This window comes from Stenotrophomonas sp. LMG 10879 (assembly GCF_002750935.1).
GTDB lineage: Bacteria > Pseudomonadota > Gammaproteobacteria > Xanthomonadales > Xanthomonadaceae > Stenotrophomonas > Stenotrophomonas lactitubi_B.
Map to the genome: position 1 here is coordinate 55,935 of NZ_PEJT01000002.1, position 115,343 is coordinate 171,277.

A 115,343-nucleotide genomic window follows, 5' to 3' on the forward strand; every position below is an offset into this window, starting at 1 on the left:
GATTGGGTTTCCTGATCCCCTATACGCTGTACCTGAACCAACAGGTGACGCAACGCTTCGGTGAACTGCGCTGGCAGATCCCGACGCGCGTCTATGCACGCCCGCTGGTGCTGTTGCCCGGCAAGGCGATGGATGCGGCGACCCTGAAGACCGAACTGGCCGCCTCGGCCTATCGCGATGATGGCCAGGGCAAGGAACCGGCAACCTATGCGGTGCAGGGCGGGCGCTTCGTCATCTCCAGCCGCGGCTACAACGACGTCGATGGCCAGGTCGCACCGCGTCGGGTCGAGCTGTCGCTGTCCGGCGGCAGCATCGCCTCGCTGCGCGACGCCGACAGCCGCAAGGCGCTGAAGGCGGCCCGCATGGATCCTGCACGCATCGCCACGCTGTATGGGCAGAAGCAGGAAGAACGCCGCCTGATCCGCATGAACGAGGCCCCGGACCTGCTGGTCACTGGCCTGCAGGCGGTCGAGGACAAGGACTTCAACCGCCATCACGGCATCGATCTGTCCGGCATCGCGCGCGCGGTCTGGGTGACGGTCCGCTCCGGTGGGCAGAGCCGGCAGGGCGCTTCCACCCTGACCCAGCAGCTGGCCCGCAGTGGTCTGCTCGGCATCGGCAAGGAACAGACCGTCACCCGCAAATTCAACGAAGTGCTGTACGCGTTGATCATGGAAGCGCGCTATGACAAGCGCACCATCTTCGAGGCGTACCTCAACCAGGTGTATCTGGGCCAGCGCGGCAGCCAGGCGATCCACGGCATGTCCTCCGGCGCCGAGTTCTGGTTCGGCCGTGATCTCTCCTCGCTGGAAACCGAGCAGATCGCGCTGTTGATCGGCCTGGTCAAGGGGCCGTCGTACTACGACCCGCGGCGCAATCCCGAGCGTGCGCTGGACCGTCGCAACTTCGTGCTGGGCAAACTGCACGAGGCGACCCTGATCGATGATGCCGAGTACCAGCGTGCGTTGAAGGCGCCGCTGGGCGTGCCCAAGACCCCGGGCCTGGTGGCAGCCAACCGCTTCCCGGCCTACGTCGACCTGGTGCGTCGCCAGCTTGGCCACGACTATCCGGAATCGGCTCTGCAGGGCGCCGGACTGAGCGTGATGAGCGGCATGTCGCCGTCCGCGCAGGCCTATGCCGAAGGCGCGGTCACGCGCACCATCAAGTCGCTGGAAAGCAAGCGTCGCCCCGAGCTGCAGGCCGGCCTGGTGATGACCGACGTGCACAACGGTGACGTGGTGGCGGTGATCGGCAGCCGCGAAGTGTCCGAGGTCGGCTTCAACCGCGCCATCGAGGCGCAGCGCCCGGTCGGCTCGCTGCTCAAGCCGTTCGTGTACCTGCTCGCACTCGCGCAGCCGGACCGATATTCGCTGGCCAGCTGGGTCGACGATTCTCCGGTGACCGTGCAGCTCAGCCGCGGCCGCAACTGGAATCCCGGCAATGCGGACAACCGCAGCCATGGCACCGTGCGCCTGATCGATGCGCTGGCTCATTCCTACAACCAGGCCACGGTACGCGTGGGCATGCAGGTCGGCCCGGAACGGGTGACCCAGCTGATCCACGTGCTGGCCGGCATCAAGGCCGAGGCAAATCCGGCGGTGATCCTCGGCTCGACCGACCAGAGCCCGTACGCGATGGCGCAGCTGTACCAGTTCCTGGCATCGGGCGGCGAAATCCAGCCGCTGCACGCGGTGCGTGGCGTCCTCGATCCGCAGGGCAAGCTGCTCAAGCGCTACGACAAGACGCCTGCACCGGCACAGGAGGGCGACTCCATTGCCGCCAACCTGATCAGCATCGGCCTGCAGCAGGTGGTGGCCAGCGGTACCGCGCAGCGCTTGAATGCCGATGGCCTGGGCCGCCTGCAGCCGGCCGGCAAGACCGGCACCACCAACGATGGCCGCGACAGCTGGTATGCCGGTTACACCGGCGACCACCTGGCGGTGATCTGGATGGGCAACGACCAGAACGAACAGGCCGGCCTGTATGGCGCCACCGGCGCGATGCGGGTGTGGTCGGGCATCTTCCAGCGTCTGCCGACGGCGCCGCTGAAGGTCAGCAACAAGGGCCTCGACTGGCAGCCGGTTGCGGCGACCGGTACCAACAGCACCGATGAAGGCTGCCCGGGCGCACGCCGCTTCCCGTTCGTGGTGGGCTATGCGCCTGCCTACGAGCCATGTGCACCGGCCGCCGTGCCGGACGCGCAGGGCGGTGCCGAAGGCGAGGGCGGCGGCTGGCGCAGCTGGTTCGGCCTTGACCGTAAACCGGAACCCGCCGCTGAACCCGCCGCAGCACCCGCTGCAGCGACTCCTCCTCCAAGCCGATGATGCCGATGACTATCCGTTTGCTGTTCCAGCCCCTGGTCCTGAGTGGCCTCAGCCTGGCCCTGGCGGCCTGCGTGAGCAGCGCGCCGCAGGTGGTCAAGCCGGTGGACATCACCACGCCCGCACAACGACTGGCAGCGGTGGAAGCTGCCGCTGGCCCGGATGACAAGGAACTGTCGGTGCAGCCGTTGCGCGATTCGCAGGTTGAGGATCTGCGGCAGACGGCGCTGACCCAGCGCCAGGCCAGTGATCTGGCCGGCGCGGCCGCCAGCCTGGACCAGGCGTTGCAGATCGTGGCCGGTGATCCGTCGGTATTGCAGGAACGCGCGGAACTGGCGCTGCTGCAGGGCCAGTGGGCGGAGGCGGAAACGTTCGCACGCAAGGCCGTGGACCTGGGGTCGAAGACGGGGCCGCTGTGCCGCCGGCACTGGGCGACGATCGAGCAGGCGCGCCTGGCACGGGGCGAGAAGGAGAATGCGGTGTCGGCGCATGCGCAGATTGAAGGTTGCACGGTGCCGGGGATCAAGCGGTACTGAGGTATTCCCCTCCATCGGGCGCTGCCCCCTCTGCGGCGGCGGGCTGATGGTCTGATGCGGGTTGGCCGGGTGGATGGACTGGGCAGGGGGCGCTGCAAGTACGTCCATGTAAGCTCGGTCGCCGCATCCATGCGGCTCACGCCCCTGCCCAGCCCATCCACCCGGCCACGGACAGTTTCCTGCGGCCGCCGCAGGCAAGAACAAAATCAACATCAAACGCGGGTCGCGCGCTACGCGCACTCGCTGAGGGGTCGGAACCGTTTTCCAAAGGAAAACGGCTCCGACCCCTTCTACTTTCCCCGTTACACCAACCGCTTCTGCTCTGCCTTTGAATTCCGTCACCGGGAAACTGTCCAGGGTGGGGCGGGCAGGGTAGGCAGGACCGTTGGCGCCATGGATGGCGCCATCGAGCCCCCAAGGACGGGTTTACGGCGTGTCCTGGCTGCCCTGCCCACCCCATCCACCGCAACAGCAACCCAGAGCCATGAACGCAAGCTGTTGCTGTTGTTGTTGCCTGTGCTCTGGCTTGAAACGGGTGCCGGGCAGCGCCCGGCCGGGTATCCTCTCTGCCTGATGTCCGACCTTGTCCATGCCAGCCGCGAAGCCCTCAGCGAAGGCGGCGCGCTCGCCTCCCATCTGGATGCATTCGTCCCGCGTCCCGCGCAGCTGCGCCTGACCGAGGCCATTGCCGCGTCCATGCAGCAACGCGACCTGCTGCTCGCCGAAGCCGGTACCGGCACCGGCAAGACCTTTGCCTATCTGGTGCCGGTGCTGCTGTCCGGAATGCGCACCATCATTTCCACCGGTACCCGCGCGCTGCAGGACCAGCTCTACCACCGTGACCTGCCGCGCGTGCGCCAGGCGCTGGGCGTCGGCCTGCGCAGCGCATTGCTGAAGGGACGCAGCAACTACCTGTGCCGTTATCGCCTGCAGCAGGCACGCGGTGAGCCGCGATTCTCCAGCCCCGAACAGGCGGCACAGTTCCAGCGCATCCTGGCCTGGTCCGGCCGCTCGGATTCGGGCGATATCGCTGAACTCGATGGCCTGGCCGATGACTCGCCGCTGCTGCCGATGGTCACCTCCACCGTCGACAACTGTCTGGGCAACGAGTGTCCCTTCTGGGATGACTGCTTCGTCGTGCGTGCCCGCCAGCGTGCTCAGGCCGCCGACCTGGTCGTGGTCAACCACCACCTGCTGCTCGCCGATCTGGCGCTGAAGCAGGAGGGCTTCGGCGAGCTGCTGCCCGGTGCGCAGGCCTTCGTCATCGACGAGGCCCATCAGTTGCCCGAGCTGGCCGCGCAGTTCTTCGGCGAGGGCTTCGGCATGCGCCCCTGGCAGGAGCTGGGCCGTGACTGTCTGGCTGAAGCGCGCGGCGTGGGTGGCGCGCAGTCGGCATTGCAGGAACCGGTCGATCATCTGCAGCAGGCGTTATCTGCGTTGCGTGCTGCGATGGAGGGCTTGCCCGCGCGCGGTACGCAGTGGCGGGCGTTGGCAATGCCGCAGGTGCGCGAGGGTTTCGATGCGGTGATGTCCAGCCTGGTGGTGCTGGAGCAGGCACTGCAACCGTTGCGCGAAGCCGCTGCTGGCCTGGATGCCTGCCATGCGCGTGCGCGTGAGGCGATCTCGCGGCTGGGCCGTTGGCTCGGCGATGAAGAGCCCGCACTCGACTTCGATGCCGATCCCAGCGAAACGACCGCCGCCGCCGGCGACGTGCTCTGGTACGAGCTGACCCCGCGCGGTTTCCGCTGCCAGCGCACGCCGATGGATGTGTCCGCGCCGCTGCGCGAACATCGCGAACGCAGTCACGCTGCATGGATTTTCACCTCGGCCACGCTGACCGTTGGCGGCGGCTTCGAGCACATCGCCACGCGCCTGGGCCTGGACGATCCGCAGACGCTGGTGCAGCCCAGCCCGTTCAACTGGCCCGAGCAGGCACTGTGCTATTTGCCTGAAGGCTTGCCCGATCCAGCCGCGCGCGGTTTCGGAACCGCACTGATCCAGGTGCTGCGCCCGGTGCTGCAGGCGTCGCAGGGCAGGGCGTTCCTGTTGTTCGCTTCGCATCGTGCGCTGCGCGAGGCGGCCGAGGCGTTGCGTGATGGCCCCTGGCCGCTGTTCGTGCAGGGCGAAGCGCCGCGCGCGACCCTGCTGCAGCGTTTCCGTGAATCCGGCAATGGCGTGCTGCTGGGCTCGGCCAGCTTCCGCGAGGGCGTGGATGTGGTCGGCGAGGCCTTGAGCGTGGTGGTGATCGACAAGCTGCCCTTCGCCACGCCCGACGATCCGGTGTATGAAGCGCGGCTGGAGGCAATCCGTACCCAGGGCGGCAATCCGTTCCGCGACGAGCAGTTGCCGCAGGCGGTCATTGCCCTGAAGCAGGGCGTTGGCCGGCTGATCCGCAGCGAAACCGACCGCGGGGTGCTGGTGCTGTGCGACCCGCGTCTGCTCAACCGTGGCTATGGCAAGGTCTTCCTGCAGTCGCTGCCGCCGTTCCGGCGAACCCGGGCACTGACCGATGTGCAGGCCTTCTTTGCGCCACAATGGGGCCCCGTGGCAGATGCCGCAGCCCCGACCGCCGCCGTGGCGGGCCCGGAGCCGGTTCCCGGTGCCACGTTCCCCCTGTTCTGACCCGATCCGATGAAACTGCTCGCCTTTGAAACCGCCACCGAAGCCTGTTCCGTAGCCCTGCATGTTGATGGGCAGGTACTGGAACGCTTCGAGATCGCCCCCCGCCGGCATGCCGAACTGAGTCTGCCGTGGGCGGAGGAGCTGCTGGCCGAGGCCGGCATCAGCCGCCGCCAGCTGGACGGCATCGCGCTCAGTCGCGGTCCCGGTGCGTTCACCGGTGTGCGCCTGGCGATCGCATTGGCACAGGGCATCGCGCTGGCGCTGGATCGCCCGCTGCTGCCGGTGTCGACGCTGCAGGTGCTGGCGCTGCGCGCGCCGATGGAAGAGAAGCAGATCCTGTCGGCGATCGATGCGCGGATGGGCGAGTTGTACGTGGCACGTTTCGAGCGCGTGGATGGACTGCCGGTGGCCCGTGACGCCGAGCGCGTGTGCGTGCCAACGGCGGTGTCGTTGCCGGAAGGCACGTCCATCTACGGTGTTGGCACCGGGTTTGCCGCGGCTGACGGCGCGCTGGTCGCGCAGCTGGGGGCAGGTCTGCGCCGCTTCGATGCGATGGCACTGCCGCATGCAGCAGATGTGCTGGCACTGGCGGTACCGGCGTTCGCACGCGGCGAAGGCATCGCAGCGGAGAAGGTCGAGCCGGCGTACCTGCGTGACAACGTGGCGCTGACGCTGGTCGAGCAGCAGGCCGCGCGGGACGCGAAGGCGAAAGCCAACGGCTGAGCCCCTCGTGGCTTGGTTGGTCGCGTAAATCAAAAGCCGTGGGTTGACCGGGCGGGTGGGCTGCGCAGGGGACGCCGTGAATACGTCCCTGTAGGCTCGGGCGCGCCATCCATGGCGCTTACGCCCCTGCGCAGCCCACCCGCCCGGCCACGGACAGTTTCCGTGCGCGTCCGCCACGGAAATTCAAAACAAAATCAAAGTCAAAAGCCGATCGCTTCGCTCACATCCACGCATGGCGTGGATCTACTGTGCAGGTGTGGCGTGGATGCCTCGTGTCGACCAAGGTCGACACCTACCAACAGCAAAGATGCGCCGCGATCTATCAGAGGTGGGGCGGTGTGGGCTTGCAGGACCGTTGGCGCCATGGATGGCGCCATCGAGCCCCCAGGGATGGGTTTACGGCGTGTCCTGCAAGCCCACACCGCCCCGCCAAACCAACAGCCCAACCGCCGCTCTTGATCTTGCAGTTGCAGTTGCTTCCAGCGGGTCCCGGGCCGCAGGCCCGGGCAGAAAACCTTACCGGTCGTCGCGCAGTTCGCCACCCGGCAGGAACACCCACGTGCGCGTGACCTGCAGGATGTCGATCTGATCATCAGTGTCGGGCAACGTCGGGAACGGCTGCGCCAGCTGGATCACCCGCAGCGCCGCCTCATCCAACAGCGGCGTGCCGCTGGAGCGCAGGATGCGGCTGCTTTCCACGCTGCCATCGCGGCGCACCCCCACGCTGATCACCACCTGCCCACCCAGCCGGCGCTGCCGCGCTTCGTCGGGGTAGTTCAGGTTGCCGACCTGCTCTGCGCGGTCCACCCATGCGCGAAGGTAATTGGCGTAGGCGTATTCGCGCGTACTGGCCGAAACGAATTTCCGGTTCGGGCGCTTGGCGTACTGCGCCGAACGCAGGTGTACTTCCGCTGCCAGCCGCGCCATCTCGGCATCGCGCTGTTCGCGTGCAGTCATCGGTGCATCCGGGGTGGGCTGCAACGGGGTAGGGCGCGACTGCGCCAGGGCCACCGTGTCCTGGCCATTGCGGCTGCTGACCACGCGCGCCTGCGGTGGCGGCACCGGTGCTGCCGACTGGTGCTGCTGCGGTACCGGGCTGATGCCGGACTGCGCCTGCGGCACGATGCCGGCCTGGTTGTCGCGTGGGCGCTGCGCACGATCATGCTCGCCACCGCCCTCCTGGCTGGCGGCGGCCAGGAAATCGGCCTGCTTCGGGGTCAACGCGGTGCGGGTCTGGCTGAAGATCACTTCCAGGGTCGGTACCAGCGGCGCGTCGCCTTTCACGGCAAAGCCGACCCCGAGGATCAGCAGGGCGTGCACCAGCACCGACAGGGCGATGGTGGCGCCCAGCCGCTGCGCTTCGCGCGGCGGCGGGGCGAGGACGGCAGGTGCGGCATCCATCAGCGCAGATCGGCCTCGATCGCGTCGAACAGGGTGCCGGCGATGTTCAGGCCGTACTGCGCGTCCAGTTCGCGCACGCAGGTCGGGCTGGTCACGTTGACCTCGGTCAGGTAGTCGCCGATGACGTCCAGGCCGACGAAACGCATGCCACGGCGCTTCATCTCCGGGCCGACCTGGGCGGCGATCCAGCGGTCGCGTTCGCTCAGCGGCCGGCCTTCGCCGCGGCCACCGGCGGCCAGGTTGCCGCGGAACTCATCGCCCTGCGGAATGCGCGCCAGGCAGTAATCGACCGGCTCGCCATCGACCAGCAGGATGCGCTTGTCGCCGGCAGTGATGTCGGGAATGAACTTCTGGGCCAGGGCCAGCTTGCGGCCGCCGTCGGTCAGCGTTTCCAGGATCACGTTCAGGTTGGGGTCGCCCTGGCCGCTGCGGAAGATCGAGCGGCCGCCCATGCCATCCAGCGGCTTCAGCACGGCCTGGCCGTGTTCCAGCGCGAAGGCCTTCAGTGCCTTGGCGTCGCGGCTGACCAGGGTCGGCGGGCAGCACTGCGGGAACAGCAGCGCGGCCAGCTTCTCGTTGTAGTCGCGCAGGCCCTGTGGGTTGTTGACCACGCAGGCACCGGCGGCGGCGGCGACATCCAGCACCTGGGTGTCGTAGACGTACTCGGCGTCGACCGGCGGGTCCTTGCGCATCAGCACGACCTGGCCGGGGCCGAATTCCGTCCGGCTGAATGCGCCCAGCTCGTACCAGCCGGCGGGGTCGTCGCGCACCTGCAGGGGGGCGGTCCAGGCCACGGCCACCCCGCCTTCCAGCGCCAGCCCGCCCGGGCGCACGTAGTGCAGGGCGTGGCCGCGGCGCTGGGCTTCCAGCAGCATGGCGAACGTGGTGTCCTTGGTGATCTTGATGTGGGCGATGGGATCCATCACCACGATGACGTTCAACGGCATGGGCGCACCTGTCAGGCAAGACGTTGATGGTAGCGGCAACGCCGGCCGTGCGCCTCCCCGGCGATGTGCAACGCAGCGTCCCTTGCCGGGCTGCGCAGTGATTGCCAATCCGGTCACGTTCAGCCCGGCGCCACGCCCCGCGCCACGGACCGCCCTTGAAGCGGGCGCGGGAAGTGCGATATAGATACGCTTTCGCAGCGGCTCCCGCCAAAGATTGGGCCGTGCGCTTGGGGAATGGCAATGACTGAAAACACGACTGCGGGCGGGGAGCTCGCAGGACTCCGGGTGATGGTCATCGATGACTCGAAGACCATCCGCAGGACTGCGGAAACACTACTGAAGCGCGAAGGCTGCGAAGTAGTGACCGCAACGGACGGTTTCGAGGCCTTGGCCAAGATCGCCGACCAGCAGCCGCAGATCATCTTCGTCGACATCATGATGCCGCGCCTGGATGGCTACCAGACCTGCGCACTGATCAAGGGCAACCAGCTGTTCAAGGCGACCCCGGTGATCATGCTGTCGTCCAAGGACGGCCTGTTCGACAAGGCGCGGGGGCGCATCGTCGGCTCGGAGCAGTACCTGACCAAGCCATTCACGCGCGAAGAACTGCTGGGTGCCATCCGCACGTACGTCAACGCCTGACCAGGGGGGAAAGGCACAATGGCTCGTATCGTCCTGATCGAGGATTCACCGACCGACCGCGCGGTGTTCACCCAATGGCTGCGCCGTGCCGGCCATGAGGTGCTGGAAGCGGACAATGCCGAAGATGGCCTGCAGCTGGTCCGCGACCAGGTGCCGCAGCTGGTCCTGATGGACGTGGTGCTGCCGGGCATGAGCGGTTTCCAGGCGACCCGGGCGATGGCCCGCGACGCCGCGATCAAGCACATCCCGGTCATCATCGTCAGCACCAAGGCGATGGAAACCGACAAGGCCTGGGGGCTGCGCCAAGGCGCCGCCGATTACATCGTCAAGCCGCCGCGCGAGGAAGAACTCATCGCGCGGATCAACGAGCTGGTGGCCTGATGCGCTCGCCCTTCGACATTCTTGAAGCCTACGAACGGCGCAGCCTGGCCCACGCGGTGCAGCTGCCCGGGCGGCAGTTCGCCCAGGACCTGTGGCGTGGCGTCGGTTTCCGTGTCGGCCAGCGCCGGCTGGTGTCCGATTTCCGCGAAGTGGTGGAGATCGTGCCGATGCCGCCGGTGACCCCGGTGCCCTGCGCGCAGCCGTGGCTGCTGGGCGTGGGCAACCTGCGCGGCAACCTGTTCCCGGTGGTCGACCTGAAATATTTCCTGGAAGGTGCGCGCACCGTCCAGCAGGAAGGCCAGCGCGTGCTGATCATGCGCCAGGCCGGTGGCGACGTCGCCCTGACCATCGACGAACTGTTCGGCCAGCGCAGTTTCGAGCTGACCCAGCAGATCGAGGCCGGTTCACTGGCCGAAGGACGCTACGGGCACTTCGTCGATCGCGCTTTCCATGCCGATGGCAACGACTGGGGCGTGTTTTCGCTCTCGCTGCTGTCGCGTACCCCTGAATTCCGGCAAGCCGCGGCCTGAGGCCGGGCATCGCCCCCTGCATTGAAAATCGAGGTTGAACGATGAGTACTGCTTCGGATGCCACCAAGTCCGGCAAGCTGCGGCTGGGCGGCAGCAACCTCTGGCTGGCGCTGCTGGCCCTGTCGATGATCCTGTTCGGTGTGAACACCGGTGTGTCCACCTGGCAGGGCAGCCGCCTGGCCGATGCCGGCTCCAAGGCCGCGGACCTGCAGGTGCTGTCGCAGCAGCTGGCCAACCAGGGCCGTGACGCGGTCGGCGGCAATGCGCAGGCCTTCACCGCCTTCAAGGCCACCCGCAACGCGATCGAGCAGAACGTATCGACCCTGCAGGGGCGCTACGGCAACGAGCCGGGCGTCTCCGGGGCGATCTCGACCCTGGCCGACACCTGGACGCCGCTGGGCAAGCAGGCCGGCCAGCTGGTCGCCAGCGAGCCGGCGGTGCTGGCCCTGGCCGGCAACGCCAACAACTTCTCCGGTGCGGTGCCGGGCCTGCAGGCCCAGTTGAACGAACTGGTGCGTGCGATGTCCGCCTCCGGCGCCCCGGCGTCGCAGGTCTACAGTGCCCTGCAGCAGGTGGTGGTGGCCGGTTCGATGGCCCGTCGCGTGACTGAAATCCGTGCCGGCGGCACGGCTGCGGCCGCTGCCGGCGACGCGCTGGCCCGCGACATCACCGTGTTCTCGCAGGTGCTCGATGCGCTGCGCAATGGCAACGAGGATCTGGGCATCACCGCCGTGCGCGGCGCTGCCGCCGTTGCGGCGCTGGAGCAGTCGCAGCAGAAGTGGGAGGCGATGAAGCAGGACGCCGACGCGATCCTGGCCAGCTCGCGCCAGCTGTTCGCCGCGCAGTCCGCTGCCGCCGCGCTGGGCCAGGGTTCGGCGAAGATGCTGACCGACAGCCGCAAGCTGTTCGAAGCGTTCTCCTCGTTCGGCTCGGTGTCCGACACCCGCCTGTTCCCGAATTTCTGGATCGGCGTGGTATCCGGTGCGCTGTCGCTGATCGCGATCATCGGCTTCGTCTCCACCAACGTGCGCAGCCGCTCGCGCGAACAGGAACTGCGCTACCAGACCCAGGTGGAGTTCAACAGCCGCAACCAGCAGGCGATCATGCGGCTGCTGGATGAAATCTCCTCGCTCGGTGAGGGCGACCTGACCGTGAAAGCCTCGGTGACCGAGGACATGACCGGCGCGATCGCAGACGCCATCAACTACGCGGTGGATGAACTGCGCCACCTGGTGACCACCATCAACGACACCTCGGCCAAGGTCGCGCTGTCGACCCAGGAAACGCAGGCAACGGCGATGCAGCTGGCCGAAGCGGCCGGCCACCAGGCCAACCAGATCACCTCGGCATCGGACCGGATCGGCGAAATCGCCGCCAGCATCGAGCAGGTATCGCGCAACTCGGCCGAGTCGGCCGACGTGGCACAGCGTTCGGTGGTGATCGCCGCCGAGGGTGCCGGCGTGGTCCGCGAGACCATCCAGGGCATGGACCAGATCCGCGACCAGATCCAGGAAACCTCCAAGCGCATCAAGCGCCTGGGCGAGTCCTCGCAGGAGATCGGCTCGATCGTGGAACTGATCAACGACATTTCCGAGCAGACCAACATCCTGGCGTTGAACGCGGCTGTGCAGGCGGCGTCGGCCGGTGAAGCCGGTCGCGGTTTCGCGGTCGTGGCCGACGAAGTGCAGCGCCTGGCAGAGCGCACCTCCGGTGCGACCCGACGCATCGAGAACCTGGTCCAGGCCATTCAGGCCGATACCAACGAAGCGGTCACCTCGATGGAACAGACCACCGCCGAAGTGGTGTCCGGTGCGCGCCTGGCCGAAGACGCCGGTACCGCACTGACCGAGATCGAGCGCGTGTCCAACGCACTCAACACCCTCATCAAGAACATCTCCATCGCCGCCCAGCAGCAGTCGTCGGCGGCGTCGGACATCACCCGCACGATGGGCGTGATCCGCCAGATCACCGGCCAGACCTCGCAGGGTGCCGGGCAGACCGCCGAGTCGATCGGCCACCTGGCGCAGCTGGCGGCCGACCTGCGTCGTTCGGTCGCCGACTTCAAGCTGCCGGCGTGACACGGGCAGGGCGGCGAGCAAGGAACCAGTCGATGAAGCATTTCCATTCCCCACGCCAGGATCCGCGCGACCGTCGCGCGGCGGCGACCGGAGCGCATCCATGAGCAGCCTGCGCGATGCGATGAGCCACGCGGCCCTGGGCTGGGTCAAGCCCGAGCTGGACGAGACCCTGCGCCTGGTGCGCAACGAGGTCGAGTACTTTGCCGAGGACCCGGGCGACAGCAGCCGCATGCGCATCTGCGCCGGCTACCTGCACCAGGTGCAGGGCACGCTGCGCATGGTTGAACTGTACGCCCCGGCGATGGTGGCCGAAGAGCTGGAACAGCTCGCCGTTGCCGTCGGCAAGGGCGAAGTGGCCGAGCGCGACGAGGCCTGCGCCACCCTGATGCGCGGCAGCGTGCTGCTGCCCGATTACCTGGAGCGCCTGCAGAACGGGCACCGTGACATTCCGATCGTGCTGCAGCCGCTGCTCAACGAGATCCGCGCCGCCCGTGGCGAAGCGCTGATCAACGACAGCGTGCTGTTCGCGTTCGCGCCCGATTCGGTGACCGCCACCGAAGCGGAACTGGACCACGCACGCGGCAGCCTCAGCGGCCGCAACCGCGAACTGCTGGACACCGTCGGCAATGCGGTCAAGGAAGAACTGCTGCAGGTCAAGGATGCCCTGGACCTGCACCTGCGTACCGACGGCGCGCCGCAACAGCTGCAGGAGCAGGTGACCAAGCTGGGCTCGGTGGCCGATACGCTGGGCATGCTCGGCCTGGGCGCCGCGCGCGGCGTGGTCGTGCAGCAGCGTGACGCGCTGCGCGGGGTTGTCGAAGGCCGCCAGCAGATCGACGAAGACATGCTGCTGGATATCGCCGGTGCGCTGCTTTATGTCGACGCGTCGCTGGACGACCAGGTCGCACACCTCGGCGCCAGCGGCAGTGGCCAGGATGATCCGAGCGCGGTGGAGAACCGGCGCACGGTGGAAGTGCTGGCACACGAGGCGATCGCCAATTTCGCCGCCGCCCGCGAGCATTTCGTCGCCTTCATTGAAACCAGCTGGAACCACGCCGAACTGCAGGATGTGCCGCGCCTGCTCGGCGATGTCTCCGGCGCATTGCGCATGCTCGACCTGGGCACCGCTGCCGACTACCTGCGCGGCGTGCAGCAGTACATCGAAGCCGAACTGATCGGCCGCCAGCGCGTGCCCAGTGGCCGCCAGCTGGACACCCTGGCCGATGCCATGGCCAGCCTGGAGTACTACCTGGAAGCCCTGCGTGACCGCCGTCCGGGTCGCGAGGACATCCTCGACATCACCCGCAGCAGCCTGGAAGCGCTGCGCTACTGGCCGCTGCCCGAGCGTGGCGTGGTCGCAGCCGAAGCCGATGCCGTGCAGCCGGTCGTACGCGAAGCCGTGGCCGTGCCGGCCGTGCCGCTGCAGATCGAACCGCTGGACGCCATCGTGCAGGCCGCCGCGCCGGCGCCGGGCGACATGCCCGTGCCGCTGCCCGATTTCACCTTCGATCCGCTGCCGGAGGCCCCGGCCGCCGACAACGGCCTGATGTTTGGATCGCTGGGTACGCCGGCTGTCCCTGCCGAACCGCGCGACACCCCGGCGCCCCTGTTGTTCGCGGCCTCCAGTGCACCTGCGCCGGAAGTGCCGCAGTGGGAGCTGGGTGGATTCGACGCGTCGGCGGATGCGGCTGCGGAACGCAGCGACGAGCGTGCGCCGACGTTCGACAGCTTTGATCCGGTCAGCTTCGATCCGGTGTCGGCCGAACAGTCCAACTCCGCTGCCTGGACGCTGTCCGGGATTCCGGAGCTGGAAGCGCGCGATACGCGTGTAGCCGCCATGGACGACAACGATGACGCCCTCCCGGCGACGTCGTTGCACGAAGCCTCGTTCGCTGCGCCGCTGGATGCGGTCGTTTCGCAGGCATTCGATCCGGTTGCCGCCGAGCAGGACGGCCAGCCGCCGCTGAACGACGATGTGGTGTTCCGTTTCGACAGCAACCTGTTGCACAACGCCGATGACGTGCTGTCGCTGGAGGCAATGGAAACGCTGTCGCTGGACGACGAACAGGAGTCGCCGGCGACACTGGAATTCATCGACGCAGTTGCGGCGCCGCAGGCCGACGATGGGCTGGCCGTTGCCGAACTGAGCGACGCCACCGCCGAGACCGAGGCTGAGGCTTACGTCGTACCTGCCGCTGATCTGCGCGCGACCGAAGACCTGCCTGCATCGACGGCTGCGCCGACCGTGGCGCTGGTCGATGTGGATACCATCGCGCCGATCGACTTCAGCGAGGCCGATGCGCAGTTCTTCGCAGAACTGAACGCCGCCGCCGCCGACTTCAATCCGCAGGCCACGCAGGCGACTGCCGGGTCGACCGGAACCGTGCCGGCGGCCGTGGCCGAAGGCGGGTTCGATGCGGGTTTCGACGATGATGCCGAGAATATCGACCAGGACATCCGCGAGGTGTTCCTGGAGGAATTCGACGACGAGCTCGGCAATCTCGGCACGCTGCTGCCGGCCTGGCGCATGCAGCCGGACAACATGGATCGGCTGCGGCCGATCCGGCGCATTTTCCACACACTGAAGGGCAGTGGCCGCCTGGTCGGCGCACGTACCCTGGGTGAGTTCGCGTGGAAGATCGAGGGCATGCTCAATCGCGTGCTCGATGGCACCCGTGCCGCCACGCCGGCGGTGCTGGCGATGGTCGATCACGCTTACACGGCACTGCCGCAGTTGAACGCGGCACTGCGCGATGGCCAGCGGGTCAGCGTCGACCTGCAGGCGATGCAGGCCATCGCCGATCGCGTGGCTGCAGGCGAAGAGACGTTCTACGTTGCGCTACCGGGCGCTGCTGTGCCGACGGTGGTGGCAGCGTCCGATGTTGTCGAGCCGCTGGGCAGCACCGAACCGGTTGTCGATGCACCGGCAGAGAGCGCCGTCGAAGTGGCGGGTACCCCGGCCAACATCGACAGCGTGCTGCGCGAGATCCTGGAGGCCGAGGTGGAACTCCACCAGGCCACCCTGCAGGGCTGGTTGCGCTCGGCGCAACAGGCACCGCAGCCGGTCAGCGATGCACTGCTGCGTGCGGTGCACACCATGAACGGCGCCTTCGCGATGACCGAAGTGCCGGAAATCACCGCCGTTACCGGCGGCGCCGAGTCGTACATCAAGCGCGCACTTGCCGCCGAGGTTGTGCCGGGTGATGACGCCGTGGCGGCCCTGGACGAGACCGCGCAGGCGATCAACGCGACCATGGACGCGCTGCAGGCCGAGCAGCCACGGATTGCGCCGCAGGCTGAACTGGCGCAGCGCCTGCAGGCGCTGGCCGGTGAACTGCCGGAAGCACGCTGGCCGATGGCCGGGCTGGACGTCGAGGATGAAGACGAAGACGACCAGCTGCTTTCGCTGGTCGCCGATGCCGATGCCGACGTGGTCGAGTCGCCCCATGGGCTTGAGATCGAGCCAGAAGCCGGACGTGATACCGACGTCGCCGACGCCGACGCGCTGGATGCAATGCAGGTCAGCGAGGACGCGTTGAGCGACGCGGGCCTCGAGTCCGCTGAGTTGACCGGCAGCGATGATCTGTCGCGCTACTTCGACGCAGGGTGGCCTTCGATGCCGGACGCCCCGGCGCCGGAATCGACGTTGGAAGTGGCTGCTTCCCCGCTCGTCGGCGCGGAGATCGATGCCGGCCCGGCAGTGCCAGCATCGGAAGACACCGCCCTGGAAGACACCGCGCTGACGGCGGTGGACGATCTGTCGCCGTATCTGGACGCCAGCGCGCTGCCGGTTGACGACCGCGACCTGGATGTCGCAAACGACCTGAATACGCCGCTGCCGTTCACACCTGAAACAGCGGTGGATGACGACGCTGCTGCAGTGCCACTCGACAGCGAGCTGTCCAGCCTGCAGGATGAAATGGCTGTGCCGGGCTTCGTAGACCCGGTCACGCTGGAAGCCGCGCTCGAGGCCGGCCTGCACGTGATCGACGAGGAGCAGGGCCAGGACGAAGACGGGCAATGGCCCGTGCTCGGCCTGCAGGCCAGCGAACTCGCGCCTGGCGAGGCGGAAGCCTTTGCCGAGGATGCGGACGTCGGCGGGGAGGCGGCGGTCGGTGAAGGAGAGAGCGCCGACCAGCCGTCCCCGGCGACGGTGGAAGACGTCGAGTCCACGGACTCGACGCAGGACGCCATTTCGCCCTCGCGTTTCTTCGAACTGGAAGATGCTCCGGACCAGGCCGCCGTAGCGGACAGCGGCATGATCGTGGTGCCGATCGTGGCTGAGGCTGAGGCTGCGGCGACCAATGCCGAACCTGTCGCCATCGACAGCGCCGATGCGGTGGTGCCGGCGGACACTGCTCTGCTCGACGCCCAGACCGAATCCGAGACCGAATCCGAATCCGAATCCGAATCCGAATCCGAGACCGAAGACAGCGCCGACCTGCTCGACTTCAGCGTCTATGACCGCGAGCTGGTCGACATCTTCGTCGAGGAAGGCAAGGACCTGCTGGATCATTGCGATGGACTGATCAGCGAACTGCGCGAAGCGCCGCAGGATCGCGAAGCCCTGGCCGGCCTGCAGCGCGATCTGCATACGCTGAAGGGCGGTGCGCGCATGGCGGGCATCAATGCCATCGGCGATCTCGGCCACAGCATCGAATCGTTGCTGGAGGCCGTCGCTGGCGGGCGCACCGAGATCGAACGTCGTGACGTGCAGTTGCTGGAACGCGGTTTTGACCGTCTGCACCAGCTGCTGACCCGCACTGGCGAACACCGCGTTGTCGAGCCGGCACAGGATCTGCTCGATGCCTTTGAAGCACGGACCACGACCGACATCGCCGCCGCTGCCAGCGCAGCTGCAGCCGCTGCTGCCACCGAGGCGGAGCAGACTCCGCAGGTCACTCCGGCCGTGGCCGTGGTCGATGCGCCGCTGTCGGCACCGTTGCCCGTGGAAGGCTCCACCGAAGAAGACCCGCTGGCCCGTCCGCAGCAGGAACAGGTGCGTGTGCGCGCCGACCTGCTTGACCGCCTGGTCAACCACGCCGGCGAAGTGGCGATCTACCGTTCGCGCCTGGAACAGCAGCTCGGTGCCTTCCGCGGCGCGATGGGCGAGCTGGAACGCACCAACGCGCGTCTGCGCGACCAGCTGCGTCGCCTGGACCTGGAAACCGAGGCGCAGATCGTTGCCCGCTACCAGCGCGAGCAGGACCAGGCCGACCACAAGTTCGATCCGCTGGAACTGGACCGTTTCTCCACCCTGCAGCAGCTCAGCCGCGCGCTGAACGAGTCCGCCGCCGATCTGGGTGGCCTGCAGGGCGTGCTGGACGATCTGTCGCGCCAGTACGATTCGCTCCTGCAGCAGCAGTCGCGTGTCAGTTCGGAACTGCAGGACGGCCTGATGCGCGCGCGCATGGTGCCGTTCGACGGCCTGGTGCCGCGCCTGCGCCGGGTGGTCCGCCAGGCCGGCATGGACACCGGCAAGCAGGTCCATCTGACCCTGGAAGGCACCCACGGCGAACTCGACCGCAACGTGCTCGATCGCATGGTCGCGCCGCTGGAGCACATGCTGCGCAACTCGGTTGCCCATGGCCTGGAAGCACCGGAACAACGTCGTGCCGCCGGCAAGCCGGAAGAAGGCGAAATCGCCATCCGCCTGCACCGTGAAGGCTCGGAAATCGTGCTGGACGTGGCCGACGACGGCGCGGGCCTGGATCGTGAGGCGATCCGCCGTCGCGCCATCGAACGCGGCCTGTTGCCTGCCGATGCGCAGCCGAGCGAGCAGGAGCTGGACAACCTGATCTTCGCGTCGGGCTTCTCCACCGCCGACCAGGTCAGCCAGCTGGCGGGCCGTGGCGTCGGCATGGACGTGGTCGGCAACGAAGTGCGCCAGCTCGGTGGCTCGGTCGACATCCAGTCGGTGCGTGGCCAGGGCGTGCGTTTCACCCTGCGCCTGCCGCAGACGCTGGCGGTCACCCAGGCAGTGTTCGTGCAGATCGGCGAAACCACCTTCGCAGTACCGGTGGCGTCGGTCAGTGGCATTGGACGGCTGTCGCACGAACGCTTCGAAGCGGCCGACAGCAGCTACCGCTACGGCGGCGAAGACTATCCGCTGTACGACCTCGGCAGTCTGGTCGGCCAGGCCCCGGCGCGCGCCGATGGCCAGGCCCAGGTGCCCTTGTTGCTGGTCCGCGCGGGCGACCTGCGCGCCGCCGTTGCGATCGATCAGGTGCTGGGCAACCGCGAAGTCGTGGTCAAGCCGGTGGGCCTGCAGATCGCCTCGGTACCGGGTATCTACGGTGCCACCATCACCGGCGATGGTCGCGTGGTGGTGATCCTGGACGTGGCCCCGCTGGTGCGCCGCTTCCTGGCCAACCCGACCCCGCCGGTGCTGGTCAATGCACCCCGCCAGGAACGGCAGGTGCCGTTGGTGATGGTGGTGGACGATTCGCTGACCATGCGCAAGGTCACCGGCCGCATCCTGGAGCGTCACAACTTCGAGGTGAGCGTCGCCCGCGATGGCGTCGAAGCTCTGGAGCAACTGGAAGAGCGCGTGCCGGACCTGATGCTGCTGGACATCGAAATGCCGCGGATGGACGGCTACGAGCTGGCTACCGCAATGCGTGCCGACCCGCGCTACAAGGACGTGCCGATCGTGATGATCACCTCGCGCAGCGGCGACAAGCACCGCCAGCGCGCCTTCGAAATCGGTGTGCAGCGCTACCTGGGCAAGCCTTACCAGGAGCTGGACCTGATGCGTAACGTGTACGACTTGCTGGGGATTGCCCGTGTCCGTGAGTGACCTCGATCCGGTTCCGGCCGTAGCCCTGCTGGCCCGTCCGGGTGCGGCGCGTGAGCGCCTGCGCGAGGCGTTGGCCCATGCCGACGTGCAGATCGTGCTGGAAGACGATCCCATCACGCTGGAACCGCAGGCGCTGCAGGATGCACGCCCGCAGTTCGTGGTGATCGCGCTGGAAGCGGCCATTGAAGATGCGCTGGAGCGCCTGGAACCGGCGCTGTCGGCACCCGGGTTGACGCTGGTGTTCGACGAGGCTGAACTGGCCGCGCGTCGCGATGGGTGGGAAGCGCAGCGCTGGGGCCGTCACCTGGCCGCCAAGCTGCACGGCCACCAGCAGGTGCTGCCGCCGGGTGCCGAGGACGAACCGGCATTGCAGCTTGAGCCGGGCCGGCCGTCGACGCCGCCGGTGCCGAAGGAAACCGCGCTGCAGCCGCACCTGGAGCAGGCCCGTTCGTGGGCCGACGACGTGCCGGCGGATGGCCTCTATTCGCCGCCAGCCCATCTGCATGAGCCGATCACGCTGGAGCAGGCACTGGCGGCGCTGCAGCCGGTGCTGGCGGAGGCGGCGACGCCCGTTGATGCAGCGCCTGCACCGCCGCCGGTGCCGGTCGCTCCCCCGACGGTATTCACCGATCACACCGCCTGGTCGCTGGTCGACGAGGCCAGCGACGCGCCGGCAGAGCCGCGTGCTGCTGCGACGGTCGCGGCGCCGGAACCGGCGTTCGACACCGAGCATCTGTCACTGGTCGACCTGGACGCCGCCGCACCCGCAGGCAGCCGCGCCGGTGCGCTGCTGGTACTGGCCGGTATCGGCGGTCCCGATGCGTTGCGCCGCCTGCTCGCGGCACTGCCCAGCGGGCTGGCCGTGCCGGTGCTGGTGCACATGCGCCTGGATGGCGGCCGCTATGGCAACCTGGTCAAGCAGATGGCGCGCGTATCGCCGCTGCCGGTGCAGTTGGCCGAAGCCGGCCAGCGCGCCACCGCGGGTGAAGTACACGTGCTGGCCGATGACATCGGCGTGCATGCCGCCGCCGATGGCCTGTATTTCCAGAGCGAAGCGCAGGGCATCTCGATTGCCACGCTGTCGGCCGAGCACAGCGCGCTGGTGCTGCTGAGTGGTGCCGATCTGGCCCATGTCGGCCCGGCGTTGGACCTCGCCGCCGCCGGCGCCTGGGTAGCCGGGCAGGTGGGCGAAGGCTGCTACGACCCGGCTGCGGCAACGGCCGTGGTCGCTGCCGGCATGGTGGCCGGTGAACCGCAGGAACTGGCGCAGGTGATCGCCGCGCGCTGGGGCCTGGATGACGACGGAGATGCCGCATGAGCTACGCCAGCAATGATGAGATCCGTGGCGTCCTGATCTCGGCCGGTGCCGAACGGGTCCTGCTGCCCAATGCCACCGTGGCCGAGATGATGTCGCGGGTGCCGGTGCAGGCAATCGCCGATGCTCCGCGCTGGCTGGTGGGTGAGATCGGCTGGCACGGCTGGCAGGTGCCCCTGGTGTCGTTCGCGCGACTCTCCGGGTTGGGCGAAGAGACGGTGGCCGGCCACAACAAGGTGGTGGTGCTCAAGACCCTCAGCGGCAACCCGGAGCGCCCGTATTACGCGCTGCTGACGCAGAGCTTCCCGCAGCTGATCTCGGTACCGCGCGATGGCCTGCTGGCCGACGCATCCGAGGAAACCCTGCCCGACATCGTGCACATGCGCGTGCTGCTGGGCGAACAGAGCGCCCTGTTGCCGAACCTCGACGCACTGGAAGCTGCGGTGGATTCGCTGACGGCCTGACCGGAATCCGCCGGGCATGGCCCGGCGCTACCGCAGGCGTTCCGGATATCGGGTAGCGCCGGGCCATGCCCGGCGAGCGCAGCGGCCACCGGACCGGAGCCTTACCCCAGATCGCCCAGCCGTGCCTGCAATGCCGCGATCGCGGCCAGGCCTGCGGTTTCCGTGCGCAGGATGCGTGGGCCCAACTGCAGGCCCTGGAAGCCTGCGGCCGCCAACTGCTCACGGTCACGCGGCGACCAGCCACCTTCCGGGCCGATCGCGATCACCACGCCGCCGGCTGGCGCCGCCTGCAGTGTCGACAGCCGGTGCGCTCCCAACGGGTCCAGGGTCAACCGCAACGTGTCGGCGGGCAGTGCCGCGCTGGCCTGTGCCAGCGACTGCGGCGGCCCTACCTGCGGAATGCGCGCACGTCCGGATTGCCCGCAGGCCGACTGCACCACGTTGTTCCAGTGCGCCACGCGTTTCTCCGCGCGTGCTGCATCCAGCTTCACCTCGGTACGTTCCGCGTTCACCGGCACGATGGCGCTCACCCCCAGCTCGGTGGCCTTCTGCAGGATCAGGTCCATCTTCTCGCCGCGAGCGATGCCCTGCAGCAGGGTGATCGTCAGCGGCGATTCGTTGCCGATCGGCTGCACCTGATCGATGCGCACCTGCACTTCGCGCTTGCCGGCCAGCGTCAGCGTCGCGGTGTAGTCGTGGCCATCGCCGTTGAACAGCACGCAGGTGTCACCCTCGCGCAGGCGCATCACCCGCACCAGGTGGTTGGCCGTCTCTTCCGGCAGGGTCACGGTCTGGCCGCTGTGCAGCGCCAGGTCGATGGGGCAGCGGGTCACGCGCATGCAATCGCCTCGTCGATGGCTGCCAGCGTCGTATGTGCCAGCAGCTCCAGTTGTTCGTCGTCCACGCAGTACGGTGGCATCCAGTACAGCACGTTGCCCAGCGGGCGCAGCACCACACCGCGTTTCAGCGCGGCCTTGTAGGCGTGCAGCCCCAGCTTCAGCGCCGGATCGAAGGGCGTGCGCTTGTCGCCGTTGCGGGTCAGTTCGAAGGCCACCACCATCCCGGCCTGGCGCACATCGGTCACGTGTGGATGGTCGGCGAACGGTGCGGCCAGGGTGCCCATCACCGAGGCGATGCCGCGGTTGCGGGCGATCACATCGTCGTCGCGGAAAATGTCCAGCGTGGCCAGCGCCGCCGCACAGGCCAGCGGGTTGCCGGTGTAGCTGTGCGAATGCAGGAAGGCGCGTTCCCGCGAATCATCAAGGAAGGCGTCGTACAGCGCCTGCGTGGCCAGCACCGCAGCCAAGGGCAGGAAACCGCCGGTCAGGCCCTTGGACAGGCACAGCAGATCAGGCATCACCCCGGCCTGCTCGCAGGCGAACATGGTGCCGGTGCGGCCGAAGCCGGTGGCGATCTCGTCGGCAATCAGGAAGGCGCCATGGGCATCGCACAGTTCACGCACGCGCTGCAGATAGGCCGGATCGTGCATGCGCATGCCACCGGCGCACTGCAGCCGTGGTTCCAGGATCACCGCGCAGATCTCGCCCGGATGCTGGTCGAACAGCGTGGCCAGGCCATCGGCGGCCTGGCGAGCGCGGTCGGCTGCACTCTGCCCGGGCTCGGCCAGGTAGGCGTCGGGCGAGGGCGCGAACAGGCCCTCGGCCAGCAATGGCGCATAGACGCGGCGATACAGCGGGATGTCGGCCAGTGCGAGGGCACCCAGCGTCTCGCCGTGGTAGCCGTTCTCCAGCGAGATGAAGCGCGTGCGCCGGTTCTCACCGCGGTTCTGGAAATACTGGAAGGCCATCTTCAGCGCCACTTCGACGCCGGCCGAGCCGTTGTCGGCGTAGAACACCTTGGCCAGCGGCGCGCGGCCGGGCTGGCGCGGCGCCAGGGCCAACAGGCGTTCAGCCAGGGTGATCGCCGGTTCATGGCCGAAGCCGGCCAGCATGACCTGTTCCAGCTGCCCGGCCTGGGCGGCGATGGCACCGCCGATGCGCGGCTCGGCATGGCCGAACAGGTTGGTCCACCAGCTGCTGACGGCGTCCAGGTAGCGGTTGCCGTCGTGATCGATCAGCCAGGCGCCTTCGCCGCGGGCGATCGGCACCAGCGGCAACGTGTGCGGATGCTCGCGCATCTGCGTGCACGGGTGCCATAGGACCTGGAGGTCGCGTTGCCGCCAGTGCTGGACCAGCGGAGAGGGGGTTGGGTCTGCTAGCATTTCGGGCTCATGAACATGTTGCTGCCTGCACATTCTATCGGCCTCGGCGCATGCGCCGGCTGCCACGGAGATTCCGCGTGAACGATGACCGCGCAAGGCGTCCTCTGCCGATCATCCATCGGATCACCGACGAGGAGAACGGGCCCTTCCAGCGCCAGCACCTGGACCTGGAGTTCTCCAATGGCGAACGCCGCCGCTTCGAGCGCCTGGTCAGCCGTGGCCATGGCGCAGTGGTGGTGGTGCCGATGCTCGATGATGAAACCGTGCTGCTGGTGCGTGAATACGCGGCCGGCATGCATCGCTACGAGCTTGGCCTGGTCAAGGGCCGGATCGATGCCGGCGAAACGCCGGAGCAGGCCGCCGACCGTGAGCTGAAGGAAGAGGCCGGTTATGGCGCACGGCGGGTCGACGTGCTGCGCGCGATGACCCTGGCGCCGACCTACATGAGCCATCAATCCTGGCTGGTGGTCGCACGCGACCTGTACCCGGAGAAGCTGGCCGGAGACGAGCCGGAGGAGCTGGAAGTGGTGCCGTGGAAGCTGGCCGATCTGGACCAGCTGATGCTGCGCGAGGACTTTTCCGAAGGGCGTTCGCTGGCGGCGCTGTTCATCGCCCGCCAGTGGCTGCAGGGAGCACGATGATCAAGCTGACCACGGAACTGCGCGAGACCGCGATCGCCATCGCCCAGGAAGCCGGGCAGGCCATCATGCAGGTCTACAGCAACGGTTTCGATGTGACACTCAAGGACGACGACAGCCCGGTCACCGCTGCCGATCTCGCTGCCGACCGGGTGATCCAGCAGGGGCTGCGCCAGCTGACCCCGGACCTGCCGATCCTGTCGGAGGAGTCGCCGCTGGTGCCGTGGGAACAGCGTCAGCACTGGGGCGCGTACTGGCTGGTCGATCCACTCGATGGCACCCGTGATTTCGTCAAGCGCAATGGCGAGTTCAGCGTCAACATCGCGCTGATCTACCAGGGCGCGCCGGCTTTCGGCGTGGTCCAGTCGCCGGTCACCGGCATTGTCTGGCACGCGATGCGCGGCGAGCTGGCGTATCGCCGGCAGGGCGTGCATGACACCGTGCTGCGTACCCGTACACCCGCGACTGCGCCGCTGCGGGTCGCCGCCAGCCGTTCGCATCGTTCAGCCGAGACGAATGCGTTGCTGGCCCGGATGGGCGACATCGAGACCGTGGTGCAGGGCTCTTCGCTGAAGTTCTGCCGGATCGCCGAAGGTGGCCTGGATGTCTATCCGCGGCTGGGCCCGACCTCCGAATGGGATACCGCTGCCGGCCAGTGCGTGCTGCACGCGGCCGGTGGTGCGGTGCTCTCGGTCGGCACCGGCAAGCCGTTCCGCTACAACCGCAGGCCGACGCTGTTGAACGGCGAGTTCATGGCGCTGGGCGATACCAGCCTGCCGTGGCGGGACTGGTTGTCCGATTGATCCTGGAGAAACGCATGAGCACGCACGACACCCCTGCCACCGGCGACGCCAGCGCGGAGCTGCAGCGCCTGCTGGCTATCATGGCGCGCCTGCGCGACCCACAGGGCGGTTGCCCCTGGGACCTGGAGCAGGACTTCGCCACCATCGCGCCCTATACGATCGAAGAAGCCTATGAAGTGGCCGATGCGATCGATCGAGGCGACCTCGACGACCTCTGCGATGAACTGGGTGACCTGCTGCTGCAGGTCGTGTTCCATGCGCGCATGGCCGAAGAGCAGGGCGCGTTCGCCTTCGCCGAGGTGGCGCGCGCGATCAGCGACAAGATGCAGCGGCGGCACCCGCATGTGTTCGCCGATGTCAGCGTCGATGATGCCGAGGGCGTCACGCGCAACTGGGACGCGATCAAGCGTGCCGAGCGTGCTGCCAAGGGCGAGCAGGACAGCTCGGCGCTGGCCGGGATCTCCCGCGGCTTGCCGGAATGGCAGCGGGCGGTGAAGCTGCAGTCGCGCGCGGCCAAGGTCGGCTTCGACTGGCCCGGTCCGCTGCCGGTGCTGGACAAGGCGGCCGAGGAGCTGCAGGAACTGCGCGAGGAGTTCGAGCGCGGCGATATCGCCGGCAACAAGGCGCGCCTGCAGGAGGAACTGGGTGACCTGCTGTTTGTCTGCGCCAACCTGGCGCGGCATGCGGACATCGATCTGGGTGCCGCGCTGCGTGGGGCCAACCACAAGTTCGAACGTCGCTTCCGTTCGATGGAGGCGCAGGCCGAGGCACAAGGCGATTCGCTGGCTGCACTCGATCTGGATGCACAGGAAGCGCTCTGGCAGCACGCCAAGGCTACGGAAAAGGCGTGAAAACGCTGGGTCTGTTCCTGCTGACCGCGCTGGCCGAGATTGTCGGCTGTTACCTGCCCTGGCTGTGGCTGCGCAAGGGCGGCAGCATCTGGCTGCTGCTGCCGGCGGCGGCCAGCCTGGCGTTGTTCGCCTGGCTGCTGACCCTGCACCCGACCGCCAGCGGCCGCGTTTACGCCGCGTATGGTGGCGTGTACATCGGCACGGCGCTGTTCTGGTTGTGGCTGGTCGACGGCATCCGTCCCAGCCGCTGGGACCTGCTGGGTGCTGCGCTCTGCCTGGCCGGCATGGCCGTGATCATGTTCGGGCCGCGGCAGCCGGTCTAATGGCCGCGTCTCCTTTCCTGTAGAGCCGAGCCATGCTCGGCTGCTCTTGTCCGGCGTGGCCGAGTAGGCTCGACTCCACGCAGCAAAGGCGCATGATGGAGCCGGTCATCGCCCCGGAGCATGAGCATGTCCCGCTTCGCCAGTTTCCGCGAGTTCTACCCGTTCTATCTCAGCGAGCACCGCAACACGATATCGCGACGCCTGCATTTCATCGGCAGCTGCGGCGTGCTGCTGCTGGTCGCCAGCGCCGTGCTGCGTGGGCAGCCGCCGCTGCTGTTGGCAGCACTGGCCTGCGGCTACGGCTTTGCCTGGGTCGGCCACTTCTTCTTCGAGAAGAACCGCCCTGCAACCTTCCGCCATCCGCTGTATTCCTTCATCGGTGACTGGTTGATGTTCGCCGACATCCTGCGGGGCAGGGTGAAATGGTGATGTCACCCGGAGAGCCGGCCTGCACCGGACGACTCAACGCGCGTTGCAGCCCAGCATCGCCAGGTCGATCGAGTCGGCCATGCGCCGGTAGCCCTCGTCGTTCGGGTGCAGATGATCGCGGGTGATGTCCGCCGGCAATGACTCCGGCTGTTTCGGATCACGCAGCGCCGCATCGAAATCCACCACGCCATCGAAGCCGGTGTCCTTGCCACGCGCCCACTGGTTGATCGCGGTGCGGGTGGCGGCCGATGCCGGTTCGTAGCGCTCCGAATCGCCGAAGGGCGTCAGTGTGCCGAGATGGGCGCGGATGCCATGCGCGTGCAGCCGTGCTGCCACCTGGCGGTAGCCCAGCAGCATGTCCGCCGCGCTGCGCCCCGGCAGCGGCTGTGCACCGCCACCGTGGCGGATGTCATTGATGCCTTCGAACAGGATCACCTGGTCGGCGTCGGCCACCGCGATCACGTCGCGATCCAGCCGCGACAGCGCGCTGTGGCTGCGGCCATGGTCCAGCAGCTTGTTGCCGCTGATGCCCTGGTTGAGCACCACGAAGCGGTCCGGGCAGGCCTGCTGCAGACGCTGGCCCAACCGCTCGGGCCATTGGTTGAACGAGCCACGCGAGGCCGTCGCGCCCTCGGTGATGGAATCACCCAGGGCCACGATCACCTGCGGCCGATCCGCGCGCTGCACCAGCACGGCCGAGAACACATTCTGCTGGTAACCCATGCGCACGCTGTCGGCCACCGCATCCGGCTTGCCGTCGGCCACCCGCACCACGGTGCGGCGCACCGCAGGGCGGGTGGGCTGCGGGAAGTACGCGGTCACGCTGATCTCCTGCAGGGCGGCGACCTGCAATGGCAACGCATCACTCAGCAGCGCGGCACCCACTGGTACGTCGATGGACGCGCGTCCATCGACGGTGACCGGCAGCGCTGTCGCCCTGCCATCCTTCAGGCGTACCCGCACCGCTTCCACATGCAGCGGCGTGGTGCCCAGCTCGTTGCTGATGCGCAGCCGCAGCGCATCGCCCTTGCTGCCCAGGCGCATGTCCTGGCGCACGGTCTGCGCGGCGAACTGTACCGGCGCATCGGCGCTGCCATCCTTGCGGTCAGGTGCGGGCGAAGCGGTCCAGGCGGTGACCCAGACCGGTGCGGCCAGCGCCACGGGGGCGGCCACGGCGCTGCCGATGGCCAGGGAAAGCACGGTGATCCAGCGCTGCATGGGCTTCGGTCCGGTCAGGAGAAGTAGGTGCCGCCGTTGACGTCCAGATTGACGCCGGTGACGAATGCTGCCGCGTCCGACGCCAGGTACACCGCCGCATCGGCCGCTTCGTCCGGCTGGCCCTGGCGACGCAGCGGCGTCGCGCCGGCCACCGCCGTGCGCACTTCCGGCTTGGTGAATTCATCATGGAAGCGCGTGGCGATCATGCCGCAGCACAGCGCATTCACGCGGATGCCCTTCGGCCCCAGCTCCTTGGCCATGGCCCGGGTGAAGGTCATCACGCCGGCCTTTGCGGTGGCGTAGATTGCCGCGCCAGGGCCACCGCCATCGCGACCGGCCTGCGAGGCGAAGTTGACGATCGCCGCACCTTCGCCCATGTGCGGTACCACGGCGTGGGTGGTCAGGTAGGTGGAGGTCAGGTTGAGGTCGATGACCTTGTGGAAGAACGCCGGATCGATGTCGGCCAGCGGACGACGTTCGACCATGCCGCCGGCCACGTTCACCAGTACGTCGATGCGCTGGCCGAATGCCGCCTGGGTTGCTGCGACCAGGCCGGCCACCGCGGCCGGATCGGTGACGTCGGCGCGGTGGGCGATGGCCTGGCCGCCAGCAGCCTTGATCAGCGCCAGCGTTTCCTGCGCGCTGGCTTCGTCGTTGGCGTAGTTGAGGCAGACGCGTGCGCCGGCCGCAGCCAGCTTGATCGAGACGGCACGGCCGATATCACGGCCACCACCGGTGACGATGGCCACCTTGTCCTGGAACGACATGCGGAAAACTCCTTGGTTTGCGGGGGAATGCGAGGGAAAGGGGGCTCAACCGTCGTTGCGGTCGAGCTTGTGGATCGGTCCGGTCCACCACCACAGCGCCACCAGCGACAGCGGTACCAGTGCGGCGACGAGGATGAAGATCGGTGCATAGGAATGGCGGGTCAGCACCGGCACCAGCCAGGTGGTGATCAATGTGCCGGCCACGGCGGCCAGGCCGCCGAGACCAGCCAGCGTGCCCACCGAGCGGCCGTCGAACAGATCGCCGGGCAGGGTCTGGATGTTGCCGATGGCAATCTGGAAACCGAACAGCACCGCAGCGATTGCCAGCACCGCAAACAGCGGCTGGTTGGCCAGTACCGCACCGAGCAGAGCCGGTGCCATGATCACGCAGCCCAGCGAAATCGACAGCTTGCGTGCGCGGTCCACGCCATGGCCGGCGTTGATCAGCCGCCCCGACAGCCAGCCACCGCTGAGGCTGCCCAGCATGGCGCCGACGAAGGGCACCCAGGCGAACAGGCCGATCTGCTTGATGTCGAAGCCGAAGGTCTCGGCCAGATAGATCGGCAGCCACGATACGAACAGCCACCAGATCGGGTCCAGCAGGAAACGGCAGGCGAGCATGCCCCAACTCTGCCGGTGGGCCAGCAGCGATCGCACGCTGACCTTGGGCGCATCCGCGCGCTGCTGGCCGGCCTGGTCTTCCATGATCAGGCGTCGCTCGGCGTCACTCACCCACGGGTGCTTGTCCGGGCCGGCGCGATAGACGAACAGCCACGGCAGCAGCCACAGGAAGCCAAGCGCACCGACCAGCACGAAGGTGCCGCGCCAGCCCAGCCACAGGTACAGGCCGGCGATGGCCGGTGCCGAAACGATGGCGCCGATGGACGCACCTGCGTTGAAGATGCCCTGTGCGAGGGCGCGCTCACGCGCAGGAAACCATTCGGCGTTGGCTTTCACCGCGCCGGGCCAGGCACCGGCTTCGCTGATGCCCAGCATCGCCCGCACCACGCTGAAGGACAGCATGGAGTGGGTGACCGAATGCAGCGCGATCGAGATCGACCAGACACTGATCGACAACGCGAACCCCAGCCGCGTCCCGATCATGTCGAACAGGCGCCCGAACAGGAATTGGCCGGCGGCGTAGAACAGCATGAACACGGTCACCAGCAGCGCGTAGTCGTCCTTGGTCGCGCCGACCTCCTTGGCGATCTCCGGCCACATCACCGCCAGCGCATTGCGGTCGATGTAGTTGATCACCGTGGCCACCGCGATCAGGCCGACGATCAGCCAGCGCACGGCCGAGCGTACCGGCACCTTGCGCAGCGTGGCCACGGCCGAGGGGCCGTTCATCGTGCGTCACCCTTGCTGCGGTCCATGCGCGCATGGCTGCCACTCCAGCGGTAGGCATGGCCATCCACCGTCACGCTGTGTTCGCCCTTCGCATCGCTGTCGTCGGCCACGCCCAGTGCGATGCGTGCGCCGCTGGCCAGGCGCAGTTCGAGCACCTCGGCATCATTGCCGCGCGTGCGGACGATCTGCTTGATGCGGCTGTCGGCGCCGTGCACGTACTCGGCGGTGCCGTTGTACTCGCCATGCGGCTCCAGCACGCTGAAGAAGGTCACGTCCTTCTGTCCTTCCACGCGCTGCAGCAGTGCGGGTTCGCGGCGCAGGTTGAATTCGGGATCGTTGGCACCGCTTTCCACCAGCAACGCCTGCGATGGTGCGCTGCTGCCGAAGCGGTAGGTGTAGAAGCGTCCGTCGAGCAGCCATGCCAGCGTGCGCGGCTCACTGCCGGCCTTGCTGCGTGCGTCCAGCCACAGGTGCTGGTAGCCGTTGTCGCCGCCGAGCACCGGGCGCTGGGTGGGGAAATGCTCGGCCTCGAAACCGGTGGTGACGATATGGCCGTTGAAGTGCAGCGGCAGGTCGTAACGCGCGGCCTTGTCGCCGTGCACCTGCAGCAGGTCCAGCACCACCGGCAGGCCCAGTTCGGGGTGGCGCAGCAATGCCTGGGTGCGGGTGAAAACCACGCCCGGGTAAGCATCGCGCATCGTCGCCGAAGCGATCTGGGTGTCCGCGTCGGCCTGGAAGAAGCGCACCGTTGGCGCATGTTCCTCGCCGCGCTTCCAGTCGCCCTTGAAGTGGCTCTGCTCGTTCACCACCAGGGTGTTGTGGGCCACGGTCTGCTTGGCCCAGCTGCGGTTCTCGGCCAGGTAGATGCCACCACGCTTGGCTTCCACGTTGAGGAAGCGTGCTGCGCCGTAGTCGGTCACCACGGCATTGCCGTTGTCGTAGAACAACCAGTTGAGCTTGTCGAAGTGGCCGTGGCCCATGCCCTGCATGGTGTCCTTCTGCACCAGCGCCTGGCCGCGTTCGCCGCCCATGCGCAGGATCGCCAGACCGCCGCGTTCACCGTCCGGGCCATCGCGCAGCAGCATCGGCCGGTAGTCGAACGGTTTGGCCTTGTTGGCGGCCAATGCCTGCGCCACCTGCAGCCCTTCCGGCGACAGCAGCAGGCGTTTCTGCTGCTGCGCGACCGACAGCAGGCGATCATCGCCGGCCTGCGCATAGGCGATGCCGATGCCCGCCACCAGCTCTTCGGTGTCGATACCCTTGTCCAGGATCGCATCGTTGATCGGGAAGAACAGGCCGTCGTAGCTGGTCTGCACCAGCACGTCCACCGCCTTCAGCAGCACGCCGTCGCGGCGCGCGAAGATCTTCCGCTGCGGCTCGTTGCGCTCGATCGCGTTGGCGAACAGCAGGAACGGCGCCAGCGCATAGCGCTGGTAGTACGGGCCTTCCTCGTAATAACCATCGGGCGAGAACAGCAGGTCGATCTGCCGCAGGAAACCGAACTGGTCATCCTTGCGGCTGCCGCGCAGCGATTTCTCCACCAGCTCCGGATCGCGCAGCACGTAGCCGGTCATGCCGGTGGCGGCCACCGCCCAGGTCGCGTGGTTGTGGATCTGGTCGTAGTTCTTCGGCTCGCTGGCCAGGAACTCGGCCATCGGCCGGAACACCTGCGATTCGATGGTCTGCCGATCCTGCGGCGACAGCGCATCGCGGATCGCGTCGTAGCCCTGGATGGCGTTGACCAGCCAGACCGAATCGTTGAGCACCTGCCAGAACACCCGGCCGGGAATCTGCCCGCGTCCTTCCGGGTGCGGGCCGAGGGTCGGGTAGAGCTTGGCGTACTGCAGCAGCATGTCGCGCGAATAGGTGACATAGGCCTTGTCGCCGGTCAGCCGGTACAGCGTGCCGGCGGCCAGCAGCGCCTGGTAGTTGCGCTTGTGCTGCTCATGGGTGCGACCGCCACCCTTGTCCTTCGGCACCGGCACGTCGATGCCGGCCTTCATCATCTTCTGCAGCGATTTCTGCGTACGCGCCTGCTCCTTGGCGAACCACGGGTAGCGGCTGCCCTCGCTGGCCATCTGTTGCCACTGCGCAGCGGTCACCAGGACCGGCGCGGTATCGCCTTGTCGCGCGGCTGCAGCAGGTGCCGCGTGCAGCGGCGCCGTCGGCATCAGGGCGAAGGGAGCGGCCAGGGCAAGGGCGAGCGCCAAGCGGTGGGAACACAGGGACAGCGGCTGCAACCTCATCGATCAACTCCGGTGCTGGTGCGTGACAGGGCAACCTCGCCCACCTTGGGATACCAGTCCACCCCCGTCTGTTCGCGCGGGGTCATCGCCAGCGCCGGATCGGCGCCGATGGTAGGCAGGGGCGTTGCCGGCACCCACAGACCGCTGGCGGCCTGCTGCAGGGCGATGCTGGCGCTGTTCACCCCGCCCGGAAATACGCTGCTGGCCTGTGGCGACTGCACGTTGTTGCTGAAGGCGATGCCCGCCAGTGAGCTGGCCGCATTCGGTGGATTCTTGCTGGTGCGGTTGACGATCAGGTTGCCGTTGAAGTGGCTGTTGCTGGCCGCGACCACGATCCCCTTTGCTTCGTCATGGCCCACGCCGAAGCTGATCTTCGCCACGTCGACAAACGTGTTGCGGCTGATGGTTGCGTTGACCACCGGCGCATAGCCGGACAGTGGCGGATTGGCCTGTGCATCCATCACCGCCAGCGCCGAACGGTTGCTGGAGCCGGCCAGCCGTTCGAAGTAGTTGTTGCTGACGGTCTGGTCGGCATTGATGATGCGCACGCCACCGGTACCGGCCTTGTCGTCGCCGAGGAAGAGGTTGTCGATCACCCGGTTGCCGGTGCCATGGCGCAGGGTCAGCGCGCCGGCCGAACGATAGAACACGTTGCCGCGGAAGGTGTTGCCGCCGGACTTGTTGGAGACGATCTCGGTCTCGCCATCGCAGCCCTCGAACCAGTTGTTCTCCACCGTGCTGTTGGAATCGCTCAGCGAGGTGTCGCTGGTGCCGACGCGGATCGTTTCGCCGCCATTGACGCCCAGCGCCGGGCGCGGGCCGAACCAGTTGTGGTCGATGCGGTGCTGGTTGTCCAGGCCTTGGGTGGCGTCGCGCACCACCACCACCGTCGGACCGGCGTTGGTCTTGCCGCGCAGCTGGCTGTGGTCGAGGCGGTTGTTGCTGCCGTACAGCGACACCCAGTAGTCCTGGTCGCTGCCATCGGGGTTGCTGTAGTCGTCGATGACCAGCCCGGTGACGCGACTGTGGCTGGCCACCGCCTTGCTCGACTCGCGGAAGGCCACCACTGCGTCGCCCGGGGTGTAGCCGTTGCGGAACACCAGGTTGGAGACCTGCAGGTAGCTGCCGGCCAGGCGCAGGTCCGACGCCCCGCTGAGGATCACCTTGCCCGGCGTCTGCGCGCGCAGCACGATCGGCGCGGCGGCCGTGCCCTGGCCCTTCAGCAGCAGGCGCGCGTCGGTCCAGGTGCCATCGGCCAGCACGATCTCATCACCAGGCTGCAGCGCGGCAGCGGCGGTGGCGAACGCGCCGACGTCGTGTACCAGCCAGCTTGCAGCCATTGCCGGCGAATTGGTCAGGCATGTTGCCAGTCCAATTGCCAGGCAATATCCAAGTGCAGGTTTCGAAAGGCGGTGCGAAGTCGATTGAATGCGCATGAAGTCCTTCCAGAGACGGCAATGCCGCGGTTTCAGAGTGGGTGTGCATACCACTTGTTGGGTGTGTTGTAAGCCACGTTGCGCGCAAAGTCATGCTGCATCAGCACATGAAATGGCGGGCAACCGGTCTGAATCAAAGGTATTACGAAAAATCCAGTCCAGTTGGTTGACATTTGTGTGTCGGCGTGTCGAAGCTGCGTCCCACGCCTACCGTCCGGGCGATCCTTTGGGAGGAGGAAAACCATGCGGCAACCTGCCGGAGCTGTACGTCGTACACCGTTGTCACCCACACCGCTGATCGTGGCACTGCTCGCTGCGCTGGCCGCTTCGCCGGCCGTACAGGCGCAGTCTGCCGCTACCGGTTCGGGGCAGGACGCCACCACCCTGGACCAGGTCCAGGTCACCGGCATCCGCGAGTCGATGCAGAGTTCGATCAACAAGAAACGCGACGACACGGTGATCGCCGATGTGTTGTCGGCCGATGACATCGGCGACCTGCCCGCGCCGTCGCTGGCCGATGCGATCGAAACGCTGACCGGTGCCGCCTCCACCCGCGACAAGACCGGCGCGTCGGAAATCTCGATCCGTGGCCTTGGCGCCTTCCTCAGCAGTACCAACTTCAATGGCCGCGAGATCACCAACGGCAGCGGCGACCGCTCGGTGAACTTCAACATGTTCCCGGCCGAGCTGATCAACACGGTGGCGATCTACAAGACCCAGCGCGCCGACATCATCGAAGGTGGTGTCGCCGGCACCATCGGGCTGGAAACGGTCAAGCCGCTGGAGTACGGCAAGCGCTCGGCGCAGATCGACCTGCGTGGCAGCTGGGCCGAGTATGACAAGAAGTACCGCGACGACGATGGCATCGGCTATCGCGGTACCGCCAGCTACATCGACCAGTTCGAATTCGGCAACGGCCAGAAGCTCGGTATCTCGCTGGGCATCCAGCGGCTGGAGGGCACCGATCCGGAGGAGAGCATTACCAGCGGCTCCACCTGGTATGCCTGCGACGGCAGGCAGAATGTGGCCAATGCCAACTGCAGTGAAGTCAGCGCCCAGGCCATCGCCAACGGTGCCCCGTATTACCTGGTGCCCAGCAGCCGCATCTATCGCATGAAGCAGGAACGCAATGATCGCCAGAGCGAGTTCGCGGCGCTCCAGTGGCGGCCCAACGACGTGGTCGAGGTCAACCTCGATTTCGAGCATACCGAGCGCAACTGGGACGAGAACCGCAGCGACCTGAGCCTGTCCAACGCGCGTCGCGGCATCACCCAGCGTGACGTGGACGAGGACGGCATCGTCCGCCACCTGCATGGCAGCACCTCCATCGATTCGACCTCCAACCGCTATTGGCGTGGCGAGGAGTACACCGGTGGCGGCCTCAACCTGATCCTGCGCCCGAGCCCGGCCTGGGAGCTGTCCACCGATCTTTCCTATTCGCATACCAACCGCCTGGACAGCGAGCGCATGACCCGGCTGCGCGCCAACCAGCGCGACGTCAACAACGCCATCGTGCCGGGCATCAGCAGCGGCGCCACCGGCTATGTCGACTACGACTGGGACTGGCATGGCGAGGTGCCGAGCGTCGCGCTGGCGCCGAACTTCGATCCCAACAACTGGGATGCCTACACCGGCGCAGCGCGGGTCACCTCCAGCGCTACCGAGAACGACCACAAGATCAAGGCTGGCCGCTTCGATGCCAGCTTCATGCCCGAGTCCGGTTTCTTCACCCGCGTCAAGGGTGGCGTGCGCGCCAGCCAAGCCGACTATCGCCTGCGCGACAACACCCTGGTGACCGACTACGACCAGCGCGTTGCGGCAGACAAGGCGAAGATCATTGCCGCCAACCGTGCCTGCCGTGCACCGTTCCCGCAGGATGACTTCATGGATGCGGCCAGCGGCAACACGATCTCCTCGTGGGCGTACTTCGATCCGAGCTGCCTCTACGAGTCCTTCCGCGGCACCAGCGACAGCGGCCTGGACCCGGATTTCCAGGATCCGAACAACGTCGATGTGACCGAGAAAACCCGCGCGCTGTACCTGATGGGCGAGTTCAGCAGCACGCTGTTCGGGCTGCCGGTCACCGGCAATGTCGGCCTGCGCTGGGTCAAGACCGATGTGCGCTCGGAAGGTGTGCGCACCGACCTGGCGATCATCGACAACGGCGACGGCACGATCCGCCTGCAGCCCACGGGTGATTTCACCACCCAGGTGTTCAAGTCGGGCAACGACAAGCTGCTGCCAAGCGTGAATGCCGCCTTCGAGCTGAAGCCGGACCTGCTGCTGCGGGTGGGCGCGTATCGTGCGATGTCACGCCCGGATATCGCCGCACTCGGTGCCGGCCGCACCATCAATGTCAGCAGCGATGCCACCTATACCGGCCTGGCCGACGCGCTGGACGACATCAGTGCCAGCGGCAATCCGGCCGCACAGCCGTTGATGTCCTGGAACGGTGATGTCTCGCTGGAGTGGTATGCGAACCCGGACACGCTGCTGGCCGGTGCGGTGTACTGGAAGCAGTTCAACGGCGGCACCGCCACCGCGCTGGTGCCGGAAACCTACACCATCAACGGACAGACGGTGACCGTGCCGGTGCGCCAGCAGGTGACCACCGATGAGGACAGCACCCTGACCGGTATCGAGCTGAGTGCCACGCACCGGTTCTCGTACCTGCCCAAGCCGTTCGATGGCCTCGGCTTCAAGGTCAGCTACAACTATGCCGACGCCGACTACCAGACCCAGGATTCGCGGTTGGGCGAGCAGTTGGCCGCCGACGGATCGATCATCCCGGCCATCGTGCCGCCGGCCGGCCTGAGCGGATTCTCGCGGCACGTGCTGTCCGGTTCGATCTATTGGGACGTGGGCCGCTTCAACATCCAGGCCATCGGCAAGTTCCGTTCGCACTATTACCAGGACTTCACCGGCAACACGGCGCAGCAGAACCGCTATTACGATGACAACACCAGCGTCGACCTGCGCCTGCGCTACCGGGTGAACAAGCAGCTGTCGCTGTCGCTGGAACTGATGAACCTGACCAACGAGCCACGCGTGGCATACCAGCCGCTTTACGGGAATTTCCGCGAGGTGGTGAGCTACGGGCGGCGTGCGTATTTCGGTGTACGATACAAGTTCTGAACAGGGCGGCGCGGCCAATGGTCGCGCCGTCGCTCCAACCGGACCCGCACCGTGCCCGGTGGCCGGGGACGGGCCCGGAGGGAACCGCCAAGGGTCAGCCGCATGTCCGCCAACCGTCTTTACCAGACCATCGCCGCCAAGCTCCGCAAGCTGATCGAAGATGGCGAATATCCGTCGGGTTCGCGCCTGCCGGGAGAACGTGAACTTGCCGAACGCTTCGGCGTCAGCCGGGTCACCATCCGCGAGGCGGAAATCGCCCTGGAAGCGCAGGGCTGGATCGCGATCCGTATCGGCTCGGGCGTCTATGTGAAGCCGCGCCCGGCCCAGGCTGCCGGCGGGCTGCCCGATATCAGCGCCTTCGACCTGACCGCGGCGCGTGCCGTGTTCGAGGCAGAAGCCGCCGCGCTGGCGGCAAGCAACATCGATGAGGCCGGCATCGCCGAGCTGCAGGTGCTGGCCGAAGCGTTGTGCCGGCGTGACCTCAGCGATGAAGAGGCCGGCGATTACGACCGCCGCTTCCATCTGACCATCGCCCGCCTGTCGGGCAATCCGGTGGTCGAGTATTTCGTGCAGCAGATCTGGCGCATGCGCAGCGAGCTGCCGCGGGTGACCGAGGTCTATGCCCGGGTGTGCCATGACGATGGTGCCAGCCGCGCCGACGAGCACATGGCGATCTTTGAAGGTCTGCGTGCGCGCGATCCGGTCGCCGCACGCAACGCGATGCGGCATCACTTCCAGCGCCTGTTCGAGGCGATGCTGGAGGCGACCGAAAGCCAGGCGCTGGCCGAGATCCGCCGGCAGACCCAGCAGGACCGCGAGCGCTTCCTGGCCACGACCCGGATCTGACCGGGTTCATCCGGTAAAGCCGGGCCACGCTCGGCTGCTTTGCGCTGGAACGTCCCGCACCCGCATCGCCTGCATCCACGCGCTATGCTGGGCTCCGGACGTCTCCCATAAGGAAAGCGCGATGTTCCCGACCATGTTCTTCAGCGCGGTACTGGCCTTCGTGGCCGTGGTCATCCTGTTCAAGGCGGTACGGATGGTGCCGCAGGGGTATGAATGGACCGTCGAACGGTTCGGCCGCTACACCCACACGATGTCGCCCGGCCTGCACTTCCTGATCCCGATCGTCTACGGGGTGGGGCGCAAGGTGAACATGATGGAACAGGTGCTGGATGTGCCCGGCCAGGAAGTGATCACCAAGGACAACGCTGCGGTGCGCGTCGACGGCGTGGTGTTCTTCCAGGTACTGGACGCGGCCAAGGCCGCCTACGAGGTGTCGGTGCTGGAAGTGGCGATGATCGCCCTGGTGCAGACCAACATCCGTACCGTGATCGGCTCGATGGACCTGGATGAATCACTCAGCCAGCGCGAGGTGATCAACGCCAAGCTGCTCAGCGTGGTCGACCATGCAACCAATCCGTGGGGCGTGAAGGTCAACCGCATCGAGATCCGCGACATCCAGCCGCCGCGCGACCTGCTCGATGCGATGGCACGGCAGATGAAAGCCGAGCGCGAGAAGCGCGCACAGATCCTCGAGGCGGAAGGTTCGCGCCAGTCCGAGATCCTGCGTGCCGAAGGCGAGAAGCAGGCCACGGTGCTGGAAGCGGAGGGGCGGCGCGAGGCCGCGTTCCGCGACGCCGAAGCCCGCGAGCGCTTGGCCGAAGCCGAAGCCAAGGCGACCCAGGTGGTGTCGGCGGCGATCGCCGACGGCGACGTCCAGGCCATCAACTACTTCATCGCACAGAAGTATGTGGAAGCGTTCAAGGAACTGGCCACGTCGCCGAACCAGAAGCTGGTGCTGATGCCGATGGAGGCCAGCGGCGTGATCGGGTCGATCGCCGGCGTGGCCGAGCTCGCCAAGCAGGCCCTGTCCAACCAGGAAACCCGGCCGCCGGCGAAGCGGCCGCCGCCGATTGGAGGCTGACATGCGCTGGGAAGTCGTTGCCTGGGGTGCGTTGGCGTTGCTGCTGTTCGCCGCCGAAGCGCTGGCGCCCGGCGCGTTCATGCTGTGGATCGGCATCGGTGCGGCGGCGGTGTTCGCGCTGGTAGCGGTTTTCGCCGATATTCCGGTGCTGTGGCAGGTGGTCGCCTTCGTGGTGCTGAGCGTGCTGTCGATCCAGTGCTACCGGCACTGGGGCAAGCCGCGCGCGCGTCAGAGCGACGCGCCGCTGCTCAATCGCCGCGCTGAACAACTGGTCGGGCGGGTGGTGCCATTGCAGCAGGCCATCGTCGGCGGGCAGGGCAGGGTCAGCATCGACGACGCGTCGTGGCAGGTGAGTGGGCCGGAGCTGCCGGCCGGCACGCTGGTGCGGGTAGTGGCGGTGCAGGGCAGTGCGCTGGTGGTCGAAGCGGCCGGCTGAGTTTTCCAGCCAACGGCGCAGCCCCTCGTGGATGGTCGCTGAAAGCAGATGCTGGGTTGGGTCGGGCGGGTGGGCTGTGCAGGGGACGCCGCAAGTACGTCCTTGTAGGCTTGGCCGCGCCATCCATGGCGCGGACACCCCTGCCCAGCCCACCCGCCCGACCTCTGACAGTTTCCGGTGGCGTCCACCCACGGAAAAGAAAAAGAAGAGCAGAAGCAAAAGCCGGTCGCTGCGCTCGCGGGTCATGGGAGGGGTGGGATTTCTTTTCCGCAGGAAAAGAAATCCCACCCCTCTCCTTATATGTATCGACATCCACAACCGCTCTTGCCTTCCGTCCCGTCACCGGGAACCTGTCGGGGTGGGGCGGTGTGGGGTGGAGGGACCGCAGGCGCCATGGATGGCGCCTACGAGCCTACAGGGACGTACTTGCGGCGTGTCCCGCAACCCTACATCGCCCCACCACCCCACAGACGTCGCCGAGCCGATGCGCTTTGGCCGTTGCCGTTGCCTGGCTTGTAGAAAGCGCTGCCGGCCGCCGGCCGGCCAACATCCCCCCGCTGCGCTGCGGCGCGACCTGCGGCCGACCGATCTGGGATAATGCGCGTTCTTGTTTCCTCTGCTGCCGGACCCGGTCATGACCCAGAAGACGCTGCTCAACGATACCCACCGCGCCCTTGGCGCCAAGATGGTCGATTTCGGGGGTTGGGACATGCCCATCCACTACGGCTCGCAGCTGGACGAGCACCACCTGGTGCGTCGTGAGTCGGGCGTGTTCGACGTCAGCCACATGACCGTGGTCGACCTGCGCGGCGACCAGGTCAAGCCGTTCCTGCGCCGCCTGCTGGCCAACTCGGTCGACAAGCTCAAGGCCACCGGCAAGGCGCTGTACTCGTGCATGTTGAATCCGCAGGGCGGCGTCATCGACGACCTGATCGTCTATTACCTGGGCGAAGACTTCTTCCGCATGGTGGTCAATGCCTCCACCCGCGAGAAGGATCTGGCGTGGCTGCGCGAGCAGGCGGCGCCGTTCAACGTCTCCGTCGAGCAGCGTCCGGACCTGGCGATCCTCGCCGTGCAGGGGCCGCAGGCGCGCGACATCGTCATCGGCCTGGCCCGCGAAGCCGACCGTGAGTCGCTGGGCAAGCTCGGCCGCTTCGCCGCGCTGCAGGTGCAGTCCGACGACGGCGTTGAACTGTTCGTCGCCCGCACCGGCTACACCGGCGAAGACGGTTTCGAGATCCTGCTGCCGCAGGATGCCGTGGTCGCGTTCTGGAACCGCCTGCTTGCCGCTGGCGTGAAGCCGGCCGGTCTCGGCGCGCGCGACACCCTGCGCCTGGAAGCCGGCATGAATCTGTACGGCCAGGACATGGATGAAGCGATCAGCCCCTACGAAGCGGCGCTGGCCTGGACGGTGTCGCTGGACGAAGGCCGCGACTTCATCGGCCGCGATGTGCTGGAGGCGCAGAAGGCCGCTGGCAACGCACGCCAGATGATCGGCCTGGTGATGGATGAGAAGGGCGTGCTGCGCCATGGCCAGGCGGTCACCACGGCCGGAGGCCAGGGCGAGATCCTGTCCGGCACCTTCTCGCCGACCCTGGCCAAGGGCATCGCATTCGCGCGCGTGCCGGCCGGTGAACTCGGTCAGGTCACCGTCGACATCCGCGGCCGTCAGGTGCCGGTGCGGGTGGTCAAGTTCCCGTTCGTGCGCGAAGGCCAGGCCCAGCCCGGCGTGCTGGCCGACGCGTGATCCAAACGTGCCGGTCGTCACTGCCAGCAGTGGCGGCCGGTTGGTTACACTAGCCCCGTTTTTTCCACCCCCTGCATATCTCTGGAGCAGTCCCATGAGCGAGATCCCCGGCGACCTCAAGTTCCTCAAGTCCCATGAGTGGGCCCGTGTCGAAGGCAATGGCCGCGTTACCGTCGGTATTTCCGACCACGCTCAGGGCCTGCTGGGTGACCTGGTCTACGTCGAGCTGCCGGAAGTCGGCACGACCGCCAAGGCCAACGAGCAGATCGCGGTCGTCGAGTCGGTGAAGGCCGCCTCCGACGTCTACAGCCCGGTCAGCGGCACCATCGTCGAGGTCAACTCGGCGCTGGCCGACAAGCCGGAAACCATCAACGAAGACGCCTACGGCGACGGCTGGATGTTCGTGGTCGAAGTGTCCAACAGCGAAGAACTCAACGAGCTGCTGGACCCGGACGCGTACGCCGAAGGCCTGGAAGACGAAGACCACTGAGTCGTCGTTTCCCTGGTACGAAAGCGGCCACCCACGGGTGGCCGTTTTCGTTTTGGAGGACGCGTCGAACTTATGCCGACCGGTTCGCCGCACGCCATCGCCATGGCATCAGCCGGTGTTGAGCGCGGCCAAAAGGCGTGCGCAGTTTTGCGCAAATCCGCGTTTCCACCCCCGCAGCGGCGCGTCCGGATGTGAAAAGTTTTTGGCCTTGTTGCAGGTCCGTTGTGCTGGCGTTGGCGAGTGCATCGCCGTGCACGACCATCTCGCCGTGCGGCCTTCTGCTTCAGCCCTCTACATGACGCAGAGTGCTTATTTCAAGTGTTTTTTCTTCGCTGTTCGTGCGCAGTTGATGGCGGCGAGGATGTGCGATGCCGTGTTTGCCGGCGCTCGCGGAGGAACATCTGCAGGTGCGGGAAGGGCTCCCGGGACGCGGCGGATGTGAAAATTTTTCGCGGGGGTTGTTGACAGTAAAAAAAACCGTGATTAGGTTTCGCCTCAGCAGACCTTGCCTGCCAAACCGAGTGCGCAGAATCAATCGTCCGATGCGAAGCAGCCCCTCGAAGACCACCGCGATCCTCAAGACGGTGGACATGGCCCCGCTTCCCCCGGAGAAATGCAAGGCGACCCCTGTTCCGATGCCTGCTCCGCCGATCGTGGCGGGCATCACCGCATCCGTAACGGCGCGCCTGACGCGCCGGCGGTCCCCGCACGCAGCATGGGCGGGTTTGATCCACCTGGGCGTTTCAACTCCCTATCACTGACGAGGAGCCATCACCATGGCAACCAAGAAAGCTGCGAAGAAAAAGCCCGCCGCCAAGAAAGCGGTGAAGAAAGTCGCCAAGAAGGCCGCTGCCAAGAAGGCAGTGAAGAAGGTCGCGAAGAAGGCGACCGCCAAGAAGGCAGTGAAGAAGGCTGCCAAGAAGGTCGCCAAGAAGGCCACGGCGAAGAAGACAGTGAAGAAGGCTGCGAAGAAGGTAGCCAAGAAGTCCGCTGCCAAGAAGGCCGTCAAGAAGACCGCGAAGAAGGCCGTCAAGAAGGTAGCCAAGAAGGCCACCAAGAAGACTGCCAAGAAAGCCGCCAAGAAGACCACCGCCCGCAAGCCGGCCAAGAAGGTCGCCAAGAAGGCAGTGAAGAAGGCGACAAAGAAGACCGCCAAGAAGGCAGTGAAGAAGACTGCGAAGAAGGCGACCAAGAAGGCTGCCCCGAAGAAGGCTGCCAAGAAGGTTGCCAAGCGCAAGCCGGCCGCCCGCAAGAAGAAGGCCGCTCCGGTGGCCCTTCCGGCAACGCCGGCACCGCTGATCTAAGTACTTCCCGATAGCCGTACCCTGAGACCCCTTCCCCGACTGCCCAGCGGGGAGGGGGTTTTTTTATGGGCTGTCTGCGCCTGGCCAGCTGCGTTCACCCGCTGCGTCGCAGGGAAACCGCTCGATCAGGAAATCCACGAAGCTGCGCAGGCGGGTCGAGTGATAACGGTCGTGCGGATAGACCAGGTGCATGGGCCGTCCGCGGCGGCCATGCTCCGGCAGCAACGGGACCAGACGACCCGCATCGATGTCCGCTGCCAGCAGCAGGCTCGACTGCAGGATGATGCCCTGGCCCTGCAGCGCGGCCAGCCGCAACGCTTCGCCGTTGTTGATCTGCAGGCGTCCTGAAGGTGGCTGCGTCGCTGACGTTGCCTCGTTGCCCAGCCAGTGCGACAGCGCCGCCGGATCCAGCGACAGGCATTGATGCTGCTGCAGCGCCTGCACGCTGTGCGGCGTGCCATGCCGTGCGAGGTAGGCCGGTGATGCACACAGGGTCAGTCGATAGGGGCTGAGCGGACGCGCCACCAGATGCGTGGTGTCGGCCAGCATGCCGATGCGGATGGCGGCCTCGAATCCCTCATCGGCCAGTTCGACCACGCGATCGGTCAGTACCAGTTCGACACTGACCTCGGGGTAGCGGTCCATATAGGTCGACAGTGCCGGCACCAGCGCATGCGTGCCGAAGATCACCGGCGCACTGATCCGCAGCTTGCCCGCCGGTGCCAGATGGTGATGCTGGGCCTGTGCATCGGTTTCCTCCACCAGGCGCAGGATCTCCTTGCAGCGGCCGTAGTAGGCCTCACCGAACGCGGTCATGTGCTGCCGTCGGGTGGTGCGGCTCAACAGCTGCATGCCCAGCCGTTTTTCCAGGGCGCGCAGGTGCTTGCCGGCCATCGTCGCGGAGATGTCCAGTGCCGACGCCGCGGCACTCAGGCTGCCCTTTTCCACGGCCAGCACATAGACCTGCATGCTCTCCAACAGGTTCATCTGACACCCCGGGTTCTGAATGTTGAAACCTCGTCGAAGTTTATCAATCGAGGGTATTCAAAGAGCATGTCCGCACGGCCAGATGGGCCGGTAGAACCTGGCAGGGCAACACATGAAACTGGATCTTGAAGGACGTACCGCTGGTCACCGGCGCAGGTAGCGGCATCGGCGCTGGTGTCGCGCGGGTGTTGGCGACGCTGGGTGTGCGCATGGCGATCACTGCGCGGCGGCAGGCGCCGTTGCAGTCGGTGGCGGCCGCGATCGAGGCGGCGGGTGGGCCAGCACCGGTCGTGCTGCTGGGCGATCTGACCGACGCCGACGATGTGCAGCGCATTGCCAGCGCGTCGCTGCAGGCGCTGCAGCGCGTGGATATCCTGGTCAATGCGGCCGGTGGTGCACGGCTGGCCGGCGTGGCTGCAGCAGATGAGGTGTGGGACGAGGCGATGGCGCTGAACTTCTCGGCGGCACGACGGCTGACGCAGGCGTTGCTGCCGTCGATGCGGGCCAATGGCTGGGGGCGTGTCATCAACCTCAGTGGGTCGATGGAGCCGCGCGCGGTGAATGCCGCGAGCCCGGCGAAAGCGGCGCTGCATCTGTGGAGCAAGGGACTGTCCTGCGACGTGGCGGGCGAGGGCATCACCATCAACGCGATTGCACCAGGACGTATCAACAGCGCGCAGATCCTGGATCGTCTGCATCCCACCGAAGAGAGCCGACGTGAGTTCATCGCCCGCAACATCCCGATGGGGCGTTTCGGCGAACCAGAGGAGGTGGCGCACCTGGTTGCATTCCTGGCCTCCCCGTTGGCGGGGTACATCACTGGGGCGGTGATTCCGGTGGATGGCGGAATGCACTACTTCGCCCACTAGCCCTGCGGAACGGTGGAGCCGAACCATGCTCGGCTGCTTGAATCAGCCGAGCATGGGCTCGCCTCTACAACAACAAAAAAAGGGCGACCCGTGGGCCGCCCTTCTGCTCACGGTCGAGTTCGCCAGCTCAGCGCGGCGAGGCCACCGCGCGGTTGCCCGAGGCGCCCTTGCCCTTGCGCTTGTCCTGCTGCGCCGGGGCGGCGCCCTCGGCCATCAGGTTGTCGCTGCCGAAGTCGGTATCCACATCCAGCCAGCGCTGCGACGGCAGGCCGAGGGCGGCGTCGAGCACGGTCGGCAGCAGGCCGCTGGGCAGGCCGCTTTCACCGTTCCACATGATGGCGATGCCGAGGTCGCGCTCCGGTACCAATGCCACCAGGCCGCGGTAACCCTGCACGGCGCCGGCATGGAACACGACATCGTGACCGGCGTAGTCGAAGGTGCGCCAGCCCAGCGCGTAGCCGGCCGAGTGCAGGCGTTCACGGCGCCAGCCCGAACGCATCTCGCCCGGGGTGTTGATCAGGCTGGAGTGCAGGGTGGCCAGCAGCGGCGCCGGCAGCACGTCCGGGCGGTGGCCGGTATGGGCCAGCAGCCACTGCGCCATGTCACTGGCGCTGGCGTTGACGCCGGCAGCAGGGGCAACGCGGTAATAGGTCGGCTTCGGCGTCAGCGATACCCAGCCGTTGCGGCTGCGCACGTGCGGGCGCGCCCAGCGCGAACTGGCCTGGATGCCGGCCAGGCCAAGGCTGGCATCGTTCATGCCGAGCGGCTTGAAGATGCGGCGTTCGACCGACTGCTCGTAGAAACTGCCGGAAGCGGCGTAGACGACGTCGCCGATCAGGCTGAAGGCCACGTTCTGGTAGGCGTAGCAGTCGCCCGGCAGGCACTTCAGGCTGGTGTTGGCCAGCTTCTGGGTCAGCGCGTAGTACTCGGCATTGCCTTCGATGTCGCGGTCGTAGGCGTTGTACGGCAGGCCGACGCGGTGGCTGAGCACATCGGCCACGGTCAGGCGGTCGGTGGCTTCCGGCGAGTTCAGGCGGAAGCCCGGCACGTAGTCGGTGACCTTGCTGTCCCAGCGCAGCGTGCCGTCATTGACCAGCAGGCCGGCCATGGTGCCGGCGAAGGCCTTGGACAGCGACGCCAGGCGGAACACGGTGTGGGCATCGACCGGCAGCGGGTTGTTGACGTCGGTGACGCCGTAGCCGCGCGCACTGAGCACACGACCGCCCTGCACGATGGCCACCGCCATGCCCGGAACGCGCTCGCCATAGGTGAGCTGCTGCGCCATCGATTCGATGTTGGCGACGTTGAAACCGGCGGCCGGCAACTGCACCTGCGGCACCAGGCCGGTGCGGTAGGCCGCTGGCTGGGTGTGGGCGATGGCGCCACCGGCAGCGGTCTCGATGTTGGTCGGCATCGGCGGCAAGGCCGGCGGGGTCTGCGCGGTGGTGGACAAGGCAAGGGGCATCAACATGCCCAGCAAACCGGTGGCCGCCGAACGGATCGGACGACGCAGGCTGTTCTTTTTCATCGGTTGGAACCCGTGCGCGACTGCTGGGGATGATTCTAGCGCCGCTTTTCGCCTGTGCACAAACAAAGCGAAGATGAATGCGCATCTTGTTGAAAAAGTTGGAGTTTTGAGGCCAGAAAAGCGTGTATCACAAGGTGTCCGTCGGCCCGGTCCGTGACACTGCGTTGCAGCCATCAGCGCCGCCTGCGCTGGCGATGTTGCAGTGCATTGGATAACGTACGCGCTTCACTGCCCCCGGAGCCTGCCATGCCGCTGTCCAACCGCCGTTCGCTGGCGAGGGGAGCCGCGTGAGCGCGGCCACTGCGGGCGGTCCGTTGAAGAAGCTGGTCGCAGCGCTGCGCGAGTCGCCGGCGCTGTGGTGGTCGTTCCTGTACTTCTTCTGCCTGCTCAGCGGCTACTACGTGCTGCGCCCGGTGCGCGAAGCGATGGCCGCCTCGGCCGACCTGGAGACGGTGTTCCCACCGATGCTGATCGCCTGGTTCGCCAGCCACGGCATCGCGCTGAAGGACTTCGTCCTGCAGTTCCTGTTCTCCTGCGTGTTCGTGATCATGCTGGTGCTGCAGCCGGTCTATGGCTGGCTGGTCAGCCGCTTCCCGCGGCGGGTGTTCCTGCCGGCGGTGTACGGCTTCTTCATCGCCACCCTGCTGGGCTTCTATGCGCTGTTCGACAGCCAAGTGCCGGGACGGGGCATGGCCTTCTTCCTCTGGGTGATGGTGTTCAACCTGTTCGCAGTGGCCGTGTTCTGGAGCTTCATGGCCGACGTGTTCTCCAATGCGCAGGCGCGGGCGTACTACGGTTATATCGGTGCGGCCGGCACGGTCGGCGCCTTCCTCGGCCCGATCATCACCAGTGCGCTGGTGCAGCGGGTGGGCATTGCCAATCTCATGCTGGTTTCGGCCGGCTTCCTGGCCGTCTGCCTGCTGTGCATCTGGCGCCTGCGGCACTGGGCGGTGCTGCGCGAGCGTGAGCAGCAGCTGGTGTCCGGTGAGCAGCCGATGGGCGGCAGTGTGCTTGATGGCCTGAAGCTGATCGTGCGCGAGCCCCTGCTGCGCTGGCTGGCGATCATGGTGGTGTTCGGCGTGGGCGTCGGCACCCTGCTGTACAACCAGCAGGCCGCCATCGTGCGTGCCTCGTTCACCGATGCGGCTGCCAGTACCGCGTTCTTCTCGCGCATCGACCTGGCGGTGAATGCGCTGGCATTGCTGATGCAGCTTGGGCTCACCCGCTGGCTGCTGTCGCGCCATGGCATCGCACCGGCGTTGCTGATTCCGGGCTTTGCGATCCTGATCGGCTTCTCGGTGCTGGCCGCCTCGCCGATGCCGCTGATGGTGGCGGTGGTGCAGGTGATGACCCGCGCCAGCGAGTTCGCCCTGGCCAAGCCCGCCCGCGAAACCATCTACACCCGCGTAGACCGCCAGTGGCGCTACAAGGCCGGCGCAGCGATCGACACGGTGGTCTATCGTGGTGCTGACCTGAGCTTCGCCTGGCTGCACAAGGGGCTGTCGCTGTTCGGCTCGCACGTGGTATTCGTCGGTGGCGTGGTGGTGGCTGCCTGCATGACCGCTGCTGCGTTCGGCGTGCTGCGCGAAGAGAAGAAACTGCCGCGCGACCGTTGATTTTCCGGGGTCAGATCCCTTTCCCTGCGGGAAAGGGATCTGACCCCATTCTCCATCCCTGTTCAAGGAACCGCCCATGTACTGGATCGCGCTCGCCCTGACCCTGCTGGTCGCACTGCTGCACGTTTATTTCCTGGTGCTGGAAATGTTCCTGTGGACCCGCCCGCTGGGCCTGAAGACGTTCCGCAATACGCCGGAGAAGTCGCAGACCACGCGCGTGCTGGCGGCCAACCAGGGCCTGTACAACGGCTTCCTGGCGGCAGGCATCGTGGTGGGGCTGGTGTTGGCGCAACCAGTGCTGGTGACGTTCTCGCTGGCGTGCGTGGTGGTGGCGGGCTGCTATGGCGCGTACAGCGTGAGCCGGCGCATTTTCATGATCCAGGCGGTGCCGGCGATCCTGGCGTTGATCCTTCGCGCGGTGGCGTGAGTTTCCTGCCAACGGCGGAGCCCCTCGTGGGTTGGTCGCGTAGAGCGGGTCATGTGGTTGGGTCGGGCGGGTTGGGTTCGCGGGGGACGCCGCAAGTACGTCCCTGTAGGCTTGGCCGCGGCATCCATGCCGCGGACACCCCCGCGAACCCAACCCGCCCGACCCCTGACAGTTTCCGTGTGCGGCCAGCCCACGGAGAAGAAAAAGAAGATCAAGAGCAACAGCGGGTCGCTGCGCTCGTGGGTTCTGCGCGCATGAAAAAAGCGGCCACCGGGCCGCTTTTGTTTTTGCTTTTGCTCATCTTTTTTCTCTTGCGTGGGTGGACGCCGCAGAGAACTGTCAGAGGCCGGAGGGCTGGGGCCGGGCGGGGTATCCGCGCCATGGATGGCGCGGCCAAGCCTACAGGGACGTACTTGCGGCGTCCCCGCCTGGCCCCAGCCCTCCGGCCCAACCCATGACCCGCTTCCAGCGTCCCACCCACGAGGGGCTGCGCCGTTCGCGGGAACATCACTTCGCCGGCGACACCCACATGTCGATCACCGCGCTGAACACTTCCGTGCCCGCGCGGTCGCGCACGCTCACCGTCACCGGCAACGCGTAGCCTTCCGCCGCCACCACGATCGGCTGCGCCGGCAACGCCACCGCCTGCAGCGTGCCGCGGGCCTTGGCCAGGTACTGCACCTGCATCCCCTTCGGAATCCAGCGCATGCCCTTCGGCAGCGACGCATCGACCATCAGCCCGGCGGTCAGCTCGGCCAGATTGCACATCGCGATCGCGTGCACCGTACCGATGTGGTTGCGCACCTTGCGGCGGTCGGCCAGCGTGCCCTCGCAGCGGCCGTTCTCGAGGAGAGTGATGCGCGGGGCGATGCTGGCGAAGTAGGGCGCCTTGAAGCACACCGCGCGCGAGAACAACCAGTTGCCGGCAGGCCAGCGCTGCAGGCGGTGGTAAAGCGTAAGCAGTGGAGCAGACATCGGGTGTCTCCCTAAAGAAACGGCGGACCGAAGTCCGCCGTTGTCGTTTACATGGTGGTTGCGATCACGCGGCCTGCGACTGCGCGCCCTTCTGTTCGCGCTTGTAGTAGCCCGCCGAGCGCAGCTCTTCCGGATCGAAGTCGTCCACGGTGATGGTTTCCAGGGTGAGCGTGCGCAGCTCCTCGAGCAGGGTGCGTTCGTCCTGGGTGATCACGCCTTCGGCCACGGCCTCGTCCAACTGGGTGACGAAATCCAGCGCTTCGATGCCCTTGGTCTTGAGCGCCTTGATGAACTTGCGCTCCACCGGCTCGGCCATGATCGCCTTGCTCAGGTAGCTGTTGATGCGGCCGCCCGGGTTGTTCTCGCACGGGGTCAGGAACACGCCGCTGGCGAGGCGGTCGCGGGCTTCGTTCGGTGCCATCAGCAGGGCAGCCACGCGACGGCTCAGGCGGTCGCCGGGGGCCTCGGCACGACGGCCCAGCGGGAAGATCAGTGCCCACATCAACCAGCCGATCGGACGGATCGGGAAGTTGCGCAGGGCAGCCGACAGCGATTCCTCGATCTTGTGCACGCTGTCATGGAAGGCCCAGGCCAGCAGCGGCTGGTCGGCCTGCGGTGCGCCTTCGTCGTGATAGCGCTTGAGCATGGCGCTGGTCATGTAGACGTGGCTCAGCACGTCGCCCAGACGGCCAGACAGCGATTCCTTGAACTTCAGCTTGCCGCCCAGCGTCATCATCGAGATGTCGGCCATCAGCGCCAGGTTGGCCGAGTAGCGATCCAGCTTGCGGAAGTAACGGCGGGTGTAGGCGTCACCCGGGGCGGCACCGAAGCGCGCGCCGGTCAGGCCGAACCAGAACGAACGCACGGCATTCGAAATGCCGTAGCGGATGTGGCCGAACAGGCTGCGGTCGAAGTCCTGCAGGCCGGCACGGGTGTCCGGATCCTGCGCCGCCTTCATTTCCTTCAGCACCCACGGGTGGCAGAGGATCGCACCCTGGCCGAAGATCAGCAGGCTGCGGGTCATGATGTTGGCCCCTTCCACGGTGATCGCGATCGGTGCGGCCTGCCAGCTGCGGCCGGCGAAGTTGCGCGGCCCCAGGATGATGCCCTTGCCGCCGATCACGTCCATCACGTCCGAGATCACTTCACGGCTCATGTTGGTGCAGTGGTACTTGGCGATCGCCGACGGCACCGACGGCACGTCACCGCGGTCCACAGCGGCAGCGGTGGCCTGCGACAGCGCGCTGATCTTGTACGCCTTGCCACCAATGCGGGCCAGCGCTTCTTCCACGCCTTCGAAGCGGCCGACCGACAGGCCGAACTGCTTGCGGATACGCGCGTAGGCACCGGTCACCACCGCGCCGGCCTTGGCACCGCCACTGGCGGTGGAGGGCAGGGTGATCGAGCGGCCGACGGCCAGGCACTCGTTGAGCATGTTCCAGCCCTTGCCGGCCTTCTCGGCGCCGCCGATCAGCTGGGTCAGCGGGATGAAGACATCCTTGCCACGGATCGGGCCGTTCTGGAAGGTCGAGTTGAGCGGGAAATGGCGACGGCCGATTTCCACACCGGCGGTGTCACGCGGCAACAGGGCCAAGGTGATGCCGATATCGCGGGTGGTGCCGATCAGGCCATCCGGGTCGTACATGCGGAAGGCCAGGCCGATCAGCGTGGCCACCGGGGCCAGCGTGATGTAGCGCTTGTCGAAGGTGAGCTTGACGCCGAGGACCTGCTCGCCGTTCCACTCGCCCTTGCAGACGATGCCGTAATCGGGGATCGAGGTGGCGTCCGAGCCGGCGAACGGACCGGTCAGGCCGAAGCAGGGCACTTCGCGGCCATCGGCCAGGCGCGGGAGGTACTGGTCCTTCTGTTCCTGGGTGCCGTAATGGTTGAGCAGCTCACCCGGGCCCAGCGAGTTCGGTACGCCAACGGTGGAGCTGACCACCGAAGACACCGAGGCCAGCTTCTGGATCACCTTGTGGTGGGCCAGCGCGCTGAAGCCCAGGCCGCCGTATTCCTTCGGAATGATCATGCCGAAGAACTTGTTCTTCTTGATGAAGCTCCACAGTTCCGGCGGCAGGTCGGCATGGACGTGGGTGATCTCCCAGTCGTTGACCATCTTGCACAGCTCTTCGACCGGGCCATCGAGGAAGGCCTGTTCTTCAGCACTCAGCTGCGGCTTGGGGTAGTTCAGCAGGATGTTCCAGTCCGGGTCACCGGTGAACAGCTCGCCTTCGAAGCCGACCGAGCCGGTTTCCAGGGCGATGCGCTCGGTCTGCGACAGCGGCGGCAGCACCTTGCGGAACACCTTCATCATCGGGCCGGTCAGCAGCGGCTTGCGGATGAACGGCAGCAGCAGCGGCACGACGATCACGGCCAGTACGGCGGCAGCGACGATCGTGGCGGTCTGGTTGACGTAGGGAATGAACCAGCAGGCGACCAGCAGGGCCACGCTGATCAGCGTCCAGGTCAGCAGGCGCATGCGGTGGTAGGCAACGAACGCGCCTGCCAGCAGCAGGGCGAGGAAGGGAATGACGAGGCTCATGAGCGTGCTCCGGTGACGTGCTCGTTTATGGCGGACGAAGCTGCAGCATCCGCTGCGGGCAACACGTCCAGATAGTCCAACACAGTAGCGGTAAAGGCGTCGTTGTCATCACCGGCGACCATGTGCGTGGCCTGCGGCAACTGTACGTGGCGCGCGTGCGGCGCCAATGCCAGGAATTCGGCCACCGTCTGCGGGGTGACCAGATCGCTGCGGCCACCGCTGACCAGCAGCAGGGGGCACTTCACCTGGCGCGCGGCCTCGGCCAGTGCGTCCTGGTGCTGCTCGCTGTCGCGGGCCAGTTCGGCCACCAGGCGCGGGTCCCAATGCCAGCGCCAACGGCCGTGGCCATCGTCGCGCAGCAGGGCGCGCAGTGAATCCTCGGATTTGCGCGGGCGGTGCGGCACATAGGCCGAAATCACATCGGCAGCCTGCGACAGCGAGGCGAATCCATCCGGATGGGCGGTCATGAAGGCGAGGATGCGTTCGACGCCAGCGGTGTCCCAGCGCGGGGTGATATCCACCAGCACCATCGCCGAGAACAGCCCGGGCCAGCGTGATTCGGCCAGCAGGCCGAACAGGCCACCCATGGACGCGGCCACCAGCACCGGCGGTCGCGGCTGCTCGCCGGCCAGCACGATCAGGTCATCGGCGAACTGCTCGCCGTGATAGGCCAGATCGGCCGCGTTCCAGTCGGAATCGCCATGACCGCGGGCGTCGTAGGCCAGGGTCTGCAGGCCCGCGGCCGACAGTGCTTTGGCCGTGGTCGTCCAGGCATGGCGGGTCTGGCCAAAGCCGTGTGCGAACAGTACGCGTCCGCGACGGCCGGAGGTGCTGGCAGTTGCAGCCAGAGAGGTGCCGTGGGCGGCCTCCAGGCGCAGGTCATGGAATGCAGCGGGAGTAGGGGACATAACCATACTCGCTAGTATGGATTGCTTCTGCAGGAAGTCAATACTGCACGGTATGGTGCGCCGCAGGAATCCCTTCTGGCCCCGCTGCCGACGGTTTCGGCCGCAACCGCGTACTGCAACGAACCCCGGCGTATGGTTAAATCAGCAAATGAATCAACCTGACGCTTCCGCCGGCGAACCGCGTGCCGGCCGCAACAGCCGCCTGAGTGCCGAAGACTGGGCCCAGGCGGCCCTCGATCTGATTGCCGAGCAAGGTGTCAGCGCCGTCGCGGTGGAGCCGCTGGCGCGCCGCCTTGGCGTGACCAAGGGCAGTTTCTACTGGCACTTCCCCTCGCGTGATGCGCTGCTGCAGGCCGCGCTGGAACGCTGGGAACTGTTCGAGCAGGAACAGGTGTTCGGCAGCCTGGAAGACGTGCCGGATCCGCGCGTGCGCCTGCGCCAGTTGTTCCAGATGGTGGCGCACGAAGTGCAGCCGCACATCATCTACAGCGAGTTGCTGAAGGCGCTGGACCATCCGATGGTGCGGCCGGTGATCGACCGCGTGTCGCAGCGACGACTCGATTACCTGATCGCCTCGTTCCGCCAGGCGGGCCTGAGCTCGACCGATGCACGCCACCGCGCACGCCTGGCCTATGCAGCGTATGTGGGCTTCCTGCAGTTGTCGTTGCAGTTGCAACAGCCCAAGCAGGCGCGCGAGGATTTCGAAGCGTATGTCGAACACCTCATCGACACGCTGATTCCGAACGGCTGAGCGTTCTTCATCGCTGGATGCAGAAAGGCCGCGGCACTGCCGCGGCCTTTTTCGTTGGTGTTGACGCCAGCAACGAAGGTACAAAAAACAACGGCCCCTTTCGGGGCCGTTGCTGCATCAGCTGATCAGTGGATCGATCAGAACTTCTGCTTGTACTGCATGTACATGTAACGGCCCGGCAGATCGTACTGCGGGTCGAACATGTTGGCGCGCACCGAATAGGACACCGGCGGCTGCTTGTCCCATGCGTTGTTCAGACCCAGCATGATCGTGCCCTTCCACGGGGTGTTGTAACGCACCTGGATGTCGTGGTAGGTGGTGGCACCGATGTGGTTCTCGCCATTCGCGCCGTCGGAGCAGAATGCAAAGGTCTCCGGCTCTTCGATCGGGTCGAACGGGCATTCCTCACGCATGCCGGACTTGTAACGCAGACCGTAGTTCACGCCGAAGTCGCCGTAGGTCCAATCGACATACAGGTTGGAACGGATACGCCAGTACGGATCCTGATCGCGGTACCGACCCTGACGACCCTCGACAGGCGCATCCTGGGTCGACTTGGTGTCCCACTTCGCCAGATAGGTGCTGTCCCAGCTGATGGTGAACTGGCCGAACGAGGTTTCCGGCAGGCGGTACATCAGGCCCAGATCCCAACCTTCCACCTTGTACGATGCCAGGTTCTGCAGCGGCATGTTGACGTTGGTGATGGTGTAGCGCTGATTGACCGTGCCGTAGTTCGGATCACGGGTGATCAGACCACAGTAGGCCGCCTGCTGCTGCGGAGTGCCACCGTAGCAGTAGCTCATGATGTCCTGGATGGCCGGACGGGTGATGGCATCTTCAACCTTGATCTGCCACCAGTCCAAAGTCACATTCAAGCCGGTCACGAAGCTCGGGCTCCACACCAGGCCCAGCGTCTTGCTGGTCGAGGTTTCCGGCTTCAGGTTCGGGTTGGCCTGCCAGGTGAACGGCACAACGGTCTGCTTTCTGCCACTGCCTGCGCCCGGCTGGACGAAGTTGGCCGGCACGCCTGCAGCTGCACACTGGGCTGCCACCGCACCAGTGCGAAGACCTGCATTGGAGGAGCACGGATCGATGTAGGTTTCGAACGAATCCGTATCACCGCGATACAGATTATTGATGCTCGGCGCGCGGAAGCCCTCGGAGTAGTTACCGCGGATCATCAGGTCGTCGATTGGCTTCCAGCGGAAACCAAACTTGTTGTTGGTGGTGTTGCCGAAGTTGCTGTAGTCCGAGTAGCGCGAGGCCACGCTGAAGTCCAGCAGCTTGGCACCCGGCAGGTCAGCCAACACCGGGATCGACAGTTCCACGAAGAACTCGTTCAGATCGTACGCGCCCTTGGTCGGTGCGGCGCCGTTACCAGTGCTCAGGCCGGATGCGATGAAGGCATCCGGATCGAACTGGCCAGTTTCCTTGCGATACTCGTAGCCCGCCGCGAAGCCAAGTGCGCCTGCCGGGAGCTGCACGATTTCGCCAGAGATGTTGGCGTAGTAGCCCTTCGACACCAGGCTGGCAGAGTCATGTGCGGTGAAGGAAACGTAATCGAGAGCTTCCTGCGAAACCGAGCCCAGCCCGCCGAGCGGATTGATCGGAACGCAACCAGCGATGACCGCACCAGCTGCATTCAGGCACACCGCCTGACCGCCTCGGACGGCCGACGGCCCATAGGCTTCGGCCAGACGCTGACGGTTGAACAAGCCGTAGGTCAGGTCGTTCTGGTCGGTCTTGTCGTAACGGTAGCCGACGTCCCAATCGAAGTTGCGGTCAGCGAACTCGAAGAAGCCCTCGAAGCCGCCGTAGAAGTGCCAGTTCTTGACATTCTGGTTGAACGAACGGCCGCCGGACTCATTGAAGCGACGGTTCACACCGGTCAGGTCAACGCCGTAAGGGTTGTAGATGCTGCCAGCGCTCAGTCGCTGGCCAGTTACCGGCATGGCGGCCAGCAGCTGCTCGGACTTGCGTTCGTTGTACATCGCCTCGGTACGGAAGGTGATGTTGTCGGTGATGTTGTATGAGCCCAGCACGAACAGCGAGGTGCGCTCGTTCGGGGTCAGCAGGTAGTTGTCCGGCGCGGTGTTGTAGCCGTGCACGTTCGGGTCGAACGCGGTTTCCACCCCGTTGAGGATCAGGTACTGATTGCCGCCACGGATGTAGTTGCCCGGAATACCGGTCGAGCTCTGGCCGCTGAAGAACGGCGGACCACCAGCAGAGATCTTGCGATCGCCAGCCATGACCGACTTCTCGTTGACGTAGGACGCGCCTACCGTCAGCGATGCACGGTCAGTGGTGGTGCCGAGGGTGAAGTCATAGGCTTCCCGCTCGCCGTCGCCTGCGCTGTACTGGCCCTTGTAGAAGTTTGCTTCGGCGCCGTCGAAGTTCTGCTTCGTGATGATGTTCACCACGCCGGCGATGGCATCCGAGCCATAGATGGTCGAAGCACCGTCCTTCAGGATGTCGATGCGCTCGATCATCGCGGTCGGAATGGTGTTCAGGTCGACGCTGCCGTCCAGACCGGTGGTCCAGCGACGGCCGTTGACCAGCACCAGGGTGCGTTCGGCACCGAGGTTGCGCAGGCTGACGCCGGCCGAGCCATCACCGCCATTGTTGAAGGTGCGGTTCAGAGCAGCGCCGTTGGCTGCAACGCGCTGCAGGATGTCGGCGACCGAGGTCACGCCCTGCTTTTCGATATCAGCACGGGTCAGGCTCAGGACCGGCTGCGAGGTTTCGATGTCGGTGCTCTTGATGCGCGAACCGGTCACCGAGATGCGATCCAGGTTGGTCGCTTCCTGCGCCTGGGCCGTTACGGACGTCGCCGCACCGGCGATCAGCGCGACGACGACGGCGTCACGCAGCTTGTTGGACTGGAAATTCATTGGCTCTCTCTCTCCAAGAAATCTTGGCTGGGGTAGTGCCTGCGCGGCGGAGTCCAAAAGAGGGCTCCAAAATCGCGAGGCTGAATCGATAGTAACGGCCCTCTGCCAAAAATTAAAGCTGTGTTAATTCACGCTGTGGTTACACATGAATGCGCTTCGATTTCTTTTCTTTCAAAGAGTTATCCTGGTGCGCGGGAGGGCGCCACTGCGTCTCCCCCCCTCTGAAGCACAAAAAAGTTTCAGTTGATGCATGTCGTGATGTATCTGTTTGTAACAGATGAGTGCTTTTCGCACTTGACAGAAGTGTCCGGAAACAATTCGGGCGCCCCAGGGCGCCCGATGTTGAACACTGCTTGTTACCAGTCGATAGGGGACTACAGATCCTGCTCGTAGCGGACGTACGGCACGGTGCCGTCATCGTTGCTTTCGTTGCGCGGGGAGAATGGGTTCTTGCCGCGGCTGATGACGTTCTCGGCGCCGACGGTGAGCTGGCCGGACCACGGGGTGCGCCAGGTCAGGCCGATGCCCAGGCCTTCCCACTTGCCGGGCTTGCCCGGAACGTCAACCACGCGGCCGATGATGCTGCCGCTGAAATTGCCGTAGCCAGCGCCCAGGCTCAGGCTCTTGCTGTCCCAGCGGTCGACGATGGCCGGCGAGGCGTCAGCCAGGGGGACCAGGCGCGCCTTGGCATAGGTGCCGGCGATGGAGACAAAGCCTTCGCGACCGATGTTCTTCTGTGCGAACACGGTCAGGTCATTCTGTTCGGCGCGCAGCGACGGGGTCTTGCTGGGCGTCGCCAGCCAGGCGGGCAGGGTCTCGCGGCCGGTGCCGGCAGTGATTCCCAGGCGGCCGGTGCCCCGGTTGAGCGCGGCGGTGCCGGTCAGGCGCCGGTTGGAGCCGATGGCGTCATCGTCGTCGCCCAGGCTGGCCAGCATGCAATGGCTGGCCAGTCCGCTGATGCTGGAGCCGCTGCTGCTGTTGCACAGCAGACCCAGCGAGTCGCCCGAAGACAGGCCGAACGCAGCGTCGAGCGAATTGCGGCCGAAATGCCAGCGTGCGCCAACGGCCTGTTCACCGGTCGGCTCCAGGTACAGCAGGGCCTCGACCTTGCCGCTGCCCTTGTTCCACACCGGAATCACGGTGCGGGTGTCCTTGCTCTGCGCATGCACGCCCGTGATCGCGCCAAGGGCGATCAGCAGGGCCAGCGGTAGACGCAGGAAGGTACGCATCGGACCAGTTCAGACAGTGACGGACAGTGAAAGTTCCCGCTGGGGCGGGAACTCGATCCTAGGGTGTTTATGATTTCTTAACAAGCCTTGCTCCTCCCCAGATACAAGACTCGTTCGTTTTCACTGAAGACGTTCAGGTGCCGGTACAGCCCCTTGGGCACCGTGGAACAGTATGCCGAACTCCGTCAACGGAAAGTGATACTCCTGTCCGCAGAATTCGCACCGTACGTCCACCGCGCCGGTGTCTTCGGCAGCGGCACGGGCCTCTTCCTCGCCCAGCGAGAACAGCATCGAGGCGACCCGTTCACGCGAGCAGGAGCAGGCGAAGGACAGCGCCTTGTCACCCACCAGCTCCGCCTTCTCCTCGTGGAACAACCGGTGCAGCAGTTCCTCGGCCGGGGTGGCCAGCAGCTCGGCCTTGCCCAGCGTGTCGAACAGCGCGCTGGCGCGGGCCCAGCCGTCGTCGTCGCCCTCGTCGCCCGGCAGCTTCTGCAGCAGCAGGCCGGCAGCGCCGTCGCGGTCGGCGGCCAGCAGCAGCCGCGTCGGCAACTGCTCGGACTGGCGGAAGTAGTCCTCGAACGCTTCATCCAGTTCCGGGGCGGTCAGCGCGACCAGGCTCTGGTAGCGCTGCGGTTCGCGCGGATCCAGGCCTGGATTCTCGATGGTGATGGCGAGCAGGGCGTCCTGGCCCAGTTCGGTCAGGTCGCGGGGGGCGTCACCCCCTTCGGCCAGCTGGACGATACCGCGCAGGGTGCCGGCGGCGGTGCATTCGGCGAACAGGGTGCGCAGCGCGGTATTGCTGCGCAGCTGGATCGACAGGCGGCCGTCCACCTTGGTGTGGCCGGTGAACAGCGCCGAGGCTACGCAGGCGTCGCCGAGCAGTTCGGTGGCACTGTCCGGGTATTCGCCGTGGGACTGGATGTCCTGCCAGGTGGCCTGCAGGCGCACGTGGACGCCACGGACACCGGCGTCGGGGAGCAGGAAACGGATAAGGGAATCGGATTGGGCGGTCATCGGCTCACATCGCGCGTAAACGGGGATGGTTGCCGGATAATGCGCCGACAACCAAGCATAAGAAGGATGCACCAGTAATGGGGGCAGCGGGAGAGCAGGACAAGGTAGTGGCCGCCGCCGACACGGCGCCACGTCGGCGCTGGCGCTGGAAGCGGCTGCTGTGGCTGCCGGTGCTGTTCATGGCCTTCAGCTGCCTGCAGGTGCTGGTGCTGCGTTTCATCGATCCGCCGTTGTCCACGGTGATGGTCTGGCGTTTCGGCGAGGCACTGGGTGAAGGCGACTGGTCCTACCGGCTGCACTACCAGTGGCGGGACCTTGACCAGATGGCGCCGAGCCTGCCCATTTCGCTGGTGGCCGCGGAGGACCAGCGCTTCCCTGACCATAGTGGGTTCGACCTGCAGGCCATTGAAAAGGCGCGCGACCACAACGCGCGCGGTGGGCGCCTGCGCGGGGCCAGCACGATCAGCCAGCAGGTGGCCAAGAACCTGTTCCTGTGGCAGGGCCGCAGCTGGATCCGCAAGGGCCTGGAGGTCTGGTACACGGTGCTGATCGAAGCCTTCTGGCCAAAGCAGCGGATCCTGGAGATGTACGCCAACATCGCCGAGTTCGGCGACGGCGTGTATGGCGCACAGGCGGCGGCACAGACATTCTGGGGCAAGGACGCCGCACGGCTGAGCCCTGCGGAGAGCGCGCGTCTGGCGGCAGTGCTGCCGGCGCCGCGTCGCTACAACGCGGCCAAGCCCGGCCCGTACGTGCAGCGGCGTGCGGCGTGGATCCAGCGGCAGGCACGGCAGCTGGGTGGAGCGGGGTATCTGGCGGAGGACTGAGGGGCACGACACCAGCGGTGTCCGTGGTGCCTTCCAATGCGGGAAGCGGGTGTTTCGAACGGTGGACTGACGGGCTGCGTCCCCTTCAACGACGTACAATCCGGCGATGACCCGTGAGCGTCTTACCTTCGTCATCGCCGCACACAACGAAGAGCTGGTGCTGCCCCAGCTGCATCCGCGATTGTGCGCGGTGTTGGACGGCCTGGCCGGAATCGATGGACACATCCTGTACGTGGATGACGGCAGCAGTGACGCGACCTGGTCGTTGATCGCCTCGCTGGCCCAGGCCGACCCGCGGGTATCGGCGCTGAAGCTGTCGCGCAACTTCGGCAAGGAGGCGGCGCTGACCGCCGGCCTGGACCATGTGCGCGAAGGGGCGGCGATGATCCTCGACGCCGATGGCCAGGACCCGCCGGAACTGGTGCCGCAGTTTGTTGAACGCTGGCGCGAGGGTTACGACAACATTTATGGCACCCGCCTGGTGCGTGACGGTGAGAGTTGGAGCAAGCGTGCTGCCGCATCGGTGTTCTACCGGGTGATCGGCCGCCTCTCGCGCACGCCCATTCCGGCCGATACCGGCGATTTCCGCTTGCTGTCGCCGCGCGCGCTGAGCGCACTGCGGGAGATGCGCGAGCGCCACCGGTTCATGAAAGGGCTCTTCAGCTGGGTCGGTTTCCGCCGCGTGGCGGTGCCGTATCACCGGCATGCCCGCTTGGCCGGCAGCAGCAAGTTCAGCCTGTGGCGGCTGTGGAACTTCGCGCTGGAAGGCATCACCGGCTTCTCGACGGTCCCGCTGCGGGCGGCCACCTACATGGGGTTGGCCACCGCGGGCGTGGCGTTCGTGTTTGCCATCTGGGTGATCGCCAAGGCGGCGATCTATGGCGACCGGGTGGCCGGCTGGCCGACGATGATGGCGGTGATCCTGTTCCTGGGCGGCGTGCAGTTGATCGCGCTGGGGCTGATCGGCGAGTACCTGGGACGCCTGTACGAGGAGTCCAAGCAACGGCCGTTGTACCTGGTTGACGCATGGTTGGCCCCTTCCGTGGCAGACTCGGAGCTGCAACCCACCCTGGGAGGGCAGGCAGATGACGTCGGTACGGCAACTGTTGGACGGCAAGTCCCCTGAAGTGCATGCGGTCGCGCCTGGCGCGGCGGTGATCGATGCGATCCGGCTGATGGCGCAGAAGGGCATTGGCGCGGTACTGGTGATGGATGGACCGCGACTGGTCGGGATCCTGTCCGAGCGCGACTACGCACGCAAGATCGTGCTGCACGATCGTTCGTCGCGCGATACCGCTGTGTCGGAGATCATGACCGCCAAAGTAGTGACAGTGAGTCCCGGTGAGCAGGTGGAACACTGCCTGCAGCTGGTGACCGATTACCGCATCCGCCATCTGCCGGTGGTCGAAGCCGGGCAGGTACTGGGGGTCATTTCCATCGGTGACCTGGTGAAGTCGGTGATCGATGCGCAGCGGCGCGAGCTGGATCAGCTGCAGCAGTACATCGTGGCGGGGTGAGTTTGTCGCTGGCGGGCCTGCGGCCCGCCGGCCCGCTTTTTTCAAGCAACTGCCAAAGCCAAAGCTAAAACAGCGCCTTCCTGATGTGCGGGGAGGCGCAGGGCATGGCCGTGCAGGACACGCCGTAAACCCGTCCCTGGGGGCTCGATGGCGCCTTGCTCGTGTGCGCTGTCCTGCGCACACGGCAAGACCGGGTTGGGGGTCCTGCCCAACCCGCCCGGCGCATGCGCCGGGCCCATGGCGCCAACGGTCCTGCACGGCCATGCCCTCCGCCTCAGGACACGTTCCTGCGAGCGCGGCTGGCTTCAGCCCCGACTATCTGCCGTTGGTAGATGCCAACCTTGGTTGGCACTGCTTTTGATTCCGCTTTTTTTCTTTTGACTTTGAATTCCTGCTCTCGTTACACGGCTGCAGGAAACTGTCCGAAGCCGGAGCAAGGCGGCAGGCAGGACCGTGAGGCGCATGGATGCGCCGACCGAGCCCCCATGGACGGGTTTACGGCGTGTCCTGCCTGTCGCCTTGCTTCGGCTCTCCGCACGGAAAACAAAGGCGCCGCGAACGCCCGCTCTATTTCGCGTAGTGCCCACCGCAGTCGGCGTCCTTGCCCGGGCCCAGTTCGATGGTGGCCAGCAGTGCCGCCGGCGGCGCGATGCTGCCCAGTGTCAGCGCCACCGCGCCACGGATACCCAGCGCCTTGAAGTCGGGGCGGAATGACGGGTCCTTGAAGGTGCCGCCAATGCGCAGCGGCGAGCGCAGCACCAGGATGCTCCTGTCCTTGGGGCGTGGCTTCAGCAGCAGGTCCAGGGTTTCATCGCGCAGGCTGACATCGCCCTCGCCAAGGATGATCGTATCGGTGGTGTCCACCGCCATCGAGCGGGTATGCATCAGGCCCTCGCGCACGCCGAAATCGGCGAAGGCGCATCGCAGCGGAATCTGTTTGTCGCCGGTGAACAGGAATTTCAGCGATTCGGTGATGTCCAGCCCCGCCACTTCCATCAGCAGGTTGCCGACATGGCCGCGGCCCATGCCCAACGCCACGTTGCCGCTGCTGCTGCCGAGCATCGCCGCGATCGAGTTGCCGTTGCCGGTCAGGTCGATACTGCCGCTGATACCTCCCTTGGCCTGCTCGGCCAGCTTGGCATCGGGGAACAACTGGCCCAGCTGCACGCCGCGCACGCTGGCCTTGAAGGTGGTTGCGATCTGTGGCCGACGTGCATCCATGCGGATCGTGCTGCGGATGTCGCCGCCGGCAACACCGAAGTTCAGCGGGTCCAGCCGCAGCACACCATCGTCCAGCAGCAGGTGTGCATCCATGTCATCCAGCGGCAGCTTCGGTGCATTGATGCGCTGGGCCTTCCAGCGCACGTCGGCATCCATCGCACGCAGCTTGCCGAGGTTGTACGGGGTGGCCGGCAACACCTTCGCGCTGGCAGCCACGCGCGCCGCCTCGGCCCTCTGTTCTGCATTGGCCGTCTCACCGCCGCCGGTCTTCGGTGGTGCGCCGACGAAGCCGGCAAGGTCATCGAAATCGAGACGACGCGACACCAGGTTGGCGGTCATCCGCGGACGGTCCCGGGAGACGTCGAACTGCACATCGCCCTCCAGATCACTGTCGCCGACTTTGCCGGTGAAGCGCTCGTAGCGCCACACCTGGTGATCGCGCTTCAGGCGGCCATCCAGGGCATACGGCGGGGAGGGCGGAATGGCGATGCCCAGCAATGGATACAGATCGGCCAGGTCGCCGCCGCTCAGCGCGAACTGCAGGTCGAACACCTGCAGCTGGAACGGGTTGGTCAAGGTGCCGCTGGCAACGGCATGGGTCGCGCCAGCGCGGCCATCGAGGTGGATGCGGAAGGGATGGGCGCTGTCGGTCAGTTCCAGCGGCGATTCGGTGCCACCGCTCAGGACGAAGGGATTGCCCCGCCAGCGGCCTTTGCCGGCCACCAGCAACGGTGGTGCGGCGTCGGCCTGTTTCGGTTCGCCACTGCGCACGTTCACCAGGATGTCGGTGCGGCCTGGGGCGTCAAGGAACTGCAGGCGACCATCGTCGATGCGCAGGCGCTTGAGCTGCGGCGTGGTGCCGCCCTTGCTGTCGCCGAGGAAGTTCCAGTTGCCCGGGTCACCTTTGCGCGGTGCCGTCTCCAGCAGTACGTCAGGGCGGGTCAGGCGGATTTCGGGAAGCTGCACGTTACCGCGCAGCAACGGCCAGACCCGTATGTCGATCTCGACCCGGTCGGCGCTGGCCATGTTCGGCTGTTTCGCCCAGGGGGCGTTGGCGAAGGTGAGGGTATCGGCGCGTACGGTGGTGGTGCGGCCGAGGTCGACATCCAGGTTGCCGATGTGCAGGGCGCGCCCGGTACGGGCCTGCACCGCACGTTCCACCGGACCCTTGAACCAGTTCCAGTCCCACAGGGCGATGAGGATCAGGATCGCCGCGAACAGGAATACCAGCACGGCCAGCCAGCGCTGCCCGCGTGGACCGGGACGGCGCAGGCGCCAGCGCGACGCCTTGGGAGCAGCAGGAGCAGAGGCAGCATTCACGCTGCCATGGTTGCCCCGTCGCGGTGGACGGGGCGCGAAGCGTTCATGTGCATGGCGTGCACAGTGGACGCCTGCTTGCCGGGCAGGGCCCGGCGCTACCGCAGATCAGCGGTCACAGCACCTGTCGGGTCACTGCGACGAAGTGGCAGACGCTGCCGCCGATCACGAACAGATGCCAGATCGCATGCGAATAGGGGATCGATTCGCGGTGATAGAAGTAGGTGCCCAGCGTGTAGGACAGGCCGCCGCCGAACAGCCAGGCCAGGGTGCCGCCATCGATCGAGGCCCACATCGGCTTGATCGCCACCACCACCAGCCAGCCCATGGCGATGTAGATCACCGTGGACAGCAGCTTGAAGCGGCCGGTGTAGAACAGCTTGAACACCACGCCGCCGAGCGCCAGCGCCCAGATCGCGGTGAACATGCCCCAGCCCCAGGGGCCGCGCAGGCCGATCAGGGTGAACGGGGTATAGGTGCCGGCGATCAGCACATAGATCGCGCAATGGTCGAACACCTTCAGGCGGCCCTTGGCCTGCGGGTGCTGGATGGCGTGGTACAGCGTGGAGGCGGTGTACAGCAGCAGCAGGGCGATGCCGAACACGATCGCGCTGGCCAGCTGCCAGCCATCGCCGTAGATCGCGGCCAGGGTGATCAGTACCGCGCTGGCGGCCAGGGCAAGCACCGCACCCAGCCCGTGGGTCAGGGCGCTGGCAATTTCTTCACGGATCGAAGCAACAGAAGTCGTGGACATGGCATGGGCATCGTCTGCAGGGAGGGGGACCCGCACCCCCCTATCATCGCCGCGATGGCGGGCGCGTGCACCCCCGCCACCGTATGGTTGCTGCAATCAGTTGCCGGTGACCGTATGCGCGGCTTCACGGGTTGCCGAGAAACGCACATCCGGCGCGCGTTCCTGCGCCAGCTGCAGGTTGACCCGGGTCGGCGCCAGGTAGACCAGGTGGCCGGCGGCGTCGAGGGCCAGGTTCAGCGCGTTCTTCTCGCGGAACTCCTCCAGCTTCTTCTCGTTGCTGCAGTGGACCCAGCGCGCCGTGGTCACGCTGACCTGCTCGAAGGTGGCTTCCACGCCGTACTCGTCCTTCAGGCGGTAGGCGGCCACATCGAACTGCAGCACACCGACCGCGCCCAGGATCAGGTCGTTGCTGGTCAGCGGACGGAAGAACTGGGTCGCGCCTTCCTCGGACAACTGTGCCAGGCCCTTCTGCAGCTGCTTGAGCTTGAGCGGATCGCGCAGGCGGGCGCGACGGAACAGTTCCGGGGCGAAGTTGGGGATGCCGGTGAAGGTGATCGCTTCGCCTTCGGTGAAGGTGTCACCGATGGAAATGGTGCCGTGGTTGTGGATGCCGATGACATCGCCCGGCCACGCCTCGGCGGCGATTTCGCGGTCGCTGGCCATGAAGGTCAGCGCATTGGCCAGCTTCATGTCCTTGCCGGTGCGCACGTGCAGGGTCTTCATGCCAGCAGTGAACCGGCCCGAGCAGACGCGCATGAAGGCCACGCGGTCACGGTGCTGCGGATCCATGTTGGCCTGGATCTTGAACACGAAGCCGGTCAGCTTCGGCTCCTGCGGGGCGACGTCGCGGCCGGTGGTGGAGCGTGCCTGCGGCGACGGCGCGTGCTCGACGAAGAAGTCCAGCAGCGGCTGCACGCCGAAGTTGTTCACACCCGAACCGAAGAACACCGGGGTCTGCTTGCCGGCCCGGTAGGCCTGCAGGTCGAACGGGTGGCTGGCGCCCTGCACCAGTTCCAGCTCGTCGCGCAGATCGGCCAGCATGCGCTCGCCGATCTTCTCTGCCAGCCCGGGCGAATCGATCGAGGGGAAGATGGTCGAATCCTGGCGGGTGAAGTTGCGGCCCTGTTCGTACAGGTGCACTTCGCCGGTGATCAGGTGGACCACGCCCTTCAGGCGCTGGCCCATGCCGATCGGCCAGGTGACCGGTGCGCACTGGATGCCGAGCACGCTTTCAACCTCATCCAGCAGGTCGATCGGCTCCTTGCCCTCGCGATCGAGCTTGTTGATGAAGGTCATGATCGGGGTGTCGCGCAGGCGGCACACTTCCATCAGCTTGATGGTGCGCTCTTCCACGCCCTTGGCCACGTCGATCACCATCAGCGCCGAGTCCACCGCGGTCAGCACGCGGTAGGTGTCCTCGCCGAAGTCGGCGTGGCCCGGGGTGTCGAGCAGGTTGATGATCTTGCCTTCGTACGGGAACTGCATCACCGAGGAGGTGACGGAGATGCCGCGCTCCTTTTCCAGCGCCATCCAGTCCGAGGTGGCGTGGCGGGCAGCCTTGCGGCCCTTCACCGAGCCGGCCATCTGGATCGCGCCGCCGAACAGCAGCAGCTTCTCGGTCAGCGTGGTCTTGCCGGCGTCAGGGTGGGAAATGATGGCGAACGTGCGGCGACGCGACGCTTCGGTGGCGACTTCGGACATGGCAGTGGCGCCCGCACGGGGCGCTTTTCAAAGAGATAAGCGCCCGATTATACCGGCCTGCCGGCGTCGGCGGGTCAGCGCCCGGCGCTGGCGTCGCCGCTGCCCTCGCGGGCGAAGTGCAATTCGCCCTGCGGGGCGAGGATGCGCACCGGCACCGAACGCAGGCCCATGCCCCGGTTGAGCTGCACCACGAAGTGCAGGTGCGGGGCGGTGCTGTAGCCACTGTTGCCGGACAGGCCGATCGGTTGGCCAGCCTGCACGGCCTGGCCGGGACGGACCCGCATGCCGCCGGCCTTCAGGTGGGCGTACATCGCCATGCTGCCGTCGCTGTGCAGGATGCGAACGAAGTTGGCGCGTCCGGCATCGCGCTCACGGTCCAGGCCATTGCCGCGGAAACCATCCTGTACCTGCATCACCGTGCCCTCGCGGGCGGCCAGGACCTGCGTTGCTTCGGGCAGGGCAAAGTCGATGGCGTCGCGGTTCTCCTCGTCATCGTGGCTGAACCGGCCCTGCGGGGCCTGGTCCACACGCAGCTGGACAGCCTCGAACGGCAGGCGGTAGGCGACGTCCTCGGCGCGCGCGGCCGGATTGCCCGGCACCGACTGCAGGCGGAGGTCCAGCGCCCTGCCGCTGGAGGGGGAGGGCAGGTGGCCCACCACCAGACTGCCGGTGGCCTGCACCAGCGACTGCAGCGGCAGGCCGTCCACCTGCGTGCCGGGGGCCGCGCGCAGCTCGATCTGCACCGGGCCGGACAGCGGATTGTCGATCCGCGCCTGCCACTGGTCGCCCAGCGGCTGCAGCCGCAGGCGTGCCATCGACGCAGCTTGCGGCGCCGTCTCGGCACTGCGCGCGGCTGCAGTCTTCGGCACCAGTCCCCAGCCCTGGCGCCAGTCGGCGGCGTTCGCGGAGGCGCTCGCCAACAGGGGCAGCAGCAGGCAGGACAGGGGCAGGCGGCGCATCGAAGGCTCCAGCGACATGGACCGCCGGGACTCTACGCAAGCTGCCGGGAAGGGGGAAGGGTCGGGGTCTCCGCATTCATTCATCGCTTTATCCGCATGAAGGGATTGACATGCCCGGAAAGCGCTGGCATCGTGGCTCCACCATCGAGACCGGCAGAGGGACAGGCCCTTTGAAGCCGGGGCAGCCCGCAGACGCGAAAGCGCCTGCGTAGGTGCCAAATCCTGCGGGGACCGTGGCGTCCACCGAAAGATGGTTCGAACCTGCACACCACGTGCATTTCGAACGCGAGCCCCGCGAAGGCTCGATGGCCGATTTCCCTACCGGAACCCGCCATGAGCTTCGCCACCAGCACCGTGCTTCGCCCCGAACCCTTTGTCCCCGTCAGCGTGCCGGTCGATGACCGCGTGCACGCCGAGCGCGGCGAGTTCGCCGCTGTGTTGTCGATGCGTCATGCCGGTCCGTGCCCGGTGCGCCTGCGCTACGAGTGGGTCGGTCCGGTCAACGCACCGGTGGTGGTGCTGGCCGGCGGCATTTCCGCGCATCGCCATGTGGCCTCCAATGCGCAGTTCACCGAGAAGGGCTGGGCCGAAGGCCTGGTCGGCAGTGGTCGCGCACTCGATCCGCAGCAGCTGCGTGTGCTCGCGTTCGATTTCATCGGTGCCGACGGTGCCTTGGATGTGCCGATCGATACCGCCGACCAGGCCGATGCGTTGGCCCTGCTGCTGGACCACCTCGGCATCCGCGCGCTGAAGGCCTTCGTCGGCTATTCCTACGGCGCGCTGGTCGGCCAGCAGTTCGCGATCCGCCATCGCGCGCGGGTACGCCAGTTGGTGCTGGTCAGCGGCGCGCACCGTCCGCATCCGTATGCCGCCGCCTGGCGTGCGCTGCAGCGCCGTGCCGTTGCACTGGGCCAGCTGCAGTGTGGCGAAGACCATGGCCTGGCGCTGGCCCGCCAGTTCGCGATGCTCAGCTATCGCACGCCGGAAGAATTCGGCGAGCGCTTCGACGCAGCACCGGAAGTGGTCAATGGCCGCGTCCGGGTCGCCGCCGAAGATTATCTCGACGCGGCAGGCGCGCAGTACGTGGCGCGCACGCCGGTCAATGCCTACCTGCGCCTGTCCGAGTCGATCGACCTGCACCGCGTGGACCCGGCCGCGATCCTGCCGCCGACCGTGGTGGTCGCCGTTGAAGGCGACCGCCTGGTGCCGCTGGCCGACCTGGTCGGTCTGGTCGAGGGACTGGGCCCGCGCGGCAGCCTGCGCGTGCTGCGCTCGCCCTACGGTCACGACGCCTTCCTGAAAGAAACCGATCGCATCGACGCGATCCTCGCCACCGCCTTCCGCACTTCTGGAGAGTCCGCATGAGCCTGCACGCCGCTGAACCGTCCTGTTGTCGCACCACTGCCGCCGTCCGCGCCGGCATTGATCGGGATACCGCCCATGGCGCGGTCACGCCGCCGATCGTGCTGTCGTCGAACTTCAGCTTTGAAGGCTTCGGCAACAAGCGCCAGTACGACTACACCCGCAGTGGCAACCCCACCCGCGACCTGCTGGGTGAAGCGCTGGCCGAACTGGAAGGCGGCGCCGGCGGCGTGGTCACGGCCACCGGCATGGGCGCGATCAACCTGGTGCTGAACGCACTGCTGCAGCCGGGCGATACCCTGGTGGTGCCACATGATGCGTACGGCGGCAGCTGGCGCCTGTTCAACGCGCTGGCGAAGAAGGGCCATTTCGAACTGGTCACCGCCGACCTGACCGACCCACGCGCGCTGGCCCAGGCGCTGGCCACGCAGCCGAAGCTGGTGCTGGTGGAAACGCCGTCCAACCCGCTGCTGCGCATCACCGACCTGCGCTTCGTGATCGATGCCGCGCACAAGGCCGGTGCGCTGGTGGTGGTCGACAACACGTTCCTGTCGCCGGCATTGCAGCAACCGCTGTCGTTCGGTGCGGACGTGGTACTGCACTCCACCACCAAGTACATCAACGGCCACAGCGACGTGGTCGGTGGTGCGGTGATTGCCCGCGATCCCACCGTGCACGAACAGCTGGTGTGGTGGGGCAATGCACTGGGTCTCACCGGTTCGCCGTTCGATGCGTTCCTGACCCTGCGCGGCCTGCGCACGCTGGATGCACGCCTGCGCGCGCATCAGGAAAACACCGCCGCGATCGTGGCACTGCTTGATGCGCATCCGGCGGTGGCCAAGGTCTACTACCCGGGCCTGGCCGATCATCCGGGCCACGCCGTTGCCGCCCGCCAGCAGAGTGGTTTCGGCGCAATGCTGTCCTTCGAACTCGCCAGCTGTGCCGGCGATGATCCGCATGCCGCTGTGCGCGCGTTTGTCGATGGCCTGCGCTACTTCACGCTGGCCGAGTCGCTGGGTGGGGTGGAGAGCCTGATCGCACACCCTGCAACCATGACCCACGCGGCGATGACGGCCGAAGCGCGCACTGCTGCGGGCATCAGCGAAGGCCTGCTGCGGCTGTCGGTCGGTATCGAGGGCGAGCGCGACCTGCTGGCGGATCTGGACGCCGCACTGGCACGTTCCGAAGCGGTGATCGACGCGGTGGCACGCGGCAAACAGGTGGCAGACGCATGAGCGCTTTGCCTGTCGAGATTCCGCTGCTGGGTACCGGCCGCCTTGCGCTGCTCGGAACCGGCACCGTCGGTTCGGCCTTCGTACAGCGCTACCAGGCGCTGCAGGCACGTGGGCTGGAGTTGCCCGGCGTGCAGTGGCTGGCCAATTCGCGCACGGCGCTGGCGATCGACCGTGATCTGGCATTACCGCTGGAACTGGCACGCCGTGCACCGCGCGATGGGCAGAGTTCGCCACCCTGGGCCAGCGCCGAAGGGCTGGAGCGTGGCGACGTGGTGGTCGATGCCACCGCCAGCGAAGACGTGGCAGCGCGCCATGTGCAGTGGTTGGCGCGCGGCGTGCACGTGGTGACCGCCAACAAGCTCGGCCGTGGCGCGCAGCTGTCGCGCGCGCAGGCCATCGCCGACCGTTGCGCCGACAGCGGTGCACGCTACGGCGACAGTGCCACCGTCGGCGCGGGTCTGCCGTTGCTCAGCAGCCTGCGTGCGCTGGTGGCCGGTGGCGACCACATCCATGCCATCGAGGGCGTGCTTTCCGGCTCGCTGGCGTGGCTGTTCAATCGGTATGACGGCCAGTCGCCGTTCTCGGCAGCGGTGCGTGAAGCGCTGGCGGCTGGTTACACCGAGCCGGACCCGCGACTGGATCTGTCCGGCGAGGATGTGCGCCGCAAATTGTTGATCCTCGCCCGCAGCAGCGGATTGGCACTGGACGCCTCACAGGTGCAGGTCGATTCACTGGTGCCGGATACGCTGGCGGCGTTGCCGCTGGACGATGCAGTGAATGCGCTGGAGCAGCTGGACGCACCGCTGCAGGCGCGTTGGCAGCAGGCGCGCGACAACGGTCGGGTGCTGCGTTTTGTCGGGCGCGTCGACGGTGAGGGGGCGCAGGTAGGCCTGCGTGAGCTGGCGGCCGACCATCCGCTGGCGCAAGGCGCGGGCACCGACAACCGCGTGGCCATTCACAGTGATCGCTATCGCGTGCAGCCGCTGTTGATCCAGGGGCCGGGCGCGGGTGCGGAAGTGACCGCAGCGGCGCTGCTGGATGACGTGCTGCGGATCGTGGGCTGACCCCAGCGGCCGCTGCGCTCGCCGGGCATGGCCCGGCGCCACCGACACCGATCCTGGTAGCGCCGGGCCATGCCCGGCGGTCATGTAACCTCAACGCGCGTTGAGTGCCTTCAACAGCGCCGCATTGAACTGCTTCGGGTCCTGCACCTGCGGCGAATGGCCCAGCGCCGCGAACTCGACCAGGGTCGAGCCGGGTATCGCTGCGGCGGCCGCCTTGCCCAGTACCGGGTAATTGCCCAGCGTCGCCTTCAGTTCGGGCGATGCCTGGTCACGGCCGATCGCTGTGCGGTCCTTCTGGCCGATGAACAACGTGGTCGGTACCTGCAGATTCTTCAGTTCATGGACGACGGGTTGGTTGAACACCATGTCCGAGGTCAGTGCTTGGCTCCAGGCGACCTGCTGCTTGCCCGGGCCTTCGTACATGCCCGACTGCATGCGCGCCCACGGTTCGTACGCCGGCTTCCACTTGCCGTCGTAGTACACGTCCAGCTGGTAGCGGCGGATGCTGTCATAGCTGATGTTCATTTCGCCGGCATACCACGCGTCCACGCTGCGCCAGGGCACGCCCAGCGCCTTCCAGTCTTCCAGCCCGATCGGATTGACCAGCGACAGACTGCGCAGCTGCTGCGGATACATCAGCGCATAGCGGATGGCCAGCATGCCGCCCATCGAATGACCGACCACATGCACCGGCACGTCACCCAGCTGCAGCTGCTGCAGCAGCGCATGGGTATTGTCGGCCAGCTGCCCGAACGAATACTGGTAGCGCTCGGGCTTGCTGGATTTGCAGAACCCCACCTGGTCCGGCGCGATCACCCGGTAGCCTGCCGCCACCAGCGGCTTGATCGTCTCCCTCCAGGTCGCTGCGCAGAAGTTCTTGCCATGCAGCAGCACCACCACGCCGATCGGCGACTTCTTCGGCGCGACATCCAGATAGGCCATCTCCAACGGCTGGCGCTGCGATTCCAGCGCAAAGGTCTTCACCGGATAGCCGTAATCGAATCCCTCCAGCCGCGGCCCATAGGTGGGCGCAGCGAGAGCGGACAACGGAAGGCAGGCAAGCAGGGCTGCAGCGATCACGCGCATGGGACATTCCGGGGCAGGGGAGCCTTGAGCCTAACCGCAAAGCGGTGACGACGCCGTCCGGTGTAGAGCCGAGCCCATGCTCGGCTCCCTCATCAGCCGAGCATGGGCTCGGCTCTACAACTCAGCACTCGATGACGTTCACCGCCAGCCCGCCGCGGCTGGTTTCCTTGTACTTGTCCTGCATGTCGCGGCCGGTGTCGCGCATGGTCTTGATGACCTTGTCCAGCGACACCTTGTGCTTGCCGTCGCCGCGCATGGCCATGCGCGAGGCGTTGATCGCCTTCACCGCACCCATCGCATTGCGCTCGATGCACGGAATCTGCACCAGGCCGCCGATCGGATCGCAGGTCAGGCCCAGATTGTGCTCCATGCCGATTTCCGCCGCGTTCTCGATCTGGCTCGGGTTGCCGCCCAGCGCGGCGACCAGGCCACCGGCGGCCATCGAACAGGCCACACCGACCTCGCCCTGGCAGCCCACTTCGGCGCCGGAGATCGATGCGTTTTCCTTGTACAGGATGCCGATCGCCGCCGAGGTCAGCAGGAAGTCGAACACCCGCTGTTCGTTCGCGCCGGGGCAGAAGCGGTCGAAGTAGTGCAGCACCGCCGGCAGTACGCCCGCCGCGCCATTGGTGGGCGCGGTGACCACACGGCCACCGGCGGCGTTCTCTTCATTCACGGCCAGCGCGTACAGGTTGACCCAGTCCAGCGTGGTCAGCGGATCGCGCATTGCTGCTTCCGGCTTCGACGACAGTTCGCGGTACAGCGCCGGTGCGCGGCGGCCCACTTTCAGGCCACCGGGCAGCACGCCTTCCTCACGGATGCCACGCGCCACGCAGGCCTGCATCGCGCTCCAGATTTCGCGCAGGTTGTCGCGGATCTCGTCTTCCGTGCGCCAGCACTTCTCGTTCTCGAACATCAACTGGGCGATGCTCAGGCCACTGCGTGCGGTCTGCGCCAGCAGCTCGTCGCCGCTCTTGAACGGGTAGGGCAACGGCGTTTCATCAGGCACGATGCGGTCATCGGCCGCGTCGTCCTGGTTGACCACGAAGCCGCCGCCGACCGAGTAGTAATCGCGGGTGGCCAGCACTTCGTCATCGGCGTTGTACGCGGTGAAGCGCATGCCGTTGGTGTGGTAGGGCAGCTTCTGCCGCTTGTTCAGGCCGAGGTCGCGCTTTTCGTCGAAGGCGATCTCGTGCTGGCCCATCAGCATGATGCGCTTGCTGCTGCGGATGCGCTCCAGCGTGGACGGGATGATGTCCGGGTCGATCAGGTTCGGACGCTGCCCTTCCAGGCCAAGCAGGATCGCCTTGTCGGTGCCGTGGCCGCGACCGGTCAGCGCCAGCGAGCCGTACACATCGGCACGGATGCGCGCGACCTCCCCCAGCTTGCCCGGGTCGAGCAGCCAGCGATGGATGAAGCGCTCGGCGGCCCTCATCGGCCCGACGGTGTGCGAGGAGCTCGGGCCAATGCCGATCTTGAAAACGTCGAACGTGCTGACAGCCATGGTTGCCGTACTGCGGGTACCGGGAGAGACCGCTATTCTAGCGGTTCACGCCGCACTTCCATGACTGCGGCGCAGCATTTCCGCCAAGGGAGCAAACCCCGGTGTTGACCCTGTTCCAGCGTGACGACTGCCATCTGTGTGACATGGCCCTGGCCGAACTGGCCAAGGCGCGGGCGCCCGAGTTCGAATCGGTGTTCCTCGATGACCAGCCGGCGCTGGAGGCGCGTTATGGGGCGCGGCTGCCGGTGCTGCGTGATGAGACCGGCGGGCGGGAGCTGGACTGGCCGTTCGATGCGGCTGCGGTGCAGGCCTGGTTGGCCGCCGGCAGGTAGCGCCGGGCCATGCCCGGCGAGCGCGAAGCGCGGCCATCGGGGAAGCCGCCGGGCATGGCCCGGCGCTACCGCGGACGCCAGGGCGTCTTATTTCGCGTCGAACTTCACGATCGTGCTGATCGCGGTTTCGTCCGGGATGGTCTTGGTATCGGCCCAGTCGCCACCGCCGACACCGAAGTCCAGGCGCTTGACCGTGGCCTTGCCGGTCAGCACCGGCTGTGCGCCGGGCTTCCAGGTGAAGGTGAAGGTGACCGGCTTGCTGACGCCACGCAGTTCCAGCGTGCCATCGGCGGCGAACTGGTCGTTGCCAAGCGCGCGGAAGCCCTTGGCGGTGTAGCGTGCAGTAGCGAACTTGCCGACGTTGAAGAAGTCCGCGCCCTGCAGGGTGGAGTCGCGATCGCTGTTGCCGCTCTTGGCGCCGGCCAGCGGAATCACCACGTCCAGCGAACCGGCAGCCGGGTTGGCGGGGTCGAAGCTGAGCTTGGTGGCAAAGCCCGGGAAGCTGCCGGTGAACACTTCACCGTCGTACTTGGTGGCAAAGGCCAGGAACGAACCGGCACCTGGGGCCTGCGCGTAATCGGCGGCAAGCACCGGTGCGGTGGCCAGCATGCCGGCGAGGGCGGCGGCCACGGCGGCCGGGGTGGTCAGTTTCAGGTTCATCGGTCAATCCTTCTGGGGAGAGGCGAGCCAGCCACGCGGCAACATCCGGGACAGGGTGGCATCGCGCTGGAACAGGTGGTGGTAGAAGGCAGCACCGGCATGGGCCAGTACCACCGCGATCAACAGCCAGAAGCCGTATTCGTGCAGCGCGTGGGAAACCGCCACGACCTGCGGGTCCGGTCCGCTCAGCTTGGGCACCTCGACCAGGCCGAACCAGCGGAACGGGCGCAGGCCGCTGGCCGAGTCGTACAGCCAGCCCGACAACGGGATGGCGAACATCAGCACATACAGCAGCACATGGGTGGCGCTGGCGATGCGCTCCTGCCAGCCCGGCACGCCGGGTACCGGCTTGGGGGCACCCGCATACAGGCGCCAGCCCAGGCGCAGCACCACCAGTGCCAGCACGGTGATGCCGATCGACTTGTGCGCGGTATAGACCCAGAAATACTTGGGCGTCTTCGGCAGTTCGCCCATGGTCAGGCCGACGATGCCCAGGGCGAGAATCAGCAATGCGATCAGCCAGTGCAGGGTCTGGCTGACACTCCCCCAGGCGGCGGGGGTGTTCTTGGCGGTCATGAAGGGTCCTTGGTGGCCGTCTGGCTGTCGGAGTGGGGATGGGACGCGGGAGTTCCCGCAGAATCGCTGCGGTCGAGCGTGGCTTCAGCCTCGATCCGCACCTGCACCGCATCACCGATCACGCCCGGCCAGGCGGTGATGCCGAAGGCGCGGCGGCTCAGTGTCGTGGTGGCGGAGAATCCTGCAGTACGCCGGAACGGCGGCAGCGGATAGCGTTTGACCTGGTTCAAGGTCACCTCCAGCGTGACCTCCTGGCTGACCCCGCGCAGGGTCAATGTCCCGGTCACGTGGGCACGTTTCGCGTCGATCGGTTCGACATGGTGGGAGACGAAGCGGGCGGTGGGAAAGCGTTCGCCATCGAGCAGGCTGCGCGCCAGCGTGGCCTGGTTCCACTTGGCATCACCCAGGTCCAGTCGTGCTACCGGAATCTCGACATCCAGCGTCGCATCCCGCCAGTTGTCGCTATCGAACTGCAGCTGGCCCTGGCTTCCGGAGATCGTACCCAGCGCCTGCGAGTATCCGGCATGGTCGATCGCGAACAGCACCCGGGTGTGCACCGGATCGATGCGGTAGGCATCGTTGCCCGCCCAGGCGGGGGCGACGGCAAGCAGCATCGGCAACAGGGCCAGGCGGAGGCGCATCGGCGGTGGGCTCAGGGAAAAAGACCGCTCGATCATACCCATAGCCCTTGCGCAACGCTGTGTGCACGGCTGCAACAGTTCGTGGTGCCGATGTGGCCGGAAACAGGCTGTTGCAGCGATGGCTGCAGCCCTGTGTGACAATCGGCACAGGACAGGGGGTTCAGGATGACGAGCGGCTGGCGCCGGTGGTGCCAAGGCATTGCAGGAGCAGGTCTGGTGCTGTTGGCGCTTTGCGCTGCAGGCGCGACCTTGGACATGGCCGGGGAAACACCGCGCCTGCGCCGTTTCGGTGCCGCCGAGGGGTTGCCCTCGCGCATGGTGGTCGCGCTTGCCGAAGACCGTCAGGGCCGTGTGTGGGCCGCTACCGATGGCGGCCTGGCGCGCTATGACGGCGGTGAACTGCGGGTGTGGCAGCACGACCCGGCACAATCGGATTCGCTGCCCGGCAACGAGATCGAAACCCTGCTGGTCGACCCGCTCGACCGGATATGGGTCGGCATCAACGGCAAGGGGCTGGCCCGCCTGGATGCCGACCGCGAGCGCTTCAAGACCTTCGATTCCGTCACCGAAGGCTGCCAGGGGCAGTTCTGGACCTTGGCCTACGCCGAGCACGCGCTGTGGATCGGCAGCAGCAGCCATGGGGTCTGCCGTTTCGGCGAAGACGGCTCTTTGCGACATTTCCAGCATGATCCGGCGCAGCCCGGCGGACTGCCCAGCAACACCGTCTTCAGCAGTCTGGTCGATGCGCAGGGACGGCTGTGGGTGGGAACCGAAACCGGCGTGGCGCGCTGGAACGGCCAGGCCTTCGAAGCCGTGGCGCCGCGCGAACTGGCGGCGGTCAGCGTGCTGCGGCTGAGCCGCGATGCCGATGGCGCAATCTGGGTCGGCACACAGAACGACGGCCTGTACCGCATCGATGCGCAGGATCGGGTAACGCGACCGGCCTGGGCCGACAGCGCCGGCCTGCGCTCGGCACTGGTATTGCCCGACAGCCGCGGAGGCTACTGGGCGGGCACCTCCGATGGCCTGCTGCGCGGTGACGGCCAGGTGCTGCGCAAACTGGAGGGCGACCGTGGCAGTGGCTTCCTGACCGGCCATAGCGGCGTGCTCGACCTGCTGCAGGATCATGAGGGAGGGCTATGGGTCGCGCTGTTGACCCAGGGCCTGGCCTACCTTCCGCCAGACTGGCGGCGTTTTTCGACCTGGTACCAGTTCGATGGCAAGCCGCTGGACAGCCAGTACCTGCTGAGTGCCGCCAGCGATGGTCGCAGCTACTACGTTGGTTCTGCGCACGGTGTCTACCAGATCGATGCACAGGGGACGTTGAGCCTGCTGGCCAGCGACCGCGAGCTGGGCGGCGGCGCGGTGTGGTCGGTGCTGCCACGTCCCGATGGGCGGCTGTGGCTGGGCCGCGCCGGACGCATCAGCGTCTATGACCCGGCCACCCGCGCGCTGCGCGACTGGCGCATTGGCGGCGGCTCCGACCTGCGACAGCGGATCGATCTGATGCGGCAGGCGCCTGATGGCACGGTCTGGGTGTCGGTGATGAATCTGGGCCTGCAGCAGCGCAGTGCCGAGGGTCGCCTGTTGCGCAGTTTCGATGGCGCCATGCTGCGTGGTGATACCGATGCACCGGTCGAACAGATCCGCTTCGATGCCACGGGGCGGGCCTGGGTGATGGGGGAAACGGGGATCCTGCGCGAGCAGGGGGACCGCTTTGAAGCGGTGCCAGGCGTTTCCCGGGGCCCGATCTACGATCTGGTGTGGATCGATCCCCGGCAGATGTGGATCGCGCGCCAAGGGGCGTTCGAACGCTACCAGTGGGATGGCCTCAGCCTGCGCCTGATCCAGCGCGTCGATGCCGGCGCCGGCGTGCCGCCGGTCAGCATGGGAGGGCTGGCCCTGGCCGCGAACGGACAGCTGTGGGCGACGACACCGCGAGGCCTGCTGCGCTGGGATCCGAAACAGCGTCGCCTGCAGATCTTCAATGAGCGCGACGGCCTGCTCGATGCCGAGTTCACCGGACGCCCGCCGGCAATCGATGCCGATGGCCGGGTGTTGGCCGTTACCCAGACCGGCATGGTGGGTTTCGATCCGAACGCTGCGGATGTCGAACTGCCGCCGTCGCAGCTGGTGATCGCGCAGGTGCGCGTGCGTCGCGACGATGCGCGCGGCTGGCAGCCCCTGCCAACCTCCGGCCTGCTGTTGCTGGGGCCCGATGACCGTGACCTGCAGATCGATGCGCGGCTGCTGTCCTACGCCAACCCGCAGGGCAACCGCTACCGGTTCCGTGTGGAGGGATACGACCAGAACTGGGTGGAACAGGGCGGGGATGGCCAACGTACGCTGTCGCGGCTGCCGCCCGGGGCCTATGCGATCGAGGTACAGGCCGCATCGGCCAGTGGCCCGTGGACGCCCTCGCAGCAGCTGCACATCAAGGTATTGCCACCCTGGTGGCGCAGCAGCATGGCGATCTTCGGCTATGTGATGCTGGGCTCGCTGTTGCTTCTGGCACTGCTGTGGTTGATCCGCAGGCGGCTGCGGCGGCGCCAGCAGTGGCAGTTGACGGTGCACAAGCAGCAGATCGCCGAGCAGGCATCGCAGGCCAAGAGCCGCTTCCTGGCGACCCTGGGCCACGAGGTGCGTACGCCGATGACCGGCGTCCTGGGCATGAGCGAACTGCTGCTGGCCACCGAACTGGACCCGGTGCAGCGCAGCTATGCCGGCTCGATCCAGCAGGCCGGCAGCCATCTGCTGCGCCTGGTCAACGATGCGCTGGACCTGGCACGGATCGAGGCTGGCCGACTGGAACTGGACATCCGGCCGTTCGACCTGGGCGGACTGCTGGACCAGGTGCAGGCGCTGATGCAGCCGATGGCACAGCAGCGCAGGCTGGCCTTCCGGCGTGAGGGGGACCTGCCAGGCCCGATCTGCATCAGTGGCGATGAGATGCGCGTCCGTCAGATCCTGCTGAACCTGCTGGGCAATGCGATCAAATTCACCGAGCGCGGCCATGTCGGACTGGCGGCGCGCCTGGACGAGAACGGCGGCGTGGTGACCTTCGAGGTCAGCGACAGCGGGCCGGGCATCAACGCCGAGCAGCAGCAGCGCCTGTTCCACCGCTTCGAACAGGCCGATGGCCCGCGGACCGCGTCGCGCTATGGCGGCAGCGGGCTGGGCCTGGCGATCTGCCAGGAACTGGCGGTGGCAATGGGGGGCCGCATCGATGTCGACAGCCAGCCGGGGCGTGGCGCACGTTTCGCCGTGCGGCTGCCGCTGCCCTGGAGCCGGCAGCAGGCCTCCAGCGATGGCGAGGCAACGTTGCCGACGCTGCCAGCCTTGCGCATCCTGCTGGTCGAGGATGATGCAACCGTTGCCGAGGTCATTGCCGGCCTGCTGCGCAGCCGTGGCCATGAGGTGGTGCATGTGCTGCATGGCCTGGGCGCGCTGTCGGAGATTTCCACCGAGGGGTTCGATGTCGGTCTGCTTGACCTCGACCTGCCTGCACTCGACGGCACCGCCATCGCCCGCCAGCTGCGCGCGATGGGCTACGAGCTGCCGTTGGTGGCCGTTACCGCGCGCTCGGATGCCTACGCCGAGACGCAGGTGCTCGCGGCCGGATTCGATGGTTTCCTGCGCAAGCCGGTGACCGGCGATCTGCTGGTGGCGGCGATTGCCCAAGCACGCAGTAAACGCCAGATCATCAGCTGAGTACGGCATCCTGCGGCGTGAATCGCGCAACTTTCGGTTTACCATGCCGACGCCCACGGCGTGGGCATCATCAACAGCAGCGTGAGGAGGCCATCGGTGGTGTATCTGCGGGCAGTGACGCTGCTGATGCTGCTGCTATGCTGCCTGGCGCCCGCTGCCGCGCAGCCGGTGCCACCTTCGCCGCGGCAGGTCACCGTGTTCGATGGGCTGCCATCCAACACCGTCAACCGCATGGCCGAAGACCGCTACGGCTACCTGTGGATTGCCACCAACGATGGCCTGGCCCGCTACGACGGGCGCAACTACCGCATCTGGCGTTCCGAGGATGGCCTGCGCGACAACCGCATCTGGAGCGTACTGGTCGATGCCCGCAACGAGCTGTGGATCGGCACTGAAAATGCCGGCCTGGTGCGGATGTCGGCCGACCGCCGGCAGCTGCGCTTCTACGACCGCAGCAGCCAGCCGCTGATGGGCAGCAACACGGTCTGGAGCCTGGCAGCGACGCCGGATGGCGCGATCTGGTTCGGCACCCACGAGGGCGGCCTGTACCGGCTGGACAGCAATGACCGCCTGCAGCGGTTCCTGCCCGAAGCCAACAACCCGCGCAGTCTGCCAGCCGCATCGGTACCGTACCTGGCCACGCTTGCCGACGGCAGCCTGTGGGTCGGCACCAAGCATGGCGTGGCGCGCTGGACCGGCACCGATTTCGAACGCATCGGCGGCGACCTGGTGCCCAGCCTGCTGATCAATGGTCTGACCGCCGAGCCCGACGGCAGCCTCTGGATCAGCACGCTGGCCGGGGCCACCGTGCGCCGCCCGGATGGCCGTTTCGAATCCGTGCCCTGGACATTGCCGGCCGGTGACCAGGTACTGGGCATGATGCTGCGCGACGAGCAGGGCGGGCACTGGCTGGATACCCGCAGTGGCCTGGGCCGGGGCATCGATGGCCGTTACCAGACAGTGCCGCTGTACAGCGCCATCGCCCGTGGCCTGGTGCGGCCAAACTGGACCGGCGCCTATGAGGATCGCGAAGGCGGCATCTGGCTGGCCAGCACCAATGCCGGCCTGTGGCATCTGCTGCCGCGCTGGTGGCAGTTCTCGGTGTTCTCGCGGCTGGAGGATGATCCGTCCTCGCTGCGCAATTCCTATGTGCTGGGTACCAGCCCCTCCAGCAATGGTGGCGTGTGGACCGTCGGCAGCCATGGCGCGCTGGACCGTTTCAATCCACGCACGGGCGTGATCGAGCAGCACCGCACCTTCGTCAACGGCATGCATTGGCTGACGTCGGTGCGCGAAGACCGGCAGGGACGGGTGTGGGTGGGCTCGACCGACGCCTTGATGCGCTACGACCCGCGTCGTGGCGAGCTGCGGCGCTGGGGGCGGGACTCCGGCGCGGATGCGACCATGGAAGGCAACATCGAGGCGATGATGACCTGCGATGGCGACAGCCTGTGGTTGATGCTGTCGGCGGGCCTGCAGCAGCGCGACCTGGACGGACACGTGCGCCGGCAGCTGGAAAACGGCCAGGACGGTCTGCAGGCGGGTCAGCTCAATCTGGACGTGGAATGCGGACCGCAGGACCGGATCTGGCTGGCCAGCAGCCGCGGCCTGCTGCAATGGCAACCGGATGCGCAGCGCTTCCAGCCGGTGCCGGGCGCGCCGGCCACGGCGGTCTATGCCCTGCATGTCGGCAAGGACGGGCAGGTCTGGTTGTCCGAGGATGGCCGCCTGTCGCGGTATCTCTGGAGCCAGGGCAGGTTGGAACGGCAGGCGGTGGTGGGCGCGGAGCAGGGCTATCCGGCGATTTCCGCCACCGGTCTGGTGGTCGACGCGCAGGGCGTGGCGTGGGCCACCAGTGCCCGTGGCCTGGTGCGGGTCAGTGCCGATGGTGAAAGCGTGCGTCTGTACGGCGTACACGATGGGCTGCCCAGCCAGGAATTCCGCGAACACACCCTGATCGCAACCGCCGCGGGGCGCATGGTGGCGGGTACCCCCGCCGGCGTGGTGGTGTTCGATCCCGAGCAGGTGCGACCGTCCACCCGGCGTGCGCCGCTGGTGATCGAGCGGGTGGAGGTGCGCCGCAATGAGCAGCTGCTGGACCTGACCCATGACACGCCGCTGCAGATCGCCGATGGCGACCGCGACCTGCGCATCGTCGCGCGCCTGTTGTCCTTCGCCGATTCGGCCTCCAACACCTACCGCTACCGGTTGGCCGGCTACGACCCGGACTGGGTCGAGGTGGGGCCGGCAGGCGAGCGCCTGTTCTCGCGCCTGCCACCCGGTGCCTACCGGCTGGAAGTGCAGGCGCGTTCGGCCGACCACGTCTGGTCGCGGGTGCAGACCCTGGAGTTCCACGTGCAGCCGCCGTGGTGGCGCAGCCTGTCCGGGCTGCTGGTGCTGGCCTCGATCGCACTGCTGCTGACCAGCTGGTTCGCCTGGTTGTACCGGCGCCGGCTGCAGCGCCAGCACGCCTACCAGCTCGCCCTGCACAAGCAGGATCTGGCCGAGCACGCGTCGGCGGCCAAGACGCGCTTCCTCGCCAATCTCGGCCATGAGATCCGCACGCCGATGACCGGCGTGCTGGGCATGAGTGAACTGTTGCTGGCCTCGCCGCTGGATCCGCAGCAGCGCGGCTACACCCAGTCGATCCGGCATGCGGGTGAGCACCTGCTGCATCTGGTCAACGATGCGCTGGATCTGGCGCGGATCGAGTCGGGGCGCCTGGAACTGCAGTCCAACGCGTTCGGTCTCAATCGCCTGCTGCAGGATCTGGCCGCGCTGATGGGGCCGCTGGCTGCGCAGAAGGGCCTGCGGTTCATCCTCGACAACCAGTTGCCCGCAGGGCTGCAGGCGACCGGCGATGCGATGCGGGTGCGGCAGATCCTGCTCAACCTGCTGTCCAACGCGGTCAAGTTCACCAGCCGCGGCAGCATCACGCTGCACGCGCGCTGCGAGGAAGGGCCGCGCGGGTTGCATTTCGAAGTGCGCGATACCGGACCGGGCATCAGCCAGGAGCAACAGCAACGGTTGTTCCGGCGCTTCGAGCAGGCTGACGGCGCGCGCACGGCCGCGCAGTACGGCGGCAGCGGCCTGGGCCTGGCGATCTGCCGCGAGCTGGCCCTGGCCATGCAGGGCCGGATCCGCGTGGAAAGCCAGCTCGGTAGCGGTACCTGCTTCGGTGTCAGCCTGCCGTTGCCGCTGCAGCAGGTTGCCGCCGGCGAAGGTGGAGCCGACAGCGATGCCGCCGCTGCCGTGGTCAACATGCCGCCATTGCGTGTGTTGCTGGTGGAGGACGACGCGACCGTGGCCGATGTGGTGTGTGGCCTGCTCACCAGCCGCGGCCATGAGGTGGTCCACGCTGCCCACGCGCTGGCCGCACTGCGTGAAATCAGTGCGGGTGATTTCGACGTTGGCCTGCTCGATCTGGATCTGCCGGGCCTGAGCGGTTTCGAACTGGCCCAGCATCTGCGCAACCAGGGTTACACGCTGCCGCTGCTGGCGGTGACCGCGCGCACCGACCCTGATCTGCAGCAGCAGGTGGAAGCGGCCGGCATCGGTGGTTTCCTGCGCAAGCCGGTGACCGGTGAGCTGCTGGTGGAAGCGATCGCCCGCGTGCTGGGGCGGTAGGGGTTCGGCAGGGCTGCGCCCTGCGCCTGCAGAGGCAACAGCAACGGCAACGGCCGGAGCAACAGCAACAGCTGGCTATCCGGGGGATGGCGGGGTGGGTCCGGTTGCGGGGGACGCCGCAAGTACGTCCCTGTAGGCTTGGCCGCGGCATCCATGCCGCGGACACCCCCGCAACCGGACCCACCCCGCCTTCGACAGATTTCCGCGATCTGTCGGAATGGCGTTCTGTGTTGGCTCTTGGGGTCAGATCCGTTTTCCGATGGAAAACGGATCTGACCCCAGAATTATTTCGATATCTGACAGAGATTCATCCACGCATGGCGTAGATCCATCAGCCACCGGAAATCTGTCGAAGGTGGGGCGGTGTCGGATTGCGGGGTGTCCGCGGCATGGATGCCGCGGCCAAGCCTACAGGGACGTACTTGCGGCGTCCCCGCAATCCGACACCACCCCGCCATCCCACGGATAGCCCGCTGTTGCTGTTGCTGTTGCCGTTGCCGTTGCTGTTGCTGTTGCTTGCGCAGTGGCCTCTGCAGGTGCAGGGCGCAGCCCTGCCGAACCCACTACTCCGCTACGTGCTCGACCTCGCGCGGCTCCGGCTTGGTATCGGGCAGCTGCCAGAAGATCATCGTCGAAGTCAGGGTGATCGCGCCCACGCACAGGAACGTCGCATGCAGCGCGGCGGTGGCGCTGTTGCTGTCCAGGTGGTTGCCGAACGCGGCCAGCAGGCTGCCCGCAGCGGCGGCACCGAAACCAGCGGCGAGCATCATCACCATCGACAGCAGGCTGTTGCCGGAACTGGCGAATTCGCGGTCCAGGTCGCGCAGCGTCACGGTGTTCATCACGGTGAACTGCAGTGAATTGACCGCACCGAAGAACGCCAGCTGCAGCAGGCGCCAAGCCAGGTGCTGGCCCGGTGTCATCAGGATGAAGCTGGCCATCGCCAGGCCGACCAGCACGGTGTTGACCATCAGCACACGGCGGTAGCCGTAGCGCTCAACCAGCTTTACCGCCAGCTTCTTCGACACCATGCCGGCCGCTGCCACCGGCACCATCATCAGGCCGGCATTCATCGGGCCCAGGCCCAGGCCGACCTGCAGCAGCAGCGGGATCAGCATCGGCATGGCGCTGCTGCCGATGCGCGAGAACAGGTTGCCGAGGATACCGATGCGATAGCTGGGCACGCGGAACAGGGCCAGCGAGAACAAGGGGGCGGTGGAGTTGGCGGCGTGCAGCCAGTAGCCCACCAGCGCAGCCAGGCCGGCCACGGTCATCAGCATCACCAGCGCATGTGGCGTGCCGAGTCCAGAGATGCCGTCCAGCGCCAGTGACAGCACCACCATCGCGAACGCCAGCATCGCGTAGCCGCGCAGGTCGAAACGGGTGCGATGGCTGGCGTAGTGGTCGGGCATGATCTTCATCGCCGCGATGAAACCGATGACGCCGATCGGCAGGTTGATCAGGAACACCCAGTGCCACGAGGCGATTTCGACCAGCCAGCCGCCCAGGGTCGGGCCGATCAGCGGACCCACCAGGGCCGGAATGGCGATGAAGCTCATCGCACGCAGGAAGTCCTCGCGCGGTACCGAGCGCATCACCGCCAGGCGCCCGACCGGCAGCAGCATCGCACCACCGATGCCCTGCAGCACGCGTGCGCCGACCAGCTGGTGCAGGTGCTGGGCCAAGGCGCAGGCCAGCGAGCCGAGGGTGAACAGGATGATCGCTACCAGGAAGGTGCGACGGGTGCCGTAGCGGTCGGCGATCCAGCCGGAGGCGGGGATGAAGGTGGCCACGGCCAGTGCGTAGCTGAAGACCACCGACTGCATCTGCAGGGGGCTTTCGCCGAGGCTGGCCGCCATCGCCGGCAGCGCCGTGTTGACGATGGTCGAGTCCAGCATCTGCATGAAGATCGCCAAGGACACCAGCCACAGCAGTGGGCGCTGGCGGGTGTAGGTCGATGGCGATGTGGACATGGCGTGCGGCCGGTGCAGCGTGGGGGACGCCATGATCGCGCACTGCGGGTCACGGCGCGATCAACATCGCGCCGTGATCGCATGCGGAATGTTCAGCGTTGGCTGTGCGCGTGCACCGCGTCGACCAGCACCTGTACATGGGCCGGGTCCATGTCCGGCGACATGCCGTGGCCGAGGTTGAACACATGACCCTCGCGCGAACCGCCATTGCCGGCGGCATAGGTGTCGAGCACGCGCGCGGCGGCGGCGGCGATCGCATCGGGCGAGGCGTACAGCGTGGTCGGGTCCAGGTTGCCCTGCAGGGCAACGCGGCCACCGGTGCGGCGCAGTGCTTCATCCAGGTCCAGCGTCCAGTCCAGGCCGAGCGCATCGGCGCCGGTCTGCGACAGCGCTTCCAGGTGCAGGCCGGTGCCCTTGCCGAACAGGATCAGCGGCGTGCGCTCGCTGCCTTCGCCACGCTCCAGGCCTTCGGCAATGCGCTGCAGATAGCGCAGCGAGAACTCGCGGTACATCGCCGGCGACAGTACGCCGCCCCAGGTGTCGAACACCTGCAGGGCCTGCGCACCAGCGGCGCGCTGCGCGCCGAGGTAGGCAATCACCGCGTCGGTGGTTACCTCCAGCAGGCGGTGCAGGGCCTGCGGATGATTCAGCGCCATCGCCTTGATGCGGGCGAAATCCTTGCTGCCGCCGCCTTCGACCATGTAGCAGGCCAACGTCCACGGGCTGCCGGAGAAACCGATCAGCGGCACCTGGCCGTCCAGTTCGCGGCGGATCAGGCGTACCGCGTCCATCACATAGCCCAGGTCCTGTTCCATGTCCGGCACCGCCAGCCTGGCGATGGCCGCTTCATCGCGCACCGGGTGACGGAACTTCGGGCCTTCGCCTTCGACGAAGTACAGCTCCAGGCCCATGGCATCGGGAATGGTGAGGATGTCCGAGAACAGGATGGCCGCGTCCAGCGGGAAGCGGCGCAGCGGCTGCAGGGTGACTTCGCAGGCGATCTCCGGGTTCTTGGCCATGGCCAGGAAGCTGCCGGCCTTGGCCCGGGTGGCGCGATATTCCGGCAGATAGCGGCCGGCCTGGCGCATCAGCCAGACGGGGGTGCAGTCCACCGGTTCGCGGCGCAGGGCGCGCAGCAGGCGATCGTTGCGGAGAGGGCTGGTCACAGTGGGCATTCCTTGGGCGAAAAGGGCAGCGGCGCAGTCAGTCGCCGTGCGAAAGAATCTGGAAGCCCCGATGCAGTTCGGCATCGCGGGCCTTCTCGTAGGCGTGGCGGGCTTCGTCGGCCTTGAGGTACAGCTCGCGCCGCAGCTGCGAGCGGGCGCCGACTCGGCCGGATTCGCGCAGCAGCTCCCAGCCGCCGAACAGGTCCGGGACCAGGGTCAGGCGCAGGAAGCGCGGTGCCTGGGCACCGTCGGCGGGTTGTTGCAGGTGGACGTGCATGGCGTCGATTGTATCGCCCCGGGGCGGCACGGACCTGTAGAGCCGAGCCCACGCTCGGCTGCGCTTCATGCCGCGGCACAATCCGGTTGCGCCGGGCCATGCACGGCGACCGCGGAAGCGGTCAGCCTGCGTCCAGTACCTTCAGTACCGCCGCTTCATCCACGTCCGGCACCACTTCGGCACGGCCCATGCCACGCCACAGCACCAGGCGCAGGCGGCCGGCCACGTTCTTCTTGTCCAGACGCATGCGGCCGAGCAGGGCCTGCGGGTCCAGTCCGGCGGGGATGGCCACCGGCAGGCCCAATTGCTCCAGTAGCGCCTGCAACCGCACGCGGTCGGCGTCGTCGGCCAGGCCCAGGTCAGTGGAGAGGCGGGCCGCCAGCACCATGCCCACCGCCACGGCCTCACCGTGGTTGAGCGCATCGCGCCCCGGTGCGGAGTAGCCCTGTTCGGTTTCGATGGCGTGGCCGAAGGTGTGGCCGAGGTTGAGCAGGGCGCGTTCGCCCTTTTCGAAGGGATCGCGCTCGACGATCGCCGCCTTGCGCCGGCAGCTGCGGGCGATGGCTTCGGCGATCACGGCATCCTCGCCGGCCACCAGGGCGTCGGCATGCTGCTGCAACCACTCGAAGAAAAGCGCATCGCCCAGCGCACCGTACTTCACCACTTCGGCCAGGCCGGCACGCAGCTCGCGCGGCGGCAGGGTGGCCAGCACCCGGGTATCGGCGATCACCGCACGCGGCGGATGGAACGCGCCGACCAGATTCTTGCCGGACGGGATATCCACGGCGGTCTTGCCGCCCACCGAGGAGTCAACCATCGCCAGCAGCGTGGTCGGCAGCTGCACGCAGTCGACGCCGCGCATCCAGCAGGCTGCGGCAAAGCCGGCGAGGTCGCCAACCACACCGCCGCCGAGGGCGAACACGCAGGCATCGCGGGTCGCACCGAGCGCAGCCAGGGCCTCGATGACCGAACCGAACTCGGCCAGGGTCTTGGAGGCTTCGCCGGCAGCAAGCACATGCTCACCCACGATCAGGTCCGGGCGTGCGGCCAGCAGGGTCTGCCTGACGGCATCCAGATAACGTGGCGCAACCTCGCTGTCGCTGACCAGCAGTACATGGCGGCCACGCACATGGCTGGCCAGTGCGGCGCCGTCGGCCTGGGCGTCGGCGCCGATGGTGATGGAATAGGGGCGGTCGCCGCCAACGGCGACCTGCAGCAGGGCAGGGGAAGTCATGCAGTGGGGTCCTGTCGCTGCCAGTGCGTGGCCAGCTTGAGCACAAGCTGGGCGGTCGCATCGGCTGCGGTAAACGGGTCGGTATCAAGGGTGACATCGGCCAGCTCGCGATACAGCGGGTCGCGATGCGCGGCCAGATCCTGCAGCACCTGTTCGCGGTCCGGCCGCTGCAGCAGGGGGCGCGCCTTGTCGCGTGACAGGCGCTCCAGCTGGGCCGCGACGCTGACCCGCAGGTAGACGACAAAGCCACGCCGGGCGATCAGGGCGCGATTGTCCGGATCGAGCACGGCACCACCGCCGGTGGACACCAGCTGGCCACGGCCGGCCAGCACCTGTGCCAGTGCCTGGCGCTCATGGGCGCGGAAGCCGGCCTCGCCGGAATGCTCGAAGATCGTGGGGATGCTGGCCCCGGTCGCATCGACGATGGCCTGGTCGACGTCGACGAAGTCCAGCGTGAAGCGCTCGGCGAGGCGGCGGCCGATGCAGGTTTTACCGGCGCCCATCGGGCCGATCAGGATCAGGTTCGGAGCGGGATTCATGCCCTCTGATGCTAACACCTCCGTGCCTTGGCCTTTACGTTCTTCACGTCAGGGTGGAGGTTCCTGCGGGGTTTCCCGCGCCTGACGGAGTACCTGCCATGTCGGTTGCCAAGGTCATCGAAATCAATGCGTCCTCGCCCAAGAGCGTGGAGGACGCGGTGCGCAGCGGATTGAAGAAGGTGTCCGGGACGGTCAAGGGCATCCAGGGCGCCTGGATCAACGAGACCAAGGTGGTCACCGACGGCAACGGTGAGATCACCGAATGGCGGGTGAACCTGCGGATCACCTTCCTGGTGGAGTGAGCCTGCTCAGCGCAGCGCCTGCACCTGGCGCTGCGCATCCAGCACCACCATCCGGTCGGCAATGTCCGGTAGCGCACGCAATGCCTGCCGGCTGACCCGCTCGTAGTACTGCACGAAGCGCTCCAGCTGCGGCCGGCTCATGCCGTGCCGGCCCGGCTGTGCCGCCTGCAGGTTCTGCTCCTGCTGCCAGCGCCAACGCGGCACCACCGAGAAATCCGGGGGCTGCAGGAACCACAGACGGTCGCAGCGCTGCCACAGCGCCGGGTAGTCGCGGGCCAGTGCCTGGTTGCACCAGCGTCGCCAGCGGCCATCGGCATCGGCCTCGCGCTCGAGTGCGTTGAGGGGAGTATCCAGTTCGGCCTCGTCCTGCGCCGGCGTGCCGAGGAACCAGCCCTCGAACACCAGCAGGTCCAGCGGCTTTTCGAGCTGCGGCCACTGCGCTTCTGGCAGGCGCTCATCGGCCAGTTTGTCGAAGCGGGGCAGGGCCAGCGGCCGTCGCGCGGCCACTGCATCCAGTACCGCATGCGCCAGCGGCAGGTCGTGGGTGCCCGGCGGGCCACGGGTGATCAGCAACGGATGCACCTGCCGGGCCAGGCGCTGTCGCTGCGCGCGGGTCAGGTAGACATCGTCGATGGAGAGCGTTGCGGCGTTCAGGCCACGAGCCTGGGCGCGGGCGACCACCTGCGCGGCCAGCGTCGATTTGCCGCTCCCCTGCAGGCCGCTGATCGCCAATACTGGAACGGCTGTACTGCTGCCCAGCGCGTCATCCAGCGCCTGCTCGACCACTGTTTCGGGGAATCCTTTCACCTGGGGCATGTACGCAGCAGCGACCATGCCGCCACAATAGCCCAAACCGTGTGAGAAGAATGCTGTCATGAGCGACCTGTACGCCGAAGCCCTGTCGACCTTTGCCGCCCTGTTCGAAGAAGCGAAACAGAGCCGCGAGGTGGAGCCCAATGCGATGACCGTAGCCACTGCCGATACGCAGGGCCGGCCGTCGGCGCGCACCGTGTTGTTGAAGGCGTTCGACGAGCGCGGCTTCGTGTTCTACACCCACCTGGACAGCCACAAGGGCAGCGAACTGCAGGCCAATCCGCAGGCAGCGCTGCTGTTCCTGTGGCGCAGCCTGCGCGAGGCCGGCATCCAGGTGCGCATCGAGGGGCGCGTGGAGCAGGTTGCCGACGCCGAGGCAGATGCCTATTTCGCCAGCCGTCCGCGCATGAGCCAGATCGGCGCATGGGCGTCGCTGCAGTCGAAGACGTTGAATTCGCGCGAGGAGTTCGACGCGCGCGTGGCCGAGGTCGAGGCACGCTTCGACGGCAAGGACGTGCCGCGTCCGGACGGCTGGAGTGGTCTGCGCGTGGTGCCTGACCGCATCGAGTTCTGGTACGGCGCGCAGTTCCGCCTGCACGAGCGCTGGTGCTATGAAGCCGGCGCCGAAGGGCGCTGGAGCAAGCGCCTGCTGTACCCGTAAGTCGGGGTGGTGCTCGGGCTGCTGTAGAGCCGAGCCCACGCTCGGCTGCTCCTTCGAGAGCATCAGCCGAGCATGGGCTCGGCTCTACAGAAATCTGCGTTTGTCGCTAATGGACTGGTCCGCTTCATGCGCGAGCAGGTCGGCGCCGGGCACACTCGCTGCAATACCCTCGACCTGCGAAGTTGCCATGCCGTCCTGGCGTTGCCTGCTTGCCGTGCCTCCACCGCGCCGTGGCGTGGAAGCATTCCTGTTGCTGCTCGCGCGCGTCGTGGCAGGTGTGATGTTCTGCGTATCTGGCTGGAACAAGGTGTTCACCGACGCTGGACGCGAGCGCATGGTGCATACGCTGGTCGATGCGGGTATCCCGTTCCCGGTGTTCAGTGCACCGGTGCTCGGCGCGATCGAGTGGATTGCGGGCGGCCTGCTGGTGCTGGGCCTGCTGAGTCGGCCTTCGGCCCTGCTGCTGGCGGCTATCTGCGCGGTGGCGGCGTTGACCGATGGCATCGCGCGCATTCCGGCCGGGCTGGGCGTGCTGGATTGGTTGAGCTGGTTCTTCTATCTCAGCGAAGTGCCGTTCGGCGTATTGCTGCTATGGATTGCCGCAGTAGGCAGTGGCCGGTTTGCCATCGAAGCGCGCTGGGCACGGTGAGTGCTCCTCGTTCGCGCCCAGCCGGCGCGTCGCCTGTAGCATTTGGTGTGTCCCGGTAGATCCACACCATGCGTGGATGAGGTGCTTGACGGAAGAGCGGTGCGAACCAGGGTTCGCACCCGCCAGGCATCGGTTGGTACCCACCAAGCAATAGGTGGTTACAACCCCTCCGCACGCAGCCACCGCCACAGCGTGGTGCGAGACACCCCCAGCGCCTGCGCCATGCCCTCGCGGTCATTGCGGTGTTCCTGCAGCAGTGCTTCCAGCTGCGCACGCGGCGGTCGCTTGCCGTTGCTTTCCACCGGTAGTGCCGCGACGCCTTCGTTCACCAGCTCCGGCGCCAGCTGCAGCAGTCGCGCGGCATCGATCAGCCCTTCACCCGGCTGCCAGTGGATGCGCAGCCGATCGACCAGATTGCGCAGCTCACGCACATTGCCCGGCCAGTCGGCAGCGCTGAGGAGGGCCAGCGCTTCTGCATCCAGCGGTGCATCGATGCCGCGCAGCTGGCGGAAGAAGTGCGTGGTCAGCAGCGGGATATCGCCGCGACGCGCACGCAGAGTCGGCAGCGCGATGCGCAGCGCGGCCAGCCGGTAGTACAGGTCGCGACGGAAGCTGCCGGCCGCCGCGCGCTGCTCCAGCGATTGCAGGGTGGCGGCGACCACACGCAGGTCGACCGGCGTGGGCTCGGTCGCTCCCACGCGCAGCACCTCGCGTTCTTCCAGCACACGCAGCAGGCGGGTCTGTAGCGGCAGCGGCAGTTCACCGATCTCATCCAGGAACAAGGTGCCGCCATCGGCGGCCTCGACCAGGCCGACGCGACCACCACGCCGCGCACCGGTGAAGGCGCCATCGCTGTAGCCGAACAGCTCGGCCTCCAGTAGCGATTCGCTGATCGCGCCACAGTTCAGTGCGACGAATCGACCCCGCCGGCCGCTGGCCGCATGCAGCTGCCGCGCTACCAGCTCCTTGCCGGTGCCGGTCTCGCCGGTGACCAGTACGGTGCTGTCGTGCGGGGCGTACAGCGCGATCTGGGCGCGCACGTCGGCCATCGCGTTGCTGTCGCCGAGCAGCACATGCGCATCGGCGCGGGGGGCGGCCCTTCGCCGAGCGGCCGGGCGCGCGTCCGCCGAGCGTGCCAGGGTCTGGGTCAGTTCCAGCGCGTGCTCGAAGGCCTGCCGCACCGAATCGGCCGAGTACAGCAGTACGCCGGGCAGGCCCGCCTGTTCGGCATGATCGATGGCCATGCCGGTGCCGACGATCACCTCGATGCCGTTCGCACGCAGGTCGGCGATGCAGTCGCGCGCGTCTTCGCGGGTGACGAAACGGCGATGCTCGATGTCCAGGCCGAAGCTCTGCTGGAAGCTGCTGAACACCGGCACATCGCTGGCGTGGGTCACCAGCCCGATCCGTGGGGCGATGCGGCGCGCCCGCGCCAGCGCTTCCATCAGATCGAAACCGTTGGCCTGGATCGGCACCAGCGGCAGGTCCAGGCGGCCGCGCAGCCAGGCCGCGTTGGAGCCGCCTGCGATCACGACATCGCAGTGCTCGCGGCGCAGGCGTTGGCCGATCACTTCCACTGCTTCCTCGAAGCCGAGGTTGATCTGCTCGATGCGGGCGCGGCGGTCGAATTCGGGAATGACATCGCCCAGCAGGCCGGTCAGGCGCGAGACGCTGACGGTCCAGATCACCGGGCGGCCGGGGTCGGCATCGGCATGGCGCAGGGGCGAGCGGGGCAGGTACATGGCGCGGGGATCGGGTGTGGCGATGTTTCATGATACATCTGTTTCAATGTTTCATATGTTTCACTGAGGTTGGGCGGTCATCCCCGTGAAATCAATCGCTTGCAGGTTGGCACGGTGCTTGCGCTTACCTCCCCGTCCTTCAACCTGGATCGCCGCATGACCGCTTCCACCCCCTTCTCCGCTGGTGCCCGCTTCCGCGAGGCGCTGGCTGCCGAATCGCCGCTGCAGGTGATCGGCGCAATCAACGCCAACCATGCGCTGCTGGCCAAGCGCGCGGGTTTCCGCGCCATCTACCTGTCCGGCGGTGGCGTTGCGGCCGGCTCGCTGGGCCTGCCGGACCTGGGCATCAACACCCTGGAAGACGTGCTGGTCGACGTGCGCCGCGTCACCGATGTCTGCGACCTGCCGCTGATGGTCGACATCGACACCGGCTTCGGCCCGAGCGCGTTCAATATCGCGCGCACCGTGAAGTCGCTGATCAAGGCTGGCGCGGCCGCCTGCCATATCGAAGACCAGGTCGGCGCCAAGCGCTGCGGTCATCGCCCGGGCAAGGAGATCGTCTCGCAGGGTGAAATGGTCGACCGCGTGAAGGCGGCTGCCGATGCCAAGACCGATCCGGACTTCTTCCTGATCGCACGCACCGACGCCATCCAGGTGGACGGGGTGGACAAAGCCATCGAGCGCGCCATCGCCTGCGTCGAAGCCGGTGCCGACGGCATCTTCGCCGAGGCTGCCTACGACCTGGAGACCTACCGCCGCTTCGTCGATGCGGTGAAGGTGCCGGTGCTGGCCAACATCACTGAATTCGGCGCGACCCCGCTGTTCAGCCGCGACGAACTGGCCTCGGCCGGCGTGGCCATCCAGCTGTTCCCGCTGTCGGCGTTCCGCGCCGCCAACAAGGCGGCCGAGAACGTCTACCAGACGGTCCGCCGCGAAGGCCACCAGCGCAACCTGATCGACAGCATGCAGACCCGCGAGGAGCTGTATGACCGTATCGGCTACCACGCCTTCGAGCAGCAGCTCGATGCGCTGTTCGCCGCCAAGAAATAAGCAGTACCCTGCACCATCAAGTTTCGGAGGGAAACATGAACGATACGACCGCAACCCCGACCTTCAAGCCGAAGAAGTCCGTCGCCCTGTCCGGCACCGCTGCCGGCAACACCGCGCTGTGCAGCGTCGGCCGCAGTGGCAACGATCTGCATTACCGCGGCTACGACATCCTGGACCTGGCCAATACCAGCGAGTTCGAGGAAATCGCCTACCTGCTGGTGCACGGCAAGCTGCCGACCCGCGCCGAGCTGGTTTCGTACAAGGCCAAGCTGAAGTCGCTGCGAGGCATTCCGGCTGCGGTGAAGGCTGCGCTGGAAGAGCTGCCGCCGTCGGCGCACCCGATGGACGTGATGCGCACCGGCGTGTCCGTACTCGGCTGCGTGTCACCGGAGAAGGACGACCACAACCATCCGGGCGCACGTGACATCGCCGACAAGCTGATGGCCTGCCTGGGCTCGATGCTGCTGTACTGGTACCACTGGAGCCACAACGGTCGCGCGATCGACGTGGAAACCGACGATGACTCCATCGGTGGCCACTTCCTGCACCTGCTGCACGGCGAGAAGCCGCAGGATTCGTGGGTGAAGGCGATGCACACTTCGCTGATCCTGTACGCCGAACACGAGTTCAACGCCTCGACCTTCGCCTGCCGCGTCATCGCCGGCACCGGCAGCGACATGTACAGCGCGATCTGCGGTGGCATCGGTGCGCTGCGCGGCCCCAAGCACGGCGGCGCCAACGAAGTGGCCTTCGAAGTACAGAAGCGCTATGACAATCCGGACGAAGCCGAAGAAGACATCAAGGCCCGCGTGGAGCGCAAGGAAGTGGTGATCGGTTTCGGCCACCCGGTCTACACCGTGTCCGATCCGCGCAACAAGGTGATCAAGGACGTCGCCCGCGAACTGTCCGAAGAACAGTCGAGCCTGAAGATGTACGACATCGCCGAGCGCCTGGAAACGGTGATGTGGGACATCAAGAAGATGTTCCCGAACCTGGACTGGTTCAGTGCTGTCAGCTACCACATGATGGGCGTGCCGACCGCGATGTTCACTCCGTTGTTCGTGATCGCCCGCACCGCCGGCTGGAGCGCGCACATCGTCGAGCAGCGCATCGACGGCAAGATCATCCGCCCGAGCGCCAACTACATCGGTCCGGAAGATCGCGAGTTCGTGGCCATCGACAAGCGCTCCTGATCATCGCCACTGTTCCACTGCTGCATGCATCCGGCCGGCCCCGTGCCGGCCGGATGTTTTCGCCGCCGCATCGCCGGCACCCGGCCCGCCTCAAGCATTCCGCCAGCCCATGAATATCGACTATCGCAAGAATCTCCCCGGCGCCTCGCTGGACTACTTCGACGCGCGCGCCGCGGTCGATGCCATCCAGCCCGGTGCCTATGCCACGCTGCCGTACGTTTCGCGCGTGCTGGCCGAAAACCTGGTGCGTCGCTGCGACCCGGCCACGCTGACCGACTCGTTGAAACAGCTGATCGAGCGCCGTCGCGACCTGGACTTCCCGTGGTTCCCTGCGCGCGTGGTGTGCCATGACATCCTCGGCCAGACCGCGCTGGTCGACCTCGCTGGCCTGCGTGATGCGATCGCCGACAAGGGCGGTGACCCGGCAAAGGTCAATCCGGTGGTGCCGGTGCAGCTGATCGTCGATCACTCGCTGGCGGTCGAGTGCGGTGGTTTCGATCCGCAGGCGTTCGAGAAGAACCGCGCCATCGAGGATCGTCGCAATGAAGACCGCTTCCACTTCATCGACTGGACCAAGCTGGCCTTCGAGAACGTGGACGTGATTCCGCCGGGCAACGGCATCATGCATCAGATCAACCTGGAGAAGATGTCGCCGGTGATCTACGTGCAGGACGGCGTGGCCTTCCCCGATACCTGCGTGGGCACCGACAGCCACACCCCGCACGTGGATGCGCTGGGCGTGATCGCCATCGGTGTCGGCGGGCTGGAAGCGGAGAACGTGATGCTGGGCCGCGCGTCGTGGATGCGCCTGCCGGACATCATCGGCGTCGAGCTGACCGGTAAACCGCAGCCGGACATCACCGCCACCGACGTAGTGCTGGCCCTGACCGAGTTCCTGCGCAAGGAACGCGTGGTCGGCGCCTGGCTTGAATTCTTCGGTGAGGGTGCCGCCGCACTGACCATCGGTGATCGCGCCACCATCTCCAACATGTGCCCCGAATACGGCGCCACCGCCGCGATGTTCTACATCGACGGGCAGACACTTGATTACCTGCGCCTGACCGGTCGCGAGGAAACGCAGGTCGCACTGGTCGAAAACTACGCGCGCAGCACCGGCCTGTGGGCCGATGACCTGGTCACCGCACAGTACGAGCGCGTGCTGCGCTTCGATCTGTCGACGGTGGTGCGCAACATGGCCGGCCCGAGCAATCCGCATCGCCGCCTGCCGGTATCGGAACTGGTCGAGCGTGGCATCGCCGATGCCGCAAAGTTGGAGGCCGGCAAGGCCGAACAGGCACAGGGCCTGATGCCCGACGGCGCGGTGATCATCGCCGCCATCACCAGCTGCACCAATACCTCCAACCCGCGCAACGTGATCGCTGCGGCGCTGCTGGCACGCAAGGCCAACGAGCGCGGCCTGCTGCGCAAGCCGTGGGTGAAGTCGTCGCTGGCGCCTGGCTCGAAGGCCGTGCAGCTGTACCTTGAGGAATCCGGGCTGCTGCCGGACCTGGAGAAGCTGGGCTTCGGCATCGTCGCCTTCGCCTGCACCACCTGCAATGGCATGAGCGGCGCGCTGGATCCGAAGATCCAGCAGGAAATCATCGATCGCGACCTGTACGCCACCGCGGTGCTGTCGGGCAACCGCAACTTCGACGGCCGCATCCATCCGTATGCAAAGCAGGCCTTCCTTGCCTCGCCGCCGCTGGTGATCGCCTACGCCATCGCCGGCACCATCCGTTTCGACATCGAAAAGGATGTGCTGGGCGTGGACGCCGACGGCAACGAGGTGCGCCTGAAGGACATCTGGCCGAGCGACGCCGAGATCGACGCGGTGGTGAAGGCTGCAGTGAAGCCGGAGCAGTTCCGCAGCGTCTACAACCCGATGTTCAACGTGCGCGTGGAGCATGCTGCAAAGGTCAGCCCGCTGTACGACTGGCGCGCGCAGAGCACCTACATCCGCCGCCCGCCGTACTGGGAGGGCGCATTGGCCGGTGAGCGCACGCTGGCGGGCATGCGTGCGCTGGCAGTGCTGCCGGACAACATCACCACCGACCACCTGTCGCCGTCCAACGCGATCCTGGCGTCGAGTGCTGCCGGTGAGTACCTGGCGAAGATGGGCCTGCCGGAAGAGGACTTCAATTCCTACGCCACCCACCGCGGCGACCACCTGACTGCGCAACGTGCCACCTTCGCCAACCCGAAGCTGTTCAACGAGATGGTGCGCAACGAAGACGGCAGCGTGAAGCAGGGCTCGCTGGCGCGCGTGGAGCCGGAAGGCAAGGTCATGCGCATGTGGGAGGCGATCGAGACCTACATGGAGCGCAAGCAGCCGCTGATCATCATCGCCGGTGCCGATTACGGCCAGGGCAGTTCGCGTGACTGGGCCGCCAAGGGCGTGCGTCTGGCTGGTGTGGAGGCGATCGTTGCCGAAGGCTTCGAACGCATCCACCGTACCAACCTGATCGGCATGGGCGTGCTGCCGCTGGAGTTCAAGCCGGGCACCACCCGCCTGACCCTGGGCATCGACGGCACCGAGACCTTCGATGTGATCGGCGAGCGGACGCCGCGCGCAGAGTTGCGCGTGGTCATCCACCGCCGCGACGGCCAGGACGTGATCGTGCCGGTGACCTGCCGCCTGGACAGCGACGAGGAAGTGGCGATCTACGAAGCCGGTGGCGTGCTGCAGCGCTTCGCCCAGGACTTCCTGGAAGGCGCCAAGGTGGCGTGATGCCGGACTGAATGCCTGCTCCCGGAGATTGGGGGCGGGCTTGTCCGACATGAGGACAGGGCGCACACTGACTTGGCAAATATTGCCAATGGAGAGTCTCATGGCCACCATGAATATTTCGCTGACCGATCCGCTCAAGCAGTTCGTGGACGAAGAAGTGCGCGAAGGTGGCTATTCAAGCACCTCCGACTACGTGCGCGACCTGATTCGCCAGCGCCAGAGAAGCAAGGCCGAAGAGCTGCTCAGGCAGTTGATTGCCGAGGGTCTGGCATCAGGTCCTGCGGCGCCTCTGCCGCCGGATCACTTCGACAAGCTGCGTAAGCGTGCACGGAACCGCAAGTGAAGCCCTTGCACTGGTCCCCTGCGGCAGTTCGAGATCTTGACCAGGCAGCCAGCTGGTATGGAGATCAAGGCGGAGAGGCGTTGGAAATCGGCTTCATCGATGCGGTGGAATCCGTAGTGAAGCTTATCGAAGCACACCCCGGTGCCGGTTCCGCACTGCATGCGGATCTGTTGCCCTCGCTGTCAGCGCCGTTGCGCTTTCATCCGGTTCGTCGCTTCGACGGCTACCTGGTCTATTACGTGGAGCTGCCTGCGCACATTTCCATCGTGCGTATCTGGAATGCTGCGCGAGGCATGGGAGCATTTTTCGAAGACGATGAGCTCACCCCCGATATCGATTCATCGTATTCAGGATATTGATCCATGGCCTTCCTCCCACAACTCCGTATTCCCGCCACCTACATGCGTGGTGGCACCAGCAAGGGCGTGTTCTTCCGCCTGCAGGACCTGCCCGACGCCGCGCAGGTGCCGGGCGGCGCGCGCGATGCGCTGCTGATGCGCGTGATCGGTTCACCCGACCCGTATGGCAAGCAGACCGACGGCATGGGCGGCGCGACGTCCAGCACCAGCAAGTGCGTGATCATTTCCGCCGCTTCGGTGCCGGATCACGACGTGGATTACCTGTATGGCCAGGTGTCGATCGACACCGCCTTTGTCGACTGGAGCGGCAACTGCGGCAATCTCAGTACTGCCGTCGGTCCGTTTGCGATCGCCAACGGCCTGATCGATCCGGCGCGGGTGCCGCGCGATGGCTTGTGCACCGTGCGCATCTGGCAGGCCAACATCGGCAAGACCATCATCGCCCATGTGCCGATGTGCGATGGGCAAGTGCAGGAGATCGGCGATTTCGAGCTGGATGGCGTGACTTTCCCGGCCGCCGAGATCCAGCTGGAATTCATCGACCCGTCCGACGATGGCGATGCGGGCGCGATGTTCCCCACCGGCAACCTGGTCGATACGCTGGACGTGCCGGGCGTCGGCAGTTTCGAGGTGACGATGATCACCGCCGGCATCCCGACCATTTTCCTCAACGCTGCCGACCTCGGTTACACCGGCACCGAGTTGCAGCCGGCGATCAACGAAGACAAGGCGGCGCTGGAGCGCTTCGAGAAGATCCGTGCCCATGGCGCCTTGCGCATGGGCCTGATCCAGGCGCTGGAAGATGCGGCCACCCGCCAGCACACGCCGAAGGTGGCTTTCGTTGCCCCCGCGCAGGACTACGTGTCGTCCAGCGGCAAGGCGATTCCGGCGTCGGCCATTGACCTGCACGCACGCGCGCTGTCGATGGGCAAGTTGCACCACGCGATGATGGGCACCGCTGCAGTGGCGATCGGTACCGCCGCGGCCATCCCCGGCACGCTGGTCAATCGTGCGGCCGGTGGCGGCGAACACGAGGCCGTTACCTTCGGGCACCCTTCAGGCACCTTGCGCGTGGGTGCGCAGGCGGCACTCGTTGACGGCCAGTGGACGGTGTCCAAGGCCATCATGAGCCGCAGTGCCCGCGTGCTGATGGAAGGCAAGGTGCGGGTGCCAGCCGAGTGATGGGCTGGTCGGCGGTGGCATCACATGCTTCGGTAGATGCCAACCTTGGTTGGCATGGAGAAGGCAGCGCCGGGTGAACGTCCGCGCCAACCAAGGTTGGCGACTACCGGGTCTGGCGTGGCCTGGCAAACCTACGAGGAGATCGACGATGTCCGAGAATCACACCCCGTCCAACACGCGTGCAGCCTGGGATGCGCTGCTGGTGGACATCGTCGACTACGTGCGTGACACCCGCATCGATTCGCCGCTGGCGTTCCAGACCGCGCATCACTGCCTGCTCGACACGCTGGGCTGCGGGCTGGAGGCGCTGTCCTTCCCCGCCTGCAGCAAGCTGCTGGGTCCGCTGGTGCCGGGCATCAGCGTGGCCAATGGCGCGCGCGTGCCGGGTACCAACTTCGTACTCGACCCGGTGCAGGCGGCCTTCAACATCGGCGCGATGGTGCGCTGGCTGGATTTCAACGACACCTGGCTGGCCGCCGAATGGGGCCACCCCTCGGACAACCTCGGTGGCATCCTCGCCGTGGCCGACTGGCTTGGCCGCAATGCGGCCGCGTTGCGGCGTCCACCGCCGACCGTGCACGACGTGCTGCTGGCGATGATCAAGGCGCACGAGATCCAGGGCGTGTTGGCGCTGGAGAACTCCTTCAACCGCGTTGGCCTGGACCACGTGCTGCTGGTCAAGGTAGCTACCACTGCTGTTGTTGCGCAGATGCTCGGGCTGGACCGCGAGCGCATGCTCAATGCGGTGTCGCTGGCCTGGGTGGATGGGCAGGCGCTGCGCACCTACCGGCATGCACCCAACACCGGCTCGCGCAAAAGCTGGGCGGCCGGCGATGCGACCAGCCGTGGCGTGCGCCTGGCGCTGATGGCCGCCGCCGGCGAGATGGGCTACCCCAGCGTGCTCAGTGCGCCGACCTGGGGCTTCGAGGCGGTCTCGATGCATGGGCAGGCGCTGACCCTCGGCCGCCCCTTCGGCAGCTACGTGATGGAGAATGTACTGTTCAAGATCAGTTTCCCGGCCGAGTTCCACGGGCAGACAGCGGTGGAGGCGGCGATCGCGCTGCACCAGCAGCTGCGCGCGATGGGGCGACGAGTCGAGGACATCGAGCACATCGCGATCCGTACCCAGCAAGCCTGCATCCGCATCATCGACAAGCAGGGGCCGCTGCACAACCCGGCCGACCGCGATCATTGCGTGCAGTACATGGTGGCCATCGCGCTGCTGCATGGGCGACTGGTGGCCGAGGACTACGAGGACGACATGGCGGCCGATCCGCGCATCGATGCGCTGCGGGCGAAGATGGCCTGCCATGAAGACCCGCAGCTCAGCGCCGACTACCTGGACCCGGACAAGCGCAGCATCGCCAACGGCCTGAGTGTGCGTTTCAGTGATGGCAGCGGGCTGCCGGAGGTGCTGGTGGAGTACCCGCTGGGCCACGCGCGCCGGCGCGCAGAGGGTATTCCGCTGCTGATGGACAAGTTCCACCGGCATCTGGCGCACCGCTTCCCGACTGCCCAGCAGCAACGGATCCTGGCTGCCTCGCTGGACCCGGTGGCGCTGGCGGCGATGCCGGTGACCGACTATGTGGACCTGTACCTGCCGGGGTAGGGCGCGCTTTGGTGGGTGCCAACCAAGGTTGGCGTCTACCGGGTTTCCGGTACCGGGTGCCCGGCGTCAACGCCTTGACGCGGCGGCCCTATAATGGGCGCCTCGATCAAGGAGTGACGACATGAGCGGTCCGGCACGGCGGATGCGGTGGGGGTGGGCGGCGGCGCTCTTGGCAGGCAGCCTGTTGGCAGGCCTGGCCGGTTGCCGCAACGACAGCGGGCAGCTGCCGAAGGCCAGCGGCGAGGCCATCGCCACCAAGGCCGAGCAGGTGAAGGAGTTCACCTTGCTGCGTGCCTACCCGGACCAGAAAAGTGAAGGCCTGTCGCTGGCGCTGGAGTTCTCGCGCCCGCTGGTCGGCACCCAGGACTTCGACAAGCTGGTGCGCTTCGAAGAGAAGGTCGGCAACGATGACAGCAGCTGGACCCTGTCCGATGACGGCCTGACCCTGCGCTATCCCTTTGTCGAAGCCGGCAAGGAATTCAGCCTGGTGGTCTCGCCGGACCTGCTGGCCGCCGATGGCAGCCGCCTGGGCAAGGAACTGAAGCAGAAGGTGTTCAGCGGCGAGTTGAAGCCGGTGGCCGGTTTTGCCTCGCAGGGCAGCGTGCTGCCGGCCAAGGACAGCCGTGGCCTGCCGGTGGTGTCGGTGAACGTGCCGGAAGTCGATGTCGAGTTCCTGCGCGTGCGCGAGAAGGACCTGCCGACCTTCTTCAGCCAGTACCAGCGCGGCGGTCGCCGTGGCAGCTGGGAACTGAGCAGCGACTACGAGCGCAGCCCGATCAACAAGCTGGCCGAGCCGGTCTACGTCAACCGCTTCATTCTGGGGGGCAAGCAGAACGAGCGGGTGCTGACCTACCTGCCGACCCAGGACATCAAGGAACTGCAGGAGCCGGGGCTGTATTTCGCCCTGCTCAAGCGCACCGGTGACTACGAGGGTGAGTTCGATACTGCCTTCTTCTCGGTCAGCGACATCGGCCTGCATACCCGCGCCTACAAGGACAAGCTGTTCGTACACACCGCCGCGCTGAAGGACGGTGCATCGCTGAAGGGCATCGACCTGCGCGTGCTCGATGCCAAGGGCGAGGTGGTGCTGAAGGGCAGCACCGACAGCAACGGCAATGCGCTGCTGAACTACACCCTGGATGCCACCCACGTGCTGGTGGCCAGCAGCGGCAAGGACACCAGCTTCCTGCCCTTCAACCAGCCGGCGCTGGACCTGAGCGAGTTCGCCGTGGCCGGCCGTGACAACGCCTGGTTCGATGTCTACGCCTGGTCGGGCCGCGATCTGTACCGCCCGGGTGAGACGGTGCGCCTGTCGGCGCTGCTGCGTGACAACGACGGCAAGCCGGTGAAGAGCCAGCCGGTGTTCCTGCGCCTGAAGCAGCCCGACGGCAAGACCTTCCGCGAAACCCGCGTGCAACCGGGCGAACAGGGCTATATCAACTTCGAGCAGACCATCCCCGCCGAGGCGCCGACCGGGCGCTGGCAGGTCGAGTTCCGCACCGATCCCGCCAGCAAGGAAGCGATCCAGGGCATGACCCTGCGCATCGAGGAGTTCCTGCCCGAGCGCATGAAGCTGGACCTGGACAGCACCCAGAAGACGCTGAAGCCGGGTGAGGACCTGCGCCTGCAGGCCAATGGTGCCTATCTGTACGGTGCCCCGGCCGATGGCAACCGCTTCACCGCGCGCATGGCGGTGGCCGCCGAGCAGAAACCGGTGGAGGGCCTGCCGGGTTACTTCTTCGGCGACCCGACTCTGCAGCTGCCGCGCGAAGCCAAGGATGTGATCGACACCACGCTGCCGGCCAATGGCCAGCTGCGCGAAGACGTGTCGTTGCCAGAAGAAGCGGTCAAAGCGAAGGCGCCGATCGCGGTGGTGCTGTCCGGCAGCCTGTATGAAACCGGTGGCCGCACGGTCACCCGCACCCTGAAGCGGGTGGTGTGGCCGGCCGCCGCACTGGTCGGCGTGCGCCCGCTGTTCAATCCGGACGATGGCGCTGATTCCAACGGCAACGCGCGCTTTGAACTGATGCGCGTGGATGCGGACGGCAAGCCGCAGCCGGCCAAGGGTCTGAAGATCACCCTGGTGCGCGAGCTGCGCGACTACCACTGGACCTTCAACGACAACCGCTGGGACTACGATTTCACCCGCCGTTTCGAGAACAAGGAAACCCGTACCGTCGATGCCGGCGGCAGCGCAGTGGCCTTCGACTTCCCGGTGGAGTGGGGCGAGTACCGGGTGGACGTGTTCGATCCGTCCACCGGCCTGACCAGCCGCTATCCGTTCCGCGCCGGCTGGAGCTGGGGCGATGACAACCGTGGCCTCGATGCCCGCCCGGACAAGGTGAAGCTGGGCCTGGACAAGACCGGCTACAAGGCCGGCGATACCCTGGAAGTGACGGTGACCCCGCCGCACGCCGGCAAGGGCGTGCTGATGGTCGAGACCGACCGCATGCTGTACGTGCAGGACATCGACGCCAAGCCCGGTGCCACTTACAAGATCCCGGTCACTGCCGATTGGGAGCGCCACGACGTCTACATCACCGCGCTGGTGTTCCGCGGTGGCAGTGCGCCGAGCAAGATCACTCCCGCCCGTGCCGTAGGCGTGGTGCACGTGCCGATGGATCGCAAGGGCCGCACCGTGGCCGTCGGCCTGGCCGCACCCAAGCAGATGCGTCCGGAGCAGGACCTGCCAGTGACGGTCAGCGCACCGCAGCTGGCCGGCAAGACCGCGCACGTCACTGTTTCGGCGGTGGACGTGGGCATTCTCAACATCACCCGCTTCCCGGTGCCCGATGCCGGCGCACACTTCTTTGCCCAACGTCGCCTTGGCATCGATGCCTATGACATCTACAGCCGGGTGATCGAGAGCTTCGACGGCAGCAGTGGCAAGCTGAAGTTCGGTGGTGACATGGCGCTGCAGGCGTTGCCGCAGGCCAAGCGGCCGACCGCGCGCGTGCAGACCGTGGACCTGTTCTCCGGCCCGGTGCAGCTCGATGCCAAGGGCATTGCCCGCATCCGCCTGAAGGTGCCGGATTTCAATGGCACCCTGCGTGTGTCGGCGCTGGTCTACAGCGATGACCAGTACGGCAAGCGCGATGTGGAAACCGTGGTGCGCGCGCCGATCCTGGCCGAGGCCAGCATGCCGCGCGTGCTCGCCCCGGGTGACCGCAGTACGGTGACCCTGGACGTGCAGAACTTCACCGGCAAGCCGGGTCAGTTCAACGTGCGCGTGGACAGCGAAGGCCCGCTCAGCCTGAGCGAAGGCACCCGCAGCGTGCAGCTCAATGCTGATGCCAAGACCACGTTGAGCTTCCCGTTGTCCGCGCGCGAGGGCCACAGCGTGGCCAAGGTGCGCGTGCGCGTGGATGGCAACGGCTTCAAGGCCGACCGCCGCTACGATCTGCCGGTACGCGCGGCGTGGCCGCAGGTGCTGCGTTCGCAGGTGCGCACGCTCGATCCGCTGGCTGCGGTAAGCCTGGATGGCAGCCTGATGGACGGGCTGATGTCCGAATCGGTCAATGCCCGCCTGCTGGTCAGCCCGCTGCCGCCGATCCCGTTCGCCAGCGCGCTGCAGGGCGCGCTGAACTACCCGTACGGCTGCGCCGAACAGACCACCAGCAAGGGCTACGCCGCGCTGATCCTGGACCAGGCGACTTCGTCCATGCTCGGCGCCGATGGCCTGGACGCGAAGACCCGTCGCGAGCGAATGGAAGGCGCGTTCGGTCGCCTGGCGTCGATGCAGGTGGCCAACGGCAACTTCTCGATGTGGGGTGACGACGGCTACGTGAACCCGTGGCTGACGCCGTACATCGCCGAGTTCCTGCTCGATGCCAAGGAAGGTGGTTTCGCGGTACCGGACAACGTGCTGCAGAAGGCGCTGAACCGCCTGAGCGAAGACCTGCTGTCCGGTGGCAACCAGTTCTACGGCCAGGAAAAGCGCGAGAGCCTGAAGTTCGCCAACCAGGCGTACTCGGGCTACGTGCTGGCCCGCGTCAACCGCGCGCCGCTGGGCACCCTGCGCACGCTGTACGACAACGAACGCAGCAAGGCCGTGGGTGGCCTGTCGCTGGTGCATCTGGGCGTGGCACTGTCGCTGCAGGGCGATGCCAAGCGTGGCCAGGCTGCTCTTGCGGCTGGCTTCGCCAAGTCCAGCAGCGAACGACCGTCGTACTTCGGCGACTACGGCAGTGCCGTACGTGACGATGCGCTGATGATCGCGCTGACCCACGAAAACAAGCTGGCCAAGCCGGCATGGGATGCACGCGCAGTCGATCTGGGCCGCGGCCTGGATGCGCGCCGCAACAGTGGCTGGATGTGGCTGAGCACGCAGGAGCAGGTGGCCATCGCCCGCCTCGGCAAGGCCTTGGCTGCCAACCAGAAGGCACTGGTGGCCGGTGAGCTGGTGATCGGTGGCAGCACCGAGGCCATCGGCGAGCGCAAGCTGTTTGGTCGCAACTTCGATGCAGGGCAGCTGGCTGCGGGCGTGCGCTTCACGCCGCAGGGGCAGCCGCCGATGTTCGCCAGCATCGACGTGGCCGGCATCCCGCGCAGCGCACCGGCACCGGACAACAGCGTGATCGGCGTCGAGCGGAGTTACTTCGGCACCGATGGCAAGCCGTGGTCGCCGCGTCCGCTGAAGGAGGGTGAAGCGCTGATCGTGCGCGTCACCATCACCGCCGACAGCGAGATGCCCGATGCGCTGCTGACCGACCTGCTGCCGGCAGGCCTGGAGATCGAGAACCTCAACCTGGGCGATGCCAAGCAGTGGGCCGACGTGGTGGTGGATGGCATCACCATCAGCGACCGCAGCGAAGCGGCCGATACCAAGCACGAAGAGTTCCGCGATGACCGCTACGTGGCGGCGCTGAAGCTCTCGCGTGGCAGCAAGGCCAATGTGTTCTATCTGGTGCGTGCGGTCACTCCGGGTACCTACACGGTGCCGCCGTCGCTGGTGGAGGACATGTACCGGCCGCAGCTGCGTGGCGTCGGCCGCAGCAACCCGACCACGTTGACGGTGGTACAGCCGTGATCGTGCGGACGGGCCGCGACGGCGCGGCCCGTCCCACAGGATGCCGTGGATGAAGGTGGGATCGCTGAAAACGCGGCTGCCGCGACTGCGGCAGCGGCTGCAACCGCTGTGGCCGTGGCTGCGCTGGGGCACGGCTGCATTGCTGGCGCTGTTGCTGGTGCTGGATGTCGTCTTCCCGCCACCGTTGCCGAAGCAGCGCGACACCAGCACGCTGGTGGTTGCCGCTGACGGCAGCCCGTTGCGTGCGTTCGCCGACGCCGAAGGCGTGTGGCGCTATCCGGCGTCGGTCGACAGCGTTTCGCCGCTGTACCTGCAGGCGCTGCTGACCTACGAGGATCGCTGGTTCTGGCAGCACCCGGGCATCAATCCGCTGGCGATCCTGCGTGCCAGCGGCCAGTTGCTGCGCGGTGGACGCATCGTCTCCGGTGGTTCGACCCTGACCATGCAGGTGGCGCGCATCCTCGATCCGCATACGCGCACGCCGTGGGGCAAGCTGAAGCAGATGCTGCGTGCGGTGCAGCTGGAAGTGCACCTGTCCAAGCGCGAGATCCTCGCGTTGTATCTGGAGCGCGCACCCTACGGTGGCACCATCGAGGGCGTGGAAGCGGCCAGCTGGGCCTATCTGGGCAAACCCGCCGCGCAGCTGTCGCATGCCGAAGCCGCACTGCTGGCGGTGCTGCCACAGGCGCCCAGCCGGCTGCGCCCGGACCGCCATCCCGAAGCGGCACAGAAGGCACGCGACAAGGTGCTGGCACGGATGGCCGAGCTCGGCGCGTGGACACCGGACGAAGTGGAAGACGCACGCATCGAGAACGTGGTTGCACGCTCGCTGCGTCCGCCGCTGCATGCCGCACTGCTGGCTCAGCGCCTGCACTCCGCGCATCCCGGGCAGGCGCGGATCCAGAGCAGCATCGACATCGGCCTGCAGCGCACCCTTGAAGAGCGCGTGGCCAGCTATTTCTCCACGCTGCCCGAGCGCACCTCGGCGGCGCTGCTGGTGGTCGACAACCAGACCCTGCAGGCGCGTGCTTACGTCGGCACGCTGTCTTTCGGTGATCGGCAACGGCTGGGCCACGTGGACATGGTGCAGGCCTGGCGTTCCCCGGGCTCCACGCTGAAGCCGTTCCTGTACGCGATGGCACTGGATGATGGCCTGATCCATTCCGAGAGCCTGCTGGTGGATGCACCGCAGAGTTTCGGCAATTACCGGCCAGGCAACTTCGACATGGCCTTCAACGGGCCGATCAGCGCTGCCAGTGCCTTGCGTCTGTCGCTGAACGTGCCGTCGGTCGACCTGCTGCAGCGGGTGGGTGCTGCGCGCTTTGCCGCGCGGCTGTCGCATGCCGGTATCCAACTGCGTTTCCCGCCGGGCAGCTCGCCGAATCTGTCGCTGATACTTGGCGGCACCGGCGCGCGCCTGGAAGACCTGGTCGGTGCGTTTGCCGCACTCAATCGCAACGGTATTGCCGGCCGCGTGCGCTATACCGATGACGAACCGATGATCGAGCGCCGGCTGGCGTCGCCCGGTGCCAGCTGGATCGTGCGCGAGATGCTGGAATCGAACCCGCGCCCGGGTTACGGCGTTGGCACGTTCGATGTTGGCGGGCGCCCGCGCGTGGCCTGGAAGACCGGCACCAGCTATGGCTACCGCGATGCGTGGGCGATCGGCAGCACCCGCCATTACACCGTGGGCGTGTGGGTGGGGCGGCCCGATGGCACGCCGTTGCCGGGCCAGTACGGTGCGGTCACCGCATTGCCGCTGATGTTCGAAGTGGTCGACAGCCTGCCGCGCCAGCGCGGTGATGCAGCGGCCGCGCCGATGCCGGCCAGCGTGACCCAGGCGGACATCTGCTGGCCTACTGGCGAGTTGGCCGACGCGTTGCCCACCGCGCTCTGCCAGCGACGGCTGTCGGCCTACCTGCTGGACGGTGCGGCGCCGCCGACGTTCCCGGAGCGCGACGCGCGGCGTTGGCAGCCCGGTCGGCAGCGTTACCTGGCCGACGCGCGCACCGGCCTGCGGGTATCCGCTGACTGCAGCGCACCGCATGACGAAGTCGCGCGTGAGATCGCGCGGTGGCCGGCGCTGTTGTCACCCTGGCTACCCAAGGCCACACGCGACGCCTCACAGCTTCCCGCGCTGTCAGCGGACTGCCGCGACGATGGTCGTGAGGCCAGCGTGGCCCTGCATATCGATGGCCTCAACGAGGGCGCGACGCTGGCGCGTGCGCCGAATGCCGAGCACGGTGTACGCCTGCAGCTGCGCGCATTGGGCAGCGAGCAGGCCGTGGATTGGCTGCTGGATGGCCGCTGGATCGCGCAGACGCGCGGTGCGCAGCTGATGCAGCGCGAGTTTGCTGATCCGGGTGCGCATACGTTGACCGCGCTGGCCGCCGACGGCGCCTGGACGCAGGTACGGTTCAACGTCCTCAGGTAGCTGCCGACCTTGATTGGCGCTTCCGGTAGGCCGGCCCCGCTGTCGTAGAGCCGAGCCCATGCTCGGCTGCTTCCGCGACGCACGTGCGGCGATCAGCCGAGCATGGGCTCGGCTCTACAGGGGGGGATGGCGGCGGCTATTCCCCGATCCACCCCTCCAGCAGGTCGGCGAATTCGTCGGCGTGTTCTTCTTCCTGCGCCAGGATCTCTTCCAGAATGCGCTTGGTGGTGGTATCGCTGTCGCCGATGAAGTTGATCATCTCGCGGTAGCTGTCGATGGCGATGCGCTCGGCCACCAGGTTCTCGCGGACCATGTCGCGCAGGTCGCTGCCTTCCTTGTATTCGGCGTGCGAGCGTGCGGTCAGCGTGTCCGGATTGAGGTCCGGCTCGCCGCCGAGCTGGACGATGCGTTCGGCCAGTTTGCCGGCATGTGCCTGCTCCTGCTGCGCGTGCTCCAGGAACTCGGCCTTCACCGCATCGGCCAGCATGCCCTTGGCCATGAAATAGTGGCGGTAGTAGCGCAGCACGCACACATATTCGGTGGCCAGAGCATCGTTCAGCAGCTTGATCACCACCTTGCGGTCGGCGCTGTAGCTGTCGGTGATCGCACCATCCTTGATGTTCTTCCGCGCCCGCTCGCGCAGCGTCTGGCGATCGCTGATGCCATCGATCCTGGCGGACGGAGAGGCGTTGCTGGATTTGGCTGGCTTGTTGGACATGGCTGGCCGGTTTCCTTTGTAGTCAGGGGTTCAAGTGGGAAGGTGCTCCAGCACATGCTCGGCCGAAGACACCTCGAACTGTCCGGGTTCCTCGATCCAGGCTGCGCGTACCGTGCCGTCCACCACGTACAGGGCAAAGCGGCGCGAACGGATGCCCATGCCGGACGAGCTTGCATCCAGCTCCAGGCCAAGCGCACGGGTCAGTTCGGCGTTGCCGTCGGACAACATCAGCAGGCCTTCGGGCACGTGCTGGTCGGTGGCCCAGGCCTTCATCACGAACGGATCGTTGACCGCCATGCAGTACACGTCAATGCCGCGCTTGCGGAAGGCGTCGAACGTTTCCACGTAGCCCGGCAGGTGGCGGGCCGAACAGGTGGGGGTGAATGCGCCGGGCACGGCGAACAGCACCACCTTGCGCCCGTCGAACAGGGCGTGGGTATCGAGGGTCTCGATGCCTTCGCGGATGCGCTTGAGGGTGACTTCCGGAATGCGGTCGCCGACATGGATGGTCATGGGAACTCCTTGCTGGGTGAGGGTAGGGGCCAGGAGGGGACGGACGCGTCAAGACATTGGAAAACCCATGTATACACCCCATTTCCGTCGTCTGCGGGGGCTCTCAGCCACAGCATGGGGCAGGGCGATGGCAGGCGCATTGCGCTGGATCAGTCGGCCTCACCGTTGCCGCACGACCGGCGGCGTAGCATCGCCGGCGCGTAGAATGAACCCGGGGTGGCGCCACCGGCGCCGCCGAAGCGAATCGAGGTAGCTGGATGGAATTCAAGGATTATTACGCCACCCTGGGGGTGGAACCGAGCGCGGGCGAGGCGGAAATCAAGACCGCTTATCGCCGGCTGGCACGCAAGTACCACCCGGACGTCAGCAAGGAGACCGGGGCCGAAGACAAGTTCAAGGCCATCAATGAGGCCTACGAGGCGCTGCGCGATCCCGAGAAGCGCGCGGCCTATGACCAGCTGCGCGCGCAGGGCTATCGCCCGGGCGAGGAATTCAACGTGCCGCCGAACTACGGCGGCGGCGGTTTCAATTTCGAGGAAGTGTTCGGTGGTGGTGGCGGTGGCCCCAACGGGGGCTTCAGCGACTTCTTCGAGAGCCTGTTCGCGCGCCAGCGCGGCGGCCAGGGCGCGGGCCCCGGTCCGGGCTTCAGCAGCCACGGCCATGCACCCAACCGCGACACCCGGGCCAAGCTGTCGGTACCGCTGGAGGCGGCCTACAACGGCGACAGCCTGCGCATCACCGTCAACGGCAAACAGCTGGACGTGCGCGTGCCCAAGGGCATCCGTCCCGGGCAGGTGATCCGCCTGGCCGGGCAGGGCAACCACGGCGGCAACCTGCTGCTGGAGGTCGAATACGCCGCCCATCCGCAGTTCGAGGTCGACGGCCGCAATATCCTGTACACGCTGCCGGTCACCCCGTGGCAGGCGGCGTTGGGCACCAGCATCAGCGTGCCGACGCTGGGCGGAGCGGTGGAGCTGAAGATCCCGGCCGACTCCGATGCCGGTCGCAAGCTGCGCCTGCGTGGGCGTGGCCTGCCGGGCAGCCCGGACGGCGATCAGATCGTCGAGCTGGAGATTGTCGCCCCGGCGGCGACGGATGAGGCGCAGAAGAAGGCCTATCGGAATCTGGCCAAGGCGTTTGGCGAAACGATCTGAGATCTGCTTCGTGGGTGCGGACCTTGGTCCGCACGCCTTGCGGTAGTGCCGGCCGTTGGCCGGCAAAGACGTGCCAACCAAGGTTGGCACCTACCAAGGGCAAAGGCGTGCCAACCAAGGTTGGCATCTACCAGGGCGGTGTGTCAGCCCTGGCCGGCGAACACCCGCTCCAGCACTTCGGACAGTTCGTCTTCCGAGAACGGCTTGGTGATGTAGGCCTTGGCGCCCTGGCGCATGCCCCACATGCGGTCGGTGTCCTGGTCCTTGGTGGTCACCAGGATCACCGGAATGTGCCGGGTCGCTTCATCGCGGGCGAGGGTGCGGGTGGCCTGGAAGCCATTGAGGTTGGGCATCACCACGTCCATCAGCACCAGGTCGGGCAGCTCGGCCTTGGCGGTCTCCACCCCGGCCGCGCCATCGGTGGCGGTCAGGATCTGGTGCCCGAGCTTCTCGACGATGCGCTGTATCCCCAACAGCTGCGACGGTGAGTCGTCGACGATCAGAATGCGTGCCATGTTGTTCCCCATGTGATGCCGGAAGTGTAGTGCCGGCATCCTGTTGGCGGGAGGGCGACAGCTGCCGTCCGTCGCCTGCCTGCGACGTTCAGTCGATCCGCACCACCGTGCGGCCAAGCGAGCCGCCCGCCAACATGCGATCGAACACCGCGGGCAGGCCGTCCAGGCCGACTTCGGCAGTGCAGATGCGGTCCAGGTGCTGCGGCTTCCACGCGTCGCCCAGGCGAGCCCACACTTCTTCGCGAAGTGCGCGCGGGGCATTGGCCGACGACACACCCAGCAGCGAGACACCGCGCAGGATGAACGGCATTACCGTCATCTCCAGGGTCGGGCTGGCGGCCAGGCCCGCACTGACCACGCTGCCATAGGGCACGGTCTGTGCCAGCAGGCTGGCCAGCATCGGCCCGCCGGCGTTGTCCAGGCCACCGCCGAAGCGTGCCGACTGCAGCGGCCCGGTGTCGGCAAGGGCATCACGCGGCAGCACTTCGGCAGCACCGATGGCGCGCAGGAAGTCGGTCTGCTCCGGTTTGCCGCTGATCGCGTGCACGGCATAGCCGGCGCGGCTGAAGATGTCCACGGCCAGGGCACCGACCCCACCGCTGGCGCCGGTGACCGCCAGTGGCCCCAGCTCGGGCGTCTGCCGGTTGTCCTGCAGGCGCAGCAGGGCCAGCGCAGCGGTGAAACCTGCGGTGCCCAGCACCATCGCCTCGCGTGGGCTCAGGCCCGCCGGCTGGGCGATGACCGCGCTCGATTCCAGTCGCACGTACTGGCTGTAGCCGCCATCGCGGGTTTCGCTGAGGCCGCAGCCGGTGGCCAGGACCGCATCGCCCTCGCGCCAGGCCGGATCGGTGGAGGCGACCACCGTGCCGGCCACGTCAATGCCGCCCACCAGCGGGAAGCGCCGCAGGATCCGGCCTTTGCCGGTGCCGGCCAGGGCATCCTTGTAGTTGACCGAGGACCAGTGCGCGCGGATCAGCACCTGGCCGGGGTTAAGGTCGTCCAGGCTCAGCGGCACCAGGCCGCTGCGGTAGCCGGCGTCGTCTTTTTCGATGCGGAAGGCGGTGAACGGGGTGGTGGGGGCCATCGGCGCTGCCTGACTTCAAGGAAAACGCCACCTTACCCGTTCCGGACCCTTTCAATCCTGCCGGTCAGCCCCATCTTGTATGATCGGTAATGGTTCATGGCTGGCGTTGCGGGAAGGGCCCGCGTCGCAGCCCACATCTTGATGGAGCGTGCATGGCCTGGAATACACCCGGCGGCAACAAGGGCGGACAAGGTCCCGAGGACAATCGACGCGGGCCGTTCGGGTCGCGCGGCGGTGGCAATGGTGGCGGCTGGGGCGGATTGCCCGGACCGCTGAAGGACCTGTTCGATGGCGGCATCCTGCGTTGGGTGGTGGCAGCGGTGGTCCTGCTGGTGCTGTTCTCCAGCTTCCAGCTGATCGGCGAACAGCAGCGTGGCGTCGTGCTGCGCTTCGGCCAGTTCTCGCGCATCCTGACCCCAGGCCCGAACTTCAAGTTGCCCTGGCCGATCGAATCGGTCACCAAGGTCAACGCCACCGAGATCAAGACCTTCTCGATCCAGGTGCCGGTGCTGACCCGCGACGAGAACATCGTCAACGTCTCGTTGAACGTGCAGTACCGCATCGATGACCCGCAGCAGTATCTGTTCGGCACTGTCGATGCCAACCAGGTGCTGGAGCAGTCGGCGCAGAGCGCGGTGCGCGAGGAAGTCGGCCGCGCCGACCTCAACGCCGTACTGAACAACCGTGGCCCGCTGGCCGTGGCCGCTGAAGAGCGCCTGCAGACATTGCTGCGTGCCTTCAAGACCGGTCTGACCGTGACCGGCCTGACCCTGCAGGACGCCCGTCCGCCGGAGGAGGTCAAGCCGGCCTTCGACGAGGTCAACGGTGCCCAGCAGGTCAAGGAGCGCCTGATCAACGAAGCCCAGGCCTATGCGGCCAAGGTCGTGCCTGAAGCGCGTGGCCAGGCCTCGCGTGCCCGTACCACCGCCGAGGGCTACAAGCAGGCCGTTGTGTCCAAGGCCGAGGGTGATGGCCAGCGCTTCAGCCTGCTGCAGGCCCAGTACAAGGACGCACCGGAAGTTACCCGCAAGCGGCTGTGGCTGGAAACGGTGCAGCAGGTGCTGAGCGAGAACCGCAAGGTCATTGGTGGCGATGGCCGCCAGCTGATCTACGTGCCGATGACCGGCGATACCCGTGCCACCATCTCGGCGCCGCCGGGGGTGACGAACCCGGAGGTGGTGATGCCGTCGCTGCCGGGTACCACGGCAGTGGAAGCTTCCCGTGACCCGGGCCGGCCGGTGGGCCGCCCGACCGGGCGTTCGAGCGGCCGTGAGGAGGGCAGCCGATGAAAAATTCAATCTGGATTGCCGTTGTCGTAGCGGGGCTGCTGGGCCTGCTGGGCTCGGTGTATGTGGTCCGCGAGGACCAGACCGCCATGGTCCTGAACCTGGGCAAGGTGGTGCGTTCGGACATCAAGCCGGGCCTGCACTTCAAGCTGCCGGTGGTGGAAACGGTGCGGGTGTTTGATCGCCGCTTCCAGGTGCTGGACACCGCGCCGGCCCGCTACTTCACGGCCGAGCAGAAGGACGTCAGCGTCGACTTCTTCGCCATCGGTTACATCTCCAACGTGGGTGATTACTTCCGTGCCACCGGCGGCGATCCGCGTATCGCCAATGCCCGCCTGGCACCGATCATCACCGACTCGCTGCGCAACCAGATCAACTCGCGCACCCTGCAGCAGCTGGTCTCCGGCGACCGCAGCGAGCTGATCGCCGAGCAGCTGAAGGGGATCAACGAAGCCGTTGCCGGCCTGGGCATGCAGATGATCGACCTGCGCATCAAGCAGGTGGACCTGCCGACCGACAGCCAGGTGATCAATGACGTGTACGAGCGCATGCGCGCCCAGCGCAAGCAGGAAGCCGCCAAGCTGCGCGCCGAAGGCGAAGAGCAGTCGCTGACCATCCGTGCCCAGGCCGACCGTGACAGCACCGTGCTGATCGCAGAGGCCGAACGCGATGCCCAGCGCCTGCGCGGTGAAGGCGATGCCGAGGCTGCGCGCATCTATGGCAAGGCCGGTTCGGCCGACCCGTCGTTCTACGCGTTCTACCGCAGCCTCGAGGCCTATCGCGGCTCGATGACCGACGGCAACGGCGTGATCGTGCTGGACAAGAACGACCCGTTCCTGCAGTACCTCAAGAACGATCGCTGAGACCGCACGGCAGTACCTCACGGGGCCCGGCCAAACGCCGGGCCCCGTGCTTTTCCGGAGTTCCCCATGAAAGATCTGTTCGCCGCCGTCTGCCTGGTCGCGGTGCTGGAAGGCCTGTTGCTGTTTGCGGCCCCCGTGGCCTGGAAGCGCATGGCCGAACGCCTGCTGGACCTGCCCAGCCCGGCCCTGCGCAGCTTCGGTGGCCTGGTCCTGCTGGCCGGGCTGAGCCTGCTGTGGTGGGTGCGGCACTAACTGGCCCGTAGCGCCTGAGCCGATGCTCGGGCGGCGCCGCGCAGCGGCGGGACGGCAGCCGAGCATGGGCTCGGCTCTACAGCAGGCAGCGCCTGACCGGCCGGTGAAGCCGCCCGTCGGAAAGGTGGCACCGGACCCCGGAAACCCGGATAATGCACAAAAGCCGGACGGGCCTCCCCCGTTCGGCTTTTTCCGTGTCTGGGCCTTCCATCGCCGGCCGCTCCCCGTTTGGAGCCGCCACCCAAGCGCTGGCCAGCCCCGCTGCGGTTTACCCGTCCGCGGCCCCGATGGCCGCAACAAATAGAGGAACCCGTCATGGGTCAGTCTGTCGTAGTGCTTGGTGCCCAGTGGGGCGATGAAGGCAAGGGCAAGATCGTCGATCTGCTCACTGAGGAAATCGGCGCGGTCGTGCGCTTCCAGGGCGGCCACAATGCCGGCCACACCCTGGTCATCAACGGCAAGAAGACCGTCCTGCACCTGATCCCGTCGGGCATCCTGCGTGACGATGCGCTGTGCCTGATCGGCAACGGCGTGGTGATCTCGCCGGCTGCGCTGCAGAAGGAAATCGCCGAGCTGGAAACCTCCGGCGTGGAAGTGCGTTCGCGCCTGAAGATCTCCCCGGCCGCGCCGCTGATCATGCCGTACCACATCGCCTTGGACCAGGCGCGCGAACGCGCTGCCGGCGGCAAGGCGATCGGCACCACCGGCCGTGGCATCGGCCCGGCCTATGAAGACAAGGTGGCGCGTCGCGGCATCCGCATCGCCGACCTGCATTACCCCAAGCAGCTGGAAGAACTCCTGCGCACCGCGCTGGATTACCACAACTTCGTGCTGACCAAGTACCTGAACACCGATGCGGTCGATTTCCAGAAGACCTTCGACGAGGCACTGGCCTTCGGCGAGTACGTGCAGCCGATGAAGTCGGACGTTGCCGGCATCCTGCATGACCTGCGCAAGCAGGGTAAGCGCGTGCTGTTCGAAGGTGCGCAGGGCGCGCTGCTGGACATCGACCACGGTACCTACCCGTACGTCACCAGCTCCAACACCACCGTCGGTGGTGCGCTGGCCGGTGCCGGCGTCGGCGCCGATGCGATCGACTACGTGCTGGGCATCGCCAAGGCCTACGCGACCCGCGTTGGCGGCGGCCCGTTCCCGACCGAGCTGGACGATGAAATCGGCCAGGGCATCCGCGACCGCGGTGCCGAGTACGGTGCCTCGACCGGCCGCCCGCGTCGTTGCGGCTGGATGGACATCGTCGCCCTCAAGCGCGCGGTGGCCATCAACGGCATCAGCGGCCTGTGCATCACCAAGCTGGACGTGCTGGACGGCATGGAAAAGCTGAAGGTCTGCATCGCCTACGAATACAACGGCAAGCGCACCGAGTACGCGCCGCTGGACGCGCAGGGCTGGGAAGAGTGCACCCCCGTGTACCTGGAGTTCCCGGGCTGGACCGAGAACACCCACGGCATCACCAACTGGGACGACCTGCCGCCGGCCGCACGCGCCTACCTGCGTTCGCTGGAAGAGCTTGCCGGTTGCCCGATCAGCATCGTCTCCACCGGCCCGGACCGCGACCACACCATGGTCCTGCAGGATCCGTTCGCCTGAGTGATGCGGCAATGCCAGGCTCTGCCTGGCAATGCTGCCGCACGGGTAGCGCCGGGCCATGGCCGGCGTCGCTGAAAGAAGAAGCCCCGCAAACGCGGGGCTTTTTCGTTAGTGTGTACGCCGTGCCAGCAGGGAAGCGGACCGATGACCGGCGAC

The 115,343-nt window shown here is 66.7% G+C and carries 91 protein-coding genes and 1 riboswitch (1 of these 92 only partly in view); of the genes, 53 read left to right on the top strand and 38 right to left on the bottom strand.

Features of this window, described 5'->3' with window-relative positions:
* From mrcB to tsaB, 4 genes are all read left to right on the top strand, one after another.
* Window positions 1-2,324, top strand: partial view of a penicillin-binding protein 1B gene (mrcB, locus tag CR919_RS03135; protein WP_099818835.1) — the 3' portion only. It extends 118 nt beyond the left edge of the window; the window shows 2,324 of its 2,442 coding nt (coding positions 119-2,442); its start codon lies beyond the left edge, outside the window; its stop codon occupies window positions 2,322-2,324.
* Complete coding sequence (locus CR919_RS03140) at window positions 2,321-2,857, top strand: tetratricopeptide repeat protein (RefSeq protein ID WP_099818836.1); 537 nt, start codon at window positions 2,321-2,323, stop codon at window positions 2,855-2,857. The genes mrcB and CR919_RS03140 overlap by 4 nt, the downstream gene beginning before the upstream one ends.
* A gap of 573 nt (window positions 2,858-3,430) precedes the next feature.
* Window positions 3,431-5,479: an ATP-dependent DNA helicase gene (locus CR919_RS03145; RefSeq protein ID WP_099819103.1), complete on the top strand. Its 2,049-nt coding sequence runs from the start codon at window positions 3,431-3,433 to the stop codon at window positions 5,477-5,479.
* Between the two features lie 9 nt (window positions 5,480-5,488).
* Window positions 5,489-6,202 carry a tRNA (adenosine(37)-N6)-threonylcarbamoyltransferase complex dimerization subunit type 1 TsaB gene (gene tsaB, locus CR919_RS03150; protein ID WP_099818837.1) on the top strand — a complete coding sequence of 238 codons (714 nt, stop codon included), beginning with the start codon at window positions 5,489-5,491 and terminating at the stop codon, window positions 6,200-6,202.
* Between the two features lie 516 nt (window positions 6,203-6,718).
* On the opposite strand, the gene CR919_RS03155 is transcribed toward tsaB, so the two are convergent.
* Together CR919_RS03155 and gshB are read right to left on the bottom strand one after the other, a co-directional pair.
* The gene (locus tag CR919_RS03155; protein WP_099818838.1) at window positions 6,719-7,603 is read right to left on the bottom strand and encodes an energy transducer TonB; all 885 of its coding nucleotides are present in this window, start codon (window positions 7,601-7,603) and stop codon (window positions 6,719-6,721) included.
* Complete coding sequence (gene gshB / locus CR919_RS03160; protein WP_099818839.1) at window positions 7,603-8,550, bottom strand: glutathione synthase; 948 nt, start codon at window positions 8,548-8,550, stop codon at window positions 7,603-7,605. Before gshB ends, CR919_RS03155 begins: the two co-directional genes overlap by 1 nt.
* A 240-nt stretch (window positions 8,551-8,790) precedes the next feature.
* Here gshB and pilG point away from each other — a divergent pair, with 240 nt between their 5' ends.
* The 7 genes from pilG (at window position 8,791) to CR919_RS03195 (ending at window position 20,759) form a co-directional block, all read left to right on the top strand.
* Complete coding sequence (gene pilG, locus CR919_RS03165; RefSeq protein WP_005418455.1) at window positions 8,791-9,192, top strand: twitching motility response regulator PilG; 402 nt, start codon at window positions 8,791-8,793, stop codon at window positions 9,190-9,192.
* Between the two features lie 18 nt (window positions 9,193-9,210).
* Window positions 9,211-9,573, top strand: coding sequence for a response regulator (locus CR919_RS03170; RefSeq protein ID WP_025877749.1), 363 nt, complete (start codon window positions 9,211-9,213; stop codon window positions 9,571-9,573).
* Entirely contained in the window at window positions 9,573-10,103 is a 531-nt protein-coding gene (locus CR919_RS03175; protein ID WP_025877750.1) for a chemotaxis protein CheW, read from the top strand. The genes CR919_RS03170 and CR919_RS03175 overlap by 1 nt, the downstream gene beginning before the upstream one ends.
* 41 nt (window positions 10,104-10,144) lie before the next feature.
* A complete protein-coding gene (locus tag CR919_RS03180) occupies window positions 10,145-12,181 on the top strand; it encodes a methyl-accepting chemotaxis protein (protein ID WP_099818840.1) in 2,037 nt (678 codons plus the stop codon).
* Between the two features lie 100 nt (window positions 12,182-12,281).
* Window positions 12,282-18,980, top strand: a complete 6,699-nt coding sequence (locus tag CR919_RS03185) for an Hpt domain-containing protein (RefSeq protein WP_099818841.1) — start codon at window positions 12,282-12,284, stop codon at window positions 18,978-18,980.
* Window positions 18,967-20,298 carry a chemotaxis protein CheB gene (locus CR919_RS03190; protein ID WP_099819104.1) on the top strand — a complete coding sequence of 444 codons (1,332 nt, stop codon included), beginning with the start codon at window positions 18,967-18,969 and terminating at the stop codon, window positions 20,296-20,298. Before CR919_RS03185 ends, CR919_RS03190 begins: the two co-directional genes overlap by 14 nt.
* Window positions 20,295-20,759 carry a chemotaxis protein CheW gene (locus CR919_RS03195; RefSeq protein WP_099818842.1) on the top strand — a complete coding sequence of 155 codons (465 nt, stop codon included), beginning with the start codon at window positions 20,295-20,297 and terminating at the stop codon, window positions 20,757-20,759. The genes CR919_RS03190 and CR919_RS03195 overlap by 4 nt, the downstream gene beginning before the upstream one ends.
* Before the next feature lie 101 nt (window positions 20,760-20,860).
* On the opposite strand, the gene CR919_RS03200 is transcribed toward CR919_RS03195, so the two are convergent.
* Together CR919_RS03200 and bioA are read right to left on the bottom strand one after the other, a co-directional pair.
* A complete protein-coding gene (locus CR919_RS03200) occupies window positions 20,861-21,598 on the bottom strand; it encodes a 16S rRNA (uracil(1498)-N(3))-methyltransferase (RefSeq protein WP_099818843.1) in 738 nt (245 codons plus the stop codon).
* The gene (bioA, locus tag CR919_RS03205) at window positions 21,589-22,980 is read right to left on the bottom strand and encodes an adenosylmethionine--8-amino-7-oxononanoate transaminase (protein ID WP_243379878.1); all 1,392 of its coding nucleotides are present in this window, start codon (window positions 22,978-22,980) and stop codon (window positions 21,589-21,591) included. Before bioA ends, CR919_RS03200 begins: the two co-directional genes overlap by 10 nt.
* A gap of 50 nt (window positions 22,981-23,030) precedes the next feature.
* On the opposite strand from bioA, the gene nudE reads away from it, so the two are divergent.
* From nudE to CR919_RS03230, 5 genes are all read left to right on the top strand, one after another.
* Window positions 23,031-23,621 (top strand): ADP compounds hydrolase NudE, encoded by a 591-nt coding sequence (gene nudE / locus CR919_RS03210; RefSeq protein WP_099818845.1) that lies wholly within the window; start codon window positions 23,031-23,033, stop codon window positions 23,619-23,621.
* On the top strand, window positions 23,618-24,421 hold the full coding sequence (gene cysQ / locus CR919_RS03215) for a 3'(2'),5'-bisphosphate nucleotidase CysQ (RefSeq protein WP_099818846.1): 804 nt from the start codon (window positions 23,618-23,620) through the stop codon (window positions 24,419-24,421). Before nudE ends, cysQ begins: the two co-directional genes overlap by 4 nt.
* 14 nt (window positions 24,422-24,435) lie before the next feature.
* Window positions 24,436-25,272 carry a nucleoside triphosphate pyrophosphohydrolase gene (gene mazG / locus CR919_RS03220; protein ID WP_099818847.1) on the top strand — a complete coding sequence of 279 codons (837 nt, stop codon included), beginning with the start codon at window positions 24,436-24,438 and terminating at the stop codon, window positions 25,270-25,272.
* Window positions 25,269-25,595, top strand: a complete 327-nt coding sequence (locus CR919_RS03225; RefSeq protein WP_099818848.1) for a YnfA family protein — start codon at window positions 25,269-25,271, stop codon at window positions 25,593-25,595. The genes mazG and CR919_RS03225 overlap by 4 nt, the downstream gene beginning before the upstream one ends.
* A 126-nt stretch (window positions 25,596-25,721) precedes the next feature.
* Window positions 25,722-26,024, top strand: coding sequence for a DUF962 domain-containing protein (locus tag CR919_RS03230; RefSeq protein WP_099819105.1), 303 nt, complete (start codon window positions 25,722-25,724; stop codon window positions 26,022-26,024).
* Window positions 26,025-26,057: 33 nt separating this feature from the next.
* On the opposite strand, the gene CR919_RS03235 is transcribed toward CR919_RS03230, so the two are convergent.
* From CR919_RS03235 to CR919_RS03255, 5 genes are read right to left on the bottom strand one after another with little or no spacing between them, the layout of a single operon-like run.
* On the bottom strand, window positions 26,058-27,242 hold the full coding sequence (locus CR919_RS03235; protein ID WP_099818849.1) for a GDSL-type esterase/lipase family protein: 1,185 nt from the start codon (window positions 27,240-27,242) through the stop codon (window positions 26,058-26,060).
* Window positions 27,243-27,256: 14 nt separating this feature from the next.
* Window positions 27,257-28,009, bottom strand: a complete 753-nt coding sequence (locus CR919_RS03240) for a glucose 1-dehydrogenase (protein WP_099818850.1) — start codon at window positions 28,007-28,009, stop codon at window positions 27,257-27,259.
* A 45-nt stretch (window positions 28,010-28,054) separates the two neighbouring features.
* The gene (locus CR919_RS03245; RefSeq protein ID WP_099818851.1) at window positions 28,055-29,359 is read right to left on the bottom strand and encodes an MFS transporter; all 1,305 of its coding nucleotides are present in this window, start codon (window positions 29,357-29,359) and stop codon (window positions 28,055-28,057) included.
* On the bottom strand, window positions 29,356-31,605 hold the full coding sequence (locus tag CR919_RS03250) for an oligoalginate lyase (protein ID WP_099818852.1): 2,250 nt from the start codon (window positions 31,603-31,605) through the stop codon (window positions 29,356-29,358). The genes CR919_RS03245 and CR919_RS03250 overlap by 4 nt, the downstream gene beginning before the upstream one ends.
* Window positions 31,602-32,945: a polysaccharide lyase 6 family protein gene (locus tag CR919_RS03255; RefSeq protein WP_243379881.1), complete on the bottom strand. Its 1,344-nt coding sequence runs from the start codon at window positions 32,943-32,945 to the stop codon at window positions 31,602-31,604. The genes CR919_RS03250 and CR919_RS03255 overlap by 4 nt, the downstream gene beginning before the upstream one ends.
* Before the next feature lie 339 nt (window positions 32,946-33,284).
* Here CR919_RS03255 and CR919_RS03260 point away from each other — a divergent pair, with 339 nt between their 5' ends.
* From CR919_RS03260 to gcvH, 6 genes are all read left to right on the top strand, one after another.
* The gene (locus tag CR919_RS03260) at window positions 33,285-36,176 is read left to right on the top strand and encodes a TonB-dependent receptor (protein ID WP_099818854.1); all 2,892 of its coding nucleotides are present in this window, start codon (window positions 33,285-33,287) and stop codon (window positions 36,174-36,176) included.
* Between the two features lie 102 nt (window positions 36,177-36,278).
* Window positions 36,279-37,022: a FadR/GntR family transcriptional regulator gene (locus CR919_RS03265; protein ID WP_099818855.1), complete on the top strand. Its 744-nt coding sequence runs from the start codon at window positions 36,279-36,281 to the stop codon at window positions 37,020-37,022.
* Between the two features lie 121 nt (window positions 37,023-37,143).
* Window positions 37,144-38,103 (top strand): SPFH domain-containing protein, encoded by a 960-nt coding sequence (locus CR919_RS03270; RefSeq protein WP_025877782.1) that lies wholly within the window; start codon window positions 37,144-37,146, stop codon window positions 38,101-38,103.
* A 1-nt stretch (window position 38,104) separates the two neighbouring features.
* Window positions 38,105-38,539, top strand: coding sequence for an NfeD family protein (locus CR919_RS03275; RefSeq protein ID WP_099818856.1), 435 nt, complete (start codon window positions 38,105-38,107; stop codon window positions 38,537-38,539).
* Window positions 38,540-39,173: 634 nt separating this feature from the next.
* Window positions 39,174-40,286 carry a glycine cleavage system aminomethyltransferase GcvT gene (gcvT, locus tag CR919_RS03280; protein WP_099818857.1) on the top strand — a complete coding sequence of 371 codons (1,113 nt, stop codon included), beginning with the start codon at window positions 39,174-39,176 and terminating at the stop codon, window positions 40,284-40,286.
* Between the two features lie 94 nt (window positions 40,287-40,380).
* Window positions 40,381-40,776, top strand: a complete 396-nt coding sequence (gene gcvH, locus CR919_RS03285) for a glycine cleavage system protein GcvH (protein ID WP_099818858.1) — start codon at window positions 40,381-40,383, stop codon at window positions 40,774-40,776.
* 283 nt (window positions 40,777-41,059) lie between these two features.
* Here the strand turns inward: gcvH and CR919_RS21015 are convergent, their stop codons facing one another.
* Window positions 41,060-41,440: a hypothetical protein gene (locus CR919_RS21015; RefSeq protein ID WP_133119586.1), complete on the bottom strand. Its 381-nt coding sequence runs from the start codon at window positions 41,438-41,440 to the stop codon at window positions 41,060-41,062.
* A 112-nt stretch (window positions 41,441-41,552) separates the two neighbouring features.
* On the opposite strand from CR919_RS21015, the gene CR919_RS03290 reads away from it, so the two are divergent.
* Window positions 41,553-42,080, top strand: a complete 528-nt coding sequence (locus CR919_RS03290; RefSeq protein ID WP_025877789.1) for a hypothetical protein — start codon at window positions 41,553-41,555, stop codon at window positions 42,078-42,080.
* Between the two features lie 63 nt (window positions 42,081-42,143).
* Here the strand turns inward: CR919_RS03290 and CR919_RS03295 are convergent, their stop codons facing one another.
* Entirely contained in the window at window positions 42,144-43,067 is a 924-nt protein-coding gene (locus CR919_RS03295) for a LysR family transcriptional regulator (RefSeq protein ID WP_099818859.1), read from the bottom strand.
* 125 nt (window positions 43,068-43,192) lie between these two features.
* On the opposite strand from CR919_RS03295, the gene CR919_RS03300 reads away from it, so the two are divergent.
* A complete protein-coding gene (locus CR919_RS03300; RefSeq protein ID WP_243379884.1) occupies window positions 43,193-43,936 on the top strand; it encodes an SDR family oxidoreductase in 744 nt (247 codons plus the stop codon).
* Window positions 43,937-44,063: 127 nt separating this feature from the next.
* Here CR919_RS03300 and CR919_RS03305 read toward each other — a convergent pair whose 3' ends face one another.
* Entirely contained in the window at window positions 44,064-45,464 is a 1,401-nt protein-coding gene (locus CR919_RS03305) for a serine hydrolase domain-containing protein (RefSeq protein WP_099818861.1), read from the bottom strand.
* A 287-nt stretch (window positions 45,465-45,751) separates the two neighbouring features.
* Here CR919_RS03305 and CR919_RS03310 point away from each other — a divergent pair, with 287 nt between their 5' ends.
* Both CR919_RS03310 and CR919_RS03315 read left to right on the top strand, forming a co-directional pair.
* On the top strand, window positions 45,752-47,080 hold the full coding sequence (locus tag CR919_RS03310) for an MFS transporter (protein WP_099818862.1): 1,329 nt from the start codon (window positions 45,752-45,754) through the stop codon (window positions 47,078-47,080).
* 76 nt (window positions 47,081-47,156) lie between these two features.
* The gene (locus tag CR919_RS03315) at window positions 47,157-47,507 is read left to right on the top strand and encodes a DUF1304 domain-containing protein (protein WP_099818863.1); all 351 of its coding nucleotides are present in this window, start codon (window positions 47,157-47,159) and stop codon (window positions 47,505-47,507) included.
* A 507-nt stretch (window positions 47,508-48,014) separates the two neighbouring features.
* Here the strand turns inward: CR919_RS03315 and CR919_RS03320 are convergent.
* From CR919_RS03320 to CR919_RS03330, 3 genes are all read right to left on the bottom strand, one after another.
* On the bottom strand, window positions 48,015-48,482 hold the full coding sequence (locus tag CR919_RS03320; protein WP_099818864.1) for a hotdog fold domain-containing protein: 468 nt from the start codon (window positions 48,480-48,482) through the stop codon (window positions 48,015-48,017).
* Between the two features lie 64 nt (window positions 48,483-48,546).
* Window positions 48,547-51,024 carry an acyl-CoA dehydrogenase gene (locus tag CR919_RS03325; RefSeq protein ID WP_099818865.1) on the bottom strand — a complete coding sequence of 826 codons (2,478 nt, stop codon included), beginning with the start codon at window positions 51,022-51,024 and terminating at the stop codon, window positions 48,547-48,549.
* Window positions 51,021-51,938 (bottom strand): alpha/beta hydrolase, encoded by a 918-nt coding sequence (locus CR919_RS03330; protein ID WP_099818866.1) that lies wholly within the window; start codon window positions 51,936-51,938, stop codon window positions 51,021-51,023. Before CR919_RS03330 ends, CR919_RS03325 begins: the two co-directional genes overlap by 4 nt.
* A gap of 142 nt (window positions 51,939-52,080) precedes the next feature.
* Between CR919_RS03330 and CR919_RS03335 the strand changes: the two genes are divergently transcribed.
* Window positions 52,081-52,683, top strand: a complete 603-nt coding sequence (locus CR919_RS03335) for a TetR/AcrR family transcriptional regulator (protein WP_025877807.1) — start codon at window positions 52,081-52,083, stop codon at window positions 52,681-52,683.
* Between the two features lie 137 nt (window positions 52,684-52,820).
* Here the strand turns inward: CR919_RS03335 and CR919_RS03340 are convergent, their stop codons facing one another.
* The 3 genes from CR919_RS03340 to CR919_RS03350 form a co-directional block, all read right to left on the bottom strand.
* Window positions 52,821-55,574 carry a TonB-dependent receptor gene (locus CR919_RS03340; RefSeq protein WP_099818867.1) on the bottom strand — a complete coding sequence of 918 codons (2,754 nt, stop codon included), beginning with the start codon at window positions 55,572-55,574 and terminating at the stop codon, window positions 52,821-52,823.
* 374 nt (window positions 55,575-55,948) lie between these two features.
* Complete coding sequence (locus CR919_RS03345; RefSeq protein WP_032952038.1) at window positions 55,949-56,803, bottom strand: hypothetical protein; 855 nt, start codon at window positions 56,801-56,803, stop codon at window positions 55,949-55,951.
* Between the two features lie 120 nt (window positions 56,804-56,923).
* Window positions 56,924-57,817, bottom strand: coding sequence for an Hsp33 family molecular chaperone HslO (locus CR919_RS03350; protein WP_099818868.1), 894 nt, complete (start codon window positions 57,815-57,817; stop codon window positions 56,924-56,926).
* Between the two features lie 77 nt (window positions 57,818-57,894).
* Between CR919_RS03350 and mtgA the strand changes: the two genes are divergently transcribed.
* The 3 genes from mtgA to CR919_RS03365 all read left to right on the top strand — a co-directional run bounded on the left by mtgA (window position 57,895) and on the right by CR919_RS03365 (window position 60,161).
* A complete protein-coding gene (mtgA, locus tag CR919_RS03355; protein ID WP_099818869.1) occupies window positions 57,895-58,644 on the top strand; it encodes a monofunctional biosynthetic peptidoglycan transglycosylase in 750 nt (249 codons plus the stop codon).
* Between the two features lie 106 nt (window positions 58,645-58,750).
* Window positions 58,751-59,770 carry a glycosyltransferase family 2 protein gene (locus tag CR919_RS03360; RefSeq protein ID WP_099818870.1) on the top strand — a complete coding sequence of 340 codons (1,020 nt, stop codon included), beginning with the start codon at window positions 58,751-58,753 and terminating at the stop codon, window positions 59,768-59,770.
* Window positions 59,730-60,161, top strand: a complete 432-nt coding sequence (locus CR919_RS03365; protein WP_099818871.1) for a CBS domain-containing protein — start codon at window positions 59,730-59,732, stop codon at window positions 60,159-60,161. Before CR919_RS03360 ends, CR919_RS03365 begins: the two co-directional genes overlap by 41 nt.
* A gap of 567 nt (window positions 60,162-60,728) precedes the next feature.
* On the opposite strand, the gene CR919_RS03370 is transcribed toward CR919_RS03365, so the two are convergent.
* The 4 genes from CR919_RS03370 to CR919_RS03385 all read right to left on the bottom strand — a co-directional run bounded on the left by CR919_RS03370 (window position 60,729) and on the right by CR919_RS03385 (window position 66,113).
* Window positions 60,729-62,702, bottom strand: coding sequence for an AsmA family protein (locus CR919_RS03370; protein ID WP_099818872.1), 1,974 nt, complete (start codon window positions 62,700-62,702; stop codon window positions 60,729-60,731).
* A gap of 112 nt (window positions 62,703-62,814) precedes the next feature.
* Window positions 62,815-63,453 carry a hemolysin III family protein gene (locus CR919_RS03375; RefSeq protein ID WP_099818873.1) on the bottom strand — a complete coding sequence of 213 codons (639 nt, stop codon included), beginning with the start codon at window positions 63,451-63,453 and terminating at the stop codon, window positions 62,815-62,817.
* A 96-nt stretch (window positions 63,454-63,549) separates the two neighbouring features.
* Complete coding sequence (locus CR919_RS03380) at window positions 63,550-65,154, bottom strand: peptide chain release factor 3 (RefSeq protein ID WP_025877820.1); 1,605 nt, start codon at window positions 65,152-65,154, stop codon at window positions 63,550-63,552.
* 74 nt (window positions 65,155-65,228) lie between these two features.
* Entirely contained in the window at window positions 65,229-66,113 is an 885-nt protein-coding gene (locus CR919_RS03385; protein WP_099818874.1) for a M23 family metallopeptidase, read from the bottom strand.
* A gap of 138 nt (window positions 66,114-66,251) precedes the next feature.
* Window positions 66,252-66,370: riboswitch (SAM riboswitch) on the top strand.
* 76 nt (window positions 66,371-66,446) lie between these two features.
* On the opposite strand from CR919_RS03385, the gene CR919_RS03390 reads away from it, so the two are divergent.
* From CR919_RS03390 to CR919_RS03400, 3 genes are read left to right on the top strand one after another with little or no spacing between them, the layout of a single operon-like run.
* Window positions 66,447-67,478: a homoserine O-succinyltransferase gene (locus CR919_RS03390; protein WP_099818875.1), complete on the top strand. Its 1,032-nt coding sequence runs from the start codon at window positions 66,447-66,449 to the stop codon at window positions 67,476-67,478.
* A complete protein-coding gene (locus CR919_RS03395) occupies window positions 67,475-68,710 on the top strand; it encodes an O-succinylhomoserine (thiol)-lyase (RefSeq protein ID WP_099818876.1) in 1,236 nt (411 codons plus the stop codon). Before CR919_RS03390 ends, CR919_RS03395 begins: the two co-directional genes overlap by 4 nt.
* Entirely contained in the window at window positions 68,707-69,774 is a 1,068-nt protein-coding gene (locus CR919_RS03400; protein ID WP_099818877.1) for a homoserine dehydrogenase, read from the top strand. The genes CR919_RS03395 and CR919_RS03400 overlap by 4 nt, the downstream gene beginning before the upstream one ends.
* A gap of 90 nt (window positions 69,775-69,864) precedes the next feature.
* Here CR919_RS03400 and CR919_RS03405 read toward each other — a convergent pair whose 3' ends face one another.
* Window positions 69,865-70,860: an alpha/beta hydrolase gene (locus tag CR919_RS03405; RefSeq protein ID WP_099818878.1), complete on the bottom strand. Its 996-nt coding sequence runs from the start codon at window positions 70,858-70,860 to the stop codon at window positions 69,865-69,867.
* 121 nt (window positions 70,861-70,981) lie between these two features.
* Window positions 70,982-72,364 (bottom strand): L-serine ammonia-lyase, encoded by a 1,383-nt coding sequence (locus CR919_RS03410; RefSeq protein WP_089236487.1) that lies wholly within the window; start codon window positions 72,362-72,364, stop codon window positions 70,982-70,984.
* A gap of 101 nt (window positions 72,365-72,465) precedes the next feature.
* On the opposite strand from CR919_RS03410, the gene CR919_RS03415 reads away from it, so the two are divergent.
* Window positions 72,466-72,696, top strand: coding sequence for a glutaredoxin family protein (locus CR919_RS03415; protein ID WP_099818879.1), 231 nt, complete (start codon window positions 72,466-72,468; stop codon window positions 72,694-72,696).
* Between the two features lie 87 nt (window positions 72,697-72,783).
* Here CR919_RS03415 and CR919_RS03420 read toward each other — a convergent pair whose 3' ends face one another.
* Genes CR919_RS03420 through CR919_RS03430 form a run of 3 tightly spaced genes read right to left on the bottom strand, consistent with a single transcriptional unit; the run spans window position 72,784 to window position 74,573 of the window.
* A complete protein-coding gene (locus tag CR919_RS03420; protein WP_099818880.1) occupies window positions 72,784-73,356 on the bottom strand; it encodes a YceI family protein in 573 nt (190 codons plus the stop codon).
* Between the two features lie 3 nt (window positions 73,357-73,359).
* The gene (locus CR919_RS03425; protein WP_099818881.1) at window positions 73,360-73,932 is read right to left on the bottom strand and encodes a cytochrome b; all 573 of its coding nucleotides are present in this window, start codon (window positions 73,930-73,932) and stop codon (window positions 73,360-73,362) included.
* Window positions 73,929-74,573: a YceI family protein gene (locus CR919_RS03430; protein WP_099818882.1), complete on the bottom strand. Its 645-nt coding sequence runs from the start codon at window positions 74,571-74,573 to the stop codon at window positions 73,929-73,931. Before CR919_RS03430 ends, CR919_RS03425 begins: the two co-directional genes overlap by 4 nt.
* A gap of 165 nt (window positions 74,574-74,738) precedes the next feature.
* Here CR919_RS03430 and CR919_RS03435 point away from each other — a divergent pair, with 165 nt between their 5' ends.
* Window positions 74,739-78,284 (top strand): ATP-binding protein, encoded by a 3,546-nt coding sequence (locus CR919_RS03435; protein WP_099818883.1) that lies wholly within the window; start codon window positions 74,739-74,741, stop codon window positions 78,282-78,284.
* A 96-nt stretch (window positions 78,285-78,380) separates the two neighbouring features.
* Complete coding sequence (locus CR919_RS03440; protein WP_099818884.1) at window positions 78,381-81,911, top strand: hybrid sensor histidine kinase/response regulator; 3,531 nt, start codon at window positions 78,381-78,383, stop codon at window positions 81,909-81,911.
* 563 nt (window positions 81,912-82,474) lie between these two features.
* Here CR919_RS03440 and mdtD read toward each other — a convergent pair.
* The 5 genes from mdtD to CR919_RS03470 all read right to left on the bottom strand — a co-directional run bounded on the left by mdtD (window position 82,475) and on the right by CR919_RS03470 (window position 87,100).
* Complete coding sequence (mdtD, locus tag CR919_RS03450; protein ID WP_099818885.1) at window positions 82,475-83,884, bottom strand: multidrug transporter subunit MdtD; 1,410 nt, start codon at window positions 83,882-83,884, stop codon at window positions 82,475-82,477.
* Window positions 83,885-83,976: 92 nt separating this feature from the next.
* Window positions 83,977-85,059 (bottom strand): uroporphyrinogen decarboxylase, encoded by a 1,083-nt coding sequence (gene hemE / locus CR919_RS03455; protein WP_032951968.1) that lies wholly within the window; start codon window positions 85,057-85,059, stop codon window positions 83,977-83,979.
* Between the two features lie 28 nt (window positions 85,060-85,087).
* A complete protein-coding gene (locus CR919_RS03460) occupies window positions 85,088-85,327 on the bottom strand; it encodes a WGR domain-containing protein (protein WP_099818886.1) in 240 nt (79 codons plus the stop codon).
* Window positions 85,328-85,448: 121 nt separating this feature from the next.
* The gene (gene aroB / locus CR919_RS03465) at window positions 85,449-86,561 is read right to left on the bottom strand and encodes a 3-dehydroquinate synthase (protein ID WP_099818887.1); all 1,113 of its coding nucleotides are present in this window, start codon (window positions 86,559-86,561) and stop codon (window positions 85,449-85,451) included.
* Window positions 86,558-87,100 (bottom strand): shikimate kinase, encoded by a 543-nt coding sequence (locus CR919_RS03470; RefSeq protein WP_099818888.1) that lies wholly within the window; start codon window positions 87,098-87,100, stop codon window positions 86,558-86,560. The genes aroB and CR919_RS03470 overlap by 4 nt, the downstream gene beginning before the upstream one ends.
* A gap of 98 nt (window positions 87,101-87,198) precedes the next feature.
* Here CR919_RS03470 and CR919_RS03475 point away from each other — a divergent pair, with 98 nt between their 5' ends.
* Window positions 87,199-87,402, top strand: coding sequence for a dodecin family protein (locus CR919_RS03475; protein ID WP_049465447.1), 204 nt, complete (start codon window positions 87,199-87,201; stop codon window positions 87,400-87,402).
* A gap of 6 nt (window positions 87,403-87,408) precedes the next feature.
* Here CR919_RS03475 and CR919_RS03480 read toward each other — a convergent pair whose 3' ends face one another.
* Window positions 87,409-88,236: a kinase gene (locus tag CR919_RS03480; protein ID WP_099818889.1), complete on the bottom strand. Its 828-nt coding sequence runs from the start codon at window positions 88,234-88,236 to the stop codon at window positions 87,409-87,411.
* A 40-nt stretch (window positions 88,237-88,276) separates the two neighbouring features.
* On the opposite strand from CR919_RS03480, the gene pdxH reads away from it, so the two are divergent.
* Both pdxH and CR919_RS03490 read left to right on the top strand, forming a co-directional pair.
* Window positions 88,277-88,876: a pyridoxamine 5'-phosphate oxidase gene (pdxH, locus tag CR919_RS03485; protein ID WP_099818890.1), complete on the top strand. Its 600-nt coding sequence runs from the start codon at window positions 88,277-88,279 to the stop codon at window positions 88,874-88,876.
* A 187-nt stretch (window positions 88,877-89,063) separates the two neighbouring features.
* Entirely contained in the window at window positions 89,064-89,525 is a 462-nt protein-coding gene (locus tag CR919_RS03490) for a DoxX family protein (protein ID WP_099818891.1), read from the top strand.
* 158 nt (window positions 89,526-89,683) lie between these two features.
* Here the strand turns inward: CR919_RS03490 and prpR are convergent, their stop codons facing one another.
* On the bottom strand, window positions 89,684-91,267 hold the full coding sequence (prpR, locus tag CR919_RS03495; RefSeq protein WP_099818892.1) for a propionate catabolism operon regulatory protein PrpR: 1,584 nt from the start codon (window positions 91,265-91,267) through the stop codon (window positions 89,684-89,686).
* 156 nt (window positions 91,268-91,423) lie between these two features.
* Between prpR and prpB the strand changes: the two genes are divergently transcribed.
* From prpB to pbpC, 9 genes are all read left to right on the top strand, one after another.
* Window positions 91,424-92,317 carry a methylisocitrate lyase gene (prpB, locus tag CR919_RS03500; protein ID WP_099819106.1) on the top strand — a complete coding sequence of 298 codons (894 nt, stop codon included), beginning with the start codon at window positions 91,424-91,426 and terminating at the stop codon, window positions 92,315-92,317.
* 35 nt (window positions 92,318-92,352) lie between these two features.
* Window positions 92,353-93,510: a 2-methylcitrate synthase gene (gene prpC, locus CR919_RS03505; protein ID WP_089236472.1), complete on the top strand. Its 1,158-nt coding sequence runs from the start codon at window positions 92,353-92,355 to the stop codon at window positions 93,508-93,510.
* A gap of 109 nt (window positions 93,511-93,619) precedes the next feature.
* The gene (gene acnD / locus CR919_RS03510) at window positions 93,620-96,238 is read left to right on the top strand and encodes a Fe/S-dependent 2-methylisocitrate dehydratase AcnD (protein ID WP_099818893.1); all 2,619 of its coding nucleotides are present in this window, start codon (window positions 93,620-93,622) and stop codon (window positions 96,236-96,238) included.
* Window positions 96,239-96,338: 100 nt separating this feature from the next.
* Entirely contained in the window at window positions 96,339-96,581 is a 243-nt protein-coding gene (locus CR919_RS03515; RefSeq protein ID WP_099818894.1) for a type II toxin-antitoxin system ParD family antitoxin, read from the top strand.
* On the top strand, window positions 96,578-96,940 hold the full coding sequence (locus tag CR919_RS03520; RefSeq protein ID WP_099818895.1) for a type II toxin-antitoxin system RelE/ParE family toxin: 363 nt from the start codon (window positions 96,578-96,580) through the stop codon (window positions 96,938-96,940). Before CR919_RS03515 ends, CR919_RS03520 begins: the two co-directional genes overlap by 4 nt.
* A 3-nt stretch (window positions 96,941-96,943) precedes the next feature.
* Window positions 96,944-98,122 carry a 2-methylaconitate cis-trans isomerase PrpF gene (prpF, locus tag CR919_RS03525; RefSeq protein WP_099818896.1) on the top strand — a complete coding sequence of 393 codons (1,179 nt, stop codon included), beginning with the start codon at window positions 96,944-96,946 and terminating at the stop codon, window positions 98,120-98,122.
* Window positions 98,123-98,270: 148 nt separating this feature from the next.
* Window positions 98,271-99,731, top strand: a complete 1,461-nt coding sequence (locus CR919_RS03530) for a bifunctional 2-methylcitrate dehydratase/aconitate hydratase (RefSeq protein ID WP_099818897.1) — start codon at window positions 98,271-98,273, stop codon at window positions 99,729-99,731.
* Between the two features lie 142 nt (window positions 99,732-99,873).
* Complete coding sequence (locus tag CR919_RS03535) at window positions 99,874-104,760, top strand: alpha-2-macroglobulin (protein WP_243379911.1); 4,887 nt, start codon at window positions 99,874-99,876, stop codon at window positions 104,758-104,760.
* A 49-nt stretch (window positions 104,761-104,809) separates the two neighbouring features.
* Window positions 104,810-107,194 carry a penicillin-binding protein 1C gene (pbpC, locus tag CR919_RS03540; protein ID WP_099818899.1) on the top strand — a complete coding sequence of 795 codons (2,385 nt, stop codon included), beginning with the start codon at window positions 104,810-104,812 and terminating at the stop codon, window positions 107,192-107,194.
* Between the two features lie 136 nt (window positions 107,195-107,330).
* On the opposite strand, the gene CR919_RS03545 is transcribed toward pbpC, so the two are convergent.
* A complete protein-coding gene (locus CR919_RS03545; protein WP_099818900.1) occupies window positions 107,331-107,912 on the bottom strand; it encodes a ferritin-like domain-containing protein in 582 nt (193 codons plus the stop codon).
* A 30-nt stretch (window positions 107,913-107,942) separates the two neighbouring features.
* Window positions 107,943-108,425: a peroxiredoxin gene (locus CR919_RS03550; RefSeq protein ID WP_099818901.1), complete on the bottom strand. Its 483-nt coding sequence runs from the start codon at window positions 108,423-108,425 to the stop codon at window positions 107,943-107,945.
* Window positions 108,426-108,682: 257 nt separating this feature from the next.
* Here CR919_RS03550 and CR919_RS03555 point away from each other — a divergent pair, with 257 nt between their 5' ends.
* Window positions 108,683-109,579, top strand: coding sequence for a DnaJ C-terminal domain-containing protein (locus tag CR919_RS03555; RefSeq protein ID WP_099818902.1), 897 nt, complete (start codon window positions 108,683-108,685; stop codon window positions 109,577-109,579).
* Window positions 109,580-109,722: 143 nt separating this feature from the next.
* Here CR919_RS03555 and pilH read toward each other — a convergent pair whose 3' ends face one another.
* Entirely contained in the window at window positions 109,723-110,094 is a 372-nt protein-coding gene (gene pilH, locus CR919_RS03560) for a twitching motility response regulator PilH (protein ID WP_005410644.1), read from the bottom strand.
* Window positions 110,095-110,182: 88 nt separating this feature from the next.
* A complete protein-coding gene (locus CR919_RS03565) occupies window positions 110,183-111,178 on the bottom strand; it encodes a YhdH/YhfP family quinone oxidoreductase (protein WP_099818903.1) in 996 nt (331 codons plus the stop codon).
* 152 nt (window positions 111,179-111,330) lie between these two features.
* Here CR919_RS03565 and hflK point away from each other — a divergent pair, with 152 nt between their 5' ends.
* The 4 genes from hflK to CR919_RS03585 all read left to right on the top strand — a co-directional run bounded on the left by hflK (window position 111,331) and on the right by CR919_RS03585 (window position 115,187).
* Window positions 111,331-112,467, top strand: coding sequence for an FtsH protease activity modulator HflK (hflK, locus tag CR919_RS03570; protein WP_099818904.1), 1,137 nt, complete (start codon window positions 111,331-111,333; stop codon window positions 112,465-112,467).
* The gene (locus CR919_RS03575) at window positions 112,464-113,327 is read left to right on the top strand and encodes a protease modulator HflC (protein ID WP_099818905.1); all 864 of its coding nucleotides are present in this window, start codon (window positions 112,464-112,466) and stop codon (window positions 113,325-113,327) included. The genes hflK and CR919_RS03575 overlap by 4 nt, the downstream gene beginning before the upstream one ends.
* Before the next feature lie 66 nt (window positions 113,328-113,393).
* Entirely contained in the window at window positions 113,394-113,579 is a 186-nt protein-coding gene (locus tag CR919_RS03580; RefSeq protein WP_089236459.1) for a DUF2065 family protein, read from the top strand.
* A 315-nt stretch (window positions 113,580-113,894) separates the two neighbouring features.
* A complete protein-coding gene (locus tag CR919_RS03585; protein WP_025877044.1) occupies window positions 113,895-115,187 on the top strand; it encodes an adenylosuccinate synthase in 1,293 nt (430 codons plus the stop codon).
* Window positions 115,188-115,343: the final 156 nt, after the last annotated feature.

What these genes read in the sequence shown, in the direction of transcription:
- CR919_RS03140 (WP_099818836.1), top strand. Translation starts at nt 2,321, where the DNA reads ATGATGCCGATGACTATCCGTTTGCTGTTCCAGCCCCTGGTCCTGAGT.
- CR919_RS03145 (WP_099819103.1), top strand. Translation starts at nt 3,431, where the DNA reads ATGTCCGACCTTGTCCATGCCAGCCGCGAAGCCCTCAGCGAAGGCGGC.
- tsaB (WP_099818837.1), top strand. Translation starts at nt 5,489, where the DNA reads ATGAAACTGCTCGCCTTTGAAACCGCCACCGAAGCCTGTTCCGTAGCC.
- CR919_RS03155 (WP_099818838.1), bottom strand. Translation starts at nt 7,603, where the DNA reads ATGGATGCCGCACCTGCCGTCCTCGCCCCGCCGCCGCGCGAAGCGCAG.
- gshB (WP_099818839.1), bottom strand. Translation starts at nt 8,550, where the DNA reads ATGCCGTTGAACGTCATCGTGGTGATGGATCCCATCGCCCACATCAAG.
- pilG (WP_005418455.1), top strand. Translation starts at nt 8,791, where the DNA reads ATGACTGAAAACACGACTGCGGGCGGGGAGCTCGCAGGACTCCGGGTG.
- CR919_RS03170 (WP_025877749.1), top strand. Translation starts at nt 9,211, where the DNA reads ATGGCTCGTATCGTCCTGATCGAGGATTCACCGACCGACCGCGCGGTG.
- CR919_RS03175 (WP_025877750.1), top strand. Translation starts at nt 9,573, where the DNA reads ATGCGCTCGCCCTTCGACATTCTTGAAGCCTACGAACGGCGCAGCCTG.
- CR919_RS03180 (WP_099818840.1), top strand. Translation starts at nt 10,145, where the DNA reads ATGAGTACTGCTTCGGATGCCACCAAGTCCGGCAAGCTGCGGCTGGGC.
- CR919_RS03185 (WP_099818841.1), top strand. Translation starts at nt 12,282, where the DNA reads ATGAGCAGCCTGCGCGATGCGATGAGCCACGCGGCCCTGGGCTGGGTC.
- CR919_RS03195 (WP_099818842.1), top strand. Translation starts at nt 20,295, where the DNA reads ATGAGCTACGCCAGCAATGATGAGATCCGTGGCGTCCTGATCTCGGCC.
- CR919_RS03200 (WP_099818843.1), bottom strand. Translation starts at nt 21,598, where the DNA reads ATGCGCGTGACCCGCTGCCCCATCGACCTGGCGCTGCACAGCGGCCAG.
- bioA (WP_243379878.1), bottom strand. Translation starts at nt 22,980, where the DNA reads ATGCTAGCAGACCCAACCCCCTCTCCGCTGGTCCAGCACTGGCGGCAA.
- nudE (WP_099818845.1), top strand. Translation starts at nt 23,031, where the DNA reads ATGCGCCGGCTGCCACGGAGATTCCGCGTGAACGATGACCGCGCAAGG.
- cysQ (WP_099818846.1), top strand. Translation starts at nt 23,618, where the DNA reads ATGATCAAGCTGACCACGGAACTGCGCGAGACCGCGATCGCCATCGCC.
- mazG (WP_099818847.1), top strand. Translation starts at nt 24,436, where the DNA reads ATGAGCACGCACGACACCCCTGCCACCGGCGACGCCAGCGCGGAGCTG.
- CR919_RS03230 (WP_099819105.1), top strand. Translation starts at nt 25,722, where the DNA reads ATGTCCCGCTTCGCCAGTTTCCGCGAGTTCTACCCGTTCTATCTCAGC.
- CR919_RS03235 (WP_099818849.1), bottom strand. Translation starts at nt 27,242, where the DNA reads ATGCAGCGCTGGATCACCGTGCTTTCCCTGGCCATCGGCAGCGCCGTG.
- CR919_RS03240 (WP_099818850.1), bottom strand. Translation starts at nt 28,009, where the DNA reads ATGTCGTTCCAGGACAAGGTGGCCATCGTCACCGGTGGTGGCCGTGAT.
- CR919_RS03245 (WP_099818851.1), bottom strand. Translation starts at nt 29,359, where the DNA reads ATGAACGGCCCCTCGGCCGTGGCCACGCTGCGCAAGGTGCCGGTACGC.
- CR919_RS03250 (WP_099818852.1), bottom strand. Translation starts at nt 31,605, where the DNA reads ATGAGGTTGCAGCCGCTGTCCCTGTGTTCCCACCGCTTGGCGCTCGCC.
- CR919_RS03255 (WP_243379881.1), bottom strand. Translation starts at nt 32,945, where the DNA reads ATGGCTGCAAGCTGGCTGGTACACGACGTCGGCGCGTTCGCCACCGCC.
- CR919_RS03260 (WP_099818854.1), top strand. Translation starts at nt 33,285, where the DNA reads ATGCGGCAACCTGCCGGAGCTGTACGTCGTACACCGTTGTCACCCACA.
- CR919_RS03265 (WP_099818855.1), top strand. Translation starts at nt 36,279, where the DNA reads ATGTCCGCCAACCGTCTTTACCAGACCATCGCCGCCAAGCTCCGCAAG.
- CR919_RS03270 (WP_025877782.1), top strand. Translation starts at nt 37,144, where the DNA reads ATGTTCCCGACCATGTTCTTCAGCGCGGTACTGGCCTTCGTGGCCGTG.
- CR919_RS03275 (WP_099818856.1), top strand. Translation starts at nt 38,105, where the DNA reads ATGCGCTGGGAAGTCGTTGCCTGGGGTGCGTTGGCGTTGCTGCTGTTC.
- gcvT (WP_099818857.1), top strand. Translation starts at nt 39,174, where the DNA reads ATGACCCAGAAGACGCTGCTCAACGATACCCACCGCGCCCTTGGCGCC.
- gcvH (WP_099818858.1), top strand. Translation starts at nt 40,381, where the DNA reads ATGAGCGAGATCCCCGGCGACCTCAAGTTCCTCAAGTCCCATGAGTGG.
- CR919_RS21015 (WP_133119586.1), bottom strand. Translation starts at nt 41,440, where the DNA reads ATGCCCGCCACGATCGGCGGAGCAGGCATCGGAACAGGGGTCGCCTTG.
- CR919_RS03290 (WP_025877789.1), top strand. Translation starts at nt 41,553, where the DNA reads ATGGCAACCAAGAAAGCTGCGAAGAAAAAGCCCGCCGCCAAGAAAGCG.
- CR919_RS03295 (WP_099818859.1), bottom strand. Translation starts at nt 43,067, where the DNA reads ATGAACCTGTTGGAGAGCATGCAGGTCTATGTGCTGGCCGTGGAAAAG.
- CR919_RS03305 (WP_099818861.1), bottom strand. Translation starts at nt 45,464, where the DNA reads ATGAAAAAGAACAGCCTGCGTCGTCCGATCCGTTCGGCGGCCACCGGT.
- CR919_RS03315 (WP_099818863.1), top strand. Translation starts at nt 47,157, where the DNA reads ATGTACTGGATCGCGCTCGCCCTGACCCTGCTGGTCGCACTGCTGCAC.
- CR919_RS03320 (WP_099818864.1), bottom strand. Translation starts at nt 48,482, where the DNA reads ATGTCTGCTCCACTGCTTACGCTTTACCACCGCCTGCAGCGCTGGCCT.
- CR919_RS03325 (WP_099818865.1), bottom strand. Translation starts at nt 51,024, where the DNA reads ATGAGCCTCGTCATTCCCTTCCTCGCCCTGCTGCTGGCAGGCGCGTTC.
- CR919_RS03330 (WP_099818866.1), bottom strand. Translation starts at nt 51,938, where the DNA reads ATGGTTATGTCCCCTACTCCCGCTGCATTCCATGACCTGCGCCTGGAG.
- CR919_RS03335 (WP_025877807.1), top strand. Translation starts at nt 52,081, where the DNA reads ATGAATCAACCTGACGCTTCCGCCGGCGAACCGCGTGCCGGCCGCAAC.
- CR919_RS03340 (WP_099818867.1), bottom strand. Translation starts at nt 55,574, where the DNA reads ATGAATTTCCAGTCCAACAAGCTGCGTGACGCCGTCGTCGTCGCGCTG.
- CR919_RS03345 (WP_032952038.1), bottom strand. Translation starts at nt 56,803, where the DNA reads ATGCGTACCTTCCTGCGTCTACCGCTGGCCCTGCTGATCGCCCTTGGC.
- CR919_RS03350 (WP_099818868.1), bottom strand. Translation starts at nt 57,817, where the DNA reads ATGACCGCCCAATCCGATTCCCTTATCCGTTTCCTGCTCCCCGACGCC.
- mtgA (WP_099818869.1), top strand. Translation starts at nt 57,895, where the DNA reads ATGGGGGCAGCGGGAGAGCAGGACAAGGTAGTGGCCGCCGCCGACACG.
- CR919_RS03360 (WP_099818870.1), top strand. Translation starts at nt 58,751, where the DNA reads ATGACCCGTGAGCGTCTTACCTTCGTCATCGCCGCACACAACGAAGAG.
- CR919_RS03365 (WP_099818871.1), top strand. Translation starts at nt 59,730, where the DNA reads ATGACGTCGGTACGGCAACTGTTGGACGGCAAGTCCCCTGAAGTGCAT.
- CR919_RS03375 (WP_099818873.1), bottom strand. Translation starts at nt 63,453, where the DNA reads ATGTCCACGACTTCTGTTGCTTCGATCCGTGAAGAAATTGCCAGCGCC.
- CR919_RS03380 (WP_025877820.1), bottom strand. Translation starts at nt 65,154, where the DNA reads ATGTCCGAAGTCGCCACCGAAGCGTCGCGTCGCCGCACGTTCGCCATC.
- CR919_RS03385 (WP_099818874.1), bottom strand. Translation starts at nt 66,113, where the DNA reads ATGCGCCGCCTGCCCCTGTCCTGCCTGCTGCTGCCCCTGTTGGCGAGC.
- CR919_RS03390 (WP_099818875.1), top strand. Translation starts at nt 66,447, where the DNA reads ATGAGCTTCGCCACCAGCACCGTGCTTCGCCCCGAACCCTTTGTCCCC.
- CR919_RS03395 (WP_099818876.1), top strand. Translation starts at nt 67,475, where the DNA reads ATGAGCCTGCACGCCGCTGAACCGTCCTGTTGTCGCACCACTGCCGCC.
- CR919_RS03400 (WP_099818877.1), top strand. Translation starts at nt 68,707, where the DNA reads ATGAGCGCTTTGCCTGTCGAGATTCCGCTGCTGGGTACCGGCCGCCTT.
- CR919_RS03405 (WP_099818878.1), bottom strand. Translation starts at nt 70,860, where the DNA reads ATGCGCGTGATCGCTGCAGCCCTGCTTGCCTGCCTTCCGTTGTCCGCT.
- CR919_RS03410 (WP_089236487.1), bottom strand. Translation starts at nt 72,364, where the DNA reads ATGGCTGTCAGCACGTTCGACGTTTTCAAGATCGGCATTGGCCCGAGC.
- CR919_RS03420 (WP_099818880.1), bottom strand. Translation starts at nt 73,356, where the DNA reads ATGAACCTGAAACTGACCACCCCGGCCGCCGTGGCCGCCGCCCTCGCC.
- CR919_RS03425 (WP_099818881.1), bottom strand. Translation starts at nt 73,932, where the DNA reads ATGACCGCCAAGAACACCCCCGCCGCCTGGGGGAGTGTCAGCCAGACC.
- CR919_RS03430 (WP_099818882.1), bottom strand. Translation starts at nt 74,573, where the DNA reads ATGCGCCTCCGCCTGGCCCTGTTGCCGATGCTGCTTGCCGTCGCCCCC.
- CR919_RS03435 (WP_099818883.1), top strand. Translation starts at nt 74,739, where the DNA reads ATGACGAGCGGCTGGCGCCGGTGGTGCCAAGGCATTGCAGGAGCAGGT.
- mdtD (WP_099818885.1), bottom strand. Translation starts at nt 83,884, where the DNA reads ATGTCCACATCGCCATCGACCTACACCCGCCAGCGCCCACTGCTGTGG.
- hemE (WP_032951968.1), bottom strand. Translation starts at nt 85,059, where the DNA reads ATGCCCACTGTGACCAGCCCTCTCCGCAACGATCGCCTGCTGCGCGCC.
- CR919_RS03460 (WP_099818886.1), bottom strand. Translation starts at nt 85,327, where the DNA reads ATGCACGTCCACCTGCAACAACCCGCCGACGGTGCCCAGGCACCGCGC.
- aroB (WP_099818887.1), bottom strand. Translation starts at nt 86,561, where the DNA reads ATGACTTCCCCTGCCCTGCTGCAGGTCGCCGTTGGCGGCGACCGCCCC.
- CR919_RS03470 (WP_099818888.1), bottom strand. Translation starts at nt 87,100, where the DNA reads ATGAATCCCGCTCCGAACCTGATCCTGATCGGCCCGATGGGCGCCGGT.
- CR919_RS03475 (WP_049465447.1), top strand. Translation starts at nt 87,199, where the DNA reads ATGTCGGTTGCCAAGGTCATCGAAATCAATGCGTCCTCGCCCAAGAGC.
- CR919_RS03480 (WP_099818889.1), bottom strand. Translation starts at nt 88,236, where the DNA reads ATGGTCGCTGCTGCGTACATGCCCCAGGTGAAAGGATTCCCCGAAACA.
- pdxH (WP_099818890.1), top strand. Translation starts at nt 88,277, where the DNA reads ATGAGCGACCTGTACGCCGAAGCCCTGTCGACCTTTGCCGCCCTGTTC.
- CR919_RS03490 (WP_099818891.1), top strand. Translation starts at nt 89,064, where the DNA reads ATGCCGTCCTGGCGTTGCCTGCTTGCCGTGCCTCCACCGCGCCGTGGC.
- prpR (WP_099818892.1), bottom strand. Translation starts at nt 91,267, where the DNA reads ATGTACCTGCCCCGCTCGCCCCTGCGCCATGCCGATGCCGACCCCGGC.
- prpB (WP_099819106.1), top strand. Translation starts at nt 91,424, where the DNA reads ATGACCGCTTCCACCCCCTTCTCCGCTGGTGCCCGCTTCCGCGAGGCG.
- prpC (WP_089236472.1), top strand. Translation starts at nt 92,353, where the DNA reads ATGAACGATACGACCGCAACCCCGACCTTCAAGCCGAAGAAGTCCGTC.
- acnD (WP_099818893.1), top strand. Translation starts at nt 93,620, where the DNA reads ATGAATATCGACTATCGCAAGAATCTCCCCGGCGCCTCGCTGGACTAC.
- CR919_RS03515 (WP_099818894.1), top strand. Translation starts at nt 96,339, where the DNA reads ATGGCCACCATGAATATTTCGCTGACCGATCCGCTCAAGCAGTTCGTG.
- prpF (WP_099818896.1), top strand. Translation starts at nt 96,944, where the DNA reads ATGGCCTTCCTCCCACAACTCCGTATTCCCGCCACCTACATGCGTGGT.
- CR919_RS03530 (WP_099818897.1), top strand. Translation starts at nt 98,271, where the DNA reads ATGTCCGAGAATCACACCCCGTCCAACACGCGTGCAGCCTGGGATGCG.
- CR919_RS03535 (WP_243379911.1), top strand. Translation starts at nt 99,874, where the DNA reads ATGCGGTGGGGGTGGGCGGCGGCGCTCTTGGCAGGCAGCCTGTTGGCA.
- pbpC (WP_099818899.1), top strand. Translation starts at nt 104,810, where the DNA reads ATGAAGGTGGGATCGCTGAAAACGCGGCTGCCGCGACTGCGGCAGCGG.
- CR919_RS03545 (WP_099818900.1), bottom strand. Translation starts at nt 107,912, where the DNA reads ATGTCCAACAAGCCAGCCAAATCCAGCAACGCCTCTCCGTCCGCCAGG.
- CR919_RS03550 (WP_099818901.1), bottom strand. Translation starts at nt 108,425, where the DNA reads ATGACCATCCATGTCGGCGACCGCATTCCGGAAGTCACCCTCAAGCGC.
- CR919_RS03555 (WP_099818902.1), top strand. Translation starts at nt 108,683, where the DNA reads ATGGAATTCAAGGATTATTACGCCACCCTGGGGGTGGAACCGAGCGCG.
- pilH (WP_005410644.1), bottom strand. Translation starts at nt 110,094, where the DNA reads ATGGCACGCATTCTGATCGTCGACGACTCACCGTCGCAGCTGTTGGGG.
- CR919_RS03565 (WP_099818903.1), bottom strand. Translation starts at nt 111,178, where the DNA reads ATGGCCCCCACCACCCCGTTCACCGCCTTCCGCATCGAAAAAGACGAC.
- hflK (WP_099818904.1), top strand. Translation starts at nt 111,331, where the DNA reads ATGGCCTGGAATACACCCGGCGGCAACAAGGGCGGACAAGGTCCCGAG.
- CR919_RS03575 (WP_099818905.1), top strand. Translation starts at nt 112,464, where the DNA reads ATGAAAAATTCAATCTGGATTGCCGTTGTCGTAGCGGGGCTGCTGGGC.
- CR919_RS03580 (WP_089236459.1), top strand. Translation starts at nt 113,394, where the DNA reads ATGAAAGATCTGTTCGCCGCCGTCTGCCTGGTCGCGGTGCTGGAAGGC.
- CR919_RS03585 (WP_025877044.1), top strand. Translation starts at nt 113,895, where the DNA reads ATGGGTCAGTCTGTCGTAGTGCTTGGTGCCCAGTGGGGCGATGAAGGC.